Annotated in this window: 114 protein-coding genes and 1 tRNA gene (1 of these 115 cut by a window edge); 56 read left to right on the top strand and 59 right to left on the bottom strand. The window is 66.9% G+C overall.

Features of this window, described 5'->3' with window-relative positions; all coding sequences use genetic code 11:
• From ACFWPH_RS30010 to ACFWPH_RS29985, 6 genes are all read left to right on the top strand, one after another.
• A protein-coding gene (locus tag ACFWPH_RS30010; protein ID WP_378755562.1) for a Rieske 2Fe-2S domain-containing protein crosses the window boundary here: on the top strand, positions 1–969 show its 3' portion. Its footprint begins 309 nt before the window's first position; only the last 969 of its 1,278 coding nucleotides appear in the window; its start codon lies beyond the left edge, outside the window; it ends in the stop codon at positions 967–969.
• A complete protein-coding gene (locus ACFWPH_RS30005) occupies positions 962–1,474 on the top strand; it encodes an aromatic-ring-hydroxylating dioxygenase subunit beta (RefSeq protein WP_378755561.1) in 513 nt (170 codons plus the stop codon). The genes ACFWPH_RS30010 and ACFWPH_RS30005 overlap by 8 nt, the downstream gene beginning before the upstream one ends.
• The gene (locus ACFWPH_RS30000; RefSeq protein ID WP_378755560.1) at positions 1,471–2,205 is read left to right on the top strand and encodes an SDR family NAD(P)-dependent oxidoreductase; all 735 of its coding nucleotides are present in this window, start codon (positions 1,471–1,473) and stop codon (positions 2,203–2,205) included. The genes ACFWPH_RS30005 and ACFWPH_RS30000 overlap by 4 nt, the downstream gene beginning before the upstream one ends.
• Before the next feature lie 8 nt (positions 2,206–2,213).
• The gene (locus tag ACFWPH_RS29995; protein WP_378755559.1) at positions 2,214–3,170 is read left to right on the top strand and encodes a PDR/VanB family oxidoreductase; all 957 of its coding nucleotides are present in this window, start codon (positions 2,214–2,216) and stop codon (positions 3,168–3,170) included.
• 113 nt (positions 3,171–3,283) lie between these two features.
• A complete protein-coding gene (locus ACFWPH_RS29990; RefSeq protein WP_280419131.1) occupies positions 3,284–3,583 on the top strand; it encodes a DUF485 domain-containing protein in 300 nt (99 codons plus the stop codon).
• Entirely contained in the window at positions 3,580–5,127 is a 1,548-nt protein-coding gene (locus ACFWPH_RS29985; protein ID WP_378755558.1) for a cation acetate symporter, read from the top strand. Before ACFWPH_RS29990 ends, ACFWPH_RS29985 begins: the two co-directional genes overlap by 4 nt.
• 98 nt (positions 5,128–5,225) lie before the next feature.
• Here the strand turns inward: ACFWPH_RS29985 and ACFWPH_RS29980 are convergent, their stop codons facing one another.
• Positions 5,226–5,831 carry a TetR/AcrR family transcriptional regulator gene (locus ACFWPH_RS29980; protein WP_378755557.1) on the bottom strand — a complete coding sequence of 202 codons (606 nt, stop codon included), beginning with the start codon at positions 5,829–5,831 and terminating at the stop codon, positions 5,226–5,228.
• A gap of 203 nt (positions 5,832–6,034) precedes the next feature.
• Here ACFWPH_RS29980 and ACFWPH_RS29975 point away from each other — a divergent pair, with 203 nt between their 5' ends.
• Both ACFWPH_RS29975 and ACFWPH_RS29970 read left to right on the top strand, forming a co-directional pair.
• Positions 6,035–7,168 carry an FAD-dependent monooxygenase gene (locus ACFWPH_RS29975; RefSeq protein ID WP_378755556.1) on the top strand — a complete coding sequence of 378 codons (1,134 nt, stop codon included), beginning with the start codon at positions 6,035–6,037 and terminating at the stop codon, positions 7,166–7,168.
• A gap of 72 nt (positions 7,169–7,240) precedes the next feature.
• Positions 7,241–8,710, top strand: coding sequence for an MFS transporter (locus ACFWPH_RS29970; protein WP_378755555.1), 1,470 nt, complete (start codon positions 7,241–7,243; stop codon positions 8,708–8,710).
• Positions 8,711–8,952: 242 nt separating this feature from the next.
• On the opposite strand, the gene ACFWPH_RS29965 is transcribed toward ACFWPH_RS29970, so the two are convergent.
• Positions 8,953–9,600, bottom strand: coding sequence for an enoyl-CoA hydratase-related protein (locus tag ACFWPH_RS29965; RefSeq protein WP_378755554.1), 648 nt, complete (start codon positions 9,598–9,600; stop codon positions 8,953–8,955).
• 11 nt (positions 9,601–9,611) lie between these two features.
• Positions 9,612–10,259 (bottom strand): TetR/AcrR family transcriptional regulator, encoded by a 648-nt coding sequence (locus tag ACFWPH_RS29960; RefSeq protein ID WP_378755553.1) that lies wholly within the window; start codon positions 10,257–10,259, stop codon positions 9,612–9,614.
• Positions 10,260–10,682: 423 nt separating this feature from the next.
• On the opposite strand from ACFWPH_RS29960, the gene ACFWPH_RS29955 reads away from it, so the two are divergent.
• Positions 10,683–11,201, top strand: a complete 519-nt coding sequence (locus ACFWPH_RS29955) for a DinB family protein (RefSeq protein ID WP_378755552.1) — start codon at positions 10,683–10,685, stop codon at positions 11,199–11,201.
• Between the two features lie 66 nt (positions 11,202–11,267).
• On the opposite strand, the gene ACFWPH_RS29950 is transcribed toward ACFWPH_RS29955, so the two are convergent.
• A complete protein-coding gene (locus tag ACFWPH_RS29950) occupies positions 11,268–12,284 on the bottom strand; it encodes an ABC transporter substrate-binding protein (RefSeq protein WP_378755551.1) in 1,017 nt (338 codons plus the stop codon).
• A gap of 121 nt (positions 12,285–12,405) precedes the next feature.
• On the opposite strand from ACFWPH_RS29950, the gene ACFWPH_RS29945 reads away from it, so the two are divergent.
• From ACFWPH_RS29945 to ACFWPH_RS29920, 6 genes are all read left to right on the top strand, one after another.
• Entirely contained in the window at positions 12,406–13,473 is a 1,068-nt protein-coding gene (locus tag ACFWPH_RS29945; protein ID WP_378755550.1) for a FecCD family ABC transporter permease, read from the top strand.
• Positions 13,470–14,552 carry a FecCD family ABC transporter permease gene (locus ACFWPH_RS29940; protein ID WP_378755549.1) on the top strand — a complete coding sequence of 361 codons (1,083 nt, stop codon included), beginning with the start codon at positions 13,470–13,472 and terminating at the stop codon, positions 14,550–14,552. Before ACFWPH_RS29945 ends, ACFWPH_RS29940 begins: the two co-directional genes overlap by 4 nt.
• Positions 14,549–15,349: an ABC transporter ATP-binding protein gene (locus ACFWPH_RS29935; RefSeq protein ID WP_378755548.1), complete on the top strand. Its 801-nt coding sequence runs from the start codon at positions 14,549–14,551 to the stop codon at positions 15,347–15,349. Before ACFWPH_RS29940 ends, ACFWPH_RS29935 begins: the two co-directional genes overlap by 4 nt.
• Positions 15,350–15,516: 167 nt before the next feature.
• The gene (locus ACFWPH_RS29930) at positions 15,517–17,223 is read left to right on the top strand and encodes a hypothetical protein (RefSeq protein ID WP_378755547.1); all 1,707 of its coding nucleotides are present in this window, start codon (positions 15,517–15,519) and stop codon (positions 17,221–17,223) included.
• 125 nt (positions 17,224–17,348) lie between these two features.
• Positions 17,349–18,227 (top strand): TIGR03854 family LLM class F420-dependent oxidoreductase, encoded by an 879-nt coding sequence (locus ACFWPH_RS29925; RefSeq protein WP_378755600.1) that lies wholly within the window; start codon positions 17,349–17,351, stop codon positions 18,225–18,227.
• A gap of 197 nt (positions 18,228–18,424) precedes the next feature.
• A complete protein-coding gene (locus ACFWPH_RS29920; RefSeq protein ID WP_378755545.1) occupies positions 18,425–19,186 on the top strand; it encodes a DUF2306 domain-containing protein in 762 nt (253 codons plus the stop codon).
• A 40-nt stretch (positions 19,187–19,226) separates the two neighbouring features.
• On the opposite strand, the gene ACFWPH_RS29915 is transcribed toward ACFWPH_RS29920, so the two are convergent.
• Both ACFWPH_RS29915 and ACFWPH_RS29910 read right to left on the bottom strand, forming a co-directional pair.
• The gene (locus ACFWPH_RS29915; RefSeq protein WP_378755544.1) at positions 19,227–19,961 is read right to left on the bottom strand and encodes a hypothetical protein; all 735 of its coding nucleotides are present in this window, start codon (positions 19,959–19,961) and stop codon (positions 19,227–19,229) included.
• Between the two features lie 337 nt (positions 19,962–20,298).
• Positions 20,299–21,465: a helix-turn-helix domain-containing protein gene (locus ACFWPH_RS29910; RefSeq protein WP_378755543.1), complete on the bottom strand. Its 1,167-nt coding sequence runs from the start codon at positions 21,463–21,465 to the stop codon at positions 20,299–20,301.
• A gap of 417 nt (positions 21,466–21,882) precedes the next feature.
• Here ACFWPH_RS29910 and ACFWPH_RS29905 point away from each other — a divergent pair, with 417 nt between their 5' ends.
• The 7 genes from ACFWPH_RS29905 to ACFWPH_RS29875 all read left to right on the top strand — a co-directional run bounded on the left by ACFWPH_RS29905 (position 21,883) and on the right by ACFWPH_RS29875 (position 27,168).
• A complete protein-coding gene (locus tag ACFWPH_RS29905; protein ID WP_378755542.1) occupies positions 21,883–22,110 on the top strand; it encodes a hypothetical protein in 228 nt (75 codons plus the stop codon).
• Positions 22,107–22,967, top strand: coding sequence for an SAM-dependent methyltransferase (locus ACFWPH_RS29900; RefSeq protein WP_378755541.1), 861 nt, complete (start codon positions 22,107–22,109; stop codon positions 22,965–22,967). Before ACFWPH_RS29905 ends, ACFWPH_RS29900 begins: the two co-directional genes overlap by 4 nt.
• Positions 22,968–23,030: 63 nt before the next feature.
• Positions 23,031–23,573: a hypothetical protein gene (locus tag ACFWPH_RS29895; RefSeq protein WP_378755540.1), complete on the top strand. Its 543-nt coding sequence runs from the start codon at positions 23,031–23,033 to the stop codon at positions 23,571–23,573.
• Positions 23,574–23,690: 117 nt separating this feature from the next.
• Entirely contained in the window at positions 23,691–25,283 is a 1,593-nt protein-coding gene (locus tag ACFWPH_RS29890) for a hypothetical protein (RefSeq protein ID WP_378755539.1), read from the top strand.
• A gap of 165 nt (positions 25,284–25,448) precedes the next feature.
• Positions 25,449–25,949, top strand: coding sequence for a hypothetical protein (locus tag ACFWPH_RS29885; protein ID WP_378755537.1), 501 nt, complete (start codon positions 25,449–25,451; stop codon positions 25,947–25,949).
• Positions 25,950–26,512: 563 nt separating this feature from the next.
• Positions 26,513–26,740, top strand: coding sequence for a CopG family transcriptional regulator (locus ACFWPH_RS29880; protein WP_378755536.1), 228 nt, complete (start codon positions 26,513–26,515; stop codon positions 26,738–26,740).
• The gene (locus ACFWPH_RS29875; RefSeq protein WP_378755535.1) at positions 26,734–27,168 is read left to right on the top strand and encodes a PIN domain-containing protein; all 435 of its coding nucleotides are present in this window, start codon (positions 26,734–26,736) and stop codon (positions 27,166–27,168) included. Before ACFWPH_RS29880 ends, ACFWPH_RS29875 begins: the two co-directional genes overlap by 7 nt.
• Positions 27,169–27,498: 330 nt before the next feature.
• Here the strand turns inward: ACFWPH_RS29875 and ACFWPH_RS29870 are convergent, their stop codons facing one another.
• Together ACFWPH_RS29870 and ACFWPH_RS29865 are read right to left on the bottom strand one after the other, a co-directional pair.
• Entirely contained in the window at positions 27,499–28,314 is an 816-nt protein-coding gene (locus ACFWPH_RS29870) for an SAM-dependent methyltransferase (RefSeq protein ID WP_378755533.1), read from the bottom strand.
• Between the two features lie 118 nt (positions 28,315–28,432).
• Positions 28,433–28,717, bottom strand: a complete 285-nt coding sequence (locus tag ACFWPH_RS29865) for a Uma2 family endonuclease (RefSeq protein WP_378755532.1) — start codon at positions 28,715–28,717, stop codon at positions 28,433–28,435.
• Positions 28,718–29,493: 776 nt separating this feature from the next.
• Here ACFWPH_RS29865 and ACFWPH_RS29860 point away from each other — a divergent pair.
• Positions 29,494–30,048: a hypothetical protein gene (locus tag ACFWPH_RS29860; protein ID WP_378755531.1), complete on the top strand. Its 555-nt coding sequence runs from the start codon at positions 29,494–29,496 to the stop codon at positions 30,046–30,048.
• 249 nt (positions 30,049–30,297) lie between these two features.
• On the opposite strand, the gene ACFWPH_RS29855 is transcribed toward ACFWPH_RS29860, so the two are convergent.
• The 3 genes from ACFWPH_RS29855 to ACFWPH_RS29845 all read right to left on the bottom strand — a co-directional run bounded on the left by ACFWPH_RS29855 (position 30,298) and on the right by ACFWPH_RS29845 (position 36,688).
• Complete coding sequence (locus ACFWPH_RS29855) at positions 30,298–30,633, bottom strand: helix-turn-helix domain-containing protein (protein WP_378755530.1); 336 nt, start codon at positions 30,631–30,633, stop codon at positions 30,298–30,300.
• The gene (locus tag ACFWPH_RS29850) at positions 30,630–31,001 is read right to left on the bottom strand and encodes a type II toxin-antitoxin system RelE/ParE family toxin (protein ID WP_378755529.1); all 372 of its coding nucleotides are present in this window, start codon (positions 30,999–31,001) and stop codon (positions 30,630–30,632) included. Before ACFWPH_RS29850 ends, ACFWPH_RS29855 begins: the two co-directional genes overlap by 4 nt.
• Positions 31,002–31,225: 224 nt before the next feature.
• Complete coding sequence (locus tag ACFWPH_RS29845; protein ID WP_378755528.1) at positions 31,226–36,688, bottom strand: carboxyl transferase domain-containing protein; 5,463 nt, start codon at positions 36,686–36,688, stop codon at positions 31,226–31,228.
• A gap of 313 nt (positions 36,689–37,001) precedes the next feature.
• Between ACFWPH_RS29845 and ACFWPH_RS29840 the strand changes: the two genes are divergently transcribed.
• Both ACFWPH_RS29840 and ACFWPH_RS29835 read left to right on the top strand, forming a co-directional pair.
• The gene (locus ACFWPH_RS29840) at positions 37,002–37,982 is read left to right on the top strand and encodes an alpha/beta hydrolase (protein ID WP_378755527.1); all 981 of its coding nucleotides are present in this window, start codon (positions 37,002–37,004) and stop codon (positions 37,980–37,982) included.
• A 283-nt stretch (positions 37,983–38,265) separates the two neighbouring features.
• Positions 38,266–38,967, top strand: coding sequence for an MspA family porin (locus ACFWPH_RS29835; protein WP_378755526.1), 702 nt, complete (start codon positions 38,266–38,268; stop codon positions 38,965–38,967).
• Positions 38,968–39,032: 65 nt separating this feature from the next.
• Here the strand turns inward: ACFWPH_RS29835 and ACFWPH_RS29830 are convergent, their stop codons facing one another.
• Together ACFWPH_RS29830 and ACFWPH_RS29825 are read right to left on the bottom strand one after the other, a co-directional pair.
• A complete protein-coding gene (locus ACFWPH_RS29830; protein ID WP_378755525.1) occupies positions 39,033–39,464 on the bottom strand; it encodes a hypothetical protein in 432 nt (143 codons plus the stop codon).
• Between the two features lie 77 nt (positions 39,465–39,541).
• Complete coding sequence (locus ACFWPH_RS29825) at positions 39,542–40,330, bottom strand: oxygenase MpaB family protein (protein ID WP_378755524.1); 789 nt, start codon at positions 40,328–40,330, stop codon at positions 39,542–39,544.
• A gap of 475 nt (positions 40,331–40,805) precedes the next feature.
• Here ACFWPH_RS29825 and ACFWPH_RS29820 point away from each other — a divergent pair, with 475 nt between their 5' ends.
• Positions 40,806–41,564, top strand: coding sequence for a PaaX family transcriptional regulator C-terminal domain-containing protein (locus tag ACFWPH_RS29820; RefSeq protein ID WP_378755523.1), 759 nt, complete (start codon positions 40,806–40,808; stop codon positions 41,562–41,564).
• A gap of 96 nt (positions 41,565–41,660) precedes the next feature.
• On the opposite strand, the gene ACFWPH_RS29815 is transcribed toward ACFWPH_RS29820, so the two are convergent.
• The 11 genes from ACFWPH_RS29815 to ACFWPH_RS29765 form a co-directional block, all read right to left on the bottom strand.
• A complete protein-coding gene (locus tag ACFWPH_RS29815) occupies positions 41,661–43,292 on the bottom strand; it encodes an acyl-CoA dehydrogenase family protein (protein ID WP_378755522.1) in 1,632 nt (543 codons plus the stop codon).
• Between the two features lie 180 nt (positions 43,293–43,472).
• A complete protein-coding gene (locus tag ACFWPH_RS29810; protein ID WP_378755520.1) occupies positions 43,473–43,766 on the bottom strand; it encodes a gas vesicle protein K in 294 nt (97 codons plus the stop codon).
• On the bottom strand, positions 43,759–43,977 hold the full coding sequence (locus ACFWPH_RS29805; RefSeq protein WP_378755519.1) for a gas vesicle protein: 219 nt from the start codon (positions 43,975–43,977) through the stop codon (positions 43,759–43,761). The genes ACFWPH_RS29810 and ACFWPH_RS29805 overlap by 8 nt, the downstream gene beginning before the upstream one ends.
• Positions 43,974–44,762: a GvpL/GvpF family gas vesicle protein gene (locus ACFWPH_RS29800; RefSeq protein ID WP_378755518.1), complete on the bottom strand. Its 789-nt coding sequence runs from the start codon at positions 44,760–44,762 to the stop codon at positions 43,974–43,976. Before ACFWPH_RS29800 ends, ACFWPH_RS29805 begins: the two co-directional genes overlap by 4 nt.
• Entirely contained in the window at positions 44,752–45,147 is a 396-nt protein-coding gene (gvpJ, locus tag ACFWPH_RS29795) for a gas vesicle protein GvpJ (protein ID WP_378755517.1), read from the bottom strand. The genes ACFWPH_RS29800 and gvpJ (ACFWPH_RS29795) overlap by 11 nt, the downstream gene beginning before the upstream one ends.
• A complete protein-coding gene (gvpO, locus tag ACFWPH_RS29790) occupies positions 45,144–45,443 on the bottom strand; it encodes a gas vesicle protein GvpO (RefSeq protein ID WP_280463677.1) in 300 nt (99 codons plus the stop codon). Before gvpO ends, gvpJ (ACFWPH_RS29795) begins: the two co-directional genes overlap by 4 nt.
• Positions 45,444–45,448: 5 nt before the next feature.
• Positions 45,449–45,706 carry a gas vesicle protein GvpG gene (locus ACFWPH_RS29785; protein WP_378755516.1) on the bottom strand — a complete coding sequence of 86 codons (258 nt, stop codon included), beginning with the start codon at positions 45,704–45,706 and terminating at the stop codon, positions 45,449–45,451.
• A 3-nt stretch (positions 45,707–45,709) separates the two neighbouring features.
• The gene (locus ACFWPH_RS29780) at positions 45,710–46,504 is read right to left on the bottom strand and encodes a GvpL/GvpF family gas vesicle protein (RefSeq protein ID WP_378755514.1); all 795 of its coding nucleotides are present in this window, start codon (positions 46,502–46,504) and stop codon (positions 45,710–45,712) included.
• A complete protein-coding gene (gene gvpJ, locus ACFWPH_RS29775) occupies positions 46,501–46,908 on the bottom strand; it encodes a gas vesicle protein GvpJ (protein ID WP_378755513.1) in 408 nt (135 codons plus the stop codon). The genes ACFWPH_RS29780 and gvpJ (ACFWPH_RS29775) overlap by 4 nt, the downstream gene beginning before the upstream one ends.
• A complete protein-coding gene (locus ACFWPH_RS29770; RefSeq protein WP_378755512.1) occupies positions 46,905–48,002 on the bottom strand; it encodes an SRPBCC family protein in 1,098 nt (365 codons plus the stop codon). Before ACFWPH_RS29770 ends, gvpJ (ACFWPH_RS29775) begins: the two co-directional genes overlap by 4 nt.
• Positions 48,003–48,007: 5 nt before the next feature.
• The gene (locus tag ACFWPH_RS29765; RefSeq protein ID WP_378755511.1) at positions 48,008–48,571 is read right to left on the bottom strand and encodes a hypothetical protein; all 564 of its coding nucleotides are present in this window, start codon (positions 48,569–48,571) and stop codon (positions 48,008–48,010) included.
• 273 nt (positions 48,572–48,844) lie between these two features.
• Here ACFWPH_RS29765 and ACFWPH_RS29760 point away from each other — a divergent pair, with 273 nt between their 5' ends.
• Positions 48,845–49,516: a DUF3159 domain-containing protein gene (locus tag ACFWPH_RS29760; protein WP_378755510.1), complete on the top strand. Its 672-nt coding sequence runs from the start codon at positions 48,845–48,847 to the stop codon at positions 49,514–49,516.
• 203 nt (positions 49,517–49,719) lie between these two features.
• Here ACFWPH_RS29760 and dhaL read toward each other — a convergent pair whose 3' ends face one another.
• Together dhaL and ACFWPH_RS29750 are read right to left on the bottom strand one after the other, a co-directional pair.
• A complete protein-coding gene (dhaL, locus tag ACFWPH_RS29755; protein WP_378755508.1) occupies positions 49,720–50,397 on the bottom strand; it encodes a dihydroxyacetone kinase subunit DhaL in 678 nt (225 codons plus the stop codon).
• 12 nt (positions 50,398–50,409) lie between these two features.
• Positions 50,410–51,405, bottom strand: coding sequence for a dihydroxyacetone kinase subunit DhaK (locus tag ACFWPH_RS29750; protein ID WP_378755507.1), 996 nt, complete (start codon positions 51,403–51,405; stop codon positions 50,410–50,412).
• Between the two features lie 515 nt (positions 51,406–51,920).
• Here ACFWPH_RS29750 and ACFWPH_RS29745 point away from each other — a divergent pair.
• On the top strand, positions 51,921–52,880 hold the full coding sequence (locus tag ACFWPH_RS29745; RefSeq protein ID WP_378755506.1) for an alpha/beta hydrolase fold domain-containing protein: 960 nt from the start codon (positions 51,921–51,923) through the stop codon (positions 52,878–52,880).
• Positions 52,858–53,208: an ectoine synthase gene (locus ACFWPH_RS29740; RefSeq protein ID WP_378755505.1), complete on the top strand. Its 351-nt coding sequence runs from the start codon at positions 52,858–52,860 to the stop codon at positions 53,206–53,208. The genes ACFWPH_RS29745 and ACFWPH_RS29740 overlap by 23 nt, the downstream gene beginning before the upstream one ends.
• A gap of 98 nt (positions 53,209–53,306) precedes the next feature.
• On the opposite strand, the gene ACFWPH_RS29735 is transcribed toward ACFWPH_RS29740, so the two are convergent.
• Positions 53,307–54,551, bottom strand: coding sequence for a cytochrome P450 (locus ACFWPH_RS29735; RefSeq protein WP_378755504.1), 1,245 nt, complete (start codon positions 54,549–54,551; stop codon positions 53,307–53,309).
• A gap of 432 nt (positions 54,552–54,983) precedes the next feature.
• Here ACFWPH_RS29735 and ACFWPH_RS29730 point away from each other — a divergent pair, with 432 nt between their 5' ends.
• The 3 genes from ACFWPH_RS29730 to ACFWPH_RS29720 all read left to right on the top strand — a co-directional run bounded on the left by ACFWPH_RS29730 (position 54,984) and on the right by ACFWPH_RS29720 (position 58,217).
• On the top strand, positions 54,984–55,799 hold the full coding sequence (locus ACFWPH_RS29730; RefSeq protein ID WP_378755503.1) for a class I SAM-dependent methyltransferase: 816 nt from the start codon (positions 54,984–54,986) through the stop codon (positions 55,797–55,799).
• A gap of 255 nt (positions 55,800–56,054) precedes the next feature.
• Positions 56,055–56,516 carry a peptide-methionine (S)-S-oxide reductase MsrA gene (gene msrA, locus ACFWPH_RS29725; RefSeq protein ID WP_378755599.1) on the top strand — a complete coding sequence of 154 codons (462 nt, stop codon included), beginning with the start codon at positions 56,055–56,057 and terminating at the stop codon, positions 56,514–56,516.
• 90 nt (positions 56,517–56,606) lie between these two features.
• The gene (locus tag ACFWPH_RS29720) at positions 56,607–58,217 is read left to right on the top strand and encodes a bifunctional phosphatase PAP2/diacylglycerol kinase family protein (protein WP_378755501.1); all 1,611 of its coding nucleotides are present in this window, start codon (positions 56,607–56,609) and stop codon (positions 58,215–58,217) included.
• Between the two features lie 2 nt (positions 58,218–58,219).
• On the opposite strand, the gene ACFWPH_RS29715 is transcribed toward ACFWPH_RS29720, so the two are convergent.
• Positions 58,220–58,642, bottom strand: a complete 423-nt coding sequence (locus ACFWPH_RS29715) for a VOC family protein (RefSeq protein ID WP_378755499.1) — start codon at positions 58,640–58,642, stop codon at positions 58,220–58,222.
• Positions 58,643–58,986: 344 nt separating this feature from the next.
• Between ACFWPH_RS29715 and ACFWPH_RS29710 the strand changes: the two genes are divergently transcribed.
• Entirely contained in the window at positions 58,987–60,429 is a 1,443-nt protein-coding gene (locus tag ACFWPH_RS29710) for a glutamate decarboxylase (RefSeq protein WP_378755498.1), read from the top strand.
• Between the two features lie 87 nt (positions 60,430–60,516).
• On the opposite strand, the gene ACFWPH_RS29705 is transcribed toward ACFWPH_RS29710, so the two are convergent.
• From ACFWPH_RS29705 to ACFWPH_RS29695, 3 genes are all read right to left on the bottom strand, one after another.
• Positions 60,517–60,876, bottom strand: coding sequence for a hypothetical protein (locus ACFWPH_RS29705; protein WP_378755497.1), 360 nt, complete (start codon positions 60,874–60,876; stop codon positions 60,517–60,519).
• A 122-nt stretch (positions 60,877–60,998) separates the two neighbouring features.
• Positions 60,999–62,195: an NADH:flavin oxidoreductase gene (locus ACFWPH_RS29700; RefSeq protein ID WP_378755496.1), complete on the bottom strand. Its 1,197-nt coding sequence runs from the start codon at positions 62,193–62,195 to the stop codon at positions 60,999–61,001.
• Between the two features lie 64 nt (positions 62,196–62,259).
• On the bottom strand, positions 62,260–62,838 hold the full coding sequence (locus tag ACFWPH_RS29695) for a TetR/AcrR family transcriptional regulator (protein WP_378755495.1): 579 nt from the start codon (positions 62,836–62,838) through the stop codon (positions 62,260–62,262).
• Positions 62,839–63,053: 215 nt separating this feature from the next.
• Between ACFWPH_RS29695 and ACFWPH_RS29690 the strand changes: the two genes are divergently transcribed.
• The 3 genes from ACFWPH_RS29690 to ACFWPH_RS29680 all read left to right on the top strand — a co-directional run bounded on the left by ACFWPH_RS29690 (position 63,054) and on the right by ACFWPH_RS29680 (position 65,476).
• On the top strand, positions 63,054–63,908 hold the full coding sequence (locus ACFWPH_RS29690) for a 3-hydroxyacyl-CoA dehydrogenase (protein ID WP_378755494.1): 855 nt from the start codon (positions 63,054–63,056) through the stop codon (positions 63,906–63,908).
• Positions 63,909–64,331: 423 nt separating this feature from the next.
• Positions 64,332–64,757, top strand: a complete 426-nt coding sequence (locus ACFWPH_RS29685; RefSeq protein ID WP_378755493.1) for a helix-turn-helix domain-containing protein — start codon at positions 64,332–64,334, stop codon at positions 64,755–64,757.
• Positions 64,736–65,476: an RNA-guided endonuclease InsQ/TnpB family protein gene (locus ACFWPH_RS29680; RefSeq protein WP_378755491.1), complete on the top strand. Its 741-nt coding sequence runs from the start codon at positions 64,736–64,738 to the stop codon at positions 65,474–65,476. The genes ACFWPH_RS29685 and ACFWPH_RS29680 overlap by 22 nt, the downstream gene beginning before the upstream one ends.
• A 537-nt stretch (positions 65,477–66,013) precedes the next feature.
• On the opposite strand, the gene ACFWPH_RS29675 is transcribed toward ACFWPH_RS29680, so the two are convergent.
• Positions 66,014–66,157 (bottom strand): hypothetical protein, encoded by a 144-nt coding sequence (locus ACFWPH_RS29675; protein WP_378755490.1) that lies wholly within the window; start codon positions 66,155–66,157, stop codon positions 66,014–66,016.
• Positions 66,142–66,516: a hypothetical protein gene (locus tag ACFWPH_RS29670; RefSeq protein WP_378755489.1), complete on the bottom strand. Its 375-nt coding sequence runs from the start codon at positions 66,514–66,516 to the stop codon at positions 66,142–66,144. The genes ACFWPH_RS29675 and ACFWPH_RS29670 overlap by 16 nt, the downstream gene beginning before the upstream one ends.
• A 428-nt stretch (positions 66,517–66,944) precedes the next feature.
• On the opposite strand from ACFWPH_RS29670, the gene ACFWPH_RS29665 reads away from it, so the two are divergent.
• The gene (locus ACFWPH_RS29665; RefSeq protein ID WP_378755488.1) at positions 66,945–67,871 is read left to right on the top strand and encodes an SDR family oxidoreductase; all 927 of its coding nucleotides are present in this window, start codon (positions 66,945–66,947) and stop codon (positions 67,869–67,871) included.
• Positions 67,872–67,923: 52 nt separating this feature from the next.
• Here the strand turns inward: ACFWPH_RS29665 and ACFWPH_RS29660 are convergent, their stop codons facing one another.
• The 5 genes from ACFWPH_RS29660 to ACFWPH_RS29640 all read right to left on the bottom strand — a co-directional run bounded on the left by ACFWPH_RS29660 (position 67,924) and on the right by ACFWPH_RS29640 (position 73,465).
• Positions 67,924–69,294 carry a cryptochrome/photolyase family protein gene (locus tag ACFWPH_RS29660; RefSeq protein WP_378755487.1) on the bottom strand — a complete coding sequence of 457 codons (1,371 nt, stop codon included), beginning with the start codon at positions 69,292–69,294 and terminating at the stop codon, positions 67,924–67,926.
• 187 nt (positions 69,295–69,481) lie between these two features.
• Positions 69,482–71,050: an MFS transporter gene (locus ACFWPH_RS29655; protein ID WP_378755486.1), complete on the bottom strand. Its 1,569-nt coding sequence runs from the start codon at positions 71,048–71,050 to the stop codon at positions 69,482–69,484.
• 126 nt (positions 71,051–71,176) lie between these two features.
• Complete coding sequence (locus ACFWPH_RS29650; protein ID WP_378755484.1) at positions 71,177–71,839, bottom strand: SagB/ThcOx family dehydrogenase; 663 nt, start codon at positions 71,837–71,839, stop codon at positions 71,177–71,179.
• 106 nt (positions 71,840–71,945) lie between these two features.
• The gene (locus ACFWPH_RS29645; protein ID WP_378755483.1) at positions 71,946–72,680 is read right to left on the bottom strand and encodes an ATP-binding cassette domain-containing protein; all 735 of its coding nucleotides are present in this window, start codon (positions 72,678–72,680) and stop codon (positions 71,946–71,948) included.
• Positions 72,681–72,697: 17 nt separating this feature from the next.
• Positions 72,698–73,465 (bottom strand): IclR family transcriptional regulator, encoded by a 768-nt coding sequence (locus ACFWPH_RS29640; protein WP_378755482.1) that lies wholly within the window; start codon positions 73,463–73,465, stop codon positions 72,698–72,700.
• Between the two features lie 109 nt (positions 73,466–73,574).
• Between ACFWPH_RS29640 and ACFWPH_RS29635 the strand changes: the two genes are divergently transcribed.
• From ACFWPH_RS29635 to ACFWPH_RS29620, 4 genes are all read left to right on the top strand, one after another.
• Positions 73,575–74,417: a 2-keto-4-pentenoate hydratase gene (locus tag ACFWPH_RS29635; protein WP_378755481.1), complete on the top strand. Its 843-nt coding sequence runs from the start codon at positions 73,575–73,577 to the stop codon at positions 74,415–74,417.
• The gene (locus ACFWPH_RS29630) at positions 74,414–75,376 is read left to right on the top strand and encodes an acetaldehyde dehydrogenase (acetylating) (protein WP_378755480.1); all 963 of its coding nucleotides are present in this window, start codon (positions 74,414–74,416) and stop codon (positions 75,374–75,376) included. Before ACFWPH_RS29635 ends, ACFWPH_RS29630 begins: the two co-directional genes overlap by 4 nt.
• Positions 75,377–75,455: 79 nt before the next feature.
• Entirely contained in the window at positions 75,456–76,499 is a 1,044-nt protein-coding gene (gene dmpG, locus ACFWPH_RS29625) for a 4-hydroxy-2-oxovalerate aldolase (RefSeq protein WP_378755478.1), read from the top strand.
• 505 nt (positions 76,500–77,004) lie between these two features.
• Positions 77,005–78,867, top strand: a complete 1,863-nt coding sequence (locus ACFWPH_RS29620; protein WP_378755477.1) for a hypothetical protein — start codon at positions 77,005–77,007, stop codon at positions 78,865–78,867.
• A gap of 287 nt (positions 78,868–79,154) precedes the next feature.
• Here the strand turns inward: ACFWPH_RS29620 and ACFWPH_RS29615 are convergent, their stop codons facing one another.
• Positions 79,155–79,949 carry a thioesterase family protein gene (locus tag ACFWPH_RS29615; RefSeq protein WP_378755476.1) on the bottom strand — a complete coding sequence of 265 codons (795 nt, stop codon included), beginning with the start codon at positions 79,947–79,949 and terminating at the stop codon, positions 79,155–79,157.
• Positions 79,950–80,243: 294 nt separating this feature from the next.
• On the opposite strand from ACFWPH_RS29615, the gene ACFWPH_RS29610 reads away from it, so the two are divergent.
• The 3 genes from ACFWPH_RS29610 (at position 80,244) to ACFWPH_RS29600 (ending at position 82,446) form a co-directional block, all read left to right on the top strand.
• Complete coding sequence (locus ACFWPH_RS29610; protein ID WP_378755475.1) at positions 80,244–80,423, top strand: hypothetical protein; 180 nt, start codon at positions 80,244–80,246, stop codon at positions 80,421–80,423.
• 164 nt (positions 80,424–80,587) lie between these two features.
• On the top strand, positions 80,588–81,241 hold the full coding sequence (locus ACFWPH_RS29605) for a GntR family transcriptional regulator (RefSeq protein ID WP_378755474.1): 654 nt from the start codon (positions 80,588–80,590) through the stop codon (positions 81,239–81,241).
• Positions 81,238–82,446 (top strand): MFS transporter, encoded by a 1,209-nt coding sequence (locus ACFWPH_RS29600; protein ID WP_378755473.1) that lies wholly within the window; start codon positions 81,238–81,240, stop codon positions 82,444–82,446. The genes ACFWPH_RS29605 and ACFWPH_RS29600 overlap by 4 nt, the downstream gene beginning before the upstream one ends.
• A 141-nt stretch (positions 82,447–82,587) precedes the next feature.
• On the opposite strand, the gene ACFWPH_RS29595 is transcribed toward ACFWPH_RS29600, so the two are convergent.
• Positions 82,588–83,811, bottom strand: a complete 1,224-nt coding sequence (locus ACFWPH_RS29595) for an NAD(P)/FAD-dependent oxidoreductase (RefSeq protein ID WP_378755472.1) — start codon at positions 83,809–83,811, stop codon at positions 82,588–82,590.
• A gap of 72 nt (positions 83,812–83,883) precedes the next feature.
• The gene (locus ACFWPH_RS29590; RefSeq protein ID WP_378755471.1) at positions 83,884–84,363 is read right to left on the bottom strand and encodes an RrF2 family transcriptional regulator; all 480 of its coding nucleotides are present in this window, start codon (positions 84,361–84,363) and stop codon (positions 83,884–83,886) included.
• A gap of 235 nt (positions 84,364–84,598) precedes the next feature.
• Between ACFWPH_RS29590 and ACFWPH_RS29585 the strand changes: the two genes are divergently transcribed.
• The 3 genes from ACFWPH_RS29585 to ACFWPH_RS29575 all read left to right on the top strand — a co-directional run bounded on the left by ACFWPH_RS29585 (position 84,599) and on the right by ACFWPH_RS29575 (position 87,716).
• Complete coding sequence (locus tag ACFWPH_RS29585) at positions 84,599–86,188, top strand: AMP-binding protein (protein ID WP_378755470.1); 1,590 nt, start codon at positions 84,599–84,601, stop codon at positions 86,186–86,188.
• A gap of 27 nt (positions 86,189–86,215) precedes the next feature.
• Positions 86,216–87,061, top strand: a complete 846-nt coding sequence (locus tag ACFWPH_RS29580) for a mycofactocin-coupled SDR family oxidoreductase (protein ID WP_378755468.1) — start codon at positions 86,216–86,218, stop codon at positions 87,059–87,061.
• Positions 87,062–87,275: 214 nt separating this feature from the next.
• On the top strand, positions 87,276–87,716 hold the full coding sequence (locus ACFWPH_RS29575; RefSeq protein WP_378755467.1) for a hypothetical protein: 441 nt from the start codon (positions 87,276–87,278) through the stop codon (positions 87,714–87,716).
• 98 nt (positions 87,717–87,814) lie between these two features.
• On the opposite strand, the gene ACFWPH_RS29570 is transcribed toward ACFWPH_RS29575, so the two are convergent.
• Positions 87,815–88,081, bottom strand: a complete 267-nt coding sequence (locus ACFWPH_RS29570) for a type II toxin-antitoxin system RelE/ParE family toxin (RefSeq protein WP_378755466.1) — start codon at positions 88,079–88,081, stop codon at positions 87,815–87,817.
• Positions 88,078–88,356 carry a type II toxin-antitoxin system Phd/YefM family antitoxin gene (locus ACFWPH_RS29565; RefSeq protein ID WP_378755465.1) on the bottom strand — a complete coding sequence of 93 codons (279 nt, stop codon included), beginning with the start codon at positions 88,354–88,356 and terminating at the stop codon, positions 88,078–88,080. Before ACFWPH_RS29565 ends, ACFWPH_RS29570 begins: the two co-directional genes overlap by 4 nt.
• Before the next feature lie 77 nt (positions 88,357–88,433).
• On the opposite strand from ACFWPH_RS29565, the gene ACFWPH_RS29560 reads away from it, so the two are divergent.
• Both ACFWPH_RS29560 and ACFWPH_RS29555 read left to right on the top strand, forming a co-directional pair.
• On the top strand, positions 88,434–88,976 hold the full coding sequence (locus ACFWPH_RS29560; protein WP_378755464.1) for a hypothetical protein: 543 nt from the start codon (positions 88,434–88,436) through the stop codon (positions 88,974–88,976).
• A 193-nt stretch (positions 88,977–89,169) separates the two neighbouring features.
• A complete protein-coding gene (locus ACFWPH_RS29555) occupies positions 89,170–90,186 on the top strand; it encodes a hypothetical protein (protein WP_378755463.1) in 1,017 nt (338 codons plus the stop codon).
• On the opposite strand, the gene ACFWPH_RS29550 is transcribed toward ACFWPH_RS29555, so the two are convergent.
• The 7 genes from ACFWPH_RS29550 to ACFWPH_RS29520 form a co-directional block, all read right to left on the bottom strand.
• The gene (locus ACFWPH_RS29550) at positions 90,164–90,466 is read right to left on the bottom strand and encodes a hypothetical protein (RefSeq protein ID WP_378755462.1); all 303 of its coding nucleotides are present in this window, start codon (positions 90,464–90,466) and stop codon (positions 90,164–90,166) included. The genes ACFWPH_RS29555 and ACFWPH_RS29550 overlap by 23 nt on opposite strands.
• 37 nt (positions 90,467–90,503) lie before the next feature.
• Positions 90,504–91,217: a TetR/AcrR family transcriptional regulator gene (locus ACFWPH_RS29545; protein WP_378755461.1), complete on the bottom strand. Its 714-nt coding sequence runs from the start codon at positions 91,215–91,217 to the stop codon at positions 90,504–90,506.
• Between the two features lie 10 nt (positions 91,218–91,227).
• The gene (locus tag ACFWPH_RS29540; RefSeq protein ID WP_378755460.1) at positions 91,228–92,427 is read right to left on the bottom strand and encodes a beta-ketoacyl synthase N-terminal-like domain-containing protein; all 1,200 of its coding nucleotides are present in this window, start codon (positions 92,425–92,427) and stop codon (positions 91,228–91,230) included.
• Positions 92,428–92,548: 121 nt separating this feature from the next.
• Positions 92,549–93,703, bottom strand: a complete 1,155-nt coding sequence (locus tag ACFWPH_RS29535; protein WP_378755459.1) for a thiolase domain-containing protein — start codon at positions 93,701–93,703, stop codon at positions 92,549–92,551.
• Complete coding sequence (locus ACFWPH_RS29530; protein WP_378755458.1) at positions 93,700–94,767, bottom strand: lipid-transfer protein; 1,068 nt, start codon at positions 94,765–94,767, stop codon at positions 93,700–93,702. Before ACFWPH_RS29530 ends, ACFWPH_RS29535 begins: the two co-directional genes overlap by 4 nt.
• Positions 94,760–95,233, bottom strand: a complete 474-nt coding sequence (locus ACFWPH_RS29525; RefSeq protein WP_378755457.1) for a Zn-ribbon domain-containing OB-fold protein — start codon at positions 95,231–95,233, stop codon at positions 94,760–94,762. Before ACFWPH_RS29525 ends, ACFWPH_RS29530 begins: the two co-directional genes overlap by 8 nt.
• Positions 95,233–95,691, bottom strand: a complete 459-nt coding sequence (locus ACFWPH_RS29520; RefSeq protein WP_378755456.1) for a DNA-binding protein — start codon at positions 95,689–95,691, stop codon at positions 95,233–95,235. The genes ACFWPH_RS29525 and ACFWPH_RS29520 overlap by 1 nt, the downstream gene beginning before the upstream one ends.
• Before the next feature lie 223 nt (positions 95,692–95,914).
• On the opposite strand from ACFWPH_RS29520, the gene ACFWPH_RS29515 reads away from it, so the two are divergent.
• Entirely contained in the window at positions 95,915–97,450 is a 1,536-nt protein-coding gene (locus tag ACFWPH_RS29515) for an aldehyde dehydrogenase family protein (protein WP_378755455.1), read from the top strand.
• A 365-nt stretch (positions 97,451–97,815) separates the two neighbouring features.
• Here ACFWPH_RS29515 and ACFWPH_RS29510 read toward each other — a convergent pair whose 3' ends face one another.
• Positions 97,816–98,493, bottom strand: a complete 678-nt coding sequence (locus ACFWPH_RS29510) for a VTT domain-containing protein (RefSeq protein WP_378755598.1) — start codon at positions 98,491–98,493, stop codon at positions 97,816–97,818.
• A 128-nt stretch (positions 98,494–98,621) separates the two neighbouring features.
• On the bottom strand, positions 98,622–99,134 hold the full coding sequence (locus ACFWPH_RS29505) for a hypothetical protein (RefSeq protein ID WP_378755454.1): 513 nt from the start codon (positions 99,132–99,134) through the stop codon (positions 98,622–98,624).
• A gap of 127 nt (positions 99,135–99,261) precedes the next feature.
• On the opposite strand from ACFWPH_RS29505, the gene ACFWPH_RS29500 reads away from it, so the two are divergent.
• The gene (locus ACFWPH_RS29500) at positions 99,262–99,534 is read left to right on the top strand and encodes a hypothetical protein (RefSeq protein ID WP_378755453.1); all 273 of its coding nucleotides are present in this window, start codon (positions 99,262–99,264) and stop codon (positions 99,532–99,534) included.
• Positions 99,535–100,028: 494 nt separating this feature from the next.
• On the opposite strand, the gene ACFWPH_RS29495 is transcribed toward ACFWPH_RS29500, so the two are convergent.
• Entirely contained in the window at positions 100,029–100,475 is a 447-nt protein-coding gene (locus tag ACFWPH_RS29495; RefSeq protein ID WP_378755452.1) for a nitroreductase family deazaflavin-dependent oxidoreductase, read from the bottom strand.
• Positions 100,476–100,612: 137 nt separating this feature from the next.
• Between ACFWPH_RS29495 and ACFWPH_RS29490 the strand changes: the two genes are divergently transcribed.
• Positions 100,613–100,686 (top strand) — tRNA-Ile (locus tag ACFWPH_RS29490).
• A gap of 153 nt (positions 100,687–100,839) precedes the next feature.
• On the opposite strand, the gene ACFWPH_RS29485 is transcribed toward ACFWPH_RS29490, so the two are convergent.
• Both ACFWPH_RS29485 and ACFWPH_RS29480 read right to left on the bottom strand, forming a co-directional pair.
• Positions 100,840–101,613 carry a nucleotidyl transferase AbiEii/AbiGii toxin family protein gene (locus ACFWPH_RS29485; protein ID WP_378755451.1) on the bottom strand — a complete coding sequence of 258 codons (774 nt, stop codon included), beginning with the start codon at positions 101,611–101,613 and terminating at the stop codon, positions 100,840–100,842.
• Positions 101,501–102,028, bottom strand: coding sequence for a helix-turn-helix transcriptional regulator (locus tag ACFWPH_RS29480; RefSeq protein ID WP_378755450.1), 528 nt, complete (start codon positions 102,026–102,028; stop codon positions 101,501–101,503). The genes ACFWPH_RS29485 and ACFWPH_RS29480 overlap by 113 nt, the downstream gene beginning before the upstream one ends.
• Positions 102,029–102,068: 40 nt before the next feature.
• Here ACFWPH_RS29480 and ACFWPH_RS29475 point away from each other — a divergent pair, with 40 nt between their 5' ends.
• Positions 102,069–103,022 carry a GNAT family N-acetyltransferase gene (locus tag ACFWPH_RS29475; RefSeq protein ID WP_378755449.1) on the top strand — a complete coding sequence of 318 codons (954 nt, stop codon included), beginning with the start codon at positions 102,069–102,071 and terminating at the stop codon, positions 103,020–103,022.
• Positions 103,023–103,168: 146 nt separating this feature from the next.
• Here ACFWPH_RS29475 and ACFWPH_RS29470 read toward each other — a convergent pair whose 3' ends face one another.
• The gene (locus tag ACFWPH_RS29470) at positions 103,169–106,420 is read right to left on the bottom strand and encodes an arabinosyltransferase domain-containing protein (RefSeq protein ID WP_378755448.1); all 3,252 of its coding nucleotides are present in this window, start codon (positions 106,418–106,420) and stop codon (positions 103,169–103,171) included.
• Between the two features lie 119 nt (positions 106,421–106,539).
• Here ACFWPH_RS29470 and ACFWPH_RS29465 point away from each other — a divergent pair, with 119 nt between their 5' ends.
• Complete coding sequence (locus tag ACFWPH_RS29465) at positions 106,540–107,109, top strand: TetR/AcrR family transcriptional regulator (protein ID WP_378755447.1); 570 nt, start codon at positions 106,540–106,542, stop codon at positions 107,107–107,109.
• A 186-nt stretch (positions 107,110–107,295) separates the two neighbouring features.
• Here the strand turns inward: ACFWPH_RS29465 and ACFWPH_RS29460 are convergent, their stop codons facing one another.
• Positions 107,296–108,042 (bottom strand): SAM-dependent methyltransferase, encoded by a 747-nt coding sequence (locus tag ACFWPH_RS29460; RefSeq protein ID WP_378755446.1) that lies wholly within the window; start codon positions 108,040–108,042, stop codon positions 107,296–107,298.
• Positions 108,043–108,069: 27 nt separating this feature from the next.
• The gene (locus ACFWPH_RS29455) at positions 108,070–109,383 is read right to left on the bottom strand and encodes a GNAT family N-acetyltransferase (protein WP_378755444.1); all 1,314 of its coding nucleotides are present in this window, start codon (positions 109,381–109,383) and stop codon (positions 108,070–108,072) included.
• A gap of 455 nt (positions 109,384–109,838) precedes the next feature.
• Between ACFWPH_RS29455 and ACFWPH_RS29450 the strand changes: the two genes are divergently transcribed.
• On the top strand, positions 109,839–110,123 hold the full coding sequence (locus ACFWPH_RS29450) for a hypothetical protein (RefSeq protein ID WP_378755443.1): 285 nt from the start codon (positions 109,839–109,841) through the stop codon (positions 110,121–110,123).
• 235 nt (positions 110,124–110,358) lie between these two features.
• Complete coding sequence (locus ACFWPH_RS29445; protein ID WP_378755442.1) at positions 110,359–110,751, top strand: YybH family protein; 393 nt, start codon at positions 110,359–110,361, stop codon at positions 110,749–110,751.
• A gap of 151 nt (positions 110,752–110,902) precedes the next feature.
• On the opposite strand, the gene ACFWPH_RS29440 is transcribed toward ACFWPH_RS29445, so the two are convergent.
• Positions 110,903–111,739 carry an alpha/beta hydrolase fold domain-containing protein gene (locus ACFWPH_RS29440; RefSeq protein ID WP_378755441.1) on the bottom strand — a complete coding sequence of 279 codons (837 nt, stop codon included), beginning with the start codon at positions 111,737–111,739 and terminating at the stop codon, positions 110,903–110,905.
• Positions 111,740–112,102 lie beyond the last annotated feature (363 nt).

Below are 112,102 nucleotides of genomic sequence, written 5' to 3'. Positions count from 1 at the left end.
TATCACGCCTGGTCCTACAGCCTGGACGGTCAGCTGCGGGGTATCCCGTACCCCGACGGTTACGAAGGCGTGGTCGAGAAGGGCGATCTGTCCCTGCGGAAACTGCGTACCGAATCCTACGGCGGCATGGTGTTCGCGACCTTCGCCGAAGATATCGAACCGCTCGAGGATTTCCTCGGTGACGCCAAGCTGTGGATCGACCGGTTCATGAAGCAGGGCGGCGGCTACCCGATCAAGGTGCTGGGTACGCACCGGTTCGCCTTCCACGGGAACTGGAAGATCCAGCTGGAGAACACCACCGACGGCTACCACTTCCCGATCGTGCACCGGTCCTGGATGGCCTCGGTCGACGCCGAAACCGCCGATATGATGTCGTTCATGACCGACCCGGCGGCGGTCACCCATGACCTGGGCAACGGGCACAGTGTCATGCAGATGGTTCCCGAACATTCCGATCTGGACGCCGACGACGGCAGCGAACCGTTGCAGGCCCGCTTCGACGATCTGATCGCCGAGCTGAAGACCACCGGCCTCGACGATGCCGCGATCCGCAAGCTGGTACGCGCCATGCACGGCACCGGGTTCAACCTGAACCTGTTTCCGAACGTGTCGATGTCGGCGGCGTTCTTCCGGGTGCTGCGCCCCGTCGCCGCTGACGAGACCACGATCGAGCACATCGCGATCGGCCCCGACGGGCCGGCCGAGATCGTGAATCCGGTCAACCGGGCGCGGCTGCGGGTGCACGAACATTTCCAGGGTCCGTTCGGTTTCGGTACCCCCGACGATGCCGAGGGCTGGGACCGGGTCCAGCGCGGCGCCCAGGCCGCCCCGGATATGCCGATCCTGGTCAACCGCGGCCTGGCACGGGAGAAGCCGAGCCCGGAAGGCTGGCCCACCTCCCATGTCACCGACGAGACCGGTATGCGCGCCGCCTATCACCAGTGGAAGCAGATGATGAGCGATGACTGAAACCCTCACCCCCGCAATGCTGTTCACCGACACCAGGATCACCCGGGCGATCGAGCTGAGCTGGCGGGAAGCCGACCTGCTCGACCGCAAGGACTACCACACCTGGCAGGACCTCTACACCGCCGACGGGCGCTATGTGGTGCCGATCGACCGCGGCACCGACGATTTCGACAACACCCTGAACATGATCTACGACGATGCCCGCATGCGCGGTATGCGCGTGGTCCGGATGACCGAGGGCTACGCCATCGCCGCCGTCGACGCCGCCGTCACCACCCGCACCGTCTCGCGCTTCGTCCCGGAAAGCGTCACCGACGACGAGGTCCACCTGCGGGCCGCGCAGATCCTGGTCGCCTACAAACGTGGCCGCCACGATATCTGGGCCGGCGATATCGAATACCGCGTCCGTCTCGGTGCGACTCCCGCCGACGACCGGATCGCGTTGAAGGTGATCCGGCTGGTCGACAGCGAGGACGCCGTTCCCGCCGCGGGGTTCCTGCTGTGAACCCGCCCGTCGCCGTGGTCACCGGGGGCGCGAACGGCCTGGGCGCGCATATCGTGCGCCGGCTGCACGCGGCCGGCCACGCTGTCGCCATCGCCGACCTGGCCGGTTCCGCCGCGTCGGCGCTGGCCGAGGAACTGGGCGGTGCCGCGCGCGGATATACCGTCGATGTCGCGGACAAAACGTCCCTGGAGCAGTTGCTGGCGACGGTGGTCGCCGATTTCGGCGGGGTCCAGGTGCTGGTGAACAATGCCGCCCGTACCCAGGCCAGGCCCCTCATGGAGATCACCGCCGAAGAACTGGACGCGGTCATGGCCGTCGGCTTCCGCGGGACGTTCCAGGCCTGCCAGCTGTTCGGCGCCCATATGGCCGCGCAGGGTTACGGCCGGATCGTGAACATGGCCTCGCTGGCCGGCCAGAACGGTGGCACCGCCACCGGCGGGCACTACGCGTCCGCCAAAGGCGCAGTCATCACGCTGACCAAGGTGTTCGCGCGTGAACTCGCCCCGGGGGGAGTCACGGTGAACGCCGTCTCGCCCGGTCCGCAGGATTCGCCGGTCGTGCACAACATTATCGGGGAAGGCAATCTCGACGCCTTCGCCGGTTCCATACCCGTCGGGCGTCTCGGCGATCCGGCATTCATCGCCGATATGGTCGCCCTGCTCGCCTCGCCGGCCGCCGCATCGGTCACCGGGGCATGCTGGGACGCCAACGGCGGCCTCTACATGCGCTAGGAGTTGTGGTGTCCGATATCAAAGTGGTGGTCTCCGAGATCGTTTCGGAGACTCCGAGTATCCGGTTGCTGCGGCTGGTGCGGGAGGACGGGGCGCCGCTGGGGCCCTACCGCGCCGGTGCGCATATCGACGTCACCGGCCCGACCGGGATCCTGCGCCAGTATTCGCTGTGCGGGCCACCCGCGGACACCGCGGCGCTGGCCATCGCGGTGAAGCGCGAGCCGGAGTCGCGAGGAGGGTCGGCCGCGCTGCACCAGTTGTGCGAGGGCGACATCATCGAGATCGGTGCACCGCGCAATATCCTCGGTATCGTCCCCGGGGCCGACCGGCATCTGCTGATCGCGGGCGGGATCGGGATCACTCCGCTGCTGAGCATGGCCTACGAATTGTACTCCGGCGGAGCGGAGTTCACTCTCGTTTATATCACCCACGATCGCACGGAGACCGCGTTCGCGGATCTCCTGGAAAACCGCGTGGAGTTTCGCGACCGGGTGCGCCTGCACACCGGGCTGTCCCGTGACGAGCAGCGCACGGTGCTCGAATCCGTGGCTGCCGCGCTGACCCGGGACAGCGCGGTCTACACCTGCGGGCCCACCGGTTTCATGGAGACGGTCGCCGAGATCGTGACACCGGTGGTCGGTGAAACCAATCTCCACACCGAGCATTTCGAAGCGACCGCGGTCGACAACAGCGGCGATACCGCATTCACCGTCGAACTCGACACCGGCGAAAGCTTCGAGATCCCCGCCGACCGCTCCATCCTGTCGGTGCTCGAGGACAACGGTGTCGACGTCTTCAAATCCTGTGAAGAAGGTATCTGCGGCTCCTGTGTATCGAATGTGCTCGACGGCGAACCCGAACACCGCGACAATTGCCTGTCGGCCGCGGACAAGGCGGCCGGTGATCAGATGGCGCTCTGCGTCTCCCGGTCGAAATCGCCGAAGCTCGTCATCGAATTGATCTGATCGCGCTCGGCAGATAAAGGAATTCCGTACTCGCAGGGGGAATTCTTCGCATGTCCGTCGTCATATCGGCCCCCTACTGTGTAGGAAATCACACAGCCCGAAAGATGATTCCCATGGACCATTCCCCCTCCAATTCCGCTGATTCCCCAGGGAATTCCGGCCTCGACGAATTGGCACGCGAACGGCAATCGCTGGTTTTCCGGCTGAGCGCGATCGTTTTGATCCTGTTCTTCCCCCTGCCCATTCTGGGTGGTTTCACCTCGGCACTGGATGCGGTGGTCGTCGGTGGCGTCACCGTCGCCTGGATCTATGCCCTGGCGCAGTTCGTCATCGCGATCGTGGTGGCCCGCTACTACATGGCCCGCGCTGCCGCATTGGAAGCCCGGCTCGCGCAGGAAGGCACCCGCGCATGAACCTCGTCTCCGCCTCCCTCTTCGCGGCCCTGGTCGCCGTCACCCTCGGCATCACCGCGTGGGCGGCCCGCCGGAACAAGTCCGCCGCCGACCACTACGTCGCTGGTGGGGCGCTCACCGGCCGGCAGAACGGCGTCGCGATCGCCGGAGATTTCATCTCCGCCGCATCGTTCCTCGGTGTCACCGGTGCTATCGCACTCACCGGGTTCAACGGCTTCTATCTCGCCGTGTTCGTCCCCGTCGCCTTCGTGCTGGCGCTGCTGCTCATCGCCGAACCGCTGCGTAACCTCGGCCGGTTCACTCTCGCCGATGTGCTGGCCACCCGGTTCCCGGGCAAGGATGTCCGGTCGCTGATGGCGATCAGCACCGTGGTGATCAGTGTGGTCTATCTGGTGTCGCAGCTGGTGGGTGCGGCGCTACTGGTATCACTACTGTTCGACCTGGACTATGCGGTCGCGGTGCTGATCATCGGCGCCCTCACCACCGCCTACACCCTGGTCGGCGGCATGCTGGCCACCAGCTGGATCCAGATCATCAAAACCGGTCTGCTGCTGGTGTGTGCGGTGGCGTTGTTCGTCCTGGTGCTGGTGCGCTTCGATTTCAACCCGTTCGGGCCGTTCAGTACCGCGCTCGCCGAATTCGGTGAGCATTTCGTCGCGCCGCAGCGCTCCGGCGACGCCGCTTCGTTCGACCAGTTGTCGCAAACCGTCGGCCTGGTACTCGGTGTGCTCGGCCTCCCGCATGTGATGATCCGGTTCCTGACCGTGCCCGACGCGCGGCAGGCCCGTACCTCGGCCTATACCTCCATCTGGATCTTCTTCGGTTTCTACCTGATGATCCCGGTGCTCGGGTACGGTGCCGCCGTGCTGGTCGGTCCCGATACGATCGCCGCGGAGAACAAGGGTGGCAATCTCGCCGTGGCGCAGCTCGCCGAAACCCTCGGCGGTGGTGTCCTGCTCGCCTTCGTGGCCGCGGTCGCCTTCGTGACCATCCTCGCGGCCCTGTCGGGACTGGTCATCGCCACCTCCGGTGCCATCGCCCACGACCTCTACGGTCAGGTACTGCGCAACGGGAAGGTGTCGTCGGCCGCCCAGCATCGTGCGGCCCGGATCGCCACCGTCGCCACCTGTCTGGTCGGTGTGGCGATCGCCTTCGCCGCGCAGAAGCAGAACGTGGCGTTCCTGGCGTCGCTCGGGATGTCGATCGCGGCCTGTGCGAACCTCCCCGCGCTCCTGCTGACGCTGTACTGGCGCCGGATGACCGCCCGAGCGGTCATCTCCGGCATCGTCACCGGTCTTGTCCTGTCGATCGCGGTGATCCTGCTCAGCCCGGTGGTCCAGGGACCGGACTCGGTGCTGCCGTTCTCCAACCCGGCGCTGGCCGTTGCCCCGATCTCTTTCGTGGTCTCGGTTCTCGTTGCCTTCGCGACGACGCCGAAGGGGGCCGATGCGCTGGCCGCCGGTGCGGTGTTCCGGTCATTGCGCACTCGTGCGCTGACCGGGCGGGCGGCCGAACCGGAGGAACCGGTGGCCGTACCGTCCTGACGCGACTGCGGAACCTGTTGCCGGCCACCCAGGATGAGGGGGTGGCCGGCAACTTTTCGCGTTCGGCGGCGCGCAGCAGTAGCCGGACTCTGCGGCGCTCAGGCGCGCGGTGCCGTTGCCCGGATACCGGCGAGCACCACGGCGACGATGCGCTCCGCATCCGCGCGAGTGAACCGGCGCATACCGCGGTCGACGATGAGGTGCACCGGGCCGGAGATCATCTCGCCCAGGAAGGAACTGTCCACCGGCGGGAGTTCGCCGCGGTCGACGGCGGTGTCGATACGTCGCCGCAATGCGGCCACCCGCTGATCGAGGACTTTGGTGAGTGCTTCGACCGTCGAGTTCTGGCGGGCGGGCTGGACAGCCTGTGCGAGGGTTCGGCCGAACGGCGTCTCGAGGCCGCCGGCGAGTGCCAACGCGAAATCCGCCAGATCGCGATCGATATCGCCGGTGTCGGCGACCGAGGCGAGATTTTCGGCGTAGCGCAGCAGGGCTTCGACGACCAGTTCCTCGCGGTCGGGCCAGTTGCGGTAGACGCTGGTCTTGTTCACACCGGCGAGCTCGGCGACCGCCTCGTACCGGAAGCCGGCGATACCGTCGCGTGCGACGAGCTCGGCGGTCGCGGCGAGGATCTGTGCGCGTACCCGGGCGTTGCGGCCGCCGGGGCGCCGCGCGGTCGGCCGGTCGGCGGTCGGTTCGGCCATCGCTCACCTCATGTTCTCTGCTCGGGTGCCGATTGTCGCCAGGTGTGGCATTGCGGTGCAAGCCGATCGTAGCTACTCTAAAAGCAACAGATTGTTTCTTTTAGTGGTGGCCCTGCGAGAGCGGCCCGCCGAACTGCCCAGCGGACTCGGCCAGCGACCTGCGGTCGATTCGCTACCCACCTCAGCAAACCTGGAGTGCACCCGTGAAGATCCTTGTCTCCGGAGCCGGTGTCGCCGGACTCGCCTGCGCACTCGAACTCGGCCGTCGCGGCCACGACATCACCGTCGTCGAGTACGCCCGCGACCTCCGGCGCACCGGCACGCCCATCGATATCCGCGGCGATGCGATCGAGGTCGCGGACACGATGGGTCTCCTCGCGCAGATCCGCGAGCGGCGGGTCCGGATGTCCGAGTTCACCCAGTTCGTCGACAGCCGGGGCGAGCCGATCGCGCGGATCCCGCTGGCGGAGATCAACGACTCCGACGACGATATCGAGCTGCTCCGCGCCGACCTCGTCCGAATCCTCGCCGATGCGCTGCCGGATACCGCGACGATCCGGTTCGGCGAATCGATCGAAACGCTCACCGCCGCGGGTGACGGCGTCGCGGTGGGTTTCGCATCGGGCCGCACCGGACTGTACGACCTGGTGATCGGCGCCGACGGCCAGCATTCCGCGGTACGCGGTCTGGTATTCGGGCCCGAGGACAACTATCTCCGTCACCTCGGCGTCTACTTCGCCCTCGCCGATCTCCCCGGCGAGGCGCACAGCGACAACACCAACTCGATCTACAACGTCCCCGGCCGGATGGCGGGAGTGTTCCGGTATCAGGGCAAGGCCGTGGCGAACTTCCAATTCCGCTCGGGACCGATCGATTATGACCACCACGACCCGGACGCTCAGAAGAAGATCCTGCTCGACGCGTTCGCGGGCCACCGGTCGTGGCGGATCCCGGAACTGCTCGACGCGGCCTGCGCCGACCCCGCTTTCTACTTCACCGCGGCGAGCCAGATCCACCTGCCGTCCTGGTACCGCGGCCGCGTCGTCCTCGTCGGTGATGCGGGTTACAGCCCGGCCTACCTGTCCGGCCGGGGTACCTCACTCGCGCTCACCGGCGCCTGCTTCCTTGCCGAAGAACTCGAACGGTGCGGCGATCACACCACCGCGTTCATGCGGTACGAAGCCCGGCAGCGTCCCTATGTCACTTTCGCACAGGGCCGTGTCGGGAGTGGTCGCGATCGCCTGGTGCCACCCACCTGGGCGGCCATCGCCGCCCGGAACAAGGCGCTGCACACGCACGGTATCGGCTCCACTGAATCCCGGCCGTCCGAGCCCTAGGAGATCGAACCGGCCCACGCCCCCGCGCCGCTGCTCGCCGGGACCTCACCCCAACGCGCTGAGAGATGCACAGTGACAAACACCTTGGAAAGCGCCGTCGGCGGCGGGCGAGAGCACCGCTGGAGTAAGCGGCTCGTCCTCTGGGCGGCCGTGCTCACCCTCGCCAATGTCCTGGCCGATGTGGCCGTCGGCTCGCCGATGATGGTCCTGCCCCAATTGCTCGAGCATTTCGACACCGGTCAGGCCGCGTGGCTGAATGCGAGCGCGATGCTCGCCGGCGCGATCTGGTCACCGCTGCTCGCGAAGAGTTCCGATATCTTCGGTAAACGCCGGGTACTCATCGGCACGCTGCTCCTCGCCTGCGCGGGGGCGCTGATCTGCCTTGCCGCTCCGAATATCTGGATATTCCTCGCGGGGCGCTTCCTGCAGGGCGCTGCCTTCGCCGCGGTTTTCCTGACGGTGGCACTGACCCGCGAGATCTGCACCCCGCGGGTGGCGATGGCCGTGGTCGGGCTCGTGACCTCCGGTTCGTCGGTCGTCGGGATCCTCGAGCCGTTCCTGATGCAGCCCGTTATCGATGCGTTCGGTTTCCGGAGCGTATTCGTCACGGCGGCGCTGCTCGCCGCGGTCGCGGCGCTCAGCGTGCGCACCTTCATCCCGGAATCGCCGATCCGCGGCACCGGCCGGATCGACCTGGTCGGTGCGCTCCTGCTCGGTGGCGGCCTCGGTGCGGTGCTCGCCTACATCAGCCTCGGTCGCGACCTCGGCTGGCTGTCCGTAGGCATGATCGCGCTGGTGGCCGCCGGCGCCGCCGCGTTGGCGGGGTGGGCGCACCTCGCGCTGCGGGCAGACGATCCGCTCATCGACCTCCGGGCGCTGAGCCGCCCGATCCTGTTGACATTGCTGGCCGTGGTGCTAGCGGCGGGCTCCTTCCGGAGCATGCTGCAACTGACCAGCCTTATCGCCCAGGTACCGCCCGGTCTGGGGCTCGGTTACGGGCTCGGTGACGGCGAGACGGTCGCAGTGCTGCTCGCCACCCCCAATCTCGGCATCGTGATCGGCGGTATCGGCGCCGGATGGCTGGCGGGGCGGTTCGGTCCCGCGCTGCCCCTGGTCGGCGGTATCGCTGCCGGGGCACTGGCGACCTTCACGATGCTGGCGGGCGTATCGGTGCTTCCGCTGGCAATCGCCTGCGGAGCCGTGGTCGGCATCGCCGCCGGCGCGATCGGCGCCTCCGGATACAACCTGGCGACCGGTATCGCCGCGCCCGAGCGGCACGGCACGTTCGCCGGACTCGTATCGGTGATGATGGCGCTGGGCTCGGTCGTCTTCAGCTTCGCCGGGAACGCGGTGCTCGAGGCGACCCGAGTTCCCGGGGTCACTGCCGACGGCGCCCCGGTGAGCACGGCAACCGGGGTCCACCTCTACGTCGCGATGGCGGGCGTGCTCTTCGTCCTGGCCGCGGTACCCGCAACCCTGCTGATACGCAGCCGGACTGCCGCGCCGGTAACGGAAACCCCCACACAGAGCAGTCCCCGGTAGTCTCCATCGGATTCCCGAACCTCAGTCGTCGCTGACTGTTCCGGATTCCGATTGGCTTGCCGGGGGCCTGGCCGGACCTTCGAGGGATGTCACCGCGATTCTCCGAACGTCTTCGTCGAACCCGTCACATTCTTCGTTGTTCCGGTGTATCTCCAGTCTCCTCCGTATCGGCCGCTAGTCAAGACCTGCACCGCAGGTAGTGGCGATGTTCTGTCTCGGCCGCGAGGAGGGTGTGCGATATGTCAGCGCAGTGCCGCGGTGGCTGCGCTGTACATGGTGGTCTTGATGGCGGCCAGCGTTGCGGGGTTCTTGCCGAGCAGGGGAGTGAGCCGGTCCACGGCGCTGGTGAGAACCTCGGCTTCGGCGGCGGTGGCGTCGACGAGTCCGGCGGCCAGGGCCTCCGGGCCGCCGAACCGGCGGCCGGTGGTCATGGCGGTCACCGCGGTCTGGGGGCTGAGTTTGGCCTGGATGAGCGCGGCCATACCGGGGGTGAAGGGGATATTGATATCGACCTCGGGGAAACAGTAGTAGCCGCGGTCGTCGCGCATGACGCGGTAATCGTGGGCGATGGCCAGCATGGCGCCGGCGCCGAACGCGTGGCCGTTGACGGCGGCGACAGTGGGTAGCGGGAAGGTGAGGATCCGGGCGAACAGTTCCTGCACGCGGGCGACGTACCATTCGGTGCGGTCGCCGTTGGCCATCAGCCAGTCCAGGTCCAAGCCGTTGGAGTAGAACTTCCCGCTGCCGGTGGTGATCAGGCCCTGGGCATCACGTTCGGCGGTGTCGAGGTGGGTGTTGACGGTATCGAGCCAGTCCGGTGCGAACCGGTTCTCGTCGTCGCCGAGGGTCAGTACGGCGATCTTGTCCTGGTAGTGCAGGTTGGGGGCCATGGAGTTGCCTATCACTTCGCTGTTGTCGGGTTGGTGTCGCGGCGGGGTGGCAGGGGTTCCGCAAGAATCGCGCGGACGGCGGCTGCGAGGCGTCGACGCACTGCGGGATCGGGCTCTCGCCGACCGCGCAGCAATAGTGCGGTGGGAATTTCCACCACGCAGTCGCGGATAACTGTGACGGCCTCGCGGTCGGCCCGGTCGAACACGCCGCGCGCCAAGGCGGTGAACAGTTCGACCAGGGATAGATCGAGCCGGCGCATCTCCCCGGCGATATCTTCGGGGATCTCACCGGAACCGAGCAATTCGTGCCGGGGCACGTTCAGCAGGAAACGACCCGAAACCGGTTGCCGCAGCAGGAATTCGGCGGGTGCATCAGCGGCCGCGACGACCGCCTCGACCGCATGCTCGGCCGGCACCGCCGCGGTCGGTGCGTGGTCGACTGCCGCTCGCTGCAAGTCGAGGAACCGCTGCGCGGCGCGCAGCCACACCCGGCCCATCAGTCCGGGGCGCGAGCCGAACGCGTGATAGATCGCCCCATTGGATACCGAGGTGGCCTCGGACAGCGCCCGGACGGTGACCGCGGCCGGACCGGAATCCACGGCCATCCGCTCGGCGGTGTCCAGTAGCTGCTCTAGGTCGTGTGTTCGGGGGCGGGGCACGATCGCATCATAACAGAGCGTCTGCTCTGTAACCGGATCGAAGGCTGACCATTGAGGCATTCCTGCATGGTCCGCGCGCTCATGGCTGCGCTTGCGCCTGGAGGTCGGCACATGCCTCGCGTACACTCCGGGCAACGCCTGCGCGCCATGCCGGGCCGGTGGAGTCCCGGCCCTCCGCGGCGCACAGATCTTGCGTATCGAGACCGGCAACCTCGCATTCGGCGAGTGACAAGCCCGGGGGGCGGCAGACCCGCCGAACTCACTTCCGTGCACAAGTGGTCGCCTGTCCCTCCCCGGCTCGGGAACCCCTCGCCCACGACCGCCGCCTGCCGCCGCCCCCGATCCCATGCCGCACAGCGCGCACTGGTCATCGACTGTGCGTCGAGTACGACACGAAGTCCCACCAAGAGAATCGAGAAGACAATGACATGGTCGATACCCCAGATCACCACCGGCGCCGAACGCTACATGCTCGAGCACGTGCTCGACCGTAACCGGTCCGAGTTGATCAATGCGGTGCGCGGACTTTCCGAAGAAGAGGCCCGCCGCCGACTGGTCGCGTCGCTGACCACGCCGATCGCATTGGTGAAACACGCCGCGGCCGCCGAGCGGATCTGGTTCCAGCGTGTGCTGGCAGGCGTACCCGAAAACGAATGCGGGGGCGGAACAACGGGTGGCGACCCCAGCTTCGTGGTCGGCGACGAGGAAACCCTGGCCGATGTGATCGCCGAATTCGAATGCGCCAGTGCACGTTCCCGTGCGATGGCGGCCCGCTACGATCTCGACGACATCACAACACACCCTCACCTCGGTGATGTCAGCCTGCGGTTCATCTATCTGCTGCTGAGCGAGGATTTCGCACGTCACTCCGGCCACGCCGATATCCTCCGCGAGCAGATCGTGCAGTCCAGGGCGAACGATCGCACCGGACGATCGCGCTGATCAACTTCCGCGCGCCCGTCCGGTTGCCACCTTTCCTGCCTGCGCTCGACGGCCGGAAGCCGTTGTCTATTCCGGGATCAGGTCCGTGCGCGGGTCGACTCCGAAATGCTCGGCCAGCGCAGTGATCGAGGCGTGTGCGCCCTGGATACTCACCGAGAGAACGAACGGCTCGTCGTCGACATGGAGGACATCGCCCGCCAGGCGCTGCCACAGCGGGTTGGCTTCATAGCGGGCCTGCTGATCGCGGCTGGAATCACCTTCGTCGCCCGGCGGGGTGTAAGCGGAGACCATGACGATGCCGGCGTCTGCTTTCAGGATCTGCTCTGTCGACAGCGGCGTGAAAATGCTGTCCGTGCTATCGGGTGCGCCGGCCGGGCGCGGGATGCCCATATCGGTCATGATCTCGCCGATGAACGAGTTGCTCGAATACAGCCGGGCGGTGTCCTCGCCGGCGAAGCGGACCAGCGAATACGTGATATCGGGCTTCTGGGCCCGGATCTGGTCGCCGACCGCGGCTGCGCGTTCCTGGTAGGAGGTGATCAGCTCCTCGGCCCGGTCTTTGCGGCCCAGCGCCTCGCCGAGCAGGACGATGTTCTGTTTCCAGGTCGGGCCGGTGGACTCGGAGAACACGGTGGGCGCAATTTTGGTCAGCTGATCGTAGAGCGATTCGTGCCGCACCTTCGCAGAAATGATGAGGTCGGGTTCGAGCTCCAGGATCTGTTCCAGGTTCGGCTCGGCCGTCGTACCGACGTTGACGGAATCGGCGACCTTGTCGTCGATATCGCCCAGGTACTCCGGGAACGGATTGCCCGGGTCCGCGCGGTACTGGACGTAGCCGACGAGGGGAACGCCGAGCAGCAACGCCGCATCGGCATAGCTGGGGTCCAACGCGACCACCCTTTCCGGCGGGCTGTCGATGTTCGTGACGCCCATAGCGTGTTCGACCGAAATCGCGGCGTCGCTACCGGCCGCGCCCGGGTCCGTTTCGCCGGAACCGCTACAGCCGCCCGCGAACACCAGGCCGCATGCCATGAGAGAGATCAGTGATCGCCGCGCGATCGATCGAGTGGACGTTCCTCTCATGAGGTGACCTTTCATCCGGGCCGGGCTGTAGGAAGTAGCCGAATAAGGATAGGCTGCCCAACGTAGGGCTGACCTTAGCAAGGAGTACCGAGATGCCGACACCGCATTCGCGAGCGCACCGGTGCTGAAGGACACCACCCCGGATCCGCCCGACTCCCCGAGCACCGCCGCACTCACGCCGGGAAACAGACTCCGCTCCACACGTTCACCGCTGGTCATGATTGCCGTACCGGTCGCCGCCGTGCTGGCGGCCATCCTGCTGAGCGTATGCGTCGGCAGCAGTCCCTCGAATCTGGCCGAGGCATGGCATGCGATCTTCACCCCCACCGGAACCGATATGGACGTGACGATCCGCGAACTCCGCTGGCCCCGCACCCTCATCGGTATCGCCGCCGGAGCTTGCCTGGGTGTCGCCGGAATCCTGACCCAGGGGCATACGCGCAACGCTGTCGCCGAACCCGGTCTGCTCGGTATCAACCAGGGGGCGGCACTCGCGATCGTCGCCGCGACCTTCCTGCTCGGCGGCCTCCCCGTCCACGCCGAAGCCGGCCTGGCCTTCGCCGGCGCCCTGGCGGCGAGCGTGGTGGTATTCGCGGTCGGCACCGCCGCCCGGCACGGGGCGACACCGGTCACCCTGGTGCTGGCCGGGGCGGCCGTCGCCGCGCTCTGCGGTGGCCTGGTCACCGGACTGGCGCTGCTGGACAGCGCATCCCTGGACACTCTGCGTTTCTGGCAGGTCGGGTCGCTGGCGGCGCGCCCGCACACGATCGAAGCGATGTGGCCGTTCGTCGCCGCCGGATTGCTGCTCGCCGTGCTGAACATCGGCGCGCTCAATACGCTGGCGCTGGGCGAGGATACGGCTCGGTCGCTGGGCACCTCCATCCCGATCGCCCGGTGTGCCGGTATCGCCGCGATCACCCTGCTCGCCGGATCCGCCGTCACCATGGCCGGGCCGATCGCCTTCGCCGGACTGCTGGTTCCGCATATCGCCAGAGCCCTCGTCGGCGCCGACTATCGTCGATCGGTACCCGCGGCGGCCGCGTTCGGGATCGTGCTGGTCCTGCTGGCCGATACCGCGGGCCGGGTCATCGCCCGGCCGGGCGAGCTGTCGGTCGGGGTGGTGCTCGCCGTGATCGGAGCGCCGTTCTTCGTACTCCTCGCCCGCCGTCGCCGGCTGGTGACCGTATGAGCGGCGCGACCCCGAACCTCCTCGCCCCCACCCGTGTTGCCCGATGGGGGCCGGTCTCCGTGCGTATCGCACCGCGTGCGCTGACGGTGGGGGTCTCGCTGTTCCTGCTCGTCCTGGCCGCCGCCGCGATCCATGTGGCCAACGGTGGTTCCGCGCTACCGCTCGACGAGGTCGTCCGGGCGCTGCTGGGCGACGATTCGAATACCCGGGTTCATCTCGCGGTGACGGAGTTCCGGGCACCGCGCACCGTCGGGGCGATCATCGCGGGCGCCTGCCTGGCCATGGCGGGAGCGATCACCCAGACCGTCGCCCGCAACCCCCTCGCCAGCCCCGATATCCTCGGCGTCACCGCCGGTGCGTCGCTCGGTGCCGTCTCCGTGCTGGTGCTGGCCGGTGGCGGGGCGGCGGGTTTGAGTGGTATCGCCGCGGAGGTCGGATTACCGGTTGCCGCCTTCACCGGCGGCGTGCTGGCCGGGGTAGTGGTGTACTTGCTCTCCTGGTCCGGGACTCTCGACAGTTACCGCCTGGTGCTCGTCGGCCTCGGCATCAACGGGCTGGCCGTGAGCCTGACGACCTGGCTGCTGACACTCGGCGATGTCACCAACGCGGCCCAGGCACTGACCTGGATGTCCGGTTCGCTCAACGGCACAGACTGGCTGCTGGTGCGGCCGATGGGCCTACTGGCACTCGCCCTGCTGGCCGGTGCGCTGCTGCTGGCGCCGCGGCTGGTACTGCTCACCATGGACGACGATGTGGCGATCGGCCTCGGCGTACGGATCGGCGGCCTCCGGCTGTCCGCCCTGATGCTGGCGACCCTCCTGGCCTCCGCCGGTGTCGTCATCGCCGGGCCGCTCGTATTCGTCGCCCTGGCGAGCCCGCAGATCGCGCGCCTGCTCACCGGTGCGGCCGTCCCGCCGCTGTTCCTGTCCGGCCTGGTGGGCATGGTGTTCGTTCTGATCGCCGATACCGTTGCCGCGAACGCGCTGTCGGTATCACTGCCGGTGGGTGTGGCCACCGCGGTACTGGGCGGGCCGTACCTCATCTATCTCGTCCTGCGGAACCAGAGGAGGCTTACGTGACCCAGTCCGTACTGCGCACGGAGAACCTCACCCTCGGCTACGGCGGCGCCGACGTCGTCACCGATATGACCTTCGACGTCCCGACCGGGTCGGTGACCTCGATCATCGGCCCCAACGGCTGCGGCAAATCGACCCTGCTGCGCGGTCTCGGCCGGCTCATCGCACCCCGCTCCGGCCGCGTCCTGCTCGACGGTATGCCCATCGGCAGTCAACCCACCCGGCAGGTCGCCCGCCGCATCAGCATCCTGCCCCAATCACCTGCCGCCCCACCCGGTCTCACCGTCGCCGACCTCGTCTCCCGCGGCCGCCACCCTCGGCAACGGTGGTACGAACAGTTCTCCGTCCTCGACGAGAAAACACTCCGGCACGCCCTGACCAGCACCGGCATCCTCGATCTGGCCGGTACCCGACTCGAAGAACTCTCCGGCGGACAACGCCAGCGCGCCTGGATATCCATGACCCTCGCCCAGGAAACCGGCATCATGCTGCTGGACGAGCCGACGACCTACCTGGACCTGGCGCATCAGGTGGAACTGCTGGAACTGATCGTGCGGATGAACCGCGAACACGACCGCACCGTCGTCATGGTGCTCCACGACATCTCCCTCGCCGCCCGCTACAGCGACCACCTCGTCGCAATGAAATCCGGCGCCATCGTGACCCAGGGTCCACCCGCAGAAGTCGTGCGCCCGGAGACCCTGCACGCCGTATTCGGGCTCACCGCCCAAGTGATCACCGAACCCACCCACGGCCGCCCCCACGTCATCCCACTCGGGTCGGTGCCGACCGGAACGTGAGCCGTGGCCGACTATCCGGCACCCCGTGCGAAGGGCTCGCCGGTGCAAGGGCACAAGGGAATTCACTGGCCCGTTTGCGATCGGCCGCCGGAATCGGCAAGGTGGCCCATCGTGCGGCGTCGGCCTTCTCATGGCCGGGCGAGCACGGTCAAGCGGAGGGTGTTGTAGTGCTGACGGCGGAATTACCCGGTGCGGTCGAGATCTCGGAGGAAGCGCCGCAGCGCCGTGGCCGGTCGTGGCCGGCTCCGCTGGCGGCCGTGCTGGGCGGTGCTGTGCTGGTGGGGTGGCGTGCGGCCGAGTACGGCAGCTGGATCGTCGACGATGCGGGCATCACTTTCGCGTATGCGCGCAGTGTGGCCGAGGGGTTCGGGCCGGTGTTGCAGCCCGGCGCCGCGCCGGTGGAAGGGTTCTCCAACCCGACCTGGCTTTTCGTGCTGACGGTGGGCAAATGGTGTGGCCTCTTCGATCGCGGTGCCATTTTCGGTATCCCCGATTACGCCCTCTATCCGAAGGCTGTCGCGCTCATCTGCTGTATGGGGATCCTCGCCGCGTGCTATGCCGCCGCCCGCCGGGTATCACGGTGGCCCGCACTGACAACCTTTGCGGCAGGCGCGGTCCTGGCCGCGATCCCCTCCTTCGTGATCTGGTGCTTTTCCGGCCTGGAGAACGCGTTGTTCGCGCTGACGGTATGTGTCCTGGCTGTCCACCTGTTTCTGGCCGTACTCGACGATCGATTGTGGACACCCGCGGTGGCGGTGGCGGCCGGTGCGCTGGCCGCGTTCGCCGCGTTGACCCGCCCCGACGGGCTGATCTACCTGGCCGCATATCCGCTGATTTCGGTGATCCTGGTGCGGCGCGCTACCTGGCCCGCCGCGCTCCGGTGCGGACTGTATTCCGGGCTCGCGTTCGCGATCCCCTTCGGAGGCTATCTGCTGTGGCGGATCGTCGAGTTCGGCAGGCTGGTTCCGAATACCGCTGTCGCCAAACACCAATCGCTGCCCTCCGTGTACGACCTGGCCAGAGTGGGGGAGCTGGTGCAGTACGTGGGTGTTCCCGCGGTCCTGGCGGCCATTGTGGTGGGCGGGCTCGCGCTGTGGCCGCCGGGCAGGTGGCGTGACGGCGCGGTCGCGCTGCTGGTGCCGCTGGTTCTGGCAGTGACCGCCTACTGTGTGCTGGAGCCGGACTGGATGGCGCAATTCCGGTTCGCCACCCCGGCATGGACCCTCGGCGCGGTCGTTCTCGTGCTTTCCGTAGGTCAGTTGGCAGCGCAACTGCGTAAACACGGGCGCGCTCTGGTCGCGCTGGGACTGATCGCTGCCGCGATCCCGTCCGGCTGTGCGTTCGCCGAACAATCCGCGGCTTACAGTGCCGACGAGGATGTGCCCGTGTGCTGGATCGCCCTCCGGTTCGGCCGCCTGTTCAACGGCTACGCGGATATCCTCCGGATCCAGCACGGCACCCTGCTCACCCCCGATATGGGCGGAAGTGCGCTGACCTCGCGATTGCAGCTGATCGATATGGCAGGGCTCACCCACACCCGGATGGCCGATATCATCGCCGGCAACGACCGCACCACCTTCGGCGACTATGTATTCGAGGAGCTGCGGCCCACTTTCATCCATACGCACGGGCCGTGGCTGGAGAACAACATCACCAGCGACGCCCGCGTCAACCGCGACTACTACATAGTGCAACGCTCCCAGGACCCCACCGTGCCGGATGAGGACTGGGTTCGCAAAGACGTCGTGCACGATCAGCACCAACTCGGGCAACTTCGCGACTACGCGGCTACGGCTATCCCACCACTTGTAGAGAAACAGCAGACGGAGGGCTGCGGACCGACGCTGCAGCCGGGCCAGACCCTCGCCGGCTGATCTGCGCTACGGATGCGGGCCGGGCCGGTGCCGGCGGGCTGCTGCCACGTCGGAACCAGGCCCGGAATGCCTACCCCGGAGCGGGTGTTGTGCCAGGAACGTATCCGGTGACGAAGGAGAGCCAGGTGAAGATCCGCTTCGGTGTCGGGACCGGCTCCGATACCGGCCCCGAGGAACTACCGGCCCTGGTGGATCGGCTGGAAGCCGCGGGTGTCGATTCGCTGTGGTTCTCCGAACTCGTCCATTCCCCGGCCGTCGACCCTTTCGTGGGTATGGCGGTCGCGCTCGCACGAACCCAACGTCTGAAGGTCGGCACGTCGGTGGCGATTCTGCCCGGCCGCCATCCGGTGCTCGTCGCCAAGCAGCTGGCATCGCTGGCGTTGCTCGCCCCGAAGCGGGTATTGCCGGTGTTCGGGTTGAAACCGGCGCAGCCCAACGAGCTCGATCTGTTCCCGGTCACGGGCCGGCGCGGCAGCGTTTTCGACGAATCGCTGGAGTTGCTGCGGGCGGTGTTGCGTGCCGACGAAGTGGATTTCGACGGTGAACACTTCTCGGTGCGCGGCGCCGGGATCGGAAAACGACCCGCCCGCCCACCCGATATCTGGCTCGGTGGACGCGCACCGGCGGCGTTCCGTCGTATCGGCCGCTACGGCGACGGCTGGCTGGGCAGCTTCCTGGCCCCGGCAGAAGCCGCTGCCGGAGTAGCCGCGATCAATACGGCGGCGGCCGCGGCAGGCCGGGAGATCGAGGCAGATCATTTCGGCATCACCCTGCTGATCGCGGAAGACGGCATCCCTGACCGGTTGGCGGCGCAGCTCCGGCAGCAGCGGCCGGAGACCGATCCGGCGGATCTGGTGGCGGGCAGCTGGCCGGATCTGCACCGGTTGATCGACGGCTACCTCGCGGCCGGGCTCAGCAAGTTTGTCGTGGTACCCGCGGGTGGTGCCGCGTCGAACGGTTTCCTGGACCGTTTCGCTACCGAGCTGCTGCCGCGCGAAAACTGATTCGCACCTGTATCCGCGATTGCTGATCACGGCGCAGTGTGGAAAACCGATCGCTGAACGAGGTCGCGACCAGGATGCCGCTGTTGTCTTGGTAGATAACCGGTAGCCCCGGGTAGGACTGCGGTATCGCATTGCGGCGCCACGGACCGCTCCCGAGAGTGATGCGTGTCCGCGCCCGGGATTCCTACCGTCGATTCGTGACCACCGACGACACGATAAGCGAAGTACGCCGCCACCGTTCGGTACAACCAACCGGACCCCGCTGGTGGCGCCGCCCCTGGATTCTCCCGTTGGCGGCCGTGGCGGTGTTGTTCATCGCGATCTCGCTACCCCGGTATCTGACTTTCGACCCTGCTCTGTCGAGAGTTCAGCAACCAGGCGTCCCTGTGCACTATCCATTCCTGGTGGCGCACGTGATCTTCGGATCCATCGCCATGCTCACCTGCTGCATCCAGGTATGGCCACGCTTCCGCCGGAAGTATCCGTCCGTACACCGGTACGCCGGGCGCGTATACGTTCTGGCGGGCGTGCTCCCCGCCGGCGCAGCGGCACTCGTCCTCGGTGCCACGACTCCCTTCGGGCCGGTCGCCATGGCGAGCAACCTGCTGCTCGCCGTCATCTGGCTCGGCTGCACCCTGCAAGGCTTCCGCGCAGCCCGGCAACGCCGTTTCGCCGACCACCGCCGGTGGATGATCCGCAGCTTCGCGCTCACCGTATCGATCATCACCAACCGAGTGTGGGGCGTGCTGGTCGGTATCGCGCTGGAACCGCAGCTCGACACCACTTTCCGCGGCAGCGAAGAATTGTTCGGCCAAGCCGTCGGCGGGACCGTGGCGTGGCTGGGCTGGACGATACCGCTGCTGATCGCGCAGTGGTGGCTCGAGCGCGGGAACACGACGCGCAACGCGGATACGGCCGGGAGCAGTGGGGCTCATAGGGCTCCCGATCATGCGCTGTGATGGCCCACGCTGCTGCTACCGGTAGTGACGGATGTGCTGTTCAGGAGTCGGAGGGGATGGCGGCGAGGAAGGCTCCGCCGGCGAAGCGGCGGTAGTGGACGGGGCCTCCGGAGAATCCTCCGAATGGGATGAAAGTGGGGTACTGCGGGGCGCGGAGGTCGGCGATGACGGCCGCATTGGGAAGAGTTGCCGCGGCGGTCGCCAATTCGGTGTCCAGGGAATGACGGGCCGACAGCGCGTCGAGAGTCATCGCTTTCGACGAGTCGCGGGGAAGGAGTATTTCGCCCGTGTCGAACCACCAGTCCCGGAACACCGTTTCGAAGTCCAGGTCATCGCGCTCGTCGTCGTCCAGGTTCGGATCGAGGTTCTCGGCCTGTTCACCGTTGGCAATCCGCAAGGACAGGTCGATGCCCTCGGCGAGCATGGTGAACCAGTCGCTGACCGACGGGGCGACCAGAGTGCAGGTGTTGTCTTCCCAATGATAGAAGACCGGCCCCCAGGCGCCGGTTTCGGAATCGATATCGGCGAAATAGTTTTCCGCAGCGGAGTTGCTGTGCAGCGCCCACCAGGTCCCTGGAACACCGGCACGGCAGTACCTGGTCTCTACGTTCTCCGGATGCCCGAAGGTGACCGGATCGTGGTCGTCGAACGAGATTTCGCCGATCTCGCGTGCCAACAGCCGGATATCGGAAGGGGCGGGCACCGGCCAGGTGTCGATCACCTCGTCCGGGATTCCGGGACCCAGCCGAACCTCGCCGTCCGAAGCGGTCGCCACAGCCCGAAGCCGCGCAATCGCTTCCTCTGCCCGAATGATTGGATTACTCATGAGCTCGTTTCTGTCGTAAGCCACTGGGCTCCACTTCAGGACCAGGAATCCGGTGGGTAGTCTTCCACTCCCACCCGCCGCAAGGGCAACACCGAGTCATCCGGACTATCCACGAGCATCCCCAGCACGCGATCCGATAGCGGGCCGTGACCTGGATCCGCGGGTACTACCCTTCCCGTCCAGGGAGCACGTCGGCCGAGCCAACGCCAACCATCCGGGTCGCGGGACCACAAGTCGCCGCAGATATCCCAGTACAGTCCCTCCTCCTGCGGGACATACATGGTGGCTAGTCCTCGATGCCCGCGTAGTTCGCCAGCGCGCGCAGGCTGCTGCTGGCTCTCCGTTGCTGTGCTGCCGCCGCCCGGATCGTGTTTTTCACCGTGGCCGAGGCCCGGAAATGCTGGGGTGCCAGCACTCGCGAGGTGTACAGCTCTTCGATGGCCTCGTCAGGGCGTTTGTTCAGCAGGTGTGCGCGGGCAACATCGAGGTGGAAATAGGTTTGTCGTTCTGCGGCGATACGGTCTGTGAAGTCGACGGTCTCCGCGGTTTTCAGGGCCTTTCCGGGTTGCAGCAGATCCACTTGCGCAGCGATCTGATGCAGCTTCACATTGGTGGGGCCGACCACGGTTTCGTACACCACTCGGTCACCCACGCCGGCAGCGACTTTCGCAGCTTCGGACAGGTGTTCTTCCGAGGCCGACTTGTCCGCCAGTGATGCCGCGATCACGCCCGCTCGCATATGCAGGGCCGTCCACACTGCGGCAGCGTTCCCGTCGGTGGCGATGAGCGGTTCCACCGCGATCATTGTCCGGTCGAGTAGTCGCAGTGCGTGTTTGCCAGCGCCGATGCGGGCCAGTGCCGCGGCACGTAAGTAGTGGCTGGTCGCTACCAGCAGCGGGTCGCCGCTACGGTCGGCGGCCCATTCCATGCGATCCATCGCAGTCAAGCTGAGATCGGAATAGCCGAGCTTGTGGGCGAGCGTATTTCCCGCACGGTAGGCATCGGCAAGCAGCGCGTATGCCGGTTCTCCGTGCTCCTGGCCTGCGGTGAGTAGCTGCTCTACGAGGTCTGGGAGGATTGCGCCGATCTTGTCGTACTTGGTGTCGCGCCGCCACTCTCCGAGCTGCACCACTTGGCGGCGGAGTTGGTCGAGCGGAAGCAGTTCGATGCCGTCGTCATACAAGTCGGTTGATGCGAGAGCCCGCCGGATCGTCGGTACCAGTTGGTGCAGCTGTTCCGCACTGTCCTGAGGTCCGGACAGACGGCTGGAGTCGACTCCCAGCGCTTGTGCGACCTGGGCGAGCCAGACTGTGGACGCCGACGCATCACCGGATTCGACGCGTGCCAGGTATGCCCGGCCGACATGCGCTTTCTGCGATAGCTGGGCTTGGGTCAGGCCACGGGTCTTGCGTATTTGGGCGATCCGCGCGCCAACCGCCTCATCCTCGATCATGCTGCCAACGGTAACAGCAAACGAGAGAACAATCTGAGAACAAACAACCTTTCATCCGGCCGTAACGTCAGATTCGGTCACCCGGTATCAGGACCGCTACCGCCGTCCGCGCACCAAATGACCAGACCAAGCCACCGACGAGCCCGAGGTAACCCCGATGCGCCAGGAGCTACCCGCACTGCCCAGCAGACTCACGCACAACCAATCGATGGCGGCCACATTACGGCTGTGGAATATGCGGAACCGGATACGGCTGGAGCGGGTCGCGGAGGGGCTGCGACAGCTGGATTATCCGGCAGCCTGCAGAAACGCCCAGCCGATCCGGGGTCGGGCGCACGCGATCCATCTGATGGCCGACCACGCCACGCACCGTTGCCCGCGGTTTCGGCTGGCAACGCGGTACATCGAGGCCACGCAGTGACGGCCGCCGTGACCGACCGGCTGCCCGGCATGCAGTGGGTCACTGGACTGTCGGTGCTGCAGCGAGTTTCGGCGGGCCTGAAGGTGCTCGACAGCGGTGAATGCCGGTATATCGATCCGATTCGCAGTCTGTCGCACGCCCATTACGTCATGCATCTACACCAGGGGCATTGCTGCGCTCGTTATGAGATGGCGATGCGCTACACACTGGAGGCCGGGTCATGACCGAAGTCGTCCGGACAACGCGGCTTCACTTTCCCGTCGGACTCGATACCAGTCGGCCGAGCATCGCCCGTGTCTACGACTACAGCATCGGCGGCAAGGACAACTACCGTATCGACGCGCAGGCTTGGCGCCGGATCACCGATGTGGCACGGGGATTCGGCGAAGTGCACAAAATGAACCGGGCATGGCTGGCGCGGGTAACCCGGTACTTGGCCCAGTCGGTGGGGTTGACCCAGTTCCTGGATCTCGGGGCCGGCATACCAGCGGTGATGAACACCCACCAGTTCGCCCGCGAGTGGCGGTGCCGCGATATGCGCGTTGTCTACGTCGACCACGATCCGGTGTGTGTCGCGCATGGGCGTGCGCTGCTGGAGGACAACGAGACGGTGCACTACATCCCGGGTGACCTGGCCGACCCCGACCAAATCCTGCAATCCAGTGCCGCCCGCGTCTATCTCGACCTGGACCTGCCGGTAGGACTCCTGCTGACCGGGGTGCTGCATCATTTGCTCACCGGCCGGGACCGGCCGGCCCAGATCGTGGCGCGCTATATCGATCTGCTGCCTGTCGGCTCGTATGTGGCGATAACCCATTACTACGACCCCGGACCGGCTGATCCCCAAGGGCGGCGGCTGGTGCGGGAGTTGGAGCTCGCATTCCTGGATTCCGGGCTGGGGCCGGTGCGGTTTCGGACGAAGGCTCAGATCACGGAACTCTTCGGTGGTCTCACCCTCGTCGAGCCGGGACTGGTGGAACTCGACGACTGGTGGCCGTCCGGCCCCTCCGTGCCGCGGAATCCGGAAGAACGGTTGATTGTCGGCGCAGTCGCGTATAAACGACCCGGCTCATGCCGCTGAGTATCGAAACCGGCATGGTCAAATCATCTGGTCACCGGCAAATGCGAACAGAGGACACCTGAGATGAACCCTGAATTCGAGAGTGCCCAGCAAGACCCGGAATACCTGGCGTGGCTGGAAGCCATGGACAGCGCGCTCGATCGCTTCGTTACCGAGGACGCGCCCGCAGTGGGCAAGCTCGACGACCCTTATACCGCGGAAGGTCTGGCCCTGTGTGAGCATGCGGTCCGGGACCGGTTCGGCCGCGGGCAGGCCATCGCCGATCCCGCCAACGCCGAAATGGCCGACCGGTTCACCCGCTACATCGGTGAGGTGCATCGCCGCGCTACCGAAGCGGAGTGGATCAACACCGCTCACGTATACGAGGGACACGGAAGCCGGCCGAAAATCCAATTCCCGTTCTCTGAGTACGCGTTCAACCCGAGAGACCAGATCGGGGGGGCGTTTCGCAAGGATCCACAGCCGCCGTCCGAGCTGGTGTGGGTACTGAACAACATGATCCGGGACTACACGCGATGGGTGGGGTTCGGGCGCCCATCCGCTGAGGAATATCGACGCCTGTACCTCGAGCAGTTGGTTGCTGAGACCGACGGGAACGACTTGTAGGGGATGTAGATGGGGCCGGGGGATAAACCTGACGCGCTGACTCCTGCTGAGCGGAACCAGTATGAGGAAAAGTATGTCCCCCGGAAGCTCAGGGACGGGGAGGTCCCGAGGACACCGTTGCAGTGGCGACAGGCGTCCGCGTCCTGGCGGACAAACTGGGTTCAGGGGAAGACTTTCGAGAAGGGGCTCGACGTCGTTTTCGGGCTCACCGCATCGGGCTGGGAGCGTGAAGTCGATCGAGAAACCGACTCGGCTACGGGGAAAGGAGTGCGAACAGACTTCCAGTACCGCGACCACACTGAGGCCGTCGCTCCCCAAAATATCGAGGCGAAGTCCGGTGCGCTGGACAAAGAGCGTGAAGTGAAGCAACTGGAGGGCTACCAGCAGCTTCTCCAGCAAGGCGAGACGGTACAGCTGTTCACCCGCGCCGAACGGGACAAGGAAATGTCCAAAGAGGCGCGAACCCTGATTGCTGTGATGAAAGCGGAATTCCCGAACAGATTCCGACATCGCCCGATGAACGAGCGCGTGTACCAGCGGATCATGGAAGCCGGTGCGCGTGCGTTGGAGCGGGAACGCCGGCAGGAGATCACCGCACAGCTCAGCCGGATCCCGGAGCGCGATGCGCGTGCGCTATCAATTGCTGAGATCGCCCGCGAGTACGCGAAAGAAGCGCCAACCGCAGGTATCGAGCAGTTGCGGTTCATGGCACGTGAGCTGCGCGAGATGGCGCAGACCCAGGCCGTGGCGGAGCGCGACCTCGCCGCCGAAGACCGTAAGAAGCTCGGTCTGCGGTTCCAGGCGGCGCAGGAGCTGGAGAAGGAACACAACACCCAGCTGGTCCAGAAGGAAACCGAGCGGCACAATGCGATCGATCCGATCACCTTCGCCCTCGTCGAGCGAGAGCGGGAGCTGATCGACCGCGGCACCCAGCAGGCGGCACAGGAATTGCAGCAGCAACTGCATTCTCACAGTATCGACCTCGAGCAGGCGCGGCATCATTTCCTCGGGTTGGCGTATGCGCTAGGCAAGAATCAGGAGCTGGAACGCCGCACCGAACGTGATGCCGCTGCTCGTGCACCGCACGCGGTCGAGAAGATCACCGAACAGCTACACCGGAAAGAGCAGGTGCGGCTGGAGAAAGATCAGCAGGTGTCTCGGCAGATCGGGGCGATGGGCGCGGTAGTCGAGTACGAAACCGGTCGCCGTAACCAGGCGGAACTGTCGCGGCTGGCGATCGAGGTGAACCGGGAGCGGCTGATCGCGCGAGGTGTCGACCCGGAGAAGGCGCGCTTACAGGCCCCGACACTGCCCGCGCCTGTCCTGCGGGATTCCGACCGTGGTCAGGACCCGCAGCAACTTGCCCGTGAGCTGGGGCAACGTGATCGTGAGCGAGCCTCAGCACGTGAGAAGGCGATCGAGGGGCGCGTGGCCGAGTTCGTCGCGAAAGGGGTGCCGGATGACGTGGCTCGGGCAACGGTCCTGGCGCGTCTGTCGATGCCCGTCCGTGATCACCGGTCGGCGCGGGAGCGACATATCAAAGAAGTGGAGAAAGACCTGTTGACGCAGGGGATTCCGCCCGGCATCGCTCGGGCCGCCGCGGAGGGTCGCGTCGTTGAGGAGCCGCCGCAGGTGAAGCGCGCGACGGCCGCCCGAGAGGCGCGGGAGCGGGAACTCGAACGGCAACGCGGGCACAGCCGGGGACAGTGACGACGTAGTTCGCGTGTTGGTGTTGCCGAGGATGGGGTGTCGGTATATCCAAGTGACCGACTTTCCCGGACGATGAACCCTACAGTTCTGGTTGTGGAGCAGCATCAAGGGGATTCAGCGCCCCCGACCATATTTCGACCGTCGCCGAGCGTTCAGGTGATGTGGGTGGTGTTGGGTCTGGTCGGGATCGCGACCGGCTGCTTGCTCCACATGACCATATCCGCCGACTCGACGCTGTCGTTCCCGGTGGTGGTTTCGACCGCCGTGGGTGTTCTCTCGCTCCTGGTCGGACTGGACTACTTCATCCACCCCTCGCCCGCTGTGACAGTCGACGATCATGGGCTGGTGCTCAGGCCATTCGGCCGAATCCCATGGGCTGCGATATCGCGGGTGCATGTGACGACAGCGAAGATCGACCCGAATACGAGGTACCTGTCCATCGAACTGGTCGAGCCCGGTCCGAAGCTCGCCGAAAGGCGTTGGCCCAGATGGATCCACGGCCCGATCAACAAGCTCGTCACCGGCCATCCGGTGACCATGCCGGAAAACTTGCTGCGCCCGATATCCCTGGACGATATCGCCGCCGAACTACACAGGCGAAACCCGGATCTGGTCATCACCAGATCGATGCAGCGTGGCTTCCGTCGAGGCGAGCGCAAGCCGTGATCGGTGTAGTTGTTCCGAGACCCGAGATTATCCGCGAAGGCATACACTCGGCCGCTTTGTCGTATCGAATCCGGGGTGATCCGGATGAATGGCCGAAAGTCTCCGGTGGCGGCGAGCCGGCGGCCAAAGAGGAAGTCCGACGGGCTGTACAGATCTGCGGTGCCACGCGAGTGGTATCGGCTCGGGACTGAGCGACGAGACCGGGGTGGCTACGGTGGGGCAGAAGATGTACACCGGCCTGGACGCCGGAATCGAACCGCGCCAGGCTGCCCGTGATGTGGAGCGCCTCGTCGATGACATTCAGGCGGCCGTCCGATGACTCCGCTCCTCGAAACCGCCGCTGATCAGGTGGGTGGGCATACCCCGCACAGCAACCCCGTCGCGAGCTGGTTCATCCGCGCGGTACCGGAAGAGATCATCAAGGATCTGCTGCTGGACCGGAATGTCGACCCCGGGCGAGCGAGCGTCACCGCGCGCCTTTCGTGTCTGGAGGTCGCCTACCGGGACACCCCCGGGATCGCATGTGTCCGATCTGGTACATGTGCTATATATGGTACATGTCGATGAAACGGACGAATGTCTATGCCGACGCCGACGATCTTGCACTGATCAAAGAGGCCGCCAAGCGGCGTGGCCGTTCCGAGGCCGAAATCATCCGCGAGGGCATCCACCTGGCTGCTTTGTCGTATCGAGTCTGGGACGATCCGGACGAATGGCCGAAAGTCTCCGGTGGCGGTGAGCCGGCGACCAAAGAGGAAGTGCGACGGGCTGTGGCAGACGGCCAGTGCTAGTCGTCGCCGACACCTCTGGTTTGTTGGCGGCGTTCGACCGGGACTCTCCCGACTCCAGTGCATGTGAACAGGTGCTGCGTGAGGCCGGAACGGTTGTGGTGTCGCCCATGGTTCTGACCGAACTCGACCACTTGACTCGGCGCAGATTCGGAGGATCCCAGCGCGTCATGGTGATGAACTTCGTGTTCGCCCAGGTCGACCGTATGCGTTTCCTGGTTCCCGACACCGGGCGTGATGTTCTCGGTGTAGCCAGGGATGTGCAGCAACGCTATGTCGGGCTCGACCTCGACTTGGCGGACGCGGTCAACGTCGCCCTTGCGGCCGAGTTCCGCACCGTCGACATGCTCACTCTCGACCGGCGTGACTTTCGGGCTATCCGGCCGCTCGTAGGCGGGGAAGCATTCCGCCTGCTTCCCGACGACCGCTGATGCCCTGCGCGGTAGCGGCCGGAAGAGTCGCTGCTGCAACGGCTTCTTGTGTAGTCGGAGTGTTCATGAGCTCGTTTCCGTCGCAGCAAGGGGTCTGCGCGGCGCTGTGCGCGGCTGTCGTTTTGATGGTGGTTTTCACCGCTCGCGAATTACGGAAGTACTCTGGCGCTGCGGCTTTCGCCTCCTGCAACGACTCGACAGCTGCGTCAGGCTTCCCGCCGCGAGGAACGCTCGTGCCCGGTCGAGCCAGGAAAGCGCTGCCCGCTCTTTGATGTACGTTTCGTCAAGGTGGTCGACTCAGCAGTGTGCCCGAGTTCGGCCAGCGAAAAGTCAGAGACTGTCGGCATGGTGACGCCGCGAGGAATCACTGCGAACATCTGTTTTCTGGCCAGTGACGAGCGCGAAAGTCAGCAGTTCGCCGCCGTCGGTGTCGAGCAGAGGGATCGTGGCACGAGACCCTTGTCTGACGATCTCGTCTGGGGAATGTTCGGCACAGACCTCGCACCACAGCTTCCAGTCGAGCCAACCCTCGGGCTGCGCCCGGCTGGCAGTGACCTGGATCAGGCCGGTCTGTTCCCATTGGAAGCGCCACCACTCGGGCGTGTGGAAGGATAGGATCTCCCACCCCATTCCGGACCGCAGATACGCCGGGGCACCACCGAGTTCACGCAATTCGCAGTGCAATGACGGCACGGCGATCGACAGCTGACCGCCTGTCTCGAGGAAACTGCTGATGTAGCCGACGTAGAGATCATCAGTGCCGAAGTAGTGATAGCTGCCCACCGCCAGGATCGCATCGAATTGTTCCGATTCGAACGGTAAGTCATGCGCTTCGGCACGCACGGCGTGGACCCGGTCGCCGACGCCTGCCTGATCGAATCGCGCTGCGTTTTCCTCGGCCGGGACCCACAGCTCCGAGGCCCACACCTCGACGCCGTACTCGTGCGCCAGGAAGATCGAGGTCATGCCCAGTCCGCACCCGAGATCGAGAACCTTCATTCCGGGCCGGAAGGTACAGTCCCGGCTGAGGTCTTCTAGCAGCCATAGTGGGTTCGGACCCATACAGTTGTCGACCATCCACTGCGGATCGTATATCGCCGCCCGCGGGTATTTGTCAGGCCTGACGAGTGCATCCAGCGAAGTCACCGCCCATCTGTATCAGCCCGCCTCACGACCCGGCAAAGGAATTCTCGGGCAGGGCTACGGCAACTTGTCGGCATCTGGCTCGACTGCGCGCTGCTGTCGGCAGTCGCGGATGTGCTGATCAGGGGCGATGGAGGGCGTCGAAGGTAATGGCGAGGGTGACCGGTGTGTCCAGGACCAGGGCGGTGCGGTGGACTTTGTGGGGCATGTACCGCAATCCGGACCAGTCGAGGCGGTATTCCTCGATACGGTCGATAGTTTCCCATGTCTTGTCGAAGTGGACGATCAAGTAACCGGGAATGCCGGTGCGCGCATACAGTTTGTGTTTTTCGGTGGTATCGGAATCGACCGTGCTCTTCGAGGCGACTTCGACAACCAGGACGATATGGTCGCGGACGGTGTTCAAATCATAGGGTTCGCAGTCCCGGACGAAGATATCCGGGTAGCGGACATTGAGCCGATGATCGGCCGGTGATCGTCCGCGTCGGCGAAACGGACAGCGGTATCGGACCCTATCCGCAGACACGGGCCGGCGGGGTCGCGAGCGTCCTCCAGCCCGGCAGCGAGGCGGCGCACCACGCGGCTGTGTGCATCGCTCTGTGCCATCAAGCGCACCACAAGGCCGTCCACGATCTCGACGTCGCCGAATGTGCTGCTGAGGTCATCCGGCTCGGCATTCAGGAATTCTTCGGCAGTGATCCGAGGGTGCCCGTCGGGAGGCGGTGCTGTCACAGTCAGCTCCTCGTGAGATTCAGTGGCTGCCCGCAGGGATCGACCTGCGGAAACGCTGATGGAAGATTACCAGCGGACCTCGGTATCAGCTTGTCTCTGTGTACTGGCTGCGACCAGGGCCTGCTGGGCGCCCGCCGGAATGTCAGGGGCCGTGGTGGTGCGGGTTTCAACAAATCGGCGCGATGGGCGCGGTTGCCGGGGTTGCGGCGCCGGAAGACCATCGGTGTGGCGAGAGCGCGACTGTGTTCCCAGAGTTGACAAGTTCGAACGGCGGCGTTGTCTGGCAGGAGTTCGAGAAAGATATGGACTACAGGGTCTGTCCCGGTATGTGGGTGACTGTCTCTCATACGCAAATCATGAAGCGCCGAAGGAGATTTCGGTAATGAATCCGTCCGGATATGCGATCATCCACACGATCGATCAGCAGTTCGGACATAGATAGGGCAAACAATGAAATTCGCCAAAATCGCCGCCACGGCGTTGCTTTCCACTGCCGCTGTCGGTGTGATGGCCGGTACGGCACATGGTGAGGCGAACATGGTGCATCCGGTAGCCGGGAAAGTGGACGGGAATGTGGGGTACTCGATGGCGTGGTCGCCCGACCGCTCCAGCGCGACCACCACACTGACGTCGGGCATTTTCGAGGTTACCGAGAATTCGGTCGAGGTCGTCGCAGCCGACGGCGAAGTGCTGGAACAGGTACCGCTGGAGTATCAGGTCGCGGGCCAGGAGGTCCGTCTCGATGCGCAGGTGGACGCGGCCGGAACCTCCCTGACCATCGACCGTCCCGCAGTCGCCGCGAACGGGGCGCCGGTGCCGGCTGCGCCGCTGAAGGATATCGCCAGTAACGAGACGCTCATCCTGGGCGCGGCCATCGGGTGTGGGATCGGTGCCCTGATCGGGCTCGTCCTTCTGATCGTGGGCGCCCTGCCGGGCTGTCTCGTCGGTGCCATCGTCAACGGCGGCTTGGTGATGAACGGCCAGGGGATCCTGCCGCCTCGGTAATCGAGCCTGCCGGGCGATATCGCCCGTGTGGCCCCAGTGGTGCTGGGGCGCAGGTGTGTGCCGTCAGACATCGGTGACAGAGATTCCCTCGCCGACCCGAGTCGGCGAGGGAATCAGCAGGACTCCGGCGGTGCACCCGGGTCTACCGAGTCCACCGCCACCGCGCCATCAGATCACCGGCCACCGCGCGGGGCGGTAGGCCGACCAGCAGAGCAGATCGTCCAGCGAAGACTATGGTTGAGCCGATGGTCAGGCGGCTCGTGGGTCGGTGCCGCGAAGAACGTAGTGGTCGTCGCCGAAGACGGCCGAGATCTGGATCTCGCCGCCCAGCGCCTGCACGTAGCGAGCGACGACCTCGAAGGTCGACACGTCACCACGCTCGACCTGGGAGACACGGCTTTTGGTCACGCCCATCCGTTCGGCGACATCACTTTGGGTCAGGTCCAGTGCCTTCCGGCGCTCCGCGAGCCGGTGGCCGTCGATGACGGCCTGGTTGTGCTTTCGGGCCTGCCTGATCTGCTCCTCACCGCCGGCCTGGGCGACGAGGTCGTCACGTACGTCGGCCCACTTCGGGTAGTTGTTCACTGGTCGGCCTCCTCTTTTTCTCGCTCTCTGAGATATCGCTCGTACAGCTCTTCGGCGCGAGGGATTGCTTCCTTGTACCAGCCGTTCCAGTTGCCGGACTTGTCCCCGCCGAGCAAAAGAATTGCTGAGCGCCACGGGTCGAAAACGAAGATGACGCGAATCTCGGACCGGCCCGCCGAACCTGGCCGGAGTTCTTTGAGGTTGTGGATGCTCGATGCGGTGAGCTTGTCGACCAGTGGTCGGCCGAGGGTGGGGCCGGCGTCGGCAAGACGATCGATCGCATCGACGACCTGGCCCATCGATGCCTGTTCGAGTTCCTTGGACCAAGCGAGGAACTCATTCGTCACCCGGATCTCCCACTCACCCACACGCTGAAGTGTAGCAAATTCTACACCAAATGGTGGGGCTTGTCGCGGTCTGACCAGGGCAGATTAGCGGGCCGAAGGCGATTCGCTCGAGGCGTGGCATAGGTGCCCGACTGGCTATCGATGTACCTCGATAACGGACGATGCCCCCGCCGACTCGGGGTCGGCGAGGGCATCGGCAGGGTTCGGCGGTGCACCCGGTCGACCGGGTGCACCGCCCGATCAGATCACCGGAGCCGCGCCTCGATGGCTTCGATGATGCGGGGGCGGAGTTCGGCGGCGCGGATGATCGCGTCCACCGACCCGACCTGGACGGCGCGCTGGATGCTGTGCACGCCGTCGAATTCCGCGGCGACCTCACCCAGCTTCTCGGCACGCACCGAGGAGCGGAGTTCGTCGAGTTCGGCGGTGAGGGCGGCGCGTTCGGTGCCGCCCGCGTTCGCTGCGCGCTGTTCCAGGTCCCGGACGCGGGCGTCGGTGGCGGTGCGTTTGCCGACCTCGCCCGCGAACACGACGGCCGCGGCGGGGGCACCGCCGAGGACCGAGGCGAAGGAGCCTTCGATGGCCAGGACCGTCATATTCGGGTTCAGGGCCTTCGAGAACACCACGAACGCGCCACCGTGGTAGCGGGAGATCACGCAGAACACGATCGGGCCGTCGAAATTGACTATGGCGCGGCCGATTTCGGCACCGTATTCGAGTTGCAGTTTGCGCATCGATTCCGGTGAACCGTCGAACCCGGACAGGTTCGCCAGGACCACCAGCGGACGGTTGCCGCTGGCCGCGTTGATCGCCCGCGCGGCCTTCTTCGACGACTGCGGGAACAGGGTGCCTGCGGTGTAGGTGTCGGGGCCGTCGGTCGCCGGGAAACCGCGCCGCGGAATGTTCTGGGATTCGATACCCAGCAGGCATACCGGGATACCGCCCAGGTGGACGTCCTGGACGACGGCGGTTTCGGCGTCGGCCATACCGGCCCAGCGTTCGAGCACATCGTGGTCCTGGTCGGACAGTGCCCGCATCACGGTCCGGATATCGAAAGGCTTCTTGCGGTCCGGGTTGGCGGTGGTGGAGAAGATTTCGCCGACGGTGGTGAAACCGCTGTCCGCCAGCACATGCGGGAAGTCGGAGATATCGCGATCCACCGGGTCGGTGGTGGTGGCCCGCCGCGGGGCCTGTTCACCGGGGGCGACGTAGGTGTGATCGTAATGCGACATCAGGACGCCGCGGGCGGCGGCGAGGTTCGGTGCCCAGTACTGCGCCTGGCCGTTCGGGCCCATCACCCGGTCGTAGCCGCCGATACCGAAGTTGTCCTCGGCGGAGACGCCGCCGGAGAAGTCCAGCGACTGTTTACCGGTGAGCACCATGGCCGAATCCGGGGTCATCACCAGGATGCCCTTGGTGTGCATGAGCATGGTGGCTTCGGCGTTCCAGTAAGGCTGGGCGCCGACGTTGATACCCGCGACCACGATATTGATCTCGCGGCCGTCCTGGGTGAATTCGACGATGCGTTTGAGCGCCGCCGCCACCCAGTCCATGTTCTCGGTACCGGAGGACATGGAGATCCGGGCGCCGGAGGACAGCGCGTACCACTCCAGTGGAACCTGCATCCGGTCGGCCAGATCGAGCGCGCCGATGATCCGGCGGCATTCCGGTTCCGACAGTGCGCCCAGCGATTTCGTGGGGTCGCCGAGCAGCACCACGCGGGTGATGCCCTCCGGGTACCGGTCGGTCGGTGTGGTCACCACACCGGCGACGATCGCGGCGGTATTACGGCCCTTCGGCCGGTCGACCGGGACGAGCGTGTGGTCGGCGTCGAGATCGTATTCGGTGAAAGCGCCGAGCTGATCGGTCAATTCGTACGGGTACACAGCGTTGCGGCCGGCGGCGCGCAGCACCTTCTGGCGGTACTCGTCCAGCGGCTCCACCGGTTCGTCGGAACGCTCACCGACGACGACCTGGGTGCCGCCGATCGCGTCGAAGGTGATCCGCAACGCGAGTTTGACCAGTTCACCGGTTTTCGGATCGGGCTGGCGGGCGATGAGCAGTATTTCCTCCAGCCCGGCGCCGACCGTGGTCGGGCGCACCCGCTCGACGATCTTCTCCAGCTCGCCGCGGGTGACGTCGATCGTGGGCCAGATGTACATCACGATGCGGTTGGTCTGCAGCCGTTTGGCCGCCGGCCGCCCGGCCTGCGCCCGCCGGATCGAATCGAGGCAGGTGGCGATTGTGCTTTCGGCGGTCGGCAGGGTGATCAGCCGGCCGTCGTGATCACGCAGCGCGGTCAGGTCGCGTACCTGGGCGAATGCGACGAGACGCTCGTCGGCCGGGTTCTCCTTGGCCACACACCGGAACAGGTACACCTCTTCGTTGTCCGAGGACGGCAGCTGGGTGAGATCGAATTTGTGCAGCCGCTTCATCTGCATCCGCTGCGCGATATACGGGTGCAGGCCGCGGATGAGGTGCTCCTCGTCCAGGCCGGTGGCCGACGGGCGGAAGGTGAAGTGGTGGTGCATGACCGCGTTATCGCTGCCGGCGACGGTGGCGGTGATCCGATGCACCAGATTGGGCAGTGGCTGCGCATTCAGCACCTCGTGCAGCGCGGCCGCCATACTTTCGAAGTCCTCGGGCTGGTTCTCCCAGGACAGGTAGATATCGGCCTCGATGGAGGTGGTTCCGGTGGCCAGTTCGGCCAGCCCGCGGACGGTATCGGCGAGGGAATCGAAGCTCACCGCGGTCGAGACCAGGTTCACGCCCTTACGTTCGGCGACGACGTAGGTGCAGCCGCCGGCCTGCCGGGTGCGGACATCGGTGAGGTCTTTGTTGCCGTAGTAGCGGCGGGTCAGTACCTCCAGCATCGCCGTGTTGTCGGCGGAACCACGCGACAGCCGCTGCCCCAGCAACCGCACCAGCGGTTCGGTGGCGCTCACCATCTGGGCGATCCGTTCGCTGCGGTCGGCCGCGTCCGGGTTGGCGTCGAGGTAGCTGAGGTTCTTGCGGGTGTCGGTGTAGACGCGGGCCCGGTTGCGGCGCAGCACCGGCTGGCCGTACCAGGCGAAGACCAGGCCGCGGGTGAGGTCGGCGATCACCGGGAACCGCACCTGGGTCGCGGCCACCAGCCGCTCCAGGGCGAGACCGACCGGTTCGCGCAGCACCCCGTCGGGCATCGGTTCGCGCAGCCACTCCCGCAGCAGGGTCGAGATGACCTCGACGGTATCGGCGGGACGCTGCTGGGCGAGGAAAATCCGGAAGACCGCGGCCTCGAGGTCTGGGGTGCGGTCCAGTTCGGTGACGCCGTAGTGGCCGAGGGCCGCGGCGAGCTTCGCCCGATACGATTCCGGCAGCCCGGCCCGCTCGACATCGAGGCTCTGCAGGTAGGTGTGGAAGTATTCGCGGGCGCTGTGGACATGGCTGCGGCCGCCGCCGTCGTCGTCGAACGACCGGTTGTGGCTGAGTTCGGCCAGATCGGCGAACACCTGCATCAGCTCGAGTTCCTCGGCGAGCGGCCGATGATTATCGGCGACGGCCGCGCGGCGTGCGGCGAGGTAATCGTCGAGGACACGGCGATCGTCGTGCGGGTCGACATCGAATCCCAGCAGCAGGCTGCGCAGATCCTGCAGGCCGCGGGTCATCCGCTCATGGGGTACGACCTCGGCGGATTCGTCGGGAAGGTCCAGCTCGACCGATACGGTGGCGGCGGTATCCGCGGCGTCGTCCTCGGCGAGCGGTTCCAGGCGCAGCAAGGGCGCACCCGTCTCCACCTGGGTGCCGACGGAGACACCGATCTCCTTCACCCGGCCCCGGAACGGCGCACGCAGCACCGTTTCCATCTTCATGCTCTCCAGCACCAGCACCGGGGCACCGGCCTCGACCTCGGCACCGGCTTCCAGCGGGGTCGCCACCACCAGCGCCGGGGCGGGGGAGCGGACGACGCCGCCTTCGTCCCGGCTGATGCGGTGGGTCACGCCGTCGATATCGACCAGGTGGACCGGCCCGTGCGTGCCGGTGATCAGGCGATACCGCACACCGTTGACCACGACCTGCCCGGTGTGCCGGTCGAAACGTTCGAGGTCGACATCGGCGGTGCGGGTATCGGTGCCCGCCTCGAGCCCGACCCGGAACCGGTGCGCACCGATCCGCGCGACCCGCACCCGGTAGCTCGCGCCGCGCAACTTCAGGTCGAGCGGCCGGCCGCTGTCGTGCTGCACCTGGGGGCGGCCGCCGGCGGCCGTGGACAGCAGCCGATGCTGTTCGACCCGTTCTTCTTCTTCGTAGGCGTCGATGGCAGCGGCGGCCAGGGCGACGCTGGAGTGGCGGTGCGAGACCAGCCGGCCTTCGTTGCGCACCCGGTCGATCCAGCCGGTATCGGCGCCGGCGTCGATCACCTCGGGCTGGTCCAGCAGGTCGAGGACGAAGCTCTTGTTGGTGGCGCCGCCCTCGATGATCACCCGGGTCTGCGCGACGGCGCGGCGCAACCGGCCCAGCGCCTGCTCACGGTTGCTGCCGAAGGCGATGATCTTGGCGATCATCGAATCGAAATCGGCCGGGATGGTATCGCCCTCGCTGACGCCGGTATCGACGCGGATACCCGGCCCGGCGGGCAGGTCGAGATGGGCGATACGGCCGGGGGCGGGCGCGAAATCGCGGTCGGGATCCTCGGCGTTGAGCCGGGCTTCGATGGCGTGACCGCGTTCGGCCGGCGGCTCACCTTCCAGCTTGCCCCCGGCGGCGACATGCAGCTGCGCCCGGACGAGATCGAAACCGGTGGTGTATTCGGTGATGGGGTGCTCGACCTGCAGCCGGGTATTGACCTCCAGGAACGCGAACAGCTGCTCACCGGGGTGGTAGAGGAATTCGACGGTCGCCGCGCCGCGGTAATCGACCGCGATCGCGAGCCGCTCGGCGGAAGCCTTCAGTTCGGCCGTCTGCTCGGGGCTCAGCACCGGTGAGGCCGATTCCTCGATGATCTTCTGGTTGCGCCGCTGCACCGAGCAGTCGCGCACACCGAGCGCCCACGCGGTGCCCTGGCCGTCCGCGATCACCTGGACCTCGACGTGCCGGGCGCCGGTGACCAGCCGTTCCAGGAACACCACGCCGCTGCCGAACGCGCGTACGGCCTCCTGCCGGGTGCGTTCGTAGGCGTCGGCGAGTTCCGACTCGTTCGTGATCACGCGGATACCGCGGCCGCCGCCACCGGCGGTCGCCTTCAGCATCAGCGGGTAACCGATATCGCTCGCGGCGGCCAGCGCATCGTCGAGCGAATCGACCGCGCCCCGGCTCCACGGCGCCACCGGCACGCCGACCTCTTCGGCGATCAGCTTCGCGCCGATCTTGTCGCCGAGTTTGCGCATGGCCTCCGGCGAGGGGCCGACGAAGGTCACGCCGATCTCTTCGCACAGTTCCGCGAACGCCGGATCCTCGGCGACGAAGCCCCAGCCGACCCACGCGGCCTCCGCCTTCGTGGCCAGCAGTGCCTTGCGCAGGACCTTCAGGTCCAGGTACGGGCGTGCGGACGCCGGGCCGAGGTCATAGGTCACATCGGCTTCCCGTACGAACGTCGCGTTCCGGTCGACGTCGGTGTACAGGGCGATCGTTTCGATGGGTTGTCCGGTTTCCGCGGACAGATCCCGGGCGGCGTGGATGAGCCGCATGGCGGACTCTCCACGGTTAACGATGGCGATGCGGTTGAACACTCGCCGACTCCTTCCTGCGCAAGCACGAGCCCGGTCGGGCGGGGTTGCGGGTTCCGTTTGGGTCAGTCTGCCTCGTCACGACGCGAAAATGCACAGCGTGTGGGAGCTACTCGCACGTATTTTTGCGGAGACGGTCCGGTCGCGCTCGCCGGACACGGCCGAACCGCCGGGCCGACGACGTGATCCGCTCCGAACCCGATAGGCCGCTGAGCCGGGTTCGCCATGTCGTGCATGTGCCGCTCGCAGGTGTATCGCTGCCGGTTCGGGTAGCGTTTCCGGCGAGCACCGAACGAGACTGAATACGGGGTACGGAGTGCGAGCGAGTGATCCGGTTGCGCGGGGGTGGCTACGGAAATTCGGTGCGGTTGTCGCGGCGGTACTGCTGACGACGTGGGTCGGCGGGGCGGTGGTTGCCGCGGCGCCGGTTCACGCTCCGGTGCTGCGGGCCCCGGCCGGCGGGTATCAGGAACTCGTGGTGCCGTCCGGTATGGGGCCGATCGAGGTGCAGGTGCAATGGGCGGCGCGGGGCGGCAGTTCGGCCCTCTATGTACTCGACGGCCTGCGGGCGCCGCAGGATCACAGCCAGTGGGTCAGCGATACCGATGTCCTGAAACGGTTCGCCGGAGACGATGTGACGCTGGTCTTCCCGGTCGGCGGGCATTCCAGTTTCTACGCCGACTGGTATCGGCCGAGCGGTACCAACGGTCAGACCACCACGTACAAATGGGAAACCTTCCTCACCGAGGAACTCCCCGCCTTTCTGGCGCGGTACGGGGTTTCGCGCACGAACAATGCCGTCGTGGGCGCCTCCATGGGCGGTGGGGCGGCGCTGACCCTCGCCGCGCACCATCGCGACCAGTTCCGCTTCGCGGGCTCCTTCTCCGGTTTCGTGAACCCGACCTTCCCGATGTGGAACGAGGCGGTCCGCGCCGCGATGTGGGACGAGGGCCGGTTCGATGTGGACGCTATGTGGGGGCCGCCGAGCGATCCCGCGTGGCGCCGCCATGATCCGACCGTGCAGGCCGAATTGTTACGCGGCCTGCCGATGTACGTTTCGGCCGGCAACGGCGTACCCGGGCTTCCCGATCTGCCGTACGGGGCGGGGAACACCGTGAACGCGATGGGGCTGGAGGCGATGGCCATGACCGCCGCCCGGATCTTCGCCGACCGCGTCGCCTCCCTGGGTATCCCGGCGCGAGTCGATATCGGCAACGGCACTCACACCTGGCCCTACTGGGAGCGGGCCATCGCCACCGCCCGCCCGATGATCTTGGACGCGCTCGGCGCCCACTGACGAGGCCAGGCGAAAACCCGCCGCGGTTCCGTCGTTCAGGATTTGTCGGCGACTCGCCGCAGCGACCCCACCCGCTGCGCTGCACAGCCGGTATCCTTCCGGTCTGCACACGCCGGGCACTGTTGCCCGTGTGCGCTGCTCATCGGGCATGAGTGAGACGGAGATCGGCTCGCCTACCGGTGTGGACGCCGAAGCGCCGGCGGAGGCACCGTACCCGGGCTCGACTCGCTGATGCCGGTCCGTTTGCCAAGTTCCGTTGCTGTGCCCACTCGACTGGAGCGCGATGAACCGCAAGCATTCCCGTACCGCGGCAGCGATCACCATGGTGTCAGTGGCCGCGGCCGCTGCCGTGCTCGGCACCCCGGCCCGCGCCGCGCCCGGCCAGGTCGGCGTCGGCGGGATGCATCTTGTCGCGTCGGTGGATTCTACGAATTCGGTTCCCGCCGGCGATATCGCGGCGGGTGTCCCGTTCAGCCACGCGACCAAGGTATCCGGGAACTTCTCGGTCGCCCTCGACGGAACACCGGCGCTGCAGGGAGGCCGGATCGTGGTGGGGTATCTGGTGGGTTGCGCGGTGGATGTATCCGAGGGCATGTCGATTGCGATCATTCCGGAAATCGGTGGCGGCGCTTCGATCGCGCCCTATACGGAACTCGAGGTCGCCACGACCTTCGAGGAGGGTGCCGCACCTGTTGTCACGGTCGCGCCGCTCGTCGGTGTAGAGCCCAGCGTCGGAGTCGAATCGGCGCTCGCCGGCGAAGTGGGGGTGAATCTGGCGCCGGGTACGGTGGCGCCGGTGGTCGTCGGCGAAACCGAGCTCACCCCGGAGACGACCTTCCCGTTCACCTTCGCCCACGCCGACACCCCGTTGAATATCGACGGATGCCTCTCCCCGGCCTCTGCCATGCCCTTCGTCACCGTCGACGCCCGCACCCCGGGCGGTGCTGCTCAAACCACCGGTTACGGAACCGCTTTCCAGTTCTGACCCATCGGTCGGTTCGCCGGCCCGGTGCGGACCGGCCTCGCTGCGTGCGGCCGGTCCGCTCGGGGTCAGGGGAGCGGCAGGCAGGTACTTCCGGCGCCGACGCCGTATCCGGTCACATCGACCTCGATGTATTTCGCGGAGGTGTACTGCCCCGGGGTGAACTGCTGGGCGGTGATGTTCTGGCGGCCCGTGTGTTCGGGCGTCCAGGCGAACGTGGCCGTACCGTTCTCGGGGTGGTAGGTGGCCTGGCCGAGACGGACACCGCCGCCCGGTACTCCACCGCCGCTGTTGATGATCGTGACCTCGCCCGCCTCGGACGGCGGCGCATCGACCGCGGCCGTCACCGTATAACTGCAACCCACCCGCAGACCTTCCGGTCCGGCCGCAACTTTCACCTCGGTGACCTCCGCACCGGCTCCCGGTGCCGCCAGTACCGTCGCAATACCGGCGATACCGAGAACCGCGGTGGAGCTGAACAGCCGGATGGATTTACGCACAGGGACCCCTTCTCGTCATACGGTCGGATCCCTCGAGTGTGGCACGCGGCCTGGCGGGTCGCATTGCGATGACTCCGTCAGACCAGCGGTTTGCCCAGTTCCCGTCGCTTTCTCATATCCGCGAGGTGCCGGTTCAGTGGATACAGCCGCCACTGTTCGGGGCCGGCGGCGGTGACGAGACCGATGCCACGCATGGCCAGTTCGAAGGCGCGCTGCCGGCGCGGGCCCCAGTCCAGGCCCAGTTCGCTGCGGAATCGCTGCGGCAGGAATCCGGTGGTGAAGAACCTGTTGACCCGGCGGAAGGCCAGCCGTTCGAGCCGGCCGTAGGGACCCACATCGACAACTTGGCCGAGCAGGTAGTTCTTGACCTCGTCGTCGAGGGAGATCTCCGCGCTCTTGCGGTCCCAGTATTCGGCGAACGCGGCGCGGTCGGCGGGCCACATGTCCGGGCGCATCTGCAGGGTGGTGCCGAATCGGGCTGATTCTCGATACAGCTCGTCGGCATCCTCGTCGTTCGGCGGGCCGAAGAGGTAGGTCACCGAATCGACGACGCCTTTGTAGATGCAGGCCGCGACCCATAGTTGGAGTTCCGGGTCGAACGCGTTGTATTTCACCGGACTGCCGGGTTGTGAGCGCACCTGGCGGTGGGAGGTATCGGTCGCGGCGCGATATGCCTCGCGTTCCTCGTCGGTGCCGAGCATGGCGACGGCGAGGTAGGTCAGCGTGGTGCGCCCGCGTTTGCGCGGGTGGAGATCGAAACGCCCGCTGTCGACCGTGCTCTCGACCACGCCGCGGCCGACCGGGGCCAGGCTCAGCTGCATGATGACATTCGCCGGACCGCCGAGCAGTGCGCCCGGGCCGGCCATGTTTCTGCGGCGTGGTTCCGCATCGGGTTGCGCTGTGTGCGACTTCGTCGACGCTGGGCGCGGCATCTCGACCCCCTGAATGAGTGAGAGAATTACTATTGAATTCTCTCACACCTGATGGGGTGATACAACGGCCGCGGATGCTTTCCGCGTCGCACCCGCCGATAGCTCGGTCGACTTGGGCGGCGACGGCGCGAAATCCCGGCTCGCGGGCCGCGACGCCCGGCCCCGGCCGTTGCCCACCCAGCTCGGCCTTCGTCCGGCTCGGCCATGCGGCCGCCGGTACGACGGGTGCTGACCGCCGACCGGCGCGGCGGACGGTGCCGGATATTCGGTGCCGGCCTCGCGCGGTGTATTACCTGTGTGGCCGGACGGCGGCGGACGTGGTGAGCTGCGGCTCCGGCGCGGCCGGCGAACGTCTTGCCTCGCGGCCGACCGATACTGGGTTATCGGTGCAGGTCGATACGATCGGCCCATGTCTGCGTCTCCTGCCCGGGTCCGGGCACTCACCGCGCGTTCGGCGATCCTGAGTGTCCTGCTCGGGTCGCATCCGGCGCAGGCCCCGGCCGGCTGGATCGTCCGGGTCGGTGCGGGGCTGGGGTTACAGGAATCCGCGGTGCGGGCCGCGTTGACCCGGATGGTCGCCGCCGGTGATCTCGAACGTGGTGCCGATGCGACCTACCGGCTGTCCGAACGGCTGGCCGAACGGCAGCGGCGGCAGGACCGGGCGATCTCGCCGGACCTTCGCACGTGGCAGGGCGGATGGATCCTCGCGGTCGTGACCGTCGGCGCCACCGATTCCACCGACCGCGCCGCATTCCGGGAAACCCTGCGGCTGGCCCGGTTCGGGGAACTCCGCGAAGGCGTCTGGTGCCGACCGGACAATATTGCCGCTGACCTCCCCGAAATGGCCCGGCAGCGGGTGGATTTGTTCACCGGGCGACCGGAGGAACCGGCCGTCGCACTGGCCGACCGCCTGTTCACGCCGGACCGGTGGGCCCACCGTGCCCGGGAATTGCTCAATGCCCTCGACGGCGCCGGGACGATCGGGACCCGTTTCGAAATCGCGGCAGCGGTCGTACGCCATCTTCTCGACGATCCGGTGCTACCGCCGGAACTGCTGCCGCAGGATTGGCCGGGCGCGGTTATCCGTGCGCGCTACGAAGTGTTCCGCACCGAGTTCCAAGCCTTCGCCGATGGGCTCATAGCGGAAAAACCCGTTGCGCCGCAATGAACTCGGTTGCGGTCGATCGTTGCTCCGGCCGATTCCGCGGGAAGCTGCTGCCGGTGTGTCGCTGTTGCTGCGGTGTGCAGACCGCTCTGGCGTTGATCAGCCGACCTTCGGGGTCAGCCGTTCGATGATCGCGCCGGTGTCCAGGCCGACCGGCAGGGTGCCGAAGACGTCGCCGCGGTCGCGCCCGAGCCGGGAGCGGGTGAAACCTTCGGCGACAGCGGGATGTCCGTAGCGGACCAGCAGTGAACCCTGTAGCACCAGGGCCATATCGCCGACGATCCGGCGGGCGCGATGCGGCAGGGTCTCGAGGTCGGTGAACTCGGCTTCCAGCCGGCCGATCGCGGTATCGAGCGCGGAATCGGCGCCGGTGGCCAGTTTGACCTCGTCGAGGAACGCGGTGAGCGTCGCCGGCTGTTTGGCGAGCGCGCGCAGCACGTCCAGCGCGGCGACATTGCCCGAACCCTCCCATACCGACATCAGCGGGGCCTCCCGGTACAGCCGCGGCATCCGGGATTCCTCGACATAGCCGTTGCCGCCCAAGCATTCCAGGGCTTCGGCCGCGTGGATGGGCCCGCGTTTGCAGACGTAGTATTTGCTCACCGCGAGGCTGATGCGGCGCAGCAGGTCGGCGGCCTCGTCACCGGTGGTGGCGCGGTCGGTGAGTTCGGCCAGCCAAAGCGCAGCCGTGGTCGCGCCTTCGGCCTCGATGGCCAGATCGGCCAGGACATTGCGCATGAGTGGCTGGTCCACGAGGTTCGCGCCGAACGCGCGGCGGTGCTGGGCGTGGTGGATCGCCATGATGGTTCCGGTGCGCATACCGGTGGCCGAGGCGAGGGTGCAGTCGAGGCGGGTCAGGTTGACCATCTCGATGATCGTGGGCACGCCGCGGCCCTCGTCGCCGACCAGCCGGCCCACAGTGTTGTCGTATTCGACCTCGCTGCTGGCATTGGAGTGATTACCCAGCTTGTCCTTCAGTCGCTGCAGGTGGAAGGGGTTGCGGGTGCCGTCGGGCAGGACGCGGGGAACGAAGAAGCAGGACAACCCGCCGGGTGCCTGCGCCAGCGTGAGAAAGAAATCCGACATCGGCGCGGAGGTGAACCATTTGTGCCCGGTGATCCGGTACGTGCCGTCCGGCTGCGGGACCGCGGTGGTGGTGTTGGCCCGGACATCGGACCCGCCCTGTTTCTCGGTCATCGACATCCCGGCGATGAGTCCGGGCTTATCGGCGAGCGGGCGCAGAACGGGGTCGTATTCGCGGCCGGCCAGCAGCGGCTCGTACCGGGCGGACAGTTCGGCGTTCGCGCGCAGGGCCGGCACGACGGCATAGGTCATCGAGATCGGGCAGCCGTGCCCGGCGTCGACCTGCGACCACACGCTCGTCTTCGCCGCCCGCACCAGATGCGGTGCGGGCCGGGTATCGGCCCAGGGGGCGCCGTGCAGGCCGAAGTGGACCGCATGCCGCATCAGTTCGTGGTAGCTGGGGTCGTAGCGGACCTCGTCGATGCGGTGGCCGTAGCGATCGTGCGTCTGCAGTACGGGCTGGTGTTCCTCGGCGAGGTCGCCGAGTTCCTGGGCGTGGGCGCTACCGGCCAGCCGGCCGATCTCGTGTAGTTCGTCGAGGGCATGGCCGGCGCCGGCGCGTTCCAGGGCCTCGAGAATGACAGGTACCTCGGCGGCGTCGTAATCGACCAGCGGGGGGACCTGGTTGGTCACGGTATGGGTAGGCACGGCTTCTCCTTCGCGAACGACGAACCAGGGCGGGTGCGGACATATCGTCGTCAATTACAATTCTGGAGCGCACGATGAAATTTTGCAATACCCATTCTATCGGCGCATCCGGTCTGCGCAGCCCCGGCATCACCGGCCGATCGGACAATGCTCGTATCGCCCGGTCCGCAGGGCGCGCGGTCATTCGCGGGGGAGCAGGGTGCCCAGTGGGCCGAGATCGATGTTGAGGTCCTCGGGGGTGAGGCCGAAATGGTCGCGGAGTTCGCCCATACGCTCCTCCAGCAGCATCAGCGTGGTACCGATCCGCTCGATCCGGTCCTCGCTCAGATCGCCTTCGTCGACTCGTCGCAGAGCCTGCCGTTCCATCAGCTGGCGCAACAGTTCCACCAGGGTGAGGACGAGGGTGACGAGACCGCGTTCCACCGATTCCGGATCCGCGTCGATACGCGGCGGGATCGCCTCGAACTCAGTCATCCGACGGCTCCAGGGCATCGCGCGGGATCGATTCGAGTGCGGGGCCCGACAGCGTTTTGATGGAGGAGATGAGGGCGCGCAGCGAGATCTGCACCAGGTCGACGTCGGCTATCGAGAGCCGGATATCGCCGGAGATCACCACCCCGCCCGCCAGTACCCGATCCAGCAGATCGATGAGTGCGACACGGCGTTCACTGTCGGGCCGGGTCATGAGGGCGCCCGGTCCACACCGGCGAACGAATACGGAGGCCACGGGCCGGTGAGTTCGAGCCGGATACCGGCGACGGTCCGGTCGAGTTCGGCGACCGCGGCCGCGAACTCGTCGGCGCCGGTGTCGTCGACGAGGTAGGTGCCGTTGAGGACCAGCCAGTCCCGACGGCCGTGCAGCACCGGATCGGTCAGCGGCTGGCAGCGGCCCGCGGCGGCGCGCCGCACCAGTTGTCCATGGATTTCCGCGGCCCGCGCCGCGGCGTCGCGTTCCACGGTTTCCTGTGCCGACAGCTGTGCGCGGCGCCGGGCCAGATAGGCGGTGCCTTTACCGCCGGCGGTACCCGCGGTTTCCGCGCCCGCCACTGCCGCGGTGAGGGCGGCGCGGTCGCAGTACGCCTTCACACCCCATTCGGTCCGGCCGTTCACCAGCGTCAACGCCGATTCGAAATCGGCACGCCGCTCCTCGAGCATGCTCACGACTCGATCGTCGTCGAGGAAAACGGTGGCCAGCCGTAACGGGACCACCGGGCCGCGCCGCAGCAGTGCGGAGATCACGGCGTCGTGCGCGCGGGCGGTGGCTTCCAGCCAGTCCAGATCTTCCAGGTTGCGGCGCAGCGGCACATCGCCGAACACCGCGAGCGGTACCGAGCCGACGACGGCGGTCAGTTCCCCCGAGCGCACGGGTCTCGGGGGCTCGCCCGCCACACCGGTGCGGGCCTCCGGCCCGGCGGTGCCGTCCCCGGTGCGCGTCACCGCGTACAGCCATACCCCGAGGTCATCGGTCACGGTCCCGCTCCTGCTCGAGTTCGCGGCTGCGTTCCAGCGCGGCGCGGTGCTCGGTCCGGGCCTCCAGCTCGGCGATACGGTCGCGCAGTTTCCGGTTCTCGAGCTCGAGGTCGTGATCCTGGCGTTCGAGGGAGCGGGCATTGCTGTTGAGCCACGGATCGGTTTCCCACCAGTCGATCCCGACGGACTTCGCCGTTTCCAGCGAAGCCACGACCAACCGGAGTTTGATGGTGAGCAACTCGATATCGAGCAGATTCACCTGGATATCGCCGGCGATCACGATCCCCTTGTCGAGAACGCGTTCGAGGATATCGCCGAGATTCGACGACTGGTGACCGCCACCGTACGGTTGCGGTACCGACGACCCGCCGCCCACGACAGTCATCGCATCCCCCGTCCGCCGATATCCGCGCTACCCCGGGCATAGCGCCGGGTTCTGCGGTAGGCCAGCAGGTTTCCGTCGGGGTCGATCTCCACCTCGTAGAGCGCCAGCATATCGGCGGAGGAGGGAATGCGACGGTCTTCGACCACCTCCACCTCCACCAGCCACCCGGCTTCCGTCGGTTCGGTGGAGGTGGCGCCGAGGATCGGTTTCGGCATCAGCTCGGTCAAGTGATCCATCGCCGTCGCCCCCGCCTGCGCCGCGGTGACCGGGGGTGGCGCCGATTCGGCCTCGTTCACTGGAATCACTCCTTCGAGCCGGTGGGCGCCGAATCGTCCGGTCGCGGGATCATCCGATCGAGCACCTGCTGCTGGGCCTGCCGGTATTCCTGCTCCGACAGCCGGCCCGCAGCCATCGCGTCGTCGAGTTCGTCGAGTTCGCGCCGGATGTCCGCCGGATCGTGCATTTGCTGCTCGACCTGCTCCTGGATCAGCTCGCCCAGCCAGACCACACCCCGCACGGGTGCCAGCGGCAACGACAGCAGCGATATCAGCAAGCCCATGGGTCAGCCCTCGGGTTCTCGTTTCATCACGAAGTCGTAGGCGGCCATCGGGCCCAGCAGACTGAGCCGGATACGGCCGTCCCATTGCTCGGCGAGCCCGGACAGCGCCTCCTCCAGTTCACCTCGCCGCGACAGGTCGATCAGGACCGCGAGATGGACCGCATCCTGATCGTGGGTCGGTGGCCGTTCGGCCACAACCGGCCGGACCGCGGCGAGTGCGTCGACCGCCCGCCGGGTATCTACCGCGCGTTTGTCCGTGATCGACCGGTAGATGATCTCGCCGAGCGTCATTCGCGCATCTCGGGTGGTTTCCTCCGGGGCGCCGCGAAGCTGTTCGCGCAGCCGGGCGGCCTCGGGATTTTCGTCGAGCAGTTCGCGGAGGACGGCCTCTTCCACATACCGGCCCTTGACGACGAACTGCGCGCGGCCCTCCAGCTCGGCCAGCGCGGCCCGGAACTCGTCGTGGTTCGGGCGTAGCAATTCCCGCTCCACCGACTCCACATCCGACATGACCGCGCCGAACCGCAGCGGCAGAACCGGGGTGACGGCTGCCGCACCGTCCAGCAGTTCCGAGTGGGCGGTCAGATCCTGCGGGGTGCCCAGGGGGCGCTCCGGGATATCGCTGACCAGGGCGGCGATATCGCCGTACCGCACCACCGTGACCGCGCTCGGTGGCTCGCCGATACCCGCGGCACGCTCTTCGGGCTCCACATCCGCCGGCACGATCGCGTAGACGCAGACGGCGCGCCCACCTCCGCCGTTCGCCCCCGCGGTATCGCCGGCCCCGCCGGTGGTCATCGGTCCTTCTCGTTTCCGGACGCGCCCTGCCCCTCGCGGCGGGCCTGCTGGACATCGTCGAAGAAGTTCACGACCTTGTCGCCCGCGGCCTCGAGCGCTCCCTTGGTTTTGCGTTCGGCCCCGCCTTCGGTGATATCGCCGACCAGGCCCGGTAGCCCCGTCGGCTCACTGCTGGAGATTTCGAGCCGGTTCACGGCCTCGGCAAAACGCAGATACGTATCGACGCTCGCCACCACCACTCTGGCGTCGATGGTGAGCAGTTCGATGCCGACCAGCGATACGCGGACGAACGCGTCGATAACCAGCCCCTTGTCGAGAATGGTGTCGACGACATCGGCCAGGCTCGACGAATTCGGCCGGGCCGTCATAGCGCCGCCCGCGCCACCGGCCGGTTCGACCGTCATCGCCCCGCTCCGTGACTCGCGGCCGGGCGGGCTTCGGTCGCGGACTTGCGACGAGGTGCCGACCGGCGGCGCCGGGTGGATTTCCCCTCCGGTTCCGCGGCGCTTTCTTGCTCTTCCGGGCCTTCGTCCTCGAGCGGTTCCTCGTCCTGGGGTTCGTCGTCGTGGGATTCCTCGTCGAGCGGTTCCTTGTCGTGGGATTCCTCGTCGAGGTCCTCCTCGCCGACCGGGCTGCCGTCGGTCTCGGCGGCGCGATCGTCTTGCTCACGCCGGCGGGCGGTCTCGTCGTCCTCGACAACCTCTCGGTCGCGGATCTCGCCGTGCCAGCCCACGATATCGTCCGAGTGCAGCACACTCTCGGTCATCACGTGCCGCTGGAAATGCTTCAGCTCCAGCCGGACCCGCCGGCCGGCGGCCCGCCAGAGATTGCCGGTCTTCTCGACGAACCCGGCGGGATGATATTCGAGTACCACGATGATGCGGGTCAGGTCCGGGGTGAGCTCGTGAAACGTCACCGCGCCGTCGATATAGCCTTTCCCGCCCTTCGAACGCCAGACGATCCGCTGGAACGGCAGCTGCTCGACAATTGTGGACTGCCAGGTTCGTTTGGACCAGAAAACCTTGCCGGACCAGTCGAGTTTCTCGTCGGAGACCTGGTCGACGGTTTCGACCTTCTTCATGAACTTCGGGAAGTCGGCGAATTGGGTCCACTGGTCGTAGGCGAGGTCGACCGGAACGCCCACGTCGATATGTTCGACGATATTCGTCAGCTTCAACTTCTTTCCGCCGGTGCCTTTTCCTTTCCCTCCGGTCAAGGCTTCCTTGGCATCCGCGAACTTCCCCTTGACGGTATGCCCGATCTTGTCCGCACCGGCACTGAGCGCCGCCGAGAGCGGCGATTTTCCCTCCGCGAGTTTCTCGGCGCCGGTCACCGCCGACAGCAGGGATCCACCACCGCTGCCCTCGGCGACCTGGGTGAGCCGCTCGGTGGTACCGGACAGCCGGTCCGTGATCCCGGAAACGGTACGTTCGGTGATCGTGGCGGCGAGCTGCTGTAGCGAGTTCTGTAGCTGTCCCGGGGGAGCTTTCGTGGTCATCGGGTTCACCGCCCCGTACGGCGCACGGGTGCGTCGCCGGTGGACGATTCGCCGTCGGTAGTCCGGCGGCGCGACGTGCCCGCCGCGGCGGCCCGGGCCGGTGTCCGTACGCGACGCTCACCGGTTCGCCCGCGGGAGGCGGAGGCCGTCGATCGGGTGCGGGTGGATGCCCGGCGTTTCGGAGTGGGCTCGGCCTCCTCGGCCTCCTCGGCCTCCTCGGCCGGCTCGTCTTCGTCGCCGGTGTCCTCGGCCTGGGTCGTGCCGCCGAGGTCTGCGCCGATGTCCGGGTGGTGCTGCAGGCGGGCGTTCAGCGAATCGATACGGTTGCTCGCGGCGGTGACCGCGGCGGCCCGGGCGGCTTCGAGCAGCTCACCGCGCACCGTTTCGGTGATCTTCGCGAGTTCCGGCGAAGAGCCGACGGCCGAGGTCGTACGTTCCAATAGCGCCTGTGGCCCGCCCCGGCCGCTCAATCCGACTCCGGCGAGCATCAACGCAAACTTCATCTTGCGCGTCCGGCCCAGGACGTAGCCGATCCCGACCGCCCCGGCCATCCGCATTCCGCACTTCATGGTCACTCCTCGTCCGGCATTCGCTCCTCATTCGGCATCGCCCGCGCGCGAGCGGTGGGGTGCGGCCATAGCCAGTGACGCAGGAATGTGGTTCAGGCCACATATAGCTCTCTATGGCCGACCGTACGCCGATAAGCGGGCCGACGTAACCCCGGTAAACGTCGGCCGACCGGCGCTGGGCCCGATATTTCCGGCAGCGGCTTGAGTATGCCGTTACGGCACAGGTTCCACTGGAGGCATCGCAGCAGTCCGCACAGTCGGGAGGACGGAACAATGATCGACCACAAGGACCTTCGCGCGGCAGCAGAACCCACCGGCCCCGCGCCTGCCGCCGACAAGCCTGCCGTACCGCCGACCGTGCTCGACCAGATGGGCGGGCCCATGGGCTTCGTCTACTCGACCGTCCCCGTAATCGTTTTCGTCGCGGCGAACGCGGTACTTCCGCTGGCGGCGACAGTCGGAGTTTCGGTCGCGGTCGCGATTGCGCTGACCGGGTTCCGGTTGTGGCGCAAGGAGCGGTTCTCCTCGGCGATCGGCGGGCTGCTCGGCATCGCGGCGGCTGTGGGGATCGTGCTGTGGACCGGGTCGGCGAAGGATTTCTTCGTTATCGGGATCTGGGCGGCGCTGGCCGGTTTCGTGGTCGCATTCGCCTCGTTGCTGGTTCGCCGCCCGCTGACCGGTGTCATCTGGAATCTCGTACACGGCGGTAAGCACGCCTGGCGCGAAGACAAGGTCGCGCTGAAGGCACACGATATCGCCACCGCGGCGGCCGCGCTCGTCTTCGGCGCCCGGTTCGTGGTGAAGGAATGGCTGTATCTCGCCGATTCCACGACCTGGCTCGCCGTCGCGAAGATCGCCATGGGCACGCCGTTGACGGTGCTGGCCGCGCTCGTCGTCATCTGGGCGTTCCGGCGCACTACGAAACTTTTCATCGCACAGCCGTGACTGTGCTGTGCTCTGACTCCCCAGACCGCCCCGCCCCAGCCCCTCGACCGTCCGCCTCGATGCGGGACTGTGACCCAGCTCAGGCCCGCACGACGCCGGCCCCTGCGGTGCTGGGCGCGCAGCGGCCTCGCCGCAGCCGTGAACCATTGGCCGGCGGCCACACCGAGCCGGCGATCAGCATGCCCGGGGCACCGGAGGACCGGTCAGGTGATTGTGTCGAGCCATCCGGTGTCGATAACACCCGGCTGGTCGGCGTAGGCGGCGGCAGCGGTTTGCAGGATCAGTGCCGCGGCGGCCGCGCCCGGGTCCAGTACGCCCCGCGCGACCTCGCCCACATAGCTGGCGCGGCCGCGTTTGGCGACCAGGGATGCGGTGCCCGCCGCGCCCTGTACCGCGGCGTCGGCGGCGGCGGCGAGCGCTTCGCCGGGGTCCCCGGCCGCCGCGACTCGGGCGGCAAGGGTTTCGGCTGCCGGGGCCAAGGCGTCGACCATCGTCTTGTGTCCGACCTCCGCATTCCCGTATCGCTGCACCGTAGCGAGCCCCGCGCTCAGGCCGCGGGAGAACTCCGTCGGGCTGGGCTCCGAATTGCTTGTGCAGCGGGCGAGTTCACGGAAGAACATGCCGAACAGCGGTCCGCTCGTCCCGCCGGTGCCGAGGAAACCCCGGGATACCGCGGTCAGCCACGCGGTATATGAGGCGGGTGGTTCGGCGTCGATATTCGTGCGTGCCCGGCGCAGGGCGGCGGCGATATTGGCCCCGAAATCACCGTCACCGGCGCGGCGATCCAGATCCGCGAGTGCTTCGGTGCGGTCGAGGAAGGCCGCGAACATCGTGTTCACCCAGCGTTCGCCGAATCCGGCGGGCAGTGCTGCGTCGTTCATGAACGGGCTCCTTCACCAGGTCAGGGCCGGGGTACGCACGGGTGCGTCCCACAGCGGAAGCAGGTCGGCATCGGCGGGCAGCAGGGTGACCGAGACGCCGACCATATCGAGCGAGGTCACATAGCTGCCGGCGAGCGAACGGGCGACGGTGATGCCCTGCCCGGCGAGCCGGTGGTGCACCGCGCGGGCCGCGATCGACAGTTCGATGGGGTAGGCGCCGCCGAGACCGTTCACGATCGCGATCACCGCCGACCCGCGCGTGCAACCGAGCTCGGCGACCAGCGGGTCGACCAGCTGTGCGAGCAGCGTATCCGCGTCGGCGAACGGGACCCGGCCGGTACCGCGTTCGCCGTGGATTCCCACGCCCAGTTCGACTTCGGCGGTATCGAGCGTGAACGCGGGACTCGTCTCGCCGGGATGCGTGCCCGCGCTCAGCGCGAAACTCAGGGTGCGTGCGTTACGTGCGACGCGACGGCCGTATTCGGCGACCGTGTGCAGATCCGCACCCGCTTCCGCGCTCGCCCCGCAGATCTTCTCGACCGCGAGAACGGCCGCGGTGCCGCGGCGGCCCGGCCCGTCCTCGCTCTGGGTGGCCAGATCGTCGTCCACCAGCACGGTTTCGGTTGCGACCGCGTTATCGTCGCCGGCGAGTTCACCGGCGATCCGGAAGTTGAGCACATCGCCGGTGTAGTTCTTCACGATCTGGACGACACCCTGCCCGGAATCGGCCGCGACCGTGCCCTCGTGCACCTGCAGTGCGGTCGGGCTGGCGAAAACCGCGCCCGGTACGGCCACGTCGAGCATGCCGCTGCCGACGAAACCGGCGTGCAGCGGTTCATGCCCGGACCCGCCGCCGGATACGAGTCCGACCTTGTCGCGCGCCGGAGTGGCCCGGGTGACGAGGCCGCGTTCGCGGTCGTAGGCGATGAGCGTGGGATTTGTCAGGGCGAGCCCTTCCAACGCCTCCTCGGGAGCGTTCTCGGGCAGGTTGAGAATCTGTCGGCGCACGGGTGCTCCTTCGGATCGGCTCCGACCGATGCTAGTTCAGGGACAGCGGCCGAACCTGTTGCCGTTCGGCTGCGCCGGCCGGGCGACCTACCGTGGGCGGCCGGTGCAAGCATCTGGGGCTGCCCGGGTGTGGGCTGTTTGCTCGTGGGCGGCCGGTGCAAGCATCCGGGGCGGTCCGGTGTGGGTTGTCTGTTCGTCGGCGGCCGGCGCAAGTATCCGGCGCTGCCCGGCGCCGACCACCGATGGTGGCGTCGTTGAGTCGGTGCGGACGACCGATCCGCTCCTCCGGGCGTGGGCGTCGGCGGGTCGAGCAGACCTCGTCCCGAGCACACCCGCTGTTTAGTTGTCGGCTCAGCGGTAATGCCGACGGCACGGGGCCGGTGGCTGCTCGCCGGGGGTTGGGGGAGCAGCCACCGGTCGTCGAACGCGATGGGACGGAGGACGCCTATGCCTGAACCCGGCGCTCACCACGATGCCCCGCGGCCCGTCCGGGCTCGCATATGGGCAGGCAGCCCATGACCTCATGGCGCGCGCGGGCGCTGTTCGCCCGGATGTGGTTGCGGCGGAACAAACGGTTCTATGCCGATCCTGCGGCCATGCGCGACGGATTGCCGCGGCATCAGGAGCCGAAGCGTGCCCGGCCCCCGCGGCGTATCACGGCGAAATACCACGTGACCTGCCAGGAAGTCGACGGCCGCCCGGTCTACACCCTCACACCACCCGGTGGGCCGAGTTCGCCCTGGCATATCTTCCATATGCACGGCGGTGGATTCGTGGAATCGCCCGAACCGCATCATTGGCGGTTCGCGGGCCGGATCGTCGCACGGACCGGATGCACCTACACCCTGCCGATGTATCCGCTGGCGCCCGAGAACGATCACCGGACGATCATTCCGATGGTCGAGCGCGCCTACGATCGGGTGACCCGGGGGACCGCACCCGCCAACCGCATCGTTTTCGGTGATTCGGCGGGCGGCACGCTCGCCCTCACCCTGGCCCGCCACCTGTACGAACGCGGACACCCGCAACCGCGGGCCCTGGCGTTGTTCTCCCCGTGGATCGATCTGGCCACCGACGATCCGCTATCGCTCGCCATCGACGACCGCGACCCGGAACTCGGCGTCTCCGGTTTGAAACAGGCCGGTCGATGGTTTGCGGCGGACCGGGCCTTGGATGACCCGCACATCAGTCCGGCGTTCGCCGATCTCACCGGCCTCGCGCCGACCGTCGTCTTCATCGGTCACCGCGACATCCTGTTACCCGATGCCCGCCGCGTAGCCGAACTCGGCGATGCGGCCGGAGTCCCGGTTGAGCTGCACGAATACCCCGGGATGATGCACAACTGGATTATGAAACGAATTCCGGAGGCCCGGCAGGCGACCGGCGAACTACTGCACTTCCTGCGAACAGCGCCCACCGCACTCCCGGCGAACAGCGAAGGAGAAATCGGCAATGATCGTGCGGACAACCCGTGACATCACCGGAACCGATCGGCAGGTCGATACCGATCACTGGACCTCGAAAAGGATCGTCCTGTCCGACGACGATGTCGGTTTCTCGTATCACGAGACCACCGTCGCCGCCGGTACCGAAACCCCGCTGCACTATCCCGACTACATCGAGGCCGTCTGGCTCATCGAAGGCCACGGCCACCTGATCGACCGGGACAACGGAACCACCCATACGCTCGCCCCCGGCGTCATGTACCTGCTCGACAGGCATGAACACCACACCATCATCGCCGACACCCAGCTGCGGATGTACTGCGTATTCACTCCCGCGGTACCGCCCGGCAGCGACTGAAACGGCGAACCGGATCGGACCGGCCCGGTGTCGGCCGGCCCGGTCGCAGTACATCAGCCGCGAGGCGCACCGGACTCGTCCCGGCCGAGATAGCGCCGTCAGCCGGGGAAGGGTGGTGACGGCGGGAACTTCACCGGCAGTGTGGTGAGCGACCTGTGGAACGGGCCGGGGCGCCAATCCGGTCCGTCGGGCATATCCACTTCCATCTCCGGCAGGGCGTCGAGCAATTGATCGATCGCCTCCTGGGCCACCAGATACGCCGGGGTCTGCGCGGGGCAACTGCGCTGGCCCAGACCCCAGGACAGATGCGAGCGGTTACCGCGGTGATCGTCGGACCGGATCGCCGGGTCGTGGTTGCAGGCGGCGATACTGATGACCACCGGCTGGTGGGCGGGTAGCCAGACATCCTCGATCAGGATCGGCTGCCGCGGATAGGTGATGAGGAAGTTCGCCATCGGCGGGTTGTCGAACAGTACTTCGTCGATGGCGTCGCGGGTGGACAGGCTGCCGCCCAGCACGCTGCCGCCCAGACGATCCTCGGTGAGGATCAGCAGCAGGGTATTGGCGATCAGGTTCTGCTGGAGTTCGATGACCGCGCCGTACAGGCCGGCCAGCTGGTGCACCATCTCCTCTTCGTCGAGCCCCGCCTCGTGCTGTAGTAGCCGCGTGGTCACATCGTCGGAAGGGTTCGAGCGCTTGTAGGCGACCAGTTCGGCCAGGGCTGCATTGATCATCCGGTTGGCCTCGCCGGCGTCGGCACCTTCGAACATGGCGGCCATTCCGGCGGATACCCGCTGCCCGATCTCCTGCGGGCAGCCGAGCAGCGTATTGCAGACCCCGAAGGTCAACGGGAACGCGTACTGGAGAAGGAGGTCGGCGCTACCCGTTTCGCAGAAGGAGTTGATCAGCGGGGTCGCGAGGCCGGACACCGCCGCGCGCAGCCCGTGCAGATCCACATCCGTGAGAGCCGTGAGGTTGGCCGACCGGTAGCGCCGGAACGCCTCGCCGGTGCTGCGGGCGGGGACGGGCCGCCACTGCATGATCGGCAGGACCGGGCAGTCGGCAGGCATATCCTTCTGCCAGGTGCGCGGATCGGCCGGGAAATGTTCGTGATCGTTGAGGATGCGCACCGCCACCGCATGTTCGATCACCAGCGTCGCGGGCACACCGGGAGCCAGATCGACCGGGACCATCGACCGATGCGTGCGGCGCATCTGCCCGTACACCCGGTGCGGGTTCTCGGCGAACTCGGGCGCGTACAGCGGGAACCGGGGGCCACCGTCGGCGACCGGGGAACCGTGTACTGGGCGGGCGGCGGGGGCGTCGAACTGTCGGGTTGTCAAAAGGGCTCCATACTGTTTCGCGCTGTGGGCCGGGGTCTCCCGTGTCCCGGCCCCGAAATGGAACACTACGCGATTGATGCACATATTGTGTTGCGCCTCAGCGGGTTTACCGAAAATGTCGCATCCACGTCACAACGTTCGCCGGGGCCGGTGAACAGATGGCTCCGGCCCGGCGAGCGATCGGACCGTTGAGGGTTCATATGCCCGATACGCGGACAACGGGCGGCCACCGACGGCGCAGAAACCTCGATCGCGGCCCTAGTGGTTCGCACGCCGCGGGCATTGTGGTCCGCCGCCTCGAGGCCGACAATGGGACGGTCCGGTAGCGATCCGGCCGGGCGTTTCGACAACCGCACGGACGGCCGCGAGAAGTGTTTCTCCGGAGGGCGCGACATGCCGTGAAATCTGCAGTTCCGATGCGAGGAGCAGGCGATGACGCAGTCCGCGACCGGGGACCTGAAAACCAAGCACAGAGCCATCTGGGCGTCCGGTGACTACTCCCGGGTCGCCGACGACGTGATACCCGGCCTGGGTGAGCGCCTCGTCCGCGCCACACCGATCGGGCCGGGTACCAAGGTGCTGGATATCGCGGCCGGAACAGGGAACGCCGCCGTACCGGCTGCCGCAGCGGGTGCCGACGTGGTGGCCGGTGATCTCACCCCCGAATTGTTCGAGGCCGGCCGCCGCAACGCCGCGACGGCCGGGGTGCAGCTGCGCTGGGAGCAGGCGGATGCGGAAGCGCTGCCCTACGCCGACGGCGAATTCGATGTGGTGATCTCGTGTGTGGGGATCATGTTCGCACCGTTCCACCGCGCGGCCGCCGACGAACTGGTCAGGGTCACCAGAAGCGGTGGTTCGATCGGGTTGGTGAACTGGACGCCCACCGGGTTCATCGGGCAGATGTTCGCCGCCATGAAACCGTTCGCTCCGCCGCCGCCCGCCGGTGCGCAACCGCCGCCGCTGTGGGGGTCGGAGGAGCATGTCACCGCGCTGCTCGGCGACCGGGTCGATGGGCTGGAGATGCGCCGCGAGCACGCCGTCGTGGACTGCTTTGCCGACGCCGACGCCTTCCGTACCTTCTTCAAGACCAACTACGGGCCCACCATCGCGGTCTACAAGTCCTTGGCCGGTGATCCGGAACGCACCGGGCAACTGGACCGTGAACTCACCGATCTCGCGGTCGCGCACGATCTCGGTGGTGGGCGGATGGAATGGGAGTATCTGCTGGTCACAGCGCAGCGGGTCTGACCTACACGGCACAGCGGCACCTGCTGATCACAGCGCAACGTATTTACCTACACAGCACAGCGGACTTGATGGACACGGCGCGGCGGGCCTGACGACCACGGCGCAGTGGATCCGGTGGAGACGGTGCACCGGCTCGGCTCGGGGACTTTCCCGGGTGCCATCGGCGTTGTACGCGGGACGCATAATGTGGGGGACGAAGGAGGAAGCGTGACCGAAACGCGTAAGGCGATCCTGGCCGGTGGGTGCTTCTGGGGTATGCAGGAGCTGATCCGTAAGCAACCGGGGGTCCTCGGTACCCGGGTCGGGTACACCGGCGGGCGCAACGACCACCCCACCTACCGCAACCATCCCGGCCATGCCGAGGCGGTGGAGATCGTCTACGACCCGGCGCAGACCGACTACCGGGCGCTGCTGGAATTCTTCTTCCAGATCCACGACCCGACGACGAAGGATCGCCAGGGCAACGATATCGGCACCAGCTACCGCTCCGAGATCTTCTATCTCGACGACGAGCAGAAGCGGGTCGCGCTCGAAACGATCGCCGATGTCGAGGATTCCGGGCTGTGGCCGGGCAAGGTTGTCACCGAGATATCACCGGCGGTCGAGTTCTGGGAGGCCGAACCCGAGCACCAGGACTACCTGCAGACTTTCCCCAACGGTTACACCTGCCATTTCCCGCGACCCGGCTGGAAGCTGCCGCGGCGGACCTCGGCGTAGGTGGGGTCCGAGTTCCGGTGCCCGACCGGCAGATCCGCCGGTTTCCCGTGGAGTCGCGGGGGTAGGCATGCGCTGGGTAGTGTCGGGCGGGTGAGTAGGTGGACGCGCCGTAGGTTCCGCAGGATCGGCCGGATAGATCGCGCGGTGGGCGATACGGTGGCGGGACTGCCTGCCTCGAGGGCCGATGCGGGTCTGCTTCGTCTCACCTCGGGCGCCGATCACGGTGTGCTGTGGATGGCCTGTGCGGCGCTGCTGGCTTCCCAGGGTGGGTCGCCGCGGCGGGCTGCGGCGCGTGGGGTCGCCTCGGTGGCCGGTGCCAGCTTCGTGACGAACGTGGTGCTCAAATCCGTTTTCGCACGGCGGCGGCCGGCCGCCGAACTGATGCCCGCGCATCGGCGGCTGGCTCCGGCGCCGACCTCCTCGTCGTTTCCCTCAGGGCACAGTGCCAGCGCGGCCGCGTTCGCTACGGCGGTGGCGATGGAGAGCCCGCGTACCGCGCTGGTGGTGGGGCCGGTGGCGGCTGCCGTCGCCTATTCGCGAGTGCACACGGGTGTGCACTGGGGGTCGGATGTGCTGGTCGGCGCGGCCGTCGGCTCCGGGATCGCCTTGGCCACCCGGCGCTGGTGGCCGGTACGCGAATCCGACGAGGCGCAGGCGGGCATCGTCCCCGAAGTACCTGTTCTCGCGGACGGCAAGGGGTTGGTGGTGATGGTCAACCCGGTCTCCGGGGACGCGAACTACGACCCCACCGGCGATATCGCCGCAGCCATGCCCGCGGCGACGGTCCTGCGGACCCGTCCGGATATGGATTGCGCCGAGCAGCTGGAACAGGCCGTGGACGCGCAGCAGGGGCCGGTGCTGGCGGTCGGCGTGGCCGGGGGCGACGGCACCGTGGCGGCCGTGGCCGCATACGCGCTGCGCAAGGACCTGCCGCTGGTCGTGATCCCCACCGGCACGCTCAACCATTTCGCCCGCGATCTGGGTGTCTACGATCTGCGTGAAGTAATCGACGCGACCGGCGTCGGCGAGGCCGTGGCGGTCGATATCGCCGCCGTCGAGTACGGGGACGCAAACGGCACCCGCACAAGGCATCTGATCAACACCTTCAGCCTCGGGTCCTACCCGGACCTGGTCCGGTTGCGGGAGAAGTGGCAGAAGCGGTGGGGCAAATGGCCGGCCTTCGCCGCGGCGCTCGTGGTCACCTTGCGCCGCGCCGAACCCATCGAAATCTTCCTGGACGGGCGCTGGCAGCGGGTGTGGTTCCTGTTCGTCGGCAACGGCCCCTACCATCCGCACGGCGCGGTACCCGCGTTCCGGGACCGGCTCGATTCCGGTCTGCTGGATGTGCGCTGGCTGCGCGCCGATCTGCGGTGGTCGCGGACCCGCGCGGTGGTCGCGCTGGTATCGGCCGCGATCGGGCACAGCCGGGTGTACGGCGAACGCCAGCTGCCCGAGTTGCATGTGCATCTACCCGAGCCGGAGGCGCTCGCCGCCGACGGTGAGGTGATCGGCAGCGCGACCGATCTGCGTTTTTCCGTGGCCGGGCAACTGGCGGTCTACCGCCGGGACGAATCCAATCCGCTCTGGGCGAACCGCAGCCGCCCGCACCACCGTCGGGCCCCGTGGCTACCGGAGGTGTTCCGCGTCCCGGTGACCGGCCGCATCTCCCTGGCGATGCGCGGTCTCGGCGGTTCCGGGTAGGCCTACTGACCGCCGAAATCGAACATCCACGGGATGGAGAACCGGTCGGTCAGCATTCCGAACAGTTCGGTCCATTCCGTTTTGGCGAGATGCATATCGACGGTGCCGCCGACGGCGAGGGCATCGAACAGTCGCCGCGCCTCGTCCTGATCGCTGAGTTCGAGACATACCGTGAAGTTCGGGCGCGTGGAGACATCGACGGTCTGTCCGGGCGGGCAGTCCGAGCCCATCAGTATCTGTTCGACACCGTTGAGCGGCAGCGCCACATGCGCCACCAGGTTCTTGGCTTCGGCGGGCAGGTTCTCGGCCTCGCCCATATCGCCGAAGCGGATCAGCTGGAGGTCGCCGCCGAATACGGACTGATAGAAGGTGAACGCCTCCTCGGCGTTGCCGTTGAACATGAGGTACGGGTTGACGGATTTCATGCGGATCTCCTTCTCGGCTGGAATGCGGATATCGGAGGAACGCGGGGCTGGGCGTTGTGCACGACCTGGGCTGTCGCTTCGCCGGCAACCGTACTGCCGAGTCCGGATGCTGCACCGGAGGCCCAGATCACTGCCGAACCTAACTCCCGCTCGCCGATTCCGCAGCAGAACACCCCCATGTATTCCAGTTCGGTACGTGCGCCGCGTGGCGGGCTCGCCGAACTCAGCGGCGGTCCGCCCGCAACAGTCTTGACCAGGGCATACTCCTGGCGTACCCACCGAGGGCACCACGGGGAGGGCCGAACCCCGCGCGCCGGAGGCGCGCCGATAACCCAGAGGTTTCCATGGCGCTGACGCATCCGGCGCATTCGCCGGACAACGATCGTGACCGGGTCGCGGTGAACCCGGTCTTCACGCGGGAACCGCTCGAGGTACCGCGTAACCGGCTACCCACCGACGAAATCGACAGCGATACCGCCTACCAGATCGTGCACGACGAACTCCTGCTCGACGGTAATGCCCGGCTCAATCTGGCGACCTTCGTCACCACCTGGATGGAACCGGCGGCGCAGACGCTGATGAGTGAATGTTTCGACAAGAACATGATCGACAAGGACGAATATCCGCGCACTGCGGAACTCGAGCAGCGGTGTGTGCGGGTACTCGCCGATCTCTGGCATGCCGAGGATCCCGGCCGTGCCGTCGGCTGTTCCACCACCGGGTCGAGTGAGGCGTGCATGCTCGCCGGGTTGGCGTTGAAACGGCGGTGGCAGCAGCGGCGGCGCGTGGCCGGGCAACCGGCCGACCGGCCCAATCTGGTGATGGGCAGCAACGTCCAGGTGTGCTGGGAGAAGTTCGCCGAGTACTGGGATGTCGAAGCGCGGCTCGTGCCGATGTCGGGGGAGCGGTTTCATCTGACGGCCGACGAGGCGGCGGCGCACTGCGACGAGAACACCATCGGGGTGGTCGCGGTGCTCGGTTCCACGTTCGACGGCAGTTACGAACCGGTCGCCGAGATCTGCGCGGCACTGGACCGGCTGCGCGACGAACGCGGCTGGGATGTTCCAGTGCATGTGGACGGCGCGTCGGGCGCCATGTTCGCCCCGTTCTGCGATCCGGACCTGGAATGGGATTTCCGGCTGGCGCGGGTGGCCTCGATCAACACCTCGGGGCACAAATACGGGCTTGTCTACCCGGGTGTGGGCTGGGTGTTGTGGCGGAATGCCGCGGCGCTGCCGGACGAACTGGTGTTCCGGGTCAATTATCTGGGTGGCCAGATGCCGACTTTCGCGCTGAACTTCTCCCGGCCCGGCGCGCAGGTGGTGGCGCAGTACTACACCTTCCTGCGGCTCGGCCGTCGTGGTTACGAACGCGTGCAGGGCTACTCCCGGGAAGTAGCCGCGGCGCTCGCCGACCGGATCGCGCAGCTGGGCCCGTTCCGGCTGATCACCGATGGGCGCCAGCTCCCGGTCTTCGCCTTCACGCTGGCCCCGGAAGAGACCGGGTACTCGGTGTTCGATGTCTCCGCGGCGTTGCGTGAACAGGGCTGGCTGGTACCCGCCTACACGTTCCCGGCCGACCGGCAGGATCTGGCGGTGTTGCGCATCGTGGTCCGCAACGGTTTCAGCCATGACCTGGCGGATCTACTCGTCGGTGCGTTCGAACGGGCGTTACCGCGGCTGCGCGCTCAGCAGGCGCCGCAGCGGGGTGCGGAATCCGCGTCGTTCTCGCACGGTGCCGATATCGGTGTCCAGAGCGCGAACCCGGCGGCGGGCGACGGTCACTGAGCCCCGGCGGGGTGGACGCGGAGCCGATCGCCGGCTGCTCCGCGCCCACCAGGCAAGTGTCCGCTGAATGGTGAACCGTCGGTCAGGTCAGAAAGCGCTGCCGGTGCGCGGGAGGAACCAGGGCAGCGGCAGCCCCTGGCCGAAACCGTGGCCGAAACCGGGGCCGTGGTTCCAGCCGCGGTTCCAGCCGGGATGGCCGTGGCGGTGGCGGTTGCGGTGGCCGCGGTCCCACCCTGCGCCGTGGTCGTGCCGGCCGTTCCAGCTGTGGTCATGCCGGCCGTAACCGTGCCGACCGGGACGACTGACGTCTTCGGCCTCGCTGCTCGCCGTGACCGCCACCGGATCGGCCAGGGCCGGGACGGCGGCGACGGCCAGCGGTGCCGCCGCGATCACGGCGGTGGCGGCGATACGGGTGACGAAGCGTCGGGTGCGTGAACTACGGTGCATGGTTCGGTCCTCTATCGGTTTCCCGCCGCGGCGGGTGCTTCATGGGCAATCGCTCTGTGGGAAGCGCGATTTCGATAACCCGAACCATACCGTTAAACAACGGCACATTCAATAGGTGTCCGTTAATTCGTCTTACCGGCGGACAGTGGCTTCGGTGGATCGAGCCGTAGCACGCACCGGGTGCGACTGTAGATCGTCGGCATACATTCGTTGCAATGTACGCACGCCGATTCGGTGGCGGCATCGGATTGGATGCGCCGCAACAGATCCGGTTCACGCAGCAGTGCCCGGCCCATGGCGACGAACTCGAACCCCTCCGCCATCGCCAGCTGCATCGACTCCAGATCGGTGATACCCCCCAGCAGGACCAGCGGCATGGACAGTTCACGACGGAACTGCCGGGCCCGCTCGAGCAGATACGCCTTCTCGTAAGGATATTCGCGCAGGAAAGCCTTGCCGACCATCCGGAAACCCCACCGCGCCGGCGCCGGCAGTGTTTTCGCGAACTCCTTGCGCGGCGCCGCGCCGTGGAACAGCAGCATGGGGTTCAGCAGCGAACTGCCCGCGGTGAGCTCCAGTGCGTCGAGGGTGTCGTCGGCCTCCAGCCAGGAAGCCACCTGCAGCGACTCCGGGAGCGTGAAACCGCCCCGGATTCCGTCCTCCATATTCAGTTTCGCGGTCACCGCGACCCGGTCGCCGACTGCTTCGCGTACCGCGCGCGCGATTTCGCGGGCGAACCGGGCCCGGTTCTCGAGCGAACCGCCGTAGGCATCCTTGCGCCGGTTCAGTATCGGGCTCAGGAACGAACTCGCCAGATAGTTGTGCCCGAAATGGATTTCCACCGCGTCGAATCCGGATTCGACCGCAAGCTCGGCCGCATCGGCGTGGGCGGCGACGAGTTCGCCGATCTCGCCGATGGTCGGCACCTTCATCGGGGCCATGCCGAGCGGGCTGAAGAAGCGGCTCGGTGCCACCGCCGGTACGCGGTTGGACGCGGCATTGGCGACCGGGCCGGCGTGCCCGATCTGCGCGCCGGCCGCCGCGCCCTCGGCATGGACCGCATCGGTGAGCCGGCGCAGGCCGGGGACAGCTTCGGGACGCATATAGATCTGGTGCCGGTCGGTGCGCCCGCCGGGAGCGACCGCGCAATAGGCCACTGTGGTCATTGCGACCCCACCGGCGGCCACCTCGCGGTGGAATTCGATCAGATCGTCGGTGACCAGTGCGTCCGGGGTGCGCCCCTCGAAGGTTGCGGCCTTGATCACCCGGTTGCGCAGGGTGAGGGGGCCCAGGGTGGTGGGTGCGAATACGTCGGTCACCGAGTCTCCTTTATGGCTGATGCGTGCGGTTCGCGGAGGTCGCGGCGAGGGTGGCGATTTCGCCTCATCGGTTGTCTCCGGTCGGTGCGGTGAGCCCGGCGACGACGAAATCGCGCAGGGTTGCCGCGGTGTGCGGGGATAGGGGCCGGTCGTCGGCGGCGGCAGCGCCGAAACGCATGATGATCAGGTCGAAGGCGAGCATCCAGCGGTATCGGCTCTCGCGTTCGTCCACCTGCGGCAGCAGTCCGGACCAGGAATCGATGCGGAACCACTGCTGCTGCCAGTGCAGGACCTGCCGGCCGATAACGCACTGCGCGAGCAGGCGCAGATGGAGCCGGCCCAGTGGATCGGCCGCCAGGTCGGTGAACGGTGCGAGGATCGCGTCCACGATTTCGGCGACCGCGCGCGGTGCGGCGGTGGCCTCGGCCAGCCGGTCTGCCCACAGCGCGCCGAGCCGGTCCTCCAGCAGGGCCGCGAGCAGGGCCTCTTTGGAGCCGAAATGGTAGTGGACGGCCGCGGCGTTGGCGCCGGCCTCGGCGCAGATGCGGCGCACCGAGACCTCTTCGTAGCGTTCGGTCAGCAGCAGCCGTTCGGCTGCCGTGAGCAAGCGTTCCCGGGTGGCGGCCGAGACGTTCTGGGGCATACGCGTAGTGAACCACCGCACCGCATAAATTTCAATCAATGATTGAAATAATGATTGAAACACCTGGCTGACGTATGACCTGCCAGTCGTTACGCGATCGCAAACGCGGGGGCCGTCCGGGCCCGCCGCCGCTCCGGCCGATCCTGGTCTACTGGTCTACGCATGCCCGTGAGCGTCAGCGAAGCCCGTTCGATCCGACCGGTAAGGAGAACACGATGGCCATCGAGATTCGCGCGGTCACAGTCCTGGGCACCGGGGTGCTCGGCTCCCAGATCGCATTCCAGATCGCCTACTCCGGATACCCGGTGCAGGCCTACGACATCAGCGAGGCCGCCCTCGACGCGGCCTCCGACCGGCTCACCGGTCTCGCCGCCACCTACCGCGACGAGGTGATGGGCGCGACCGCCGAGCAGACCGAGCAGGCCCGCGCGCGCATCGCCCTCACCAGCGACCTCGCGGCCGCCGTTGCGGACGCCGACCTGGTGATCGAGGCCGTCCCCGAGGTACTGGACATCAAACGGCAGACCTATCAGAAGCTCGCCGCCGTGGCCCCCGACCACACGATCTTCGCCACGAATTCCTCCACCCTGCTGCCCAGCGATATGCGCGAGTTCACCGGCCGGCCGGACCGGTTCCTGGCCCTGCACTTCGCCAACCAGGTGTGGAAGTTCAACACCGCCGAGATCATGGGCACCGACCGGACCGAACAGCAGGTCTTCCGGGCGGTGGTCGACTTCGCGTCCTCGATCGGTATGGTGCCGATCGAGGTGCACAAGGAGAAGTCCGGCTATGTCCTGAACTCGCTGCTGGTGCCGTTCCTCAACTCGGCGATCGAACTCGCCGCCGGAGACTACGCCGAACCGGAAGCCGTCGACAAGACCTGGCGGATCGCCACCGGCGCCCCGATGGGCCCGTTCCAGATCCTCGACGTGATCGGGCTGAACACCCCGTACAACATCCTCGTGGCGGGCGAGGACACCCGCGAACTCGCCGCGTGGCTGAAGGACAACTACATCGACAAGGGCAAGCTCGGGGTGGCGACGGGCGAGGGCTTCTACAAGTACTCCTGAACCCTCGCTGGCGGGCGGGCCGTTGCCGAACGGTATTGCGACCAGCCGGCCCGCGAGGCAGGACCATCCGGTCCGCCGGGGCGAGAGATGGCGTCGCGCGGGTACCGGACCACCGGTAGATCGGCCTGCGTACCGGACCCACGGGCGAGAGGCCGATGAGCGCTCGTACACGGTCGGCGGGAGTTCAGCGCGATGGTGGTGCCTTTCCTACGCGGTCCGCTGACCGGCGGCCTCCGGGATCCACCGAACGGCGGGCCCGACAAGGGGCAGGGGTGCCGGCTTCGAGGGTGTCGTCGGAGTACCTGACCGTGGAATGCAAGGTGCAATCCCGGCCCTTCAAGGCCGGGACAGCGCATCAACAGCTTTGCGATCAGCGCCCACGCCCAAAGACTGAATGTCGGTAGCGGTTGTTACGGTGCGCGGGTGCAGCTTCGGTACAACTTCCGCGTCTATCCGACGCCGGGCCAGCGCATCGCGCTGGCACAGGCGTTCGGATGTGCGCGGGTGGTATACAACGATAACCTCTGCGCACGCGAACAAGCACATGCGGCCGGAGTGAAACTGTCGGATACCGAAATTCAGCGGCGGGTGGTCACCGAAGCCAAACGCACCCCGCAGCGGTCGTGGCTGGCCGGGGTGTCGTCGGTGGTGCTGGTGCAGGCCTGCCAAGACGCCCGTACTGCGTACCGGAACTGGTTCGACTCCCTGTCGGGCTCACGCAAAGGCCCGAAACTCGGCAATCCGCGGTTTCGGTCCCGGAAGGACAATCGGCAAACGATCCGGCTGACCCGTAAGGGTTTGCGCTGCGATCGAACGGCCGACTGTACGTGGCCAAGGTCGGGGGCCTGAGGGTTGCCTGGTCGCGGGAGTTGCCGTCGGAGCCGTCGTCGGTCACTGTTGTCAAGGATTCGGCGGGCAGGTATTTCGCGTCGTTCGTGGTCATGATCGACGATCGGGCCTTGCCCGAGGTCGATTCCGAGGTCGGTATCGACCTCGGTCTGGCGACATTCGCGGTCTTGTCGAACGGGCGCAAAATCTACAGTCCCAGGTTTCTGCGGCAGGCCGAACGACGATTGAAGAAGGCGCAACAGTCTCTGTCTCGCAAGGAGAAGGGTTCGCAGAATCGGGTGAAGGCCCGGATGAGGGTCGCCAAGGCGCACGCGAAGGTGGCCGATACGCGCAGGGATTTCGCGCACAAGCATTCCACGAAGATTATTCGCGAGAACCAAGCGGTATTCGTGGAGGACTTGAGCGTGCAGAGCCTCGCACGTACGAAGCTCGCGAAGTCGGTGCACGACGCGGGGTGGGCCATGTTCACCCGGATGCTGGAGGAGAAGGCTCGCCGGTACGGCCGCAGGTTCGGCAGGGTGGATCGCTGGTTTCCGTCGACCCGGATGTGTTCGGTGTGTGGGATGGTCGGGGACAGGAAGCCGTTGCAGGTGCGGGATTGGACGTGCGAATGCGGTGCTGTCCACGATCGCGACCTGAACGCAGCTCGTAATATTCTCGCCGCAGGGCTTGCGGAGAGTCGAAACGCTTGTGGAGGGGCGGTAAGTCCGGCCGCGTAGCGGGCGGCGTGCCTCGGTGAAGCAGGAACTCACCGGAGGACCATATGGTTCAGGAGGAATCCCGGCCGTTTACGTCCGGGAGGAAGTCAAGGTGTGCAGGTAGGGGATCGATCGTCGTCGATCGCAAGAGGGCGATACCCGGCCGGGACGACTGCTGGATCGAGGTTTCGGAGCCGGTCATCATCTAATCCGGCGACGGGGACCGCCCCGACCCCGGCCTCGGTGGCTTGTAATAGTGCGGAAGCCTCTTTGAGCCATTCGCAATCGACCAGCGTGGTCCGGACGACGATGCGGCGATCCATCCCAGCGCGACCGCCCTTCGGCCACTGCCGGACTCGCGAGTCCCCGGGCGGGAGTTCGTGTAACGCGTCCGGGTAATACGTTCTTTCGACGGCGCGCATTGCAGTGCACCCCGTGCGCCGGGTCCACCCCGGCAGCGGCGGGTAGGGCACCTGTACGACGGCATCTGTGCCTCGGTTGCTCACTTGACCCGGTGGCTCAGAATGTCCCGATATTGCGCATCGACCAGTACCAGCATCAGCTGGCATCGGGATGGTTCTTGGCGAGACCGTGCGCCATGAATTGCAGTACGGAGGTCTTGCCCGCCTTGGGTGGTGCGACCACCAGGGCACGTTGCCCCTTGTCGACCCGCATCACCAGACCGGTTACGCACGTAGCCATTTCATGCGTCTCGGTCTCGAGGCGTAGGCGGTCGTGCGGGTAGATGGGGACCAGGTCGGCGAGGTGTGGTCGCCGATTTCGTATTGGCGGGCGGCAATCCGTTGACGCTGTCGACTCGGACCAGCGGCGGCAGTTTGGCATTGTCGCGTTCGGGGCCCGAGGGTGCCGGTGAGAGTATCGCCGCGGCGGAGTCCGTACTCGCGGATCAGCCAGGGCGGGACATGGGCATCGCGCGGTCCGGGCAAATAGCCGTCGACGCGCAGCGAGCCGTGATTATCGGTGACGTCGAGGATTCCGGCGACCGATGCGCCACCGTCTTCGGTCGCGCGAGCCTGTCTGCGAATAGTGTTGTGTTGCATACGATTCCCCCCGGAGGTGAGGTTTCTGAAAGGGAACCGGCTCCGCGAATGCTGCACGCAAAGGCCAAAGTGGTGGCGTCGTTTGTGGGCGGAATCTGTCCGGACCGGACGCTGTACCGAGTCGACGGCATTCGAACACCGAGGTGGTGAATGCGGAGTCTTGTGGGAGGGAGTCGTCCACCTACATCCACAAGCTGAAGACTGGACCCACAGCAGCCGTTATTACCTACGACACGCAACAGGGCCGCGTTGTTCCCCGTGGCCGCCGCCGTCTCGCCGGGGGAAATTCGGTACGGGTGTGGCCGCTGTTCGACGGCGGTGTGGAAGGCACCCACACGACGATTTCGCGGCGCACATCTACTAGAGAATCGGCCGGCGAGGTCAGTAGCTTCGGGATCGGCTCACCCCGTTCTTCCGAGAGGTAGTTCATGATCCTGTTGACCGCGATGCCGCCGACCCGGAACCCGGGCGCCGTGCCGACCGCACCCTTGGTCCGGCTCCTCGCCGACGAGCTGACCCGCCGCGGTGCCGAGGTGCGGGTCCTGACTCCCGCGGCCGAAGCTCAGGACTGGCCCCGAAACGTGACCGTGCAGATCGGTGAGGTCACCGATCCGGCTGCGTTCGCCACGGCAGTGACCGGCGCCCAGCGCGTGTTCCTCGCCGGACTGGTCGGGGAATCCCTCGCCCCACTGCGGGACCTGGTCAACGCGCTGATCACCGCCGGATCCGGCCGGGTCGTCGTCCTCGGTTCGCACGGCTCCGATTTCGAGAAAGAGATATCAGGGGAGACCTGGCAGTGGTCGGCGTTCGAGCGCAGTCTGGACAAGCACGGAATCGGCTGGGCGTATCTGCGTCCCACCGCCTTGATGGCACATGCCCTCGTCGGCGGCTACCCGATTCCCGGGTCAGGTGTTGTGGAGAGCATCCGAACACGCACGCCGGTGCACGAGTACCTTCCGGATGCCCCGTATGCGTTCATCCACGAGCGAGATCTCGCGGAGATCGCAGCAACCGTCTTGCTGAACCCCGCCCACCGCGGAACCATCGACGTCAGCGGGATCACTGTCAGCACGGCCGAACGTATCAGCGTGCTCGAAACGGTGCTCGGCCTCGATGCGGAAGTCGTGGAGCTGTCCGCTGAGCAAGCGGCCGAACGCTGGCGGCGGGACGGATGGCCCGAGGACACGATCGCCGTGATGCTGTACGCCCTACCTGCTTTCGCCGCCCAGCCCGGCAACCCGCAGCTGCGCGCACAAGAAGATCACGCGCGAGCGCTGCTCGGCAGTGCACCTCGCACATTCGCTCAATGGGCAACAGAATTCGCCACTCGGACCATCGGTCACCGGCGCGTCTGAGTACGACCCTGCACCTCGGAAGGGCAAGGTACGAGTAGGCGACTCGACGGGGTCACTCTGCTTGTTCCTGGTGCCGTATTCCCGAGAAGTCGCGTGCTGCCTGCTCGTGGTCGACGATCCGGTCCGGGTAGCCGGCGACACCGTCGGCGTGCCATCGCCATGGGCGGTGGATATCGCGGCCGCGCAGGTGCGCGAGTTCCGGTACCCAGCGGCGCACATAGGCACCGTCCGGGTCGTAGCGGTCGGCCTGCCGCATCGGGTTGAGCACTCGGTTCGGCCTGGTATCGGCACCGGTGCCGGCCACCCACTGCCAGTTCAGCTGGTTGTTGGCCAGGTCGCCGTCGGCCAGCAATCCCAGGAAGTGCTGCGCGCCGCGCCGCCAATCCAGATACAGGGTTTTGGACAGGAAGCTCGCAGTGATCATCCGGGCCCGGTTGTGCATCCAGCCCTGCGCCGCGAGCTGCCGCATACCGGCGTCCACGATCGGATAGCCGGTCCGTCCGGCCTGCCATGCAGCCAGCGATACCGGGTCGGCGTGCCAGTGGTCGTTCCGGGTGCGGTAGTCGCGGTGGGCGGTTTCCGGGCGGGCCGCGAGCATTTGATGGTGGAAATCTCGCCAGGCCAACTGCCGTACGAAAGCGGCGGCGCCGGGCGCCGACAAGTCGCTGCGATGCACCAGTTCGGTTGCCGACAGGCAACCGAAGTGCAGATAGGGCGATAGCCGTGAGGTCGCGTCGCCGGCGAGATCGTCGTGACGATCGGCGTAGCCGCTGATACCCTCGCGAAACCAGTCCCGTGCGATGCGCCGTGCTGCGGATTCGCCGGCCTGCGTCGATTCCGGCGAAGGGCTGCCGGTCGTGAGATCCGTTGCAGCGGGCACTGGTTCGGTTCCGGCACCGTGCGGCAACCGGATGTGTTGCGGTACCGGCAACGGAGCGCGCACCGGGAGCTGGGCCCAGCGACGGTGATAGGGCGTGAAGACCGCGAAATGGTCTCGGCCGCCGCTGGGGGTGAGCCGGCCGGGCGCGGCCACGGTGATGCTGCCGGTATGGACGTGCAACCGGCAATCCGACTCCGCCAACTGCGTGCGCAGCCGATCTTCGCGGCGGCGGCTGTAGGCGCTGACATCTTCGGCGATATGTACTTCGCCGACCGAATACTGCCGGACCAATCGGCACACTTCACGCACCGTATCGCCGTGGCGCACCACCAGTTGCCCACCCGACCGGCGCAGTCCTTCGTCCAGGTCGGCCAGTGCGGTCACCAGGAATTCGGCCTTGTTCGGGGTGAGATAATCTGTGGCACATATTGTTTCGTCCACAACGAATACCGGCAGCATCTCCGCTGCCCGTGCGGCAGCGGCCAGGACGGGGTTGTCGTGAACACGCAGATCACGCGTGAACAATGCCATCGCCACCGCCATGAGCCACCACCCTGTCCTCGTCCGCCTCTTCGCTGCGTGCGAGGCCAACCGATCGGCGCCGCACATGAGTATTTCCGCGTCATCATCAGATACGTCCGAACGTTCGGTCCACCGAGATCGAACGCACGATTGACATCGGCGGGTAATTCGGCAGATCGCACGAGGTAGTAGAGAATATCGTTCACAGTCAGCCGACGTCGAGCACAGAAGGCTGGGCGGCGGGTGCGTCGCTCGCGCGTACATGCCGTTGCATCACTACGGTGGCAACGGCTACGACGATCATGACACCGCCGCTGATCCCCGCGTTGACGTGTAGTCCATGGGTGAACGCCTCGCGGGCGGACTCGAGTAGGTCCGCTTCTGCCCTGCCCGGCAGCTCTCCCGCCAGTTCGACAGCTCCGGCGAGGGTGTCCCGCGCGTTCTCGGTCGCCGCGGCCGGGACACCTGCCGGAATGGCGCCTGCCATCTCCGAACGGTAGACGGCGGTGCCGGCGCTGCCGATGACCGCAATGCCGAGGGCCATACCGAATTCGCCGCCGGTCTCCGACATCGCCGATGCGGCGCCGGCTTTCTCGGGCGGGGCGGAATCGACGACCAGGTCGGTGCTCAATGTCATCATCGGGCCGAGTCCGGCCCCGATGGCGATACTTCCGAGCATGAGCAGCAGAAGTCCCGACGAGGACGGAACCTGGGTCAGCGCCGCGTACCCCGCGGCGGCGACGGCGAGCCCGGCCCCGATGATGTACGCCGGGCGTACTCGGCGAGCCAGGGCCGGGCCCAGATTCGTCCCGACGATCAACCCGAGCGCACCGGGGATCATCCACATCCCGGCCGCGAAAGGCGACAGACCTTCCACCAACTGGAGGTACTGCGTGATGAACAGCTGAGTGCCCGCCATCGCCAGAATGCCCAGGGTCATCGTCAGCAGCGAAACACTGAAACCCGGCCTGGCGAACAGACCGAGATCCAGGAGCGGATCGGGCAGCCGCCGCTGCCGGAACACGAAGCAGGTGGCGAGCGCGATACCACCCGCCAGCACCAGGCCGGCCTGGCCCGTGAAGCCGTCCTGCGCCATCCGTTTTACTGCGTAGACGACCGCGAGGACAGCGGCGAGGGACATAGCAGCGCTGGTCAGGTCCAATCGGCCGGGGTCGGGATCGCGGGCCTCGGGCAGTAAGAGCGGGCCTGCTATGAGGAGAAGCAGCATGACCGGCACCGACAGCAGGAACACCGACCCCCACCAGAAGCGCTCCAGCAGTAGCCCACCGAACAGGGGGCCGAGGGTCGAGCCGACCGAGAAGCAGGTCATCCAGATGCCGATGGCGGCGGTGCGCTGGCGGGCATTCCGGAACATCGTGCTGATCAGCGAGAGGGTGGATGGCATCAGGGTGCCGCCCGCCAGCCCGAGCAGCGCACGTGCCACGATCAGCATCCCGGCAGTCGGCGCGAACGCTGCGGCCACCGAGGCGGCGCCGAACGCGCCCGCGCCGACGAGCAGCAGTTTGCGGCGGCCGATCCGGTCCCCTACGGCACCCAGCGTGATCAGCGATCCAGCGATCATGAACCCGTAGATGTCCAGGATCCAGAGCAGTTGGCTGCTATCGGGTCCGAGGTCGGCGCTCAGATGCGGTAAGGCCAGGTGCAGGACCGAATTGTTCAGGGCGATGAGCAGAGTAGGAAGAGCGAGCACCGCCAGCCCGACCCATTCGCGACGACCGGCAAGGGGAGCGGTGGTGAGAGAAGCGGTTGGATTCATCGGGGATCCAATGTTTCCGGTGCCTCCAATCGCCGGCTTCCTTCCTGCCGGCGACACGCGACACCAGAGGGCAGGTTAGGATAAACGCGCCGTCGGATCAACTCGGCGTGATCAACCCATTGCGGGTCACTGGCCCGATCGTTTCCGGGGACTCCACGCGGAATCCTCGGACGGAAGCCCGACCGCCAGGATTGCCAGCGGTTCATGTTCCGCGGGGACGACCGTTGGATCGAGGTCTTGGAGACGATCATCGTGGAATCCGGCTACGAGCGTGGCGCCGAGCCCGGTCTCGGTGGCTTGCAGGTAGATGTTCTGGCTGGCGTGGCCGGCTTCCAGCCAGACGTAGCGCTGTCCACGCCGGCCTGCGGGTGGTTGGTCGGCGAAATGACGGTTGGCCGAATCGATATCTCCTGTGAGAACCAATAGCGCAGCAGACTGCTTCAACCATTCGTGGTCGACAAGCGCCGTCTGAGCGACGGCGTCACGATGGTCACCGAGGGCAGTCAGGCGCAGGTGACCGGACTCGGCGTCGTAGGTGTACACCCCTGCTGCCAGGCCGTCGACATCGCCCGCCACAATCGACAGCGCCAGCGGGTACCGTGCATGCGCCGAGGGGCATACGCGGTGACCGTCGGCGGTGTGCCCCTGGGCCGCCCACAATATGGATGCCAAAGCATCCAGGCTCAGGGAACGGGCGGAGAAACTGCGAGTACTTCGCCGCCGCCACAGCAATGTCCTGAGCGGGCTCTGCTTTCCCGATGTCCCCAATGGAACCACGTGCTCGGTCATCAACCCACCCAATCATGGACCGCGCCGGGACGTACCGGTTTGCCGAGGCGATCCCGTCGACTCCGGCCGACGGTGTTCGGCCATCGCCACGGGTAGCACAGGGGTTTCAGAGACCGGACCGGATGAGAGCTCCCACATGTGCGTCTTCCGATTCGGCGAGTTGCGCCGGTGATCCGGCGGCCAGGATGCGGCCGGCGTCCATGATCACCATCCGGTCGGCGAATCCGCCGGCGGTCAGCATCGGTACATCATTGCTGATGGCGAGTACGGCGGCGCCGGTGTCGGCGTAGTCGCGTAGCGATTTCCACACGTGATACGCCGTTTCACGGTCGAGGGAGGCGGCGGGACTGTCCGCGATGAGAACGGACGGCGCGGGAAGCAGGGCAGCAGCGAGTGCCGCTCGCTGGATCTGCCCGCCCGAATTCTCGTGTGGCAGCAGTTCCGCGGCGTATTCCGGGTAATGGGCCGCGGTGCACGCCTGTTGCATACTCCACGCGCGGTGGTGCAGTTCCAGCTCCCGGAGCTGTGCGCCCACGGTCTTGCCGGGATCGAACGCGGTGACACCCTCCTGCGGGATATATCCGACGGTTCCGCCACGCAGTTCCGGCCAGCCGTCATCGGGCACGGCCCGGCCGTCGATCAGGACCTCTCCTCGGCTCTGTGCCGTGCCGGGTAGCCGACCGGTGAGGGCGTACGCAACCATCGTCTTACCGGCTCCGGGTCCGCCGAGCAACGCGGTGATCCGGCCGCGCGGCACGAGCAGACCCACTGTGGTGAGTACGGTTTCGCTCCATCGGCCCGTATCGATGTGGACGGTGAAGGAACGCAGTTCGGCGGTCATGGACTGGCCTTCCGTTCTCAGGTGTTGGTCTGGGCGCGGCGCGCCAGGATGGAGGCGATACCCGCGGCAGCGGCCTGGACCGAAGGCGCGTGGGTTTCGGGGCGGAAGCGGGTGACCGGGCCGGTGACCGAGATCGCCGCCGGGGGCTCGTCGCTGCCGTCGAGGATGGGGGCGGCGACACAGGCGATGCCGATGGTCGATTCCTCGTGTTCGAAGGTGACCCCGGTTTCCACGGCCTGGGCCAGTTGGGCGCGCAGCAGGCCCGGGGCCACCACGGTGCGGGGAGTGCGGCGGACCAATGGACCGGCGAGGATACGGTCGATCGTTTCGGGCCCGGAATGGGCGAGCAGTGATTTACCGATCGCGGTGCAGTACAGCGGCATCCGTCCGCCGATGCGGGAGGGGGAACGGGCCTGGCGGTGTCCGCCGATCTTGCTGATGTAGACCACTTCGTCGCCGTCGCGGACCCCGAGGTGCACCGTTTCGCTGGTCCGGGTGAACAGGTCCTGCAGAAAGGGGATCGCGACCTCGAGGAGGGTGCGTTCGGTGGCCGCGCGCATACCGAGTTCGAAGAGGCCGCGGCCGAGGCGGTAGCCGTCGGGGGAGGCGCTGAGCAGACGGGCCGCGACCAGGTCGCGGCTCATCCGGTGCACGGTGGCTTTCGGCAGGCCGGTGCGCCGGGTGAGTTCGGACAGTCCGACGGCCTGATCCTCGACACCGAATGCCTCCAGGATCAGTAATGCGCGGCCCAGGACCGACCGGTCGTCGAGCTGGTGTTGCGGCATGAGGTTCCTTCTCGCATGGGTGGTCCAGTCAGTGGACCATTTTACTGTTCAGCTGCGGCGCAGCGGTGTGCACTGGTACCACCCAACGATGAGGAGAACGGAGGTAGTGGTGGCAACCACTGTCGAGGGCACCAGCGCATCGGGTGTCGACGAGTCCATCGTCGTCCGCGCCGCGCAACGCCTGATCACCGCAGCCGAGACACGTAAAACCTGTGCGCCGCTGCGCGAGGGTCTGATAAGTCCCGACGATGTCGCCACGGCCTACCGCATCCAGGAGCGCTTCAACGCCGCCCGGGTCACCGCGGACGTCACGGTGGTCGGGCGCAAAATCGGCGCCACGTCGCAGGCCGTCCAGCAACAGCTGGGTGTGGATCAGCCCGATTTCGGGGTGCTGTTCTCCGATATGGCCTACACCGACGGCGACGTGATCCCGATCGACCGGCTGCTGCAACCCAAGGCCGAGGCCGAGATCGCCTTCATCCTCGGTGCGGACCTCGACGAGGGGCCGCTCGATATCGCCCAGTGCCGGGCGGCGGTCGCCGAGGCGGTGGCCGCACTGGAGATCGTGGACAGCCGGATCACCGACTGGAACATCTCCTTCGCCGACACCGTCGCCGACAATGCCTCGAGCGGGCTCTATGTGCTCGGCACCGAGCGCCGCACCCTCGACGACGTCGAGCCCATCGACGTCACCATGAGCATGAGCATCGACGGGGAAGAAGTCTCCACCGGCAACGGCGCCGCCTGCCTCGGCGACCCGCTCAACGCCCTGTCCTGGCTCGCGCAGCAGGCTCGCACCTTCGGCGAACCGCTGCGCGCCGGCCAGGTGATCCTCTCCGGTGCGCTCGGCCCGATGCGGCCGCTGCACCCCGGCGCCACCGTCACCGCCGCCATCTCCGGCCTCGGGACGGTTTCGGCTTCCTTCACCACCGCTTCGGAGGTCTCCCAATGAGTGACAACAACAAACGCACCAAGGTCGCGATCATCGGGTCGGGCAATATCGGCACCGATCTGATGATCAAGGTCATGCGGCATTCCCGTTTCCTGGAAATGGGCGCGATGGTCGGTATCGATCCCGATTCCGACGGTTTGGCCCGCGCCGCACGCATGAAGGTCCCGACCACCCACGAGGGTGTGGAGGGCTTGATCGCGCTCCCGAATTTCGACGAGATCGAGATCGTCTTCGACGCCACATCGGCGAAGGCGCACGAGCAGAACCACGCCCGGCTCGCGCCGCTGGGTAAACGCCTGATCGACCTGACGCCCGCCGCGATCGGCCCGTTCGTGGTGCCGCCGGTGAACCTCGAGGAGCATCTCGGGGCGCAGAACGTGAACATGGTGACCTGCGGTGGCCAGGCGACGATTCCGATCGTGGCCGCGGTTTCGCGGGTCGTGCCGGTGCCCTACGCCGAGATCGTCGCCTCCATCGCCTCGAAATCCGCCGGCCCGGGGACGCGCGCCAATATCGACGAATTCACCGAGACCACCGCGCACGCCATCGAGTCCGTGGGCGGTGCGGAACGCGGTAAAGCGGTGATCATCCTGAACCCGGCCGAACCACCGCTGATCATGCGCGATACGGTGTTCTGCCTGGTCAACGCCCCCGACGAGGATTCCCACGCGCAGATCAAGGCGTCGGTGCTGAAGATGGTCGACGATGTGGCGGCCTATGTGCCGGGTTACCGCCTCAAGCAGGAAGTGCAGATCGACCCGATCCCGCAGGACCAGCCGGTGCACACCCTGCTCGCCAAGGACAACGCCCTGTTCCCGACCCACCGCGTATCGGTGTTTCTCGAGGTCGAGGGCGCGGCCCACTACCTGCCCGCCTATGCCGGCAACCTCGACATCATGACCTCGGCCGGTCTGCAGGTCGCGGAGCGGATCGCGCAGAACAGCCAGGAGACCGCATGAGCGAGTCAGGCCCGGAGGCGGTAGCGGAGCGTAACCACGCAGGGCCCTCGCTCATGCCAATAGACAAGGAGAACGCTCGATGAGCTCGACGGAATCGACCTCGGTTTTCGTTCAGGATGTGACCCTGCGCGACGGGATGCACGCCATCCGCCACCGCATCACCCCGGAGAACGTGGGCAAGATCGTGGCCGCGCTCGACGCCGCGGGTGTCGACGCCATCGAGGTCGCGCACGGTGACGGGCTGGCCGGTGGTTCGGTGAACTACGGGCCGGGTTCGCACAGCGACTGGACCTGGCTCGAGGCCGCCGCCGCCAACATCAAGAACGCCCGGCTGACCAGCCTGCTGCTGCCCGGTGTCGGCACCGCCGAAGATTTGCGGCGCGCGTGGGGTCTGGGTGTGCGGTCGGTGCGGGTCGCGACCCACTGCACCGAGGCCGATGTCGCCGCCCAGCACATCGCGACCGCCCGCGAGATCGGGATGGACGTTTCGGGCTTCCTGATGATGAGCCATATGGCCGAACCGGCCCAACTGGCCGAGCAGGCGAAACTCATGGAGAGCTACGGCGCGCACTGCGTCTACGTCACCGATTCCGGTGGCCGCCTCACCATGAACGGTGTGCGTGACCGGATCCACGCCTACCGCGATGTGCTGGATCCGAATACCGAGCTCGGTATCCACGCGCACGAGAATCTGTCGCTGTCGGTGGCCAACTCGGTGGTGGCCGTCGAAAACGGTGTCACCCGGGTCGATGCCTCGCTGGCCGGCCACGGTGCGGGCGCCGGTAACACCCCGATCGAGGCGTTCGTGGCGGTCGCCGATGTGCTCGGCTGGAAGCACGGCTGCGATGTCTTCGCTCTGCAGGACGCCGCCGACGATCTGGTCCGGCCGCTGCAGGACCGGCCGGTGCGGGTGGACCGCGAAACTCTCACCCTGGGTTACGCCGGTGTCTATTCCAGCTTCCTGCGGCATGCGGAAGCGGCGAGCGAACGCTACGGCATCGACGTGCGCACCCTGCTCATGGAAGCCGGGCGCCGGCGGCTCGTGGGCGGCCAGGAGGACATGATCGTCGATATCGCGTTGACGATGGTGGCCGAGCGGGACGGGGAGAAACAGGCCGTTTGATCCGCCGGGGTCGCCGGAGGGTGCGCGTCGTAACGCGTTCCCCCGGCGACCTTTTGCGTTCCGGGACTGTACCGGGGTTCGCCGAGCGTCTTCGGTTCCTCCGGCCACCGCTGCCGATCCGATCACCCGGGCAACGCTCTGGGGGATTCAATGGAACGATGCAGGTAGTGGCCGGCCGAGCCAGAAATGATCTGGGCGCAGACGCGTCCTGCGGGCGGGAAGCCAGGCTACGCGAAATCCATGCGCTGCCCAGCCGGAAGCGCGGCGCGTCTACGCCGCCGCGCGAAACTGGCTGGGCGCCTGGAAACCGATGACCGCGCTGGCGAGGCGGCACGAAAACTGTTCGGCGGTCGGTGGGTTGTGCCGTTGACCGAAGTGTTGGGCGGTCGTGCACCTGCAGTGGCGCGCCCGGGCCCGGAAAGAGCTTGTCAAAGTCGCCCGGGATAGTCGTCAAGGTTCTGTCAGGAACCGGAGCCGCCGGTGAGAGTGCGAAAAAGCTTGCCGGGTGGGTATTTTCGACGTGGATTTCACCGGGGCGGATGCCGGAAGCCTGATCGGTGGCGCCTTGGCCGGTGGGTTCCTCGGGCCGCCGGGCGCATTCCTCGGGGCAATGGCCGGATCCTTCGTCGGCGGAATCCTGGTCGACGACAAGGATATGGGCGATGCGGTGGAGGAAGCCGTCGTCGCCGGTATCGGCGGCGCGGGCGGAGCCTGGGGGGCGAACCTGGCCGGGAAGCTCGTCAAAGAGGGGGTGGAGAAGGGCCTCACCCGGGCCGCCGACGACGGGATCGCCGGTGCGGTCAAAGGGCATGTGGACCATAAGGCCGGGTTGGTTCTGGTGCACGGGCCCAAACGGGAGGGTGGGCTGCCGGCCGCGCTGGGCGGTGGTTTCGGCGCCTACGCGGTATCCCCGCAGTCCCCGCAGGCCGTATCGATCGACACCACCGATATCGGCAACGGTAGCTGCCCGGCGGCGATGTCGAATCTGCGGATGCCGGCCGAACTCACCGGGGCCGGTGCCGTCGGCGAAATGTATCTGGTGCTGCCCGGGTATCTCTGCTCGGTGTGGAAGAGCTTCGGCGACGGTGAGCGAACCGCCCCGCCCGCACCGGAATTACCGGAAAAGGCACACGGCACCGAGACCGCGGGCGTGCCCGACTACGCCGAGAAGGCGGAGCAGCTCAACACCGTGATGGCCGGGTTCGCCGAGCTCGACGCCAAAGCCGTGCAGCTGATCGCCAACGGTGCGGGCCGGGTCTCCGACGAAGGGCAGCTGGCGGTCGGCGCGCTCATCGATACCGTCAACGCTCGGGCCGGTGAGGCCCTGCCGCCGCATACGCCGCTGCCGGCGTATGCGCTCGATATCGTGAACGACGCCTTCGGGCAGGGCCGGGAAATCCTGGCGCAAGCGATTACCGCGAACCAGCGGGTCTCCGGCGATGTCCAGGGGCTCACCGAGCGACTCGACGCCTTGCAGCAGGAGTTCGACGAGCATATGAACGGGCATACGCCGGGAGTCCCGATGCCTCCCGGCCCGTCGGGGGTAACACCCCCGGGCGTGCCGGCGCCTCCCGGGACGCCGGGCGCCACACCGTATCCCGGGTCACCGGGAGTGACACCCCAGCACCCCGGGACCACAGGCGAGACACCGCAGAACTCCGGGACACCGGAGGACACGCCGTCCGATCAGCAAGGGACGCCCGGCTCCCCACCGTCCGGCACGTCCGCCGACGAGGAGGCCCCGGGAACCGTGCCGACGCCACCGGGCGGGTATACGACGCCCGGTATGGACGAAACCGTCGCGTCCGGCATTTCGACGACGCCGTGGACCCGGCCTCCCGAGGAGTGGCCCGGGGAGCCGGGCGCCGCCGATCCGCAGCCGCCTGAGACAGGTGCGGTCACGCTGGTGGCCGGTTCGGTGCCACCCGGCGCCCCGGTTGCGCCGTCCGCCTATCCCACTTCGATCCCCGCGGCCACGACGGGACCTGCGGCCACGACGGGTCCTGCGGCCACGACGGGTCCTGCGGCCACGACGGGTCCTGCGGCCACGACGGGACCTGCGGCCACGACGGGACCTGCGGCCACGACAGGACCGGCGACCACCTCAGGACCGGCGCCCGCGACAGGGCCCGCGCCGGCCACCGCGACCGGCGCCGTCCCTGTCACCGCAGTCCCGGGCCGTACGCCATGGACCGATCCCGCCCTCGGCCGGACCGCACCGGTTGCCGGCTATGCGCTCGCGCCGGTGAACCGCGGGCTCTCGGACCGATCTCAGCGGCCGCCCGGGATATCCGTACGTGCGGAAGAAACGCACTCCGCCGACTCCGGCTCCGATGCGTTGCCCGTGGAGGCGGCCCCGCGGGCGTGACAACCGCACCGGTTCGCGGCGCGTGGGAGGAACAGCCGCGTCCTGTGGGGCGCGCGGGTTTGTGGTGGCTGGGCCTTGGGGCGGCTGTGGCCTGTGGTTGTGGGGCGCGCGGGCTCGGGGCGGCTGCGGCCTGTGGATGTGGAGCGCGGGGGCTTGGGGCGGCTGCGGCCTGTGGGGGTGGGGGCGCCGGTTTGGGTTGGCTGGGCACGGACCTGCCGCCTCCTGTGGGGCCGGGGCGGCGGGTTTCGTGGCGGCAGGTTCTCTCGTGGGGCGGGACCTGCGCGTGATCAGCGGGGGCCGAGGAACAGCGTCTGGGTGCTGCGGCCCAGCGGGCCCTTCTCGTCGAAGAGCGCCGATTCGGCCAGCCCGATACCGTGCGGCTGGGGGTGGGTGACCGCGTCCAGGCAGACCCACTCGCCGGCCGGCTGCCGGTGCAGGGTGACCGTCAGATCGGTGTTGATGAACAGGTAGCTGTTCCAATCCAGGACGGAACTGACCCCGTTCCCGGAATCGGCGGCGGCGAGCGTGCGTTCCAGCGGGCTCGGTGTGGTGCCCGCGACGATCGGGTACTTCAGCCGGATCCAGCACATGGCCGGTCCCGGTGTCGAGAACGAGCCGGTGGTGAATCGGTATTCGATACCGGTGTGGAAACCCACCGGCTGGGGCGAGGGGAACCGCTCCGGTTCGGGGGCCTGTTCGGGACCGGGCCGCGAGCCGCTGGGCAGGAACCGGGCGGGGAGGTCCAGGTCGGGATCGGCGAGTTTGAACCGCCAGGCGTTGGCCCGCATCACCGGCCCGCGGTCGGTGGACAGGGTGGCCTCGATCAGTTCGACACTGCGACCCGGCCGTACCACCCGCGCCTCCGCGGTGAGCGGGGCCAGCGGGACCGGCCCGAGGATTTCCACCGCGACCCGCCCCACCTGGAAACCGGGCCGGGGATCGCATCGTTCGATCACATGGCCGAGGAGGGCGGATGGTGGTCCGGCGTGCTGGGCGTCGGGTGACCACGGGCCCCGGGTGAGCTCGGTGGAGACGAACCGGCGCGGGTCCGCCGGGTCGGGCAGGTAGAAGGCCTCGTTCACGTGGTTGTCCGTTCTCGCCGCTGGGTCGTACCGGTCCCGACGTTACCGAGAGCCCGTACCAGCGATTCGACCGCTCCTGCGGTGCGGAAATCGGGAAGACGAGCCGGCCGGCCCGTGGTTGCCGGGTCGTTGCCCCCGCTCCGCACGATGTGCGGACAGTGCCGGCGCCGCCACGGTCGCTTCCGCCACGCAGCAGCTGATTCGACCGCGCCGTGGAGTTCGGCGATGAGCGTCCCGAGTTCTCGTCTGCGTGTCGGGCCGGCTCGGCAGTAGGGGTCATGCCGCGGCGGCCGGGTGAACGGCGGCCGCGGCGTCGCGGCCGTCGTCCGGCAGTCGGCCGGCGAGTGGGTCTGCCTGGACGCGGTCACGCACCCGCAGCCGCACGGTATCGGGTTGGCCGAATCGGCGCTCTTCGACGAGAAAGGCCCGCTGGGAAGGAGTACGCAGAGCCCTCCCCACTGCGGCGAGGGGTGATGGCGATGCCGGTCCGTGGAGCTGGCTGGTGTGCACAGTCCGGGTGCGCCGGTTCGCTCCCGCCGCGTAGGTGCCGTGACGTCGGCCCATGGTGCCGAGCCTCAGGTAGTGAGATGGGGTACATGCTTGCATACAAGCTTGTATCTATCAGTTAGAGTCGCAGGGTGCCGACCGATTCCGACCCAGTCCAGTCCGCGACGAGCGCCGCCGATCGGGCCTACCGGCTCACCAAAGAACTGGTGCTCTCCGGCGAACTCCCGGGTGGCCACCTGTTCAGCGAAACCGAGATCGCCGGTCGCCTCGGCTTGAGCCGGACCCCGGTGCGTGAGGCCTTCGTCCGATTGCAGGCCGAGGAACTGCTGACCCTGGTGCCGAAGCGCGGCGCTATCGTGGCGCCCGTACCGCCGGGCGAGGCCGAGGATGTGCTGGACGCCCGGGAAGCGGTGGAGAGCGCCGCGGTGCGCCGGCTGCAGCGCACCCCGGAGCGGATACCGGCGGCCGTGGAACAGCTACGGGCCGCGCTCGAGGTGCAACGCGAGCGGGCGGCGGACGCGGACCTGCATGCCTTCGCGGAGGCCGACGAACGGTTTCACCGCACCCTGGTCGAAGCCGGCGGGAATGCCCTGCTGATCCGCTTCTACACCGGGCTGGCCGATCGGCAGCGGCGGATGAACGTGGCCGCGCTGGGTCCGGTGCCCGACCATATCCAGGTCGTCCTGCGTGAACACGGCGAATTGATCGAGATCATCGAATCCGGCGATGCCGCCGCCTTCACCACCGCCCTGCGGGCCCACTTGGACGGGACCCACCGGCGATGAGAAACGGCTCCATATCGGCGGCTCTGGCCGCGATCTTCGTCTGTGCGTGGGGCGGCAATCAGTTCACCCCGCTGCTGGTGATGTACCGGGACGCCGGTTACTCGGCGCTCACCGTGAACGCACTGCTCGGCGCCTATGTCCTCGGTCTGGTTCCCGGCCTGCTGCTGACGGGCACATTGTCGGGACGCTTCGGCCGCCGCCCGGTCGCGCTCGCCGGGGTGCTGGCGTCCCTGGTCGCGAGTCTGCTGCTGGCGGCCGGGACGTTCGGGGTCGGCTGGATCGCCGCCGGACGGCTGGTCACCGGGTTCGGGGTGGCGGTGGCGATGGCGGTGGGGACGACCTGGGTCACCGAACTCTGCTTCCGCAGCGGTGCCGCCCCGGGCACGGGCGCCCGCTGGGCCGCGCTCTGTCTCACTGCGGGTTTCGCGCTGGGCGCCGCGGTCGCCGGCCTGCTCGCGCAGTGGGGTCCGCTGCCCATGGTCACCCCGTATCTGGTGCACGCGCTGCTCGCACTCGCGGTACTGCCGTTCGTGGTCCGGGTGCCGGAGACGGGTACCGCGGGCGGCGCTGCTCACGGGCAGTTCGGTGGCCTGCGCCATCCGCGTTTCCGTCGGGTGATCATGCCGATGGCGCCGTGGATCTTCGGTTCGGCGGCGGTGGCGTACGCGATCATGCCGCAGCTCGTCGGTGACCGGGTCGGCCAGTGGAGCCTGTTGTATTCGACCACCCTGACCGTCGGCACACTGGTGGTGGGCACCCTGGTGCAACCGCTGGCGAAACGGCTCGACCGCACCGGCAGTGCCCGCGCGGTGATCGCGTCGATGACACTGATGCCGCTGGGCCTGTTGATCAGCATGTTCGCCGCGATCGTCCGGTCCCCGGGGCTGGCACTGACTGCCGCTGTCGCGCTGGGCTGTGCCTACGGGATCGCGCTGGTCTCCGGTCTGCTGGAACTGCAGCGGATCGCGGCGCCGCACGAACTCGCGGCCCTCACCGGCGCCTACTACGCGCTCGCCTACCTCGGTTTCCTGCTGCCGTCGCTGCTGAGCTTGCTGAACTCCGTCGCCGGCTATCCCGTGCTCCTCGGAGCTCTGGTTGTGGTGGCATTGTCGGGCACCGCGGTGATCCTGCGCCATTCCCGGGCGCATCTGCCTGCCGGGGTGCCGGCCGATGCAAACGAGAAAGAACTGGCTCCCGCTGGATGATCGCCGCGGGTTCTTTAGACGGCCGTTCCGGCGCCGGTGCTGAACTCCGGGTATCCGCGGATCGGCTCGCAGCACCGGCAGTTGCGCGCGCATCGAACAGAGCGTGAGATCGCGTTGGGTCCCCGCCTACAGCACGGTTGCTCAGATCGCTCGGGGCTCGGTGATCTGCCGGACCGAGAACCGGTAATCGGCCTGCCGCAGGAGTTCGTCCGGGTCGTCGGTGGGCGGGTAGATCCACAGTTCGTTCACCTTGCGCTTGCGGTCCTTGGCGACCGCCCCGGTCGCGACGACGCGACGATCCCACCCGTTGGTGAACACCGCGCCGTGCGAGCCCAGGTCGAGGCAGGTGACGTAGGGGGTCGCGGTGAACGGCACCGCGGGGAGTCCCAGTAGATCGGCGGCGGCATTGTGGCCGGCGAATTTACCCAGTTGCAGGGCGTGCTGGCAGCACTGCATGACCTGGTGTCCGGGTTCGGCCGCCGCATCGGCGGTATCGCCGGCCGCGTAGACGGCCGGTACACCGGTAACCGACAAATCGGCGTCGACTTCCAGGCGGCCGAGCCGATCGCGGGTTCCCGGAATTCCAGCGGTGAGACCATTGGCGCGTACCCCTGCCGTCCAGACCACGGTGTGCGTGGCGAGGTGAGTGCCGTCGGACAACGTGACCCGATCCGGTTCCACCGCTGCCACGCTCACACCGAGCCGGTGTTCCACGCCGAGGACGTCCAGGGCGTCGGCGATCTCCCGGCGCGGGCCGGGTCCGAGTTCCGGCCCGAGTGTGTCGGCCCGCTCCACCAGCACCACCCGGACCTTTTCACCTGGCGCGCCGGCCGCGGCGACGGTTGCGAGCCGGTCCACCAGTTCGGTGGCGATCTCCAGCCCGGTGAACCCCGCACCGACCACGACGGCGGTGAACCGCCCCGCGCCGGGCGGCAGATCGGGTAGCCGGTTCAGATGAGTATCCAACTCTGTCGCCGTGGGCAGCGTGTCCACGTCGAACAGTAGTTCGGCGCCGGGCAGTTCCGGGTGGACGAGTTCACTTCCCGTGGCGAGTATCAAGCGGTCGTAGCCGATTTCGGCCCTGTGTCCGTCCCTGTCGGTCGCCGTCACGGTCCGTCCGGTGGTATCGATTCCGGTCACCGTGGCGGCGATCCGGCGCACTCCGGCAGGTCCGAGGACCCGGTCCAGTGAGACTCGCATCCGTTCGGGCTCGGCCTGGTACAGGCGGGGGCGGATCACCAGATCGTCGCCGGGGGAGATCAGGGTGACCGGTAGTTCGCGGCCCGTTTCGCGTGCCAGGCGCACCGCGCCCGCCGCGCTCCACACACCGGCGAAGCCGCCACCCACCACAACAATTCCGGACACGGTCGTCTCCTGTTCGGTTCGAGGGGTCGTAAGATCTCGGGGCCGTTCGCGGCAGGCCGCGGGCCCGGGCGGTCAGGTTCCTGCGGTAGCGATCTCGCGACGGGTGCGTTCCGCGGAACCCGCCGGTGCCGCCGCGGACAGGTCGGCGATGGTCTGCGCCGCCAGTTCGCGTCGCCAGGCCAGTTCCGCGCGTCGCATGGCCACCGCGATACCGCACTGGTGCGTGAAATCGGTGGTCGCGGTGCGACCACTGTGCCCGCGCTGCCGGATCTCGGTACAGCGGAACGGGTCCGTACCGCCCTCGATGGCGGTCACCACATCGAGCAGCGTGATCTGCTCCGGGCGTCGGGCCAGGCCGAATCCGCCCCGGACACCGGGAGTCGAGGTGAGGATCCCGGCGCGGACGAGGGCCTGTAGGCGTTTCTTCAGGTATTCCACGGGCAGGTCGAACCAGGCGGCCAGTCGCGCGATCGGGACCGGCCAGTGCTCCTCGGCCCAGGTGAGGGTCACGCAACAGTGCAGGCTCCATTCGACGCCTTCGCCCATCCGCATAATAGGGATAGTAGATATCCCCTTTATCGGTGGCAAGTGCGAGGGCCGGGCCGGGGGAGTTGCCGATTCCTCGATCGGGTAAGTAGAACGTGTTATAGTTTTCCTCGGTTTGCGAGCCTCGGTGGACGGTTCCGGGTCGCGGCACCCCGCGGGGGCGCAGGCGGCTCGGGGTCGCGCCCGAGCGCCGGTCAACTTCGCGGGGCCGCTCGTGCGAGCAGGCCCGAAAGGCAGACGAATGAACACTGAACCGCACGTCGACGACACCGACCTGCTGCACCGCGAGCCCCTCTCGGTGGACCTGCTGGGTAAGGCTCTCGAACGCTATGCCGACCGCACCGCGGTCCATATCGACGACGCCACCCTCACCTACCGCGACGTGCGGGATCAGATCAGCCGGTTCGCGCAGGCGCTGGCCTCGGCCGGGCTCGGCGTGGGCTCACCGGTGGCGGTGCTGTCGGCCAACCGGCCGGAGGTCATCTTCGCTCAGGGCGCGAACAACGTGAACGGGTCGCGGGCGATGGCGCTGCATCCGATGGGTTCGCTCGACGATCACGCCTACGTCCTCGAGGACGCGGGCGTGGAAACTCTGATCTTCGACCCCGCCGGTTTCGACGAGCGCGCCGCGCAGTTGCGCGAGAAGGTCCCCGGCCTGCGGAACCTGTTCTCGTTCGGTCCTTCCGAGGCCGGCACCGACCTCATCGAGCTGGCCGCCGGTTTCACCCCCGACCGGCTGAATCCGCCCAAGGTCGATCCCAATGCGACCATGAGCCTGGCCTACACCGGCGGCACCACGGGTAAGCCCAAGGGTGTCGAGATGAGTTTCCGCGGCAGCGCCACCATGCTCCGCATCCAGATGACCGAATGGGAATGGCCGGACGAGGTCCGCTTCCTGGTCTGCACTCCGCTCAGCCATGCCGGTGCCGCGTTCTGGAACCCCACGGCGCAGCAGGGTGGCTCCATCGTGGTGCTGCCCTACTTCCATCCCACCAAGGTCCTCGAGGCGATCGAGAAGTACAAGATCACCGCGACCATGCTGGTGCCGACCATGCTGTACGCGCTGCTCGACAGCCCCGACCTGGACAAATACGATCTGTCCAGCTTGAAGACCGTGTTCTACGGCGCCTCCGCCATTTCGCCTACCCGGCTGGCCGAGGCGGTCGAGAAGTTCGGCCCGATCTTCTTCCAGTTCTACGGCCAGGCCGAGAGCCCGATGACCATTTCGGTGCTGCGCCGCGCCGACCACGACCTGAACAAACCGGAACGCCTCGCCAGCTGCGGGCGGCCGGTGCCGTGGCTCAATGTGGCGCTGCTCGACGAGAAGGGCAACGAGGTACCCCAGGGCGAACCGGGCGAGGTGTGCGTCCGCGGCCCGCTGGTGATGAACGGTTACCTCAACAAGCCCGAACAGACCGCCGAGGCAACAGAATTCGGCTGGCTGCACACCGGCGATATCGCCCGCCAGGACGAAGAGGGCTTCCTCTACATCGTCGACCGCAAGAAGGACATGATCGTCTCCGGCGGGTTCAACGTCTACCCGCGTGAGGTCGAGGACGTCCTGTCGGCTCATCCCGCGGTGAGCGCGGCCGCGGTGATCGGTGTGCCCGACGAGAAATGGGGCGAAGCCGTCAAGGCGGTGGTGGTGCTCCGCAACGGGCAGTCGGTGGAGGTCGAGGAGCTACAGGCTCTGGTGAAGGACCGTAAGGGCACGGTCTACACGCCCAAGACGGTCGATTTCGCCGACAGCATCCCGCTCAGCCCGCTCGGCAAACCGGATAAGAAGGCGCTGCGCGCCCAGTACTGGGGCGAAGGCCGGCAGGTCAACTGACTCCGGTCTCGAAAGCAGAGGAGCACCATGGGCAAGCTCACCGGCCAGGTCGCGTTCATCACCGGTGCTGCACGCGGCCAGGGACGCGCGCATGCCGTGAAGATGGCGTCGGAGGGCGCCGATATCATCGCCGTCGACCGCTGCGCCCCGGTCGCGACCGCGGGATACGAGATGGCGACGGAGGCCGATCTCGCCGAGACCGCGAAACTGGTCGAAGCCGAGGGGCGCAGCATCGTCACGGCGGTCGCCGACACCCGCGATCTGGAGCCGCTGCAGCAGGCCGTGGACGCCGGCGTCGAACGTTTCGGCCGGCTGGATATCGTTGTCGCCAACGCGGGTATCGCCGCATCGCCGAAGGCGTCCTGGGAACTCACGCCGGACGAGTTCCGCGAGATGATGGACATCAATGCCACCGGCGTCTGGCAGACGACCAAAGTCGCTGTGCCGCACATCATCTCCGGTAACCGTGGCGGATCGATCGTATTGATCAGTTCGATGGCGGGGCTGCGCGGGGTCCCGGGGATCGCGCACTACGTCGCCGCCAAACACGCCGTGCGCGGTCTGGCCAAATCGCTGGCCAACGAACTGGCGTGGGCGAATATCCGGGTGAACTCCGTGCACCCCGGGAACATTCGCACCACCATGATCGACAACGACCCGATGATCCGCGGTTTCCGCCCCGACCTCGAGAACCCGGTCCTCGAGGACACCGCGGACATCATGCAGAAGCTCAACCTGCTTCCGCAGCCGTGGCTCGAGGCCGAGGCGGTCGCCGACGCCGTCCTGTACCTGGTCGGCGATACCGGCCGGGGCATCACCGGAGCCGCCCTGCCCGTGGACCTCGGCACCTCCGAGAAATTCCCCGGCTTATAGGCCCCGGCCCATCCGGGCCGAATGTTGTTATCACACCGATGCCGTCCAAGCCTTGGACGGCATCGGTGTATCGGGGGATAAACTGGGTACCGCCGTTGAGCGCCGTCGACAACGACCATCGCAAGCACTGCAACGCTGGACAAGTTCCACGAAAACAGCTCGCGAGCGGGCCATCCGGGTCCGCACGATGGAACCAGTTGGGATGTGATCAACGATGACTACGACCCACTCCGACAGCAGCTCCCGCATCAGCCACCGAACCGGCCGGTCCGCGGCCGCCGTCACCGGCCTCGGCGCCGTCGCCACCGCGCTCGTCCTGGCGTCCCCCGGCGCCGGTGCGGTACCGCAGAACGTGGGCGCCGACCCGGGCCGGAGCATGGGCATCAGCACGCCCTTCGGCACCACCTGCACCTATCAGGTGCGGGCCGCGGTCAACAACACCACACAGCCGGTGACCTTCCGCGACAACAACGTCATGGTCGGATTCAACCCGCCGGTCGTCACACCGAACGGCATCGTCGCGACCACGACCTGGACCCCTCCGAACCCGGGAACGCATTTCCTCAGCGCGGAACAGGGCGGCGCCGTCGTGGTCAGCGCGCCCATCGAGGTCCGCTCCGGAATCAACGCGGGCACGGGTTGCGCGGTGCCCTGACCGAGCCGACCCGCGAGAAGCTTCCGGAGCTCAGCGGCTTCCAGGCGGCGAGGACGTGGCGAACAGCCCCGTTCTCGCCGCGGTGAATTCCAAGAACATCAGCGGTCGTAGATATCTCGGCGGTGTCCGGCGGACACAACCAAAACGATCAGTTTGCCGTCATCGACTTCATAAACGAGACGGTAATTGCCCACTCGTAACCGGAACCCGCTCCGGCCGGTGAGTGCCTTGACGTCCACACCATCGCGGCGGTAGGGGTCGTCGCCCAACAGGGTCAGGGCGACCAGCAGGCGTAACGCATCCTCCTGGGGGATCGACCGGAGTGCGCGCCGCGCAGCAGAAGTCCAGATGAACTCGTACTTCACGCGACGGGGTGGTTGTCGGAGGCAAGTACCTCGTCCATCATCTGCCCCAGGGTGATGCGCTCGGGTTCACCGCCTTCGGCGAGCGCTTCATCGGCCATGCGTCCGAGCTGTTCGTCTTCCCATTCCTCGAGTTTGGCAAGCATGAACAATGGGATGACGGCGGCTGCCGGCTCACCGCCGCGCGTTATCACTGTGACGTGCCCGTCGCTGCTCGCGGCGTTCACCACGGAAGGCAATTGTGCGCGAGCCTCGCGGATGCTCAGCTGGTCGTCCATGAGATCCAGTGTACACGCGGGCGTGTACCGCCGTCGGCGATCAGTTCAGCGGCCGGGTGGGCCGGTACGGTTGTCTTGTGACCCCGCGTCTCCGACTGCTGGCTCGCCTGCGCGGCGTGTTCGTCGGGTTGTTCTCCAGCGCCGCGAGCCTGGCAGGCCATGGGCTCGGTGGCGGTCCGGTCGATATGTCGGTGAGCATGCTGCTGTCGCTGGCCGTCGTCTCCCTGCTGCCGGTTCTGGCAGTGACAAGTCGGCAGGTGCGTGAGCGTCGTGCGGGCACGGTGGCCGTGCTACTCGTCGCGGGCCAAGCTCTCGGTCACATCATGCTGACCGTGGGACACGGCCACACCGCGGGGGCGGCATTGCTGCCGTCACCCACCATGTCGGCCGGTCATATCGTGGCTGCCCTGGCGGCCGCCGCCGTGCTGTTAAGCGCCGAGCGGACTGTGCAGGCGGCTTTCGGGTTCGTCGTCGAACGGCTGGCCGGCTGGTTGCTGCCATGGCGCACGGAGGCAAAACAGCGCCTGGGTACTGGCCGCGGCCTGCCCGCTGACCGGCGCGACTGCTCGTGGATTGCGGACAGCGTATGGCGGAACGCGGGCGCCACCCAGTACCGGTAGTTGATCTCGATCGCCGTATCTGCCCGCGCGCGCTGATAGTGCGCTGCGAGCGAGCAGGCGCATCGCGCCCCACGTTGCAGCCGTCCACTGATCTGGCTGTGACGCCTCCGCACACCCGGTGAACCGACCAAGCTCGCAGCTCACCGCGCCCGGGTCTCGCCGAGAGCCCGGGTCGATTCAAGGAATACGAGTCATGATGACTACTGTCAGAACACGCACGAAGTTCGATACGCACCAACTTCGCGCGGATCTGCGCACCGCCCGCCTCGACGCCACCATCGCCCTGCTGGTCACCCTCGTGGTGTTCGGATGGCTCTACTACCGCGTCGCCGACGGTACCTCTCCGACTATTGCCGTCATGCCCGATTTGGCAGACCCCGGAAGGTACTGGATGTACTGGATGTGCCAGGCCTTCGGTTGGACGGGCCTGCTCTGGGCGTGGATCACAGTTGTTCTCGGCTTGCTGCGCAGCAGTCGCAGCCCGAGGTGGCTACCGGTACCGCAGCACAGTATCGAAAAATGGCATCGCGCCACGAGTTTGACGACCATCGGGTTGATGTTCGTCCACGCCGCCTGGCTGTTCGCCGAATTCGTCCGCGACTACTCCGCTACCGCGGGGACCGCCGAATCAGTGTGGCGCGCATTCGTCGACACCTTCGTCCCCTCGGCCTACACCAGCGGAACGGGTAAGGTTGCCATTTTCATCGGGCTGCTAGCGCTCTACCTGGCCATACCGCTCGGCTTGGCCTTCTATTCCCGCCGCTGGTTGCGTCCCGCCATCTGGCGGGCTCTGCATGCTTCGATCATCGTCGTCTATGCGCTGAGCGTGTGGCATACACTGCTCTACGGCACCAACGTCTGGTACGACGGATGGTTCCGTACACTGGTGTGGCTTCTGCAGTTTCCCATTGCGGCGCTGGTTCTTTACCGCCTCACCAACCTGCCACCGAGCCGGCAACGAACTCGGGCGACGATTGTCCTCCGTTCTGTGGCGGCACTTATCGTCCTCGGCTTCATCGCGATTGTCTGTGCAGCCGTGGTCAGCGGGCATGACGGTGGCCGGACACCCGGTGTGGCGGGCATGGGCCTCAATGTCACCAAAGCAAACATCTGGTGGGGCCTGGTGATATTCCTGGTCGCGGTCGTTCTGTCCGTGGTCCGGGCGCGGCAGATCCGCAAGGCCACGGCTACCGGCCGGGTGGTCCCGTAAGAATTGCGGCGACGGTGCCGACCGGTTCGGTGAGCAGTTCGCCGGGGGAGAGCCGCGTTCCGCTCGGCTCGAGCATGCCGCGCAAACCCTCGACATCGCCGATCCACGGTGTGCCGTCGACGGCCGCCAGTTCACCGACCGGGCGGACGAAGGCAGTCGGCGAGGCCCGCGGCGGCCGGGCGTCCCTCGGCTTGCACGAGCAACGAAGTGCCGTGGCGACAGCGCACTCCGGCGAGGCCGGATGCCGGCAACTGCCGTCCACGACCGGATCCGAATGCATTCGTGTCCCGAAGGCGGATCACCTCGTCAACAGTAGTTCAGCGGTCGGGTGGGCCGGTGAGGATGGCGGTGACCGTATCGATGAGTTCGGCGAGGAGCTCGCCGGGGGAGAGGCGGGTGCCGCTGAGTGCGAGCATGCCCTGTAAACCTTCCGGATCGCCGAGGGTTTGGAAGGTCAGGTTCATGGCCTGGGTGAGGCGGAAGCGGAGGGTGCGCGGGGCGGTATCCGGGTCGAGCTGCTGAAGCAGGGCGTTGAAGCGGCGGGCCTGCGGGGCGAAACCTTCGGTCAGCCGGGTCAGCGCGGGGTGGTTACCGCTCATGATGCCGGCGACCAGGCGGATCCACGGTGTGCCGCCGGCGGCCGCCAGTTCGCCGACCGGGCGGACGAAGGCGTCGGCGAGGGCGCGGGCGTCTGGTGACCCGGCCCGTTCGACCGCGTCGAGCAGTTCGGCGCGGCGGGCGTGCAATTGTTCGCTGCGGCGGCTGATCAGCGCTTCGACCAGGGCATCCTTGGAGCCGAAATGGTAGTGGACCGAGGCGACGTTGGCGCCGGCCTCGGCCATTACCGAACGGAGCGAAACCGCGTCGATCCCGCGTTCGGCGAACAGCCGTTCCGCGGCGAGGATCAGGCGTTGATCTGTCGGCAGATCCGGATCCGGGGCGGTGAAGTCCGCCCCGGGATCCGGGTGCGCACGCGAGGGTGCGGCGGCCGGGCGTGCCTCCCGGCCGGTCCGCACCCGGCTTCGCGTCATGGCCGAAACTCTATGAGACCGCGCCGGGCGCGCCGTAGAGGGTCACCACACAGGCTCCGCCGAGCCCGAGGTTGTGCGCCATCCCGAGCCGCGCACCGTCGACCTGCCGGTCGCCCGCGCCGCCCCGCACCTGGGTGACCAGTTCGGTGCACTGCGCCAGCCCGGTCGCGCCGAGTGGATGCCCCTTGGAGATGAGCCCGCCCGACGGGTTCACCACCCAGCGCCCGCCGTAGGTGGTGGCGCCCGAGGCGACCAGCTCGCCCGATTCACCTTCACCGCACATACCGAGCGCCTCGTAGGTGAGCAGTTCGTTGATCGAGAAGCAGTCGTGCAGTTCCAGGACGTCGATATCGTCGATCCCGACCCCGGCTGTCTCGAGTACCCGTCGCCCGGCGATCCGGGCCATGGGCGCACCCACGACGTCGATCATCGAATCCGATTCGAACGAGGCGCCGGTATCGGTGACCAGTTCCTGGGCGAGGATCGGCACCGCCCGGTCGAGGCCGTGTTCGCGGACGTAACGTTCGCTCACCAGCACGGCGGCACCCGCACCGTCGGACATCGGGGAGCACTGCGAGCGGGTGAGCGGATCGGAGACCAGTTTGTCGCTCAGCACCTGGTCGAGGGTGTAGGCGTCCTGGAACTGGGCTTTCGGGTTGCGGGTGGAGTGTTCGTGGTTCTTCACCGCGACCTGGGCGAGCTGCTCACGCGTCGTCCCGTACCGCTTCATATGTTCGTTGGCGGCGGCGCTGAAGAACTGCGCTGTCATCGGGGCGGCACTGAAACCGGCGGCGGCTTTCAGGGCGCCCATATGCCGGTCGACGGTGGTGACCTTGGGGACCGAGCCGTCACCGGCCATCGCCTGTTTGGTCATCTGCTCGAACCCGACCGCGAGCACGATATCGGCCAGCCCGGCCTGCACCCATTCCCGGGCGAGGACCAGTGCCGTCGACCCGGTGGCGCAGTTGTTGTTGACGTTCACCATGGGGATACCGGTGAGCCCGATATCGTAGAGCGCCCGCTGACCGGCCGTGGACGGCTGGAACACGTAGCCGACGGCGGCGCGCTGCACCTGGTCGTAGTTCACTCCGGCGTCGGCGAGCGCGTGGCCCACCGCCTCGGCGACCATCTCCGGGTAGGTCCAGTCGCGGGACTGGATCTTCTCGAATTTCGTCATCCCGACACCGGCGACGTAAACCCGCTCGGCCATGATCTCTCCTCGTTTCGTGCGGTTTCGCATACCGCGGAAGCAGTTGTTGCCCGCTGGGGGCGAGGCGGTCCGGCCTGCCGCCCCCGCTGTCGTCTGTACAGGGACCGGGGCGGTGCGCCGGTCAGGTCTGCGGCGGTTCCGAACCCACTACCCACAGTGCATGGAACTGGGCCGCCCCGCCCATCGCGTGTCCGACGGCCAGGCGCGCATCCGGCACCTGGTGTTCACCCGCGGTCCCGCGCACCTGCATGGCCGCCTCGGCGAACCGCAGCAGACCTGTTGCGCCGGTGGGATTTCCGGAAAGTACGCCACCGGACGGGTTGATCGGCAGCGACCCGTCGAACGCGGTGTGCCCGGAATCGACCATCTTCCAGCCCTCACCGACCTCGGCCAGGCCCACGTTCTCCAGCCAGATCGGTTCGAACCAGCTGTAGGGGATGTAGAGCTCGGCGGTATCGATATCGTGTGCCGGGTCGGTGATACCGGCCTGCCGGTAGGCGTCGGCCGCGCACAGCCGCCCGGCCTCGGGGTTCACTTCGTCGCGGCCGGCGAAATGCCCGGTCTCGGTCCGCCACGACATTCCGTGGATCCAGGCCGGTGGGCGGCCCGTGTGGTGGGCATCGTCCTCGCCGGTGATCACCACCGCGCACGAACCGTCGGAGGACGGGCACGATTCGAGGAACCGGATCGGATCCCACAGCATCCGCGATTCACGCACCTGATCGACGGTGATATCCGGTAGCTGGATGTGGGCGTAGGGATTTCGGGTCGCGTTCAAGCGGTGGTTCACCGCGATCTGCCATCCGATGTGCTCGGGCGCTTCCGACCGGCGGATGTACTCCCGGATCACGGGGGCGAAATGCGCGCCCGCGCCCGCGCCCAATTGCGCGCTGAACGGCAGCCCGCGCGAGAGCGCCCAGGTGAAATCGCCCTCGGACTCTTTCGAATACGCGACCACCAGCACCCGCCGCGCCAGCCCTGCCTGCACCAGATGCGCCCCGTAGATGGCGGCATGCCCGCCGACGCTGCCGCCGGTGAACACCCGCGTCACGGGCAGACCGCGCGCGCCCATGACATCGGCCAGATACAGTTCCGGGTTCATCACCCCGTCGAACAGGTCGGGTGTTTTCGACAGCACGATGGCGTCGATATCGCCGAATTCCAGTTCGGCATCGGCCATTGCCTCGTCGACGGCCTCGCGCACCATCGCGCCGATGGTGACCTTGCGTTTCTTGGCCTGTTTGCTCTGTCCGATTCCGACGACCGCGAGTTTCATCGGTCTCCCTCCAAAAGGCAGATCATGTTCTGCTGGAGCGCGGGCCCGTTGGTGGCGTGCGCCAGCGTGCGGTCCGCGCGGCCGGTCAGGATGTGCCGGGCGGCGTCGCCGATCCGGATCAGCCCGGTTGCCGTGGTGGGGCGGGCCACGAGGGGGCCGCCGCCGGGGTTGATGGCGCCGGACAGCTCGAGAGCTCCGGCGAGCAGCGGTTCCTGATAGCTGTATTCGGTGTGCAGTTCGGCGATATCGACATCGCGGGCGGCGAATCCGGCCTGCCGGGCCGCCTTGTCCGCGGCGATACCGACGGTATCGGTGCGGGTGAGGTCGCGGGTGCCCGGATAGTGCGAATCCATCCGGTGGTCGGCACCACGCATCCAGGCCGGTCGCTGCGCCAACCGGCGTGCGGTGTCACCGGCGGCCAGCACGATTACGGCCGCGGCGTCCCCGATGGGGCCGCGATCGTGTTCTCGCAGCGGTGACGCCAGATACGGGGCGGCCAGCAATTCGTCCACCGTCACCTCGCCCGATACCTGCGCCGCCGGATTACCCACCGCGCCCGCCCGGGCCCGGGCCACCACCTCGGCCATCTGCTTCTCGTCCAGCGCTCCGGCCGCGATCAGCGCCTGCGCCTGGATCGCGGCGATCGCGTCCTGATGGGGCCGTAGCGGGGCCAGGAAGTAGGGGTCGAGCTGGGTGTTGGTGACCTGGTCCAGGTCCTGCGCGAGCGATCCGCGCCCGACGCCGTAGACCACGGCGATCTCACCCTCGCCGAGCTGTAGCCACGACCACGCCTCGTAGGCGGCCCAGGCCGCATCCATCTCGACATGCGATTCCGAGATCGGCGGCCACGCGCCCACCGCGTCGAGGGATTCGATATAGGCGAAGGTCCGGCCCTCGTGGAAATCGTGGCTGCCCGACGCCCAGAAATCGACCTCGCTGCGGTCGATCCCCGCCGAAGCGAGGGCCTCCCGCATCACCGGCAGCAGGATTTCGGCCATATCGTCCTGGCGATCGGCTGCCATACCCGGTGACTGGGCGAATGCCACCACCGCGACATCACGCATCGGAACCTCCCGCGATCGGCCGGTAGTAGCGAATGCTGTTCATGGATGTGTCCAGGTCTTCTTCGGCGCGCCACACCGGTTCCACCCGCATACCGATATGGACTTCGCTCAGTTCGACATCACGGATGAGGTGCATGAGGGTGGTGTCCGCACCGTCCACTTGGATGTAGGCGACCAGATAGGGCGGGTCGATCTTCTGGCCGGGGAACGGAAAGTTCACCACGCAGAAGGTTTTGACGACACCGCTGCCGCCCAGTTCGAACGGTTCGGACAGTTCGACGAGGCAGCGGGAGCAGAACTCCGGCGCGGGCAGGTAGACCCGCTCGCAGGTGCCGCAGCGCCGGGCCAGCAGTGTGCGGTGCTTCAGCCCGCGCAGGAAGGTCGACCGGCCGGTTCCGGCGACGAAGGTGTAATCCACCTTGTGCGGGCTGGTGAACGATTCCACCGGGGTGGGCAAAGTACTCATCACGACTCCACCGGTTCGAAGCAGACGATATCGCGGATACTGCCCACCCGTTCCGCCCGCCAGCGGGGTTTCACCCGCAGGCCGGCGGTGAGGCGGGCGGGGTCGCCGCCGGTATCCACGGCGTGGAACAGGGTGCCCTCGGTGCCGTCGATGGCGATCAGGGCCCAGGCGTAGTGATCGGCCGCGATATCGTCGCCGGGCCGGGTGGGCACCCAGGTCCAGTGCCGGACGGTGCCGGCGGGTTCGAGCCGCACCAGGTCACCGGTGGGCGCGGAAGTGGCCGGGTCGAATTCGAGGGCCGGGCAGAGGATCGCCCCGGATTCGGTGCGTACCCCGTACAGCTCACCGTCGCGTAGACCGCCCAGGAACGTGCCGATCTTCTCGCCGACCGTGCGGTTGTACGGGAATTCGATCGTGTAGGGCGCGGTGAGACTCGCGCCCGCGGGTTCGGCTGTCATCGTTCTCCTGCCGCTCGGGTGCGCGGCCGGGACACTGCGACCGCGCCTCGATCGTGACCCGCTCGACGGCCGATGTCAATCACTTGATTCAATCGCTTGATAGATCGAGCTTTCGTCGTGGCCCGGACGCGTGGATGAACCTTGCTGCACGGCTTGCGGTCATGACGTAAGCTCCCCGGTAAAGTAGAACCTGTTCCAATTCCTCCGGTGAGGAGAGATCACCATGGCCATCGTTGAACAGCTGGAGCCGACCGCCGACGGACGCCGCCGGCTCGAGCTGCGCAGCCCCGCTACCCGCGAACGCGTCGGCGAAATCGAGGTGAGCACGGCCGACGATGTCGCCGCGGCGCTGGCCAAGGCCCGCGCCGCCCAACCCGGCTGGGCCGCCCGGCCGGTCAAGGAGCGCGCGGCGATCATCCGCAACGCGGTCTCGGTACTGCTGAAACGCCGCGACGAGATCGTCGAGACGGTGATGCAGGAAACCGGTAAACCTCGGGTCGAGGCGCTGGCCGTGGAAATGGTCCCGGCCTGCGACTTCCTGAACTACTGGAGTGGGCGCGCCACCAAGGACCTGGCCGACGAGAACCGCCGCCTGCACGGCTACATGCTGCCGCTGAAGAAGCTGGTCATCAATTACCAGCCGCTCGGCGTCGTCGGCGTGATCACCCCGTGGAACGGCCCTTTCATCCTTTCGCTGAACCCGATCGCGCAGGCGTTGCTCGCCGGTAACTCGGTGGTCCTGAAACCGTCCGAGGTCACCCCGCACTCCGGGGAATGGGCGGTCAAGGTGCTGCACGAAGCGGGTGTGCCCAAGGACGTCCTGCAGGTCGTGCACGGCGACGGCGAAACCGGCGCCGCGCTGGTCAACGGCGATATCGACAAGATCTCGTTCACCGGCAGCGTCGGCACCGGTAAGAAGATCGCCGCCGCCTGCGCGACCCGGCTCATCCCGTGCACCCTCGAACTGGGCGGTAAGGACGCGATGATCGTCTGCGCCGACGCCGACCTCGATCGCGCGTCACTGGGCGCGGTGTACCTGTCGATGTTCAACACCGGGCAGGTATGCGTCGGCGTGGAACGCATCTATGTGGTGGACAGCATCGCCGACGAGTTCATCGAACAGGTCCGCAAACGCGCCGCCGAGGTCACCTATGGGCCCTCCGGCAAGGATGTCGGACCGCTGTTCTGGGACCGCCAGCTCGAGATCGTCGAGAAGCATGTCGAGGACGCCAGGTCCAAGGGCGCCAGCATCCTGCTCGGCGGCGAATCCGATACCACCGAGGGGGTCTTCTTCAAGCCCACCGTGGTCGTGGATGTCACCCACGATATGGACATCATGCAGCAGGAGACCTTCGGCCCGATCGTCGCCATCATGCGCGTCCGGGACGAAGAAGAGGCCGTGCGGATGGCCAACGACTGCCAGTACGGGCTCAGCGGCAGCGTGTTCACCAAGGACAAGGACAAGGTCGTCCGGCTGGCCAAACAGCTCAAGACCGGATCGGTGGTGCAGAACGACGCCTCGGTGATCTACGGCGTCGCCGAAGCACCGTTCGGTGGCCGCAAGGACAGCGGGATGGGCCAGGTGAACGGGCGTGACGCGCTGCGCAGCTTCGTCCACCCGCAGCCCGTTCTGCTGGACCGGTGGGGCCTGAAGAAGGAGAACATCTGGTACCCCTACAGCGAGGCCACCGCTGCCACGCTGGAGAAGACCATCGGCACCCTGTTCGGCAACAAGTTCATCCGCCGCCTGGTGCGCTGAGGTCCGGGTCCTGGAACGTCGGGGCCCTATCCTGCCAGCAGCTGTGCATACGATGCGGCCGACCGGTCAACGGTCGGCCGCATCGTTGTGTAAGGGTCGGGACACGGAGAACTGCGACCACGTCGCCATCCCATTCGGCATGGCGTAACTACCTAGCCGGGCTCTGTCTTGCCGGCCCCAGCGGGCGCCAAGGGCGATGGCGAGCAGTCGGACGCCGTCGCATGCTGGGTTGCAGAGGTCGCGTGCTGAGTTGTGTGCCGCATTTACGACACCGGGCCGCCTGCGAGGCGCTGTACCTCGGAGACGGCCCGGTGGGGACGTGTGGAATATCCCGGTCGCCGGTTCTCGCGGCCCGGAACCTGGTATCAGGCCGCGGGGTGGTCGACCGGTTCGTCGCTGTTCTTCGGCGCATTACCGTTCGCCCGCCCCGACCGGTACCGCTTGAACACCTCCCACACGATGGGCAGCACCGAAACCGCCACGATCAGCAGGAAGATGATGTCGATGTTGTCGCGCACGAACGCGATCTGCCCCAGCAGATAACCCAATATCGTCACACCCGCGCCCCACAGCACGCCGCCGAGCACGTTGTAGGTGAGGAACACCGAGTACTTCATCTTCGCCGCGCCCGCGACCAGCGGCGCATAGGTGCGCACGATGGGCACGAACCGGGCCAGCACGATGGTGATCGGCCCGTGCTTCTCGAAGAACGCATGCGATTCGTCGATATAGGCCTTCTTGAAAATCTTGGCGTCGTTGTTCTTGAACAACGCCGTCCCGCCCCGTGACCCGATCAGATATCCGACCTGGTCGCCGGCGATCGCCGCGATCGGAATCAGAACGAGTAGCACCCCGATGGGTGCGAAGGGTTCGATTTCGGCTGATTTGGATGCGGCGATGAGCCCCGCGGTGAACAGCAGCGAATCACCCGGCAGCAGGGGAAACAGCAGGCCCGATTCGATGAACACCACGAGGAGTAGGCCCAGCAACACCCAGGTGCCGAACGAATTGAGCAGATTGACCGGGTCGAGGAAACCCGGCATCAGGGCAAGTTCGGTGGTGGCCGCTGCGGCGGCTGAGTAACTCACCCAGCCGAAGATACCGCAGAAGAATACGCTCCCTGTTCCCGGATTGCCCGTTTCGGGCGGTTATCGCGGAACGGTAGCCGGATCTAATGCCTGCCGGCGCTTTCCCGCAGTATCGCCTCGATCTCGGCGACGCGCGGGGCCGGGATACCCCAGGGGTCCGCAAGCCCCAGCCGGGAGTCCAGATCCCACAGTACGCACTGCTCGCCGGGCCGCGCGACCAGCGACCACGCCACCACCGTCCGGCCCAGTTGACCCGCAGTATCCGCCGGCTCCGCACCGGCCGGTTCCGCACCTTCCGGATGGTGATGCAGGAACTGCCCGTAAGCGCGCTCGCAGAAATGGGCATACCGCCGCGTGCACAGTATGAAACCGTGCCAGGCTTCGTCGACCGCGCGAGACGGCATCCCGATCACTTGGCCGTCGGCCAGCGCCGGGCCGCAGCAACGCAGCCATTGTCGTAAGCCGGTCGCGACGAGGTCCCGCGGCTCCCACGGACAGGTTTTGTAGACGGCCTCCGGAAGTTCGAGTTCGCGGACCGCGAGCTCCACGGCGGCCGGCTCGATATTTCGGCGCCGGGGCCGGACGAAGGTGAACACTCTGTCATTATCCGGGGTCCTCCGGAATGGAACCGGCGCGGCACTCGCGTTCGTATCGCTGCCGGCTGTCAAGCCCCGCGTCCGGATAAGCCGGTGCGCCAACGCTGTTCGTCGGTACCGTGGAGTAATGGAACTGGTGCTGGGGTTTTTCTTCCTGTTGATGCTGGGATTGCTCTGCGTGGGGGCGATCGTGGGAATCGTCCTCGCGATCAGCAAGGCCGGTTCCGGTGGGCGCCGGGGCAACCGTGCGCGGCGGGGCGGGTACTACGCGGGTGGAACCTACTTCGCCGGCGACAGTGGTTCGGGCGGTTGGAGTTCGGGTGACGGCGGATCGAGTGGAGGAAGCGGCTGCGGGGGCGGCGGCGGTTGTGGTGGTGGAGGCGGTGGCGGGGGAAGCTGATCGGAATGGCTGGGTGCTGCCGCGTTCGAAATGGCTGTAACCAACAGTTGCGTGTAATATTCGACGGGCCGGGCCTGCGGATGTGATCAAGCTTTCTGTGGGGTCGATGAAACCCATTGGAACCCTTGTGGATTCGATCGGGCTTCGTTGCGCCACGCCGGTAATTATATCAATTTGATATACGGTGGAAACGTGTACTTCCACAGATTGTCGGCGACCCTCGCGTTGTGTCTCAAATTATCCGGCCCGCACCCGGTGTTTGTGAAGAATTTCGGATAACTTTCGAATTCACTTCCAAATCAACGTAATTCATGAACAGGCATAGACCATTCTCGGGTGCAGCGTTCACTTGCCCCCGTTACTGTGCGTGCCGTGGTTACCGCATTGGTAGTACTCGCAATCCTGATTCTCGTTGCCTCCGTAGTCCATCTCGCCAGCCGGCCACCGGAGGAACTCGTTTCGCGCAGAACGCGGGTGCGGGCCGGATCGGATACCTACTCCGACTGATCCGCCACCGCGGGCGACAGCACGACCACCGCAATCGGACGCCGGGTCTTCTTCTGATACTCGCTGTACCGGCCCTTGTTCACCGCGTCCACCAGCCCCCAGCGGCGCGCGTACTCCGGATCGCCGGGCAGAGTTGCCCGAGCCACCACCGGAAACGCGCGCCGCCCCACTTGAATCTCACATTCCGGCCGCGCCTTCACATTCGCCAGCCACCCCGGCGGCCGCGGCGATCCGCCGTTCGACGCGGTCACCAGAAAATCCGCCCCGTCCTTCGCGTACGTCAACGCCGAGGTCCGCGGCAAACCGGTCTTCCGCCCCATAGTCCGCAACAGCAGCGTCGGATTCCCGAACAGCAGCCGATGCCCCACCAGCCCACCGCTCTTCTCGTATATCCACTGATGCGCCTGCAACGCCCGCACGAACAACCCGGCCACACGCCCTCCTCCGCTCGGCAATCTTCCCACCCTAACCACCCCGCGTAGCACCCCCACCGAGAACCACACCCAGCCTGATTGGCCCCCGCCCACCCAACCGGGTACCATCCCACACCTGCGGCCCCTGGCCGCAACGAGGGGCGGTAGCTCAGTCGGTTAGAGCCGTGGACTCATAATCCATTGGTCGCGGGTTCGAGCCCCGCCCGCCCCACAAATAGCAATTTAACAGCGGAAATGCTGAATTCGGCAGCCGAACTGATCCTGGGTAGCGCACCGACAACAAGGTGCACATCTTCTTCGCGCACATCCGGCTCGACAGCGGCGGCGAAGAACAGGTGCGCTCCGTCTGCAGCGACAGCCGTCTTCACCGGTGGTCTCCAGCGATCTGTGCAGCCCAGTGGCTGAAGAATGCGCGTATCTCTGGGATATCGTGCGCCGGTGCCGGGATCTCGTCGTCGGTGAACCTGCCGAGAGTCGCCAACATCTCAGCAAATACGGACCGATCGAATCCCCTATCTTGTTCGGCTGCCTGGGTAAGTATTTCCTCGGCGCCGAAACGCTGGGCGAGTGTGTAGACGTCCGCGAAATCGCGGGCTTCGGCTCGACCGAAGAGCGCCAGCGCCTTGCGTCCCGCCAACTCCAGTGGTGCCAACGTGGGCCCCAGGATTGTCATTGTCGGCGGAGTCGCCGGCGGGGAGTCCACGGCGAGGTCGACGAGAACTTCCTCGTCCCGGCCGGTCACTACCAGGCGACAGAACGTCGGGTAATCCTGGATTACCGTGACGTCCCAGCCGTATGAGCCGGCGGATTCCAGGAAGGATCCCTTGGCCGAGGATACGGAATCGGTTGGTGCGTGGGTGAACAGATCGAGGTCTTCGGTGGGTCGGGCGATGAGCCCGCGGCGAGCAGAGCGGCTCCACCGGATACGACGAAACCCGCCGAATCCTTCAATCGGAAGAAAGCCCGCGCCACGTCGATTTGGAACTCCGTCAGGTCCGCACCGTCGTGTGGGTAGTCCTTGTTTGTCACGCCACGCTCGGTTCCGCGTCACCCGTACCGATGACAGCTCGCTCCCAGGCTGTCCGCACGGCGGGCGGGAGTACGAGTTCGTTCCAGATGTCCGCGAGTAGAACGCCATCGATATAGGCCAGAATGTCGGCCGGTCCGCCTTCGCGCATCACAATTTCGTACACACGTGCGCGCTGGCGTCGGTCGCGCAGATTGTAACGGCGACCGCGGTCGGACCAGTTCAGGTGCAGGGGAAGTTCGATCGTCGCCAGGGCCTTCTCCGGGGCCAGCCGAGGGAGGGCTGTGGGCGTCATGATCGGGCGGCCACGAGTGCTGCCGGTTTCGACGAATTCGATCTTGGGTGTCAACGCGAATTCGAAGCCGGCTTCTCCGATGATCCGGGCAGCGGTATCGAGGGTAGGTGACTTCTGCCCTCGTTCGTAGGAGGAGAGTGTGGGCTGAGATGACCCGGCCGCTTCGGCCAGCCCGGCCTGCGACAGGCCTGCGGCTTCGCGGGCTTGCATGAGAAGACGTTCTACAGCCATCTGCCTAGTATATCTGTTCGGATATGGTGGGAGGAAAGTCATGACTTTATCGAAGGGTGTCGTGTCGGTACGTCCGATGGTTCGAGCGGACCTCGACGGCGCCGACGAAATCTGCCGGATCGCCTTCGGCACCGCCCTCGGCGTACCCGACCCGAGCACGACCTTCGGATCCGCCGAACTGGTTCGTACTCGCTGGGCGGCAAATCCGGCCGCCGCTTTCGCCGCCGATATGGAGGGCCGGCTCGCGGGATCGAACTTCGCCGCCCACTGGGGCAGCGTCGGGTATTTCGGACCGCTGACCGTGCGCCCGGATCTGTGGGACCAGGGCATCGGCCGGCACCTGATGGACCCGATCATGGAGTGCTTCGAGACGTGGAAGACCCGCCATGCGGGCCTGTTCACGTTCCCGGACAGCCCGAAGCATCTGGAGTTGTATCGCCGGTACGGTTTCTGGCCCCGATTCCTCACGGCCGTGATGGGCAAACCCGTGGCCGATCCGCGCGGCGCGCCGCCGCAGACGTACGCAACGGTTGCCGCCGCGCAACGCCTCGAGTACCTGGCGTCGTGCCGGTCGCTGACCGACAGCGTGTACGAGGGGTTGGACCTCGAAGGCGAGATCCAGTCCGTGCACACGCAGGGTATCGGCGACACCGTTCTGCTCGAGGGTGCCGCCGGGCTCGATGGTCTTGCTGTCTGCCACCTCGGCCCGGGTTCCGAGGCGGGCGACGGAGCCTGCTACGTCAAGTTCGGGGCCGTCCGCCCGGGCCGCGACGCCGCGAACCGCTTCGATCGCCTCCTCGACGCCTGTGAGCAGCTCGCCGCCACCCGGGGACTCGACCGGGTCGACGCGGGAATGAACCTCGCCCGCGCCGACGCCTACGGGCACATGATCGACCGCGGATACCGCACCGGGTTGCAGGGCGTGGCCATGCACCGTCCCAACGAATCCGGCTACAACCGTCCCGGCGCGTACGTGATCGACGACTGGCGTTGAGCGGTTCGGGGTGCTCATACCTCGACCCCGGCGAGAAATTCGATACGCGCCACGGCGACCTCACCGCCAGGAATTCGCTGCCGGCACTGTGGCCGTTGCACCCGAAACTGCGCTGCGGGCAGTCGAGCGATACGGGAAATATCTATCTACCTGATTGCGAAGTTCAGCGGCCCTGGAGTCCAGACCCCGGAACGGCGGACAGTTGTTGTGACGGGCAGTGCGGCGGTGGCTGTCGGGTCGTACGGGACGAGTCTGTGGATCTCACCCCAGTTGCGTTTCCAGTCATCGCGCAGATAGGAGGGCATGACCTCGGAGCGGGCCAGTAGTTCGGTGTAGCCGAGCGGCCCACCGGAAGCATGGCTTTGCCAGTTCGTGGTCATGATGGCGGCCGAGAACTCCGGGGTGATGCGGTACTCGGGCGTTTCGGCGATCCCGTCTCGGTGCCGCATCGGTTGCTGGCACGGGAACTGCAGGCCGACGAGCCAATCCATCAGCACCGGGCTGGTGTGCCCCACCAGCGAGTCGAGCGACTGTAGTTGCGGCACGCGTGGTGGTGTCACGGCCAGCCACTGTGTGGGATCCGAACTGTCGACGGAGGCGACTATGCGGACGGCATCGGCCTGGGCAGGCAGCTGTTCGAGCGGGACCCGGAGGTTTCGCCAAGACGGTTGGAGCACGCTCACATCGTCGGGCGTGACCTGTCCGAGCGATTGCACGCCCTCGTCTCCCGCGACACCGTATTCGATGAAGAGACGCTGCCCGGCGACCGGAAGGCCATCGAGGTCGATCGAGGCGATTCGTCCCGCGGCCGCGATGGAGATGATCTCGCCGCGCTCACCGTCCGGTAGGTCGTACCACCCGGAGACGAGGTTCTTTGCCGGTCCGGGGCTTCCGTAGCTCCCCAGCATCGGGGTGGTTGCGGGGTCCAGGCCGAACGGTAGCGGGACGGTACTGCCGTTGATGCCCGTTCGGACGACGCCACCGGGGCCGGTGCTGGTGGCGGGGTCGGTGCTGGTTGTCGTGCCGGAGCTGCCCAGCGACTGACCGACCGAAGCGGCGGCGGCGTCCGACGCGTCGGGAAGCAGATCGTCGAAATTGATTCCGTTGGGGGTGAACCCGGCGTCGGTCCCGGCGCCGAGCGCGGTGGCGGGTTCGCCGGAAAGGGGTTGCAGTACACCGCTATTGGGGTCGGGCTCCACAAGTACGTCGTTCGCCAGGCCGCAAGGATTGCCGGCGAGTGCGGAGAGATTGGATTTCGCGATCGAGTACGCCGGGTACCGGTCTGCGGCCGCTTTCGCGAATGATGCCACCTGGAATGTCACCACAAGAGCGACAGCCAGCGTGAACACAGGGATTCGCCTGCCGACCGGTGCCTTGTGACGGCGGAACGGCTCGCGGATATGGAACCAGCCCGCGGCCGCAACGGTGAGCAAGGACAGAGCCAGCAGCACTGTGCCGACCGGAATGCCGGCGATCGAAATCGGCTTGTCCCACCACGGGATTCCGTAACTGGCCACATACCACCAGCTGTTCGAGCTGGCGAACGATATCGCCAGCACCCCGAGCACCGCCGCGGCGAACAACGTCCGGTTGCGCCGGGATCGCAGTACTCGGGGGCAGGCCGCGACCGCGGCGACCACCGCCACTGCGCCCGCGAGGCCGGCGAAAACACCGAGGTGGTGCGTGAATTTCGTGGGAGAGAACATCATCAGCGGAATCGCGGCAATCGTGGTGCCCACGATCCGCCGCGCCGGTCCCGCGGCCAGTCCGGGGATCCGGCCGCCGTAACGGAACAATGCCAGTACCGACACTGCGAGAGCCAAGAACATGGCGAGCATGGCGAACCGTCGCGCCAGTGAGCCGTCGGGCATCGCCTGGAAGAGGTTCTGGTAGACGAGATATTCGTCGTGCCAGGGCATATTGGGCCCGACCACCTGGTGTGCCTCGTACATTGCGGCGACCGAGGCAATCGGCTGTCCGGCGAAAACGATGGTGAGCACCGCCGAGCCGGTGGCCAGCGCGGGCGCGATCAGGGCCGCGTAGCCGAAACTGCGGGCCCGGTGAACGATGATCCGGGCCAGCGGGCGCGCTCCCGCGAGAAGCGCCGCGAAACAGATCAGCCCACACGGGTTGGTGACCACGGCCAGCGCGGCGGGTATCAATGCCAGCGCAGCCGGTGTCAGCCGTCGGGTTGCCAGCGCGCGTTCCATCGATACCCAGGTCAGCAACACCCCGAGGGCCACCGCGGGCTCTGGGCGCAGACCGTTGTTGTAGGGCAGCCAGAACGCCAGGAACAGCAGGCCGCCCGCCCATACTGCGGCCCGCTCTGTCCGCGCGGCGATCCCGAGGCGCGGCACCACCTCGCGGCTGATGAGCAGCCAGCACACGACCGCGATGATCAGTTCCGGTAGCCGGACCACGATGCTCGCGGTCGATATCTGTGCCAGCCATCCGAACAGGTAGTCGTAGGGGATGCCGATCGGTGTCTCGGGCACACCGAAATAGGCGAAGTAATTCGCCAAATATCCTGCGTCCTCGGCGGTCCGGGCCATGCCGAGGATATAGCCGTCGTCGGCGGTACCGGCGCCGATGAAGTACCACAGCACCAAGGTCCCGATGATCACGCCGTCGATCGGCCGCGGCCGCCACCAGCGCCGCGGCAGCACCCGCCGGTTCCGGCGGTTGTCGGAACCGTCTAGCCGGTGCAGGGCCCACAATGCCAGCGCGGTGGCGAGCAGGGCAGCGACGATTGCTCCCTGCTTCAAGACCGTCGGAGAGGTCGTGAACCGGGAATCGATCTGCGCATCAGCGTGCACGCCTGCCGATAGCGGATCGGCGACATCGGTGAAGAACCCGACCATCTGCGGGCGATGATCGCCGGGCACCACGACGGGCTCGCCGACGCCGGTGTCCACGCTGGTGCGGGTGCTGTCGGAGGTGATCGCTAGCCGGCAATCAGGAGGTAGCTCGGTTAGCGGAGTATCGAGCAGTGTCCGGTCGCGAAGCACGACCTGTAGCCGGCCGCCGTCCTGGGCCGGGGCGACCACGGCGTTCAAGCCGTAATGCCAGGCCTGTCCGGACTGCGGGGGGACCGTCGACAGCAGGTTTCCGCCGCTCTCGCCAAGGCCCGCCGCGGCAGAACACGGCACGTCGATGGTCACACTGGCCGGAGAGTAGGACACCAGCGGTGCCGTGACACTGCTCGACCGGCCGGGCTGCGGCCACGACAACGACGCCTGCTCCTGGTTCACCGGCAGAAACGGGACCAACACGGCCAGCACCGCCCCGGCGAGACCAGCGACGACGGCGATACGACGCCACCACCGATACGGCTCCGCCGCATTGTCGTCTGTCGGGATCCGGGCGGGTACGCGTTCCCTCGTACGAGTCAGGGTCATGGCCGTACCCGGCCGATCCTCGGGCGATGCCCCACAGCACTCCGCCCGCCACACAGCGAGCTGTGATCGTGTCTGCTCACCTGGGAAGGTCTAGTTGAAACACTTGTTACAGTCAAGCGATGGCAGGCCGAAAGGATTCGACAAAACGCGAGACGATGCTGAACCAGGCCTGCGAGATCCTGTCCCGCAGTGGCGTCGTCGACACCTCGCTGCGCTCTTTGGCTGCGCAAATGGGCACCAGCGCCAGGATGCTGATCTACTACTTCGGTTCCAAGGAAAAGCTGATTCTCGAAGTCATCGACCACGAACAACGGCGAGCCGCACCGGATCCCGGAGTCTCCTCGTCGGTCGCTGACCTGCGTGCCTATATTCTGGCCGACTGGCATTCGATCACCCGCGGCGAAAAGCACGTCAGCGTACGGATTCTGGAGCAAGTCTTCGGCGCCGCATGCGCCCAGGACAGTCCCTACGCCGATTACACCGCACAAACTCTGAACCGGCTGATCGGCAACTTCGAAAACCGGCTCGTCGCCATCGGCATGCCCGGCGATATCGCCGCCACCCGTGCGGTTGTCGGGCTCACCGCGCTCCAGGGATATCTCATGCGATATTTCACGGCCGCGGATCCGGCCGCGGTCGATCGCGACTTTCTCCGCTTCGTGGACGACGTCATCCTTGCGCCCTTCTGAAAGGAGATGCTCGACTTCCCGCGCTCGAGTGGTGGCCGGGCGGCCGGTTTCGCGGGCGGGACCGGTGCGGGTCGGCAGGATCGGCGGGAGAATCACGACGCCCATGAGTGTCCCGATAACGACTGGCGCTGAGCGTTGTCCCCGCGCGGGGCCGGCCGACACGGTCCGGCCCCGCGCGGGTTCCGGTCAGCGCTTCATCAGGGCGAAGACTCCCCAGCCGAGATATTCACGCAGGTAGCGCGTGTAGCTCGCCGGTTCGGTGTCGAGAGCCTCCCGCACCTCGGGGGCCAGTTCGTCGTCCGGGTTCTGGCCGAGCCAACGGTGCATGCTGAGCCACTGGGCCGCGGTGTACCGGTCCCAGCTGTCCTGGTCGGCCAGCATCATTTCCACGACGTCGTAGCCGAGACCCTGGAATTGCCCGATCAAGTCCGGGAGTTCCAGGTAGTCGGCGATGGCGGTGGCGCGGCAGGCCCGGGCGGTCTCCTCGTCCGGAGGCGTCCGCCGCCAGTACGGCTCGCCGATCAGCATCAGGCCGCCGGGGCGGAGACTGCGATCGAGCAACTCGACCGTCCCGGCGACACCGTTGCCGATCCAGGTGGCGCCGACACAGGCGGCCAGATCGACCGGTTGGTCCGCGATATGGCCGGCGGCGTCACCGTGGACGAACTCGACTCGGTCGGCGACGCCGAGTTCGGCGGCGCGGGCCTGGGCCTGCTGGGTGAAGACCGTGCTGATGTCCACCCCGGTGCCCGTGATGCCGTGGTCCCGCGCCCAGGTACACAGCATTTCGCCCGAGCCGCTGGCCAGGTCGAGTGCCCGTGTCCCGGGAGCGAGGCGGAGTGATTCGCCCAGCGCGGCGAGCTTGGTCGCGGTGAACGGGTTGTGGATGCGGTGGTTGCTCTCGCGGATGGTGAAGATGCGGGGAAGGTCCATGACCTGATTCCTTTCCGTCATGACTTGTCAGACGCCGAACGCCGCCGGGTAGGCGATGGTCCCGCTGGGAATGGGCCGGGCGCTGTCCAGGGCCAGCGCCATCATGGCCTCGTCCGGGGCGTCGAAAGGTGCGTGGATACCGAAGCGTGAAGCCGGCGTGAAACCGAAACGCGGGTAGTACTCGGGGTGTCCGAGGACGACGACCAGGTTCTCGCCCATCGCTGCGGCCGAGTCGAGGGCTGCGCGGATCGCCGCGGAACCCGCGCCCGTTCGCTGGTATTCGGGCCGAACCGCGCAGGGGCCCAGCGCCACGGCGGCTTCCTCGCCGACGAGGCAACGCGTGAGCAGCGCATGCCCGACGACCTCGCCGGTGCCGGTGGTGGTGATCATGGACAGCCCGTCGATCCACGCCTCGGGATCGCTGCGCAGAGCGTCGACGATATCGGCTTCCTCGGCGGTGGGGAAGGCGGCGAGTTCGACTGCGCGGATGGCCGGGATATCGCCGGCGGTTTCGGGACGAGTGGTCCAGGTGGTCATGGTTTTTCCGTTCTCGGTGGTGTGGTCGTCAGGGCGCAGGACGTAGGCGGCGTATCGGTAGTCGCGGCCGTGCCGGTTGCGCATGGCAATTTCTGCTTGCAGTGCGGTGAGTGCCTCGCGCATCCCCGGGCGGTCCGCATCCATCAAGCGCATTCGTGCGGTGAGCGGGGTGTAGTACTCCTGCCACCAGTCGGTCTCCGGCAGCGGCCAATGCGCATCTACCCGGTAACCGGACGACCGGGCCGCGTCGGTGTTGCCGGCATGTGTTCGTAACCGATATGCCGCGTCCCAATAGGCACGGACATCGGCGTCGGGGTCGCTGCCCGTCCATTCGATCTCGGTGATCGCCAGCACACCCCCGGGTGCCAGCAGTCGCCGCCAGGCGCGAAGCGCTGTGTCGAAGCCGACGGTGTAGACCGAGCCTTCGGCCCAGATCACGTCGAAGCTGTGATCGGGGAAGGGTAGTTGGTCCATCGAATGGTTCACCACCGAGATCTGCCCGCCGAGTCCTCGACGTGCCGCTTCGGCGGCCAGGTCATCGAGATAGGGCTGGTGGAGATCGACCGCGGTCACGATCGCGCCGGCCTCGGCGGCCAGCAGCAGGGCGGCGGCTCCTGGACCGCAGCCGGCGTCCAGGATTCGCGGGTGTGCGGGAAGTGGCCCGGCGGCCGCGAGCAGGCGCCGTGTCGTAGTGTCCGAGCCCGGCCCTTGCCTGGTCAGACCGTCGTGCAGTGCGAAGAGAGCGTCGATCACCGCATCGGCGCTGGAGCTGGACGCGTTGGTTCCGGATGGGGAAGAAGACAACGTAGAAACCCTTGAACAGGGATCCCGGAATGTGCCGGCCACCGCGCGGGCATACGCCGACAGTGCGGAAGGCCGGATCGGTCCGGGATCCGGGAGAGGATGTGATCCTTGCGAGCAGGCCGAGCGGCTTCGGTATCCAGGGCAGGGCTGTGGGCGGTTTCGGCCACGTCAGGGCCGCATACCGCCTCGATCAGGGGATGCCGGGGAGTACGCAGGCAACGGACGTCGTCTCGTAGACCGCCGTGCGGTCACGGCGAGGGAGACGACTACGCGATGCAGTCGGGCGCGCTCGGCGCGGGCCGGGTCACAAAACACCTCTTCCAAGGGCATACAGCCCGAACGGACAATCAATCGCTCGGAACTCAATCACAAGCGCGGAGCCGAGTCCAATCAATTATGCAGCCGTCCTCCGTGCCCGGTGCGGCGGCCGGGCTGCAGCGATTAGGCTCGCCGGCATGGCACCGGTCCCCGGCCACACCCCGCCGGTCCGTAACGGCGCTGGGTTGGCTGCCCTGATATTGGGTATTTTCGCTGTCTCGTTCACGTTCATCCCCTTCGCGGGCGAGTTCCTTACGGCACCCGCAGGGCTGGCGGCGGTGATAGCGGGATTCATCGGCTGGGATCGGGCCGACCGCGGTATCGCGACCAATCGAGCTGATGCCCTTGTCGGCGGTGTGCTGGGAGCCGTCGCGCTGATGATGGCGCTGCTGGTCTATGCGGCGACCAACGGGACCGGCTGACCTGTCGCGAGCGCCCCGGAGGCCACCGATCGCATCACGAACCGGCAGTTGCGTAGCCACACAGGCGGATCGACTTGCGACTTGACCCAAGATATGGGGCGTGGTCGCGACTGCCTGGCCATGTACGTGGAGGCCCCGCGGGGGTGGCGCTGCGGGCCAGTGTCGGAGGTATTGACCTCGAGTGCGCTCGAGCTTCTAGGTTTGCGGTGTGACGAGCCGAGGTGGAGGAGAACCGATGACGAACAGCGAAGCCTTGAACCTGCTGGTGCGGTATGAGGATGCGTTCAACGGCAACGATGCCGACTCCATGAACGCGCTGTTCTGGGAGGACAGTACGTTCGTCAACTTCGGCGGCGGTCTGGTCACCGATCGGGACGAGTTACTCGCCAAGCAGCGCTTCGTGTTCGCACCGGGCGGGCCGCTGCACGATGTCGACGTCACGTACCGGCATGAGGTGACCGTTGAACTCACACCTACGGTCGTGCAGATCGTGGCGCGTCAGCGCACGCGGGACAGCACCGATCCGGCCCACGATCCGATGCACGGTGTGATCATCCTGACCGCCGAGTTCCGAGACGATGATTGGCGTATCCGCACCGGGCAGAATACGCCCGTGAGCACTGGATAGCTGTTCTGCCAGCGTAAGACGTACCGACCGGTGGGCGCCCGGTCCCGCAGCCGGTCCTGGGTAACCTGCACTGTCGGGGACCCGGTTCCGCCGCCCGAATAGTGGCGAATGACCGCTCGCTGCCGAAGTCTGACCGGAGTTTCCTCTTTCGTCATACAGCAGTGAGTCGCATCCGCAGGAACTCGATCGTTTCGGTTACCAACTCCGCCACATCCGGATACCCTTCGAACCCGTGCTCCGCGCCCGGAACGCTTCGGTACATCACGTCGGCCCCGTTCTCGGTCATGCGCGTGTGCAGGCGTCGACTCTGACGGGCCGGCACGAGGGTGTCCTGCTCGCCGTGGACGAGTAGGCACGGCGGCACGGCGGGGTGTGCATAAGTGATCGGGCTGGCCTGGGCGCGGCGGTCGGGGATTTCCGACGGCCAGCCGCCCAGCCAGGGCGAATACGGCAACTCGCCCTCCGTGCTCTCCATATCGAGAATGTCGGTGATCGGATACCACGCCGCTACGGCGCGAACATCGGTTCTGGTGAAGGCAGTCGTAAACGCCAGCAGTCCTCCGGCCGAGTCACCCCAGACGCCGAGGCGTCCGGCGTCGAGGCCGTACTCGTCGGCATGCAGCCGCAAGAATTCCACCGCGGCCGCCGCATCCTCGAGTTGCGCGGGCCACGTCGCTTCTTTGCTGAGCCGGTAGTCGATCGAAGCGCAAGCCAATCCTGCCTCGACCAGTCCGGTGAAAACCGAGCCGCTCGGGATCGTGCGATGCAGCCACCGTCGGTCCCCTGAATGGAACGAGCCCCCGTGGATCCACACCACAACCGGCGGACGCTCTACATCATCTGGCACATACAGATCCAGCAACAACGGCCGGAACCCACGGATCACCGAATAGGTCACTTGCTCGTGAACCGCCACGGTCCACAGAGTAGGCCCGGTATCGAGCGTGCCGTTGGAGTGCACGATCACCGAACGCGCCGCGCTGTTCACTCCGACGTTTTCTTTACCTGCGTGGGTACCGGCCTCCTTATGCCCGAATCACTGGATGAGTGGAACCGGCCCGGTGTGCGCCGCGTCAGAGTATCTGTGAGTATCGATAACGATATGACGAAACGACACAGGGGATAGATGCATGAACCCGGCCCGACTACCGTCAACACCCAATCCATGGCTGACGCGGGCACATTTCTCAACACTGTCGCAAGCACGCTCGGTAACAGGTTCATCCGGATGGACGCCGAGATAGACGGGATGGCCTCCTAGAGTCTGTTTCATAAGCTGCGGCCGGATAACCACAGGTTGATCGCGGCGACGCGGACGGTTGCCAGGTAGCGGACAGCGAGTTTGTCATAC

It is taken from the genome of Nocardia sp. NPDC058499, assembly GCF_042719915.1.
GTDB lineage: Bacteria > Actinomycetota > Actinomycetes > Mycobacteriales > Mycobacteriaceae > Nocardia.
Note: the sequence above shows the minus strand (reverse complement) of the source record. Positions and strands in the feature narration are given on the sequence as shown.

Excerpts from the sequence above, each read along its gene's own strand:
- ACFWPH_RS30005 (WP_378755561.1), top strand. The coding sequence starts at position 962 with ATGACTGAAACCCTCACCCCCGCAATGCTGTTCACCGACACCAGGATC.
- ACFWPH_RS29990 (WP_280419131.1), top strand. The coding sequence starts at position 3,284 with ATGGACCATTCCCCCTCCAATTCCGCTGATTCCCCAGGGAATTCCGGC.
- ACFWPH_RS29985 (WP_378755558.1), top strand. The coding sequence starts at position 3,580 with ATGAACCTCGTCTCCGCCTCCCTCTTCGCGGCCCTGGTCGCCGTCACC.
- ACFWPH_RS29980 (WP_378755557.1), bottom strand. The coding sequence starts at position 5,831 with ATGGCCGAACCGACCGCCGACCGGCCGACCGCGCGGCGCCCCGGCGGC.
- ACFWPH_RS29965 (WP_378755554.1), bottom strand. The coding sequence starts at position 9,600 with ATGGCCCCCAACCTGCACTACCAGGACAAGATCGCCGTACTGACCCTC.
- ACFWPH_RS29955 (WP_378755552.1), top strand. The coding sequence starts at position 10,683 with ATGACATGGTCGATACCCCAGATCACCACCGGCGCCGAACGCTACATG.
- ACFWPH_RS29950 (WP_378755551.1), bottom strand. The coding sequence starts at position 12,284 with ATGAGAGGAACGTCCACTCGATCGATCGCGCGGCGATCACTGATCTCT.
- ACFWPH_RS29940 (WP_378755549.1), top strand. The coding sequence starts at position 13,470 with ATGAGCGGCGCGACCCCGAACCTCCTCGCCCCCACCCGTGTTGCCCGA.
- ACFWPH_RS29910 (WP_378755543.1), bottom strand. The coding sequence starts at position 21,465 with ATGATCGAGGATGAGGCGGTTGGCGCGCGGATCGCCCAAATACGCAAG.
- ACFWPH_RS29900 (WP_378755541.1), top strand. The coding sequence starts at position 22,107 with ATGACCGAAGTCGTCCGGACAACGCGGCTTCACTTTCCCGTCGGACTC.
- ACFWPH_RS29895 (WP_378755540.1), top strand. The coding sequence starts at position 23,031 with ATGAACCCTGAATTCGAGAGTGCCCAGCAAGACCCGGAATACCTGGCG.
- ACFWPH_RS29880 (WP_378755536.1), top strand. The coding sequence starts at position 26,513 with ATGAAACGGACGAATGTCTATGCCGACGCCGACGATCTTGCACTGATC.
- ACFWPH_RS29860 (WP_378755531.1), top strand. The coding sequence starts at position 29,494 with ATGAAATTCGCCAAAATCGCCGCCACGGCGTTGCTTTCCACTGCCGCT.
- ACFWPH_RS29835 (WP_378755526.1), top strand. The coding sequence starts at position 38,266 with ATGAACCGCAAGCATTCCCGTACCGCGGCAGCGATCACCATGGTGTCA.
- ACFWPH_RS29825 (WP_378755524.1), bottom strand. The coding sequence starts at position 40,330 with ATGGCCGGCCCGGGCGCACTGCTCGGCGGTCCGGCGAATGTCATCATG.
- ACFWPH_RS29820 (WP_378755523.1), top strand. The coding sequence starts at position 40,806 with ATGTCTGCGTCTCCTGCCCGGGTCCGGGCACTCACCGCGCGTTCGGCG.
- ACFWPH_RS29810 (WP_378755520.1), bottom strand. The coding sequence starts at position 43,766 with ATGACTGAGTTCGAGGCGATCCCGCCGCGTATCGACGCGGATCCGGAA.
- ACFWPH_RS29805 (WP_378755519.1), bottom strand. The coding sequence starts at position 43,977 with ATGACCCGGCCCGACAGTGAACGCCGTGTCGCACTCATCGATCTGCTG.
- gvpJ (WP_378755517.1), bottom strand. The coding sequence starts at position 45,147 with ATGACTGTCGTGGGCGGCGGGTCGTCGGTACCGCAACCGTACGGTGGC.
- ACFWPH_RS29785 (WP_378755516.1), bottom strand. The coding sequence starts at position 45,706 with ATGGGCTTGCTGATATCGCTGCTGTCGTTGCCGCTGGCACCCGTGCGG.
- ACFWPH_RS29780 (WP_378755514.1), bottom strand. The coding sequence starts at position 46,504 with ATGACCACCGGCGGGGCCGGCGATACCGCGGGGGCGAACGGCGGAGGT.
- gvpJ (WP_378755513.1), bottom strand. The coding sequence starts at position 46,908 with ATGACGGTCGAACCGGCCGGTGGCGCGGGCGGCGCTATGACGGCCCGG.
- ACFWPH_RS29770 (WP_378755512.1), bottom strand. The coding sequence starts at position 48,002 with ATGACCACGAAAGCTCCCCCGGGACAGCTACAGAACTCGCTACAGCAG.
- ACFWPH_RS29765 (WP_378755511.1), bottom strand. The coding sequence starts at position 48,571 with ATGAAGTGCGGAATGCGGATGGCCGGGGCGGTCGGGATCGGCTACGTC.
- ACFWPH_RS29760 (WP_378755510.1), top strand. The coding sequence starts at position 48,845 with ATGATCGACCACAAGGACCTTCGCGCGGCAGCAGAACCCACCGGCCCC.
- dhaL (WP_378755508.1), bottom strand. The coding sequence starts at position 50,397 with ATGAACGACGCAGCACTGCCCGCCGGATTCGGCGAACGCTGGGTGAAC.
- ACFWPH_RS29745 (WP_378755506.1), top strand. The coding sequence starts at position 51,921 with ATGACCTCATGGCGCGCGCGGGCGCTGTTCGCCCGGATGTGGTTGCGG.
- ACFWPH_RS29740 (WP_378755505.1), top strand. The coding sequence starts at position 52,858 with ATGATCGTGCGGACAACCCGTGACATCACCGGAACCGATCGGCAGGTC.
- ACFWPH_RS29730 (WP_378755503.1), top strand. The coding sequence starts at position 54,984 with ATGACGCAGTCCGCGACCGGGGACCTGAAAACCAAGCACAGAGCCATC.
- msrA (WP_378755599.1), top strand. The coding sequence starts at position 56,055 with ATGCAGGAGCTGATCCGTAAGCAACCGGGGGTCCTCGGTACCCGGGTC.
- ACFWPH_RS29715 (WP_378755499.1), bottom strand. The coding sequence starts at position 58,642 with ATGAAATCCGTCAACCCGTACCTCATGTTCAACGGCAACGCCGAGGAG.
- ACFWPH_RS29710 (WP_378755498.1), top strand. The coding sequence starts at position 58,987 with ATGGCGCTGACGCATCCGGCGCATTCGCCGGACAACGATCGTGACCGG.
- ACFWPH_RS29705 (WP_378755497.1), bottom strand. The coding sequence starts at position 60,876 with ATGCACCGTAGTTCACGCACCCGACGCTTCGTCACCCGTATCGCCGCC.
- ACFWPH_RS29695 (WP_378755495.1), bottom strand. The coding sequence starts at position 62,838 with ATGCCCCAGAACGTCTCGGCCGCCACCCGGGAACGCTTGCTCACGGCA.
- ACFWPH_RS29690 (WP_378755494.1), top strand. The coding sequence starts at position 63,054 with ATGGCCATCGAGATTCGCGCGGTCACAGTCCTGGGCACCGGGGTGCTC.
- ACFWPH_RS29675 (WP_378755490.1), bottom strand. The coding sequence starts at position 66,157 with ATGGCTACGTGCGTAACCGGTCTGGTGATGCGGGTCGACAAGGGGCAA.
- ACFWPH_RS29670 (WP_378755489.1), bottom strand. The coding sequence starts at position 66,516 with ATGCAACACAACACTATTCGCAGACAGGCTCGCGCGACCGAAGACGGT.
- ACFWPH_RS29665 (WP_378755488.1), top strand. The coding sequence starts at position 66,945 with ATGATCCTGTTGACCGCGATGCCGCCGACCCGGAACCCGGGCGCCGTG.
- ACFWPH_RS29660 (WP_378755487.1), bottom strand. The coding sequence starts at position 69,294 with ATGGCGGTGGCGATGGCATTGTTCACGCGTGATCTGCGTGTTCACGAC.
- ACFWPH_RS29655 (WP_378755486.1), bottom strand. The coding sequence starts at position 71,050 with ATGAATCCAACCGCTTCTCTCACCACCGCTCCCCTTGCCGGTCGTCGC.
- ACFWPH_RS29650 (WP_378755484.1), bottom strand. The coding sequence starts at position 71,839 with ATGACCGAGCACGTGGTTCCATTGGGGACATCGGGAAAGCAGAGCCCG.
- ACFWPH_RS29645 (WP_378755483.1), bottom strand. The coding sequence starts at position 72,680 with ATGACCGCCGAACTGCGTTCCTTCACCGTCCACATCGATACGGGCCGA.
- ACFWPH_RS29640 (WP_378755482.1), bottom strand. The coding sequence starts at position 73,465 with ATGCCGCAACACCAGCTCGACGACCGGTCGGTCCTGGGCCGCGCATTA.
- ACFWPH_RS29630 (WP_378755480.1), top strand. The coding sequence starts at position 74,414 with ATGAGTGACAACAACAAACGCACCAAGGTCGCGATCATCGGGTCGGGC.
- dmpG (WP_378755478.1), top strand. The coding sequence starts at position 75,456 with ATGAGCTCGACGGAATCGACCTCGGTTTTCGTTCAGGATGTGACCCTG.
- ACFWPH_RS29600 (WP_378755473.1), top strand. The coding sequence starts at position 81,238 with ATGAGAAACGGCTCCATATCGGCGGCTCTGGCCGCGATCTTCGTCTGT.
- ACFWPH_RS29590 (WP_378755471.1), bottom strand. The coding sequence starts at position 84,363 with ATGCGGATGGGCGAAGGCGTCGAATGGAGCCTGCACTGTTGCGTGACC.
- ACFWPH_RS29585 (WP_378755470.1), top strand. The coding sequence starts at position 84,599 with ATGAACACTGAACCGCACGTCGACGACACCGACCTGCTGCACCGCGAG.
- ACFWPH_RS29580 (WP_378755468.1), top strand. The coding sequence starts at position 86,216 with ATGGGCAAGCTCACCGGCCAGGTCGCGTTCATCACCGGTGCTGCACGC.
- ACFWPH_RS29575 (WP_378755467.1), top strand. The coding sequence starts at position 87,276 with ATGACTACGACCCACTCCGACAGCAGCTCCCGCATCAGCCACCGAACC.
- ACFWPH_RS29565 (WP_378755465.1), bottom strand. The coding sequence starts at position 88,356 with ATGGACGACCAGCTGAGCATCCGCGAGGCTCGCGCACAATTGCCTTCC.
- ACFWPH_RS29555 (WP_378755463.1), top strand. The coding sequence starts at position 89,170 with ATGATGACTACTGTCAGAACACGCACGAAGTTCGATACGCACCAACTT.
- ACFWPH_RS29550 (WP_378755462.1), bottom strand. The coding sequence starts at position 90,466 with ATGCATTCGGATCCGGTCGTGGACGGCAGTTGCCGGCATCCGGCCTCG.
- ACFWPH_RS29545 (WP_378755461.1), bottom strand. The coding sequence starts at position 91,217 with ATGACGCGAAGCCGGGTGCGGACCGGCCGGGAGGCACGCCCGGCCGCC.
- ACFWPH_RS29540 (WP_378755460.1), bottom strand. The coding sequence starts at position 92,427 with ATGGCCGAGCGGGTTTACGTCGCCGGTGTCGGGATGACGAAATTCGAG.
- ACFWPH_RS29535 (WP_378755459.1), bottom strand. The coding sequence starts at position 93,703 with ATGAAACTCGCGGTCGTCGGAATCGGACAGAGCAAACAGGCCAAGAAA.
- ACFWPH_RS29530 (WP_378755458.1), bottom strand. The coding sequence starts at position 94,767 with ATGCGTGATGTCGCGGTGGTGGCATTCGCCCAGTCACCGGGTATGGCA.
- ACFWPH_RS29525 (WP_378755457.1), bottom strand. The coding sequence starts at position 95,233 with ATGAGTACTTTGCCCACCCCGGTGGAATCGTTCACCAGCCCGCACAAG.
- ACFWPH_RS29520 (WP_378755456.1), bottom strand. The coding sequence starts at position 95,691 with ATGACAGCCGAACCCGCGGGCGCGAGTCTCACCGCGCCCTACACGATC.
- ACFWPH_RS29515 (WP_378755455.1), top strand. The coding sequence starts at position 95,915 with ATGGCCATCGTTGAACAGCTGGAGCCGACCGCCGACGGACGCCGCCGG.
- ACFWPH_RS29510 (WP_378755598.1), bottom strand. The coding sequence starts at position 98,493 with ATGCCGGGTTTCCTCGACCCGGTCAATCTGCTCAATTCGTTCGGCACC.
- ACFWPH_RS29500 (WP_378755453.1), top strand. The coding sequence starts at position 99,262 with ATGGAACTGGTGCTGGGGTTTTTCTTCCTGTTGATGCTGGGATTGCTC.
- ACFWPH_RS29485 (WP_378755451.1), bottom strand. The coding sequence starts at position 101,613 with ATGGCGTTCTACTCGCGGACATCTGGAACGAACTCGTACTCCCGCCCG.
- ACFWPH_RS29480 (WP_378755450.1), bottom strand. The coding sequence starts at position 102,028 with ATGGCTGTAGAACGTCTTCTCATGCAAGCCCGCGAAGCCGCAGGCCTG.
- ACFWPH_RS29475 (WP_378755449.1), top strand. The coding sequence starts at position 102,069 with ATGACTTTATCGAAGGGTGTCGTGTCGGTACGTCCGATGGTTCGAGCG.
- ACFWPH_RS29470 (WP_378755448.1), bottom strand. The coding sequence starts at position 106,420 with ATGACCCTGACTCGTACGAGGGAACGCGTACCCGCCCGGATCCCGACA.
- ACFWPH_RS29465 (WP_378755447.1), top strand. The coding sequence starts at position 106,540 with ATGGCAGGCCGAAAGGATTCGACAAAACGCGAGACGATGCTGAACCAG.
- ACFWPH_RS29460 (WP_378755446.1), bottom strand. The coding sequence starts at position 108,042 with ATGGACCTTCCCCGCATCTTCACCATCCGCGAGAGCAACCACCGCATC.
- ACFWPH_RS29450 (WP_378755443.1), top strand. The coding sequence starts at position 109,839 with ATGGCACCGGTCCCCGGCCACACCCCGCCGGTCCGTAACGGCGCTGGG.
- ACFWPH_RS29445 (WP_378755442.1), top strand. The coding sequence starts at position 110,359 with ATGACGAACAGCGAAGCCTTGAACCTGCTGGTGCGGTATGAGGATGCG.